Consider the following 115343-nt stretch of genomic DNA (forward strand, 5'->3'; position numbering starts at 1 on the left):
AGCGCGACTTCCGTCGATTTTGGCCGCAGTGCAGCATTCAAGACGCTGCTCGCGTCGTGGTCACGCCGAAACGTGCGTTGCCACGGCCCGTCGTGCGCCGTCGGCATAGAGGCGGCCGAGCGCCACGGTGACGGCCTCGCGCAGGCGCGGCTCGGCGGCGAGCGGCCCGAACACCTTCGCCACCCCCAGCAGTGCGGGGGCGAGGCGCTCGGCAACGGGCCCCGCCTCGCGCGCCAGTGCGGCGAACTCCCCGGCGAGCGGATCGCGCACGTCGATGGCGCGGCCCTGCTCATCGACGCCGCTGACATAGCGCATCCAGCCGGCGACCGCGAGCGCATGCGTTGCGATCGGCAGGCCCCTGGCAAGGCGATCCTGCATCGCGCCCAGCAACCGCTGCGGCAGCTTTTGCGAGCCATCCATCGCAATCTGCCAGGTGCGGTGATGCAGCGCCGGATTGGCGAAGCGCTTGAGCAGCGAGGCGCGATAGGCGCCAAGGTCGGTGCCCACGGGCATCGTCAGCGTCACCGCAGCCTCTTCCATCACCCGTGCGGCGAGGCGTGCGAAGTGAGGATCCTGCATGGTGTCGGCGATGGTCTCGTAGCCGGAGAGATAGCCGAGATAGGCGAGCGCGGAATGGCTGGCGTTGAGCAGCCGCAGCTTCATCAGTTCGAACGGCTTGACGTCGCCGACGAGCTCGACCCCCGCCGCGGCAAGGTCTGGCCGGTCCGCGGTGAAGCGGTCCTCGACCACCCATTGCGTGAACGGCTCGGTCATGACAGGCCAGGCGTCGCGCATGCCTAGCGCGGATGCGATCGCATCGCGATCGGCATCCGTGGTTTCCGGCACGATGCGGTCGACCATGGTCGAGGGGAAAGCGACCGTATCGGCGATCCACTTGCCGAGATCTTTCGAGCGCAGCGCGGCAAATTGCGTCACGATCCGCTGCACGGTGTGGCCGTTGGCGGCGAGGTTGTCGCAGCACAGCACGGTGAAGGGCGAAAGACCCTGCGCCCGCCGCCGTGCCAGCGCGGCGACGATGAAGCCCGGCGCCGAGCGCGGCGCGTCGAAATTGTTCAGATCATGCACGATGTCGGGATGCCGCTCGTCGAGATCGCCGGTCTGCGGCGTGTGGCAATAGCCCTTCTCGGTGACGGTGAGCGAAACGATGCGGGTGGAAGGATCGGTCATCCGTTCGACCAGGGCTGCCGGCTTCTCGCGCGCGACGACACTGTCGAGCAGTGCGCCGATGACCCGGTGCTCGGTACCTTCGGCGGCACGCACGGCGACTGTGTAGAGGTGGTCCTGCGGGGCGAGCGCGTCGCGCGTATCCGGGCTGCGCAGGCTGGCGCCGACGATGCCCCAGGACGTCGCTCCTGCAGCAAGGCAATCGTCGATGACAACCGCTTGGTGCGCGCGATGAAATGCCCCCAGGCCGAGATGCACGATGCCAGGCGTGAGGCGCGATCGGTCATAGGCCGGACGGCGAATGGCAGGTGCCAACCGGTCGAGATTGGCGCGACCAAGGCGCATCGAGCTCTGGCGCATGGACGTCTCCCCTTTGCTTTGCCGCTGCTTGACACGGCGCCCGTATCAGGTCAATGCTCTGGTCAATTGGTAAGACCAATTTTCCAAAATTGGCGGGCCGCGGGCGCCGGGAGGCGTCGCGAGACCCTTTCGGGAGGACCAGCGTGCCGCTGGAAGCTGTGGAGGCGAGACGGCTCTATCGCCAGGTCGCCGATCAATTGCGAAGCCTGATCGACAGCGGCGAGTACGCGGTCGGCAGCCGCTTGCCGACCGAGCGCGAGCTCGCCGAACAGCTCAAGGTGTCGAGGCCCACCGTGCGCGAAGCCCTGATCGCGCTCGAGGTCGAGGGCCGCGTCCGCATCCGCGTCGGTTCCGGCATCTATGTGACCGAGCCCGCCGACGCCGTGCCGGCGCCATCAGCGATCATCGAAGGCCCGTTCGAGCTGCTGCGTGCCCGCGAATTCCTCGAAAGCGCCATCGCAGAGCAAGCCGCGCGCGTGGCGACCAAAGACGACATCGACCGCATCGACGCCGCGCTCGTCGCGATGGAGAATGTCGACCATCCTGGCGAAGCCTCGATGGTTCATGACCGCGCCTTCCATATCGCCATTGCGGGATGTCTCGGCAACGCCGTGCTGGTGCGGGTTGTCGGCGAGTTGTTCGACCAGCGCCTCAATCCCTATTTCGCGCAGCTGGCGCATTATTTCGAGAACCCCACCACGTGGCGAACCGCGCTCGACGAGCACCGGGCCGTGCGCGACGCCATCGCTGCGCGCCGGCCGCTGACGGCCCATGACGCCATGCGCGATCACCTCGCGCATTCGCAGGAGCGCTTTGCACAGAATTTTGGTGCCGAGACATCAGCAGAAGCAGCGGCTGCACGGAAGCAGGCGGCGCCGTCCGCGGTTCAGCCGGCGAAATCAAAACGACCGTCGAAGAAACAGGCCAAGAGCGGCAGCTCGCGGCGGCGGTGAGATTGGGCGGCTCGCATCCATGCCGGGGCGGGCCAACAAGAAGCAGACTTGAACGATGGAGGAAGAGTCGATGTTGAAGAAGATGACGATTGCAGCAGTGATTTCCGCCGCCACGCTGTTGGCGGCGACCAGCCCGAGCCTGGCGCAGACCAAGCTCAAATGGGCCCACGTCTACGAGACCTCGGAGCCGTTCCACACGGCGTCGGTCTGGGCCGCCCAGGAGATCGCCAAGCGCACCAACGGGCGCTACCAGATCGAGGTCTATCCGGCCTCCCAGCTCGGCAAGGAAGCCGACATCAACCAGGGCCTGTCGCTCGGCTCGGTCGACATCATCATCTCCGGCTCGAGCTTCGCGGCCAAGAGTTTTGCGCCGATCGGCGTGACCTATTATCCCTACACCTTCCGCGATGCCGATCACCTGCTCGCCTACACCAAGAGCGACATCTTCAAGGAGCTCGCCAAGGGCTATGAGGACAAGAGCGGCCACCACATCGTCGCGGTGACCTATTACGGCGTGCGCCAGACCTCGTCGAACAAGCCGATCAAGACCTGTGCCGACATGAAGGGCCTGAAGATGCGCGTGCCCGATGTGCCCGCCTATCTCGCCATGCCGCGCGCCTGCGGCGCCAACACCGCGCCGATCGCGTTCGCCGAAGTCTATCTCGCGCTCCAGAACGGCACCGTCGAGGCGCAGGAGAATCCGCTGACCACCATCGAGGCCAAGAAGTTCTACGAGGTGCAGAAGCACATCGTGCTGACCGGCCACATCGTCGACCACCTCAATACCGTGATCGCCAGCGCGCTGTGGAAGAAGCTCTCCGACGAGGACAAGAAGATCTTCACCGACGTGGCGCAGGAGGCGGCGGCCAAGGCCACCGGAGAGATCAAGCAGAACGAGGCCAAGCTGGTCGCCTTCTTCAAGGACAAGGGCCTGACCGTGACCGAAGTCGACAAGAACGAGTTCCGCGACACCGTGCTGAAGAACGTCGCATTCGAGACGTTTGGCTACCGCAAGGCCGACTGGGAGAAGATCCAGGCGGTGAAATAAGCCAGACCCTCATGGTGCGGAGCGCGAAGCGCGCTCCGGACGATGCTTCGCATCGCAGGGCGAACCATGAAGGCCCCGGTGCCACCTAGGTGTCGCCTGGGGCCATCCTTCGAGACGCTTGCTTCGCAAGCTCCTCAGGATGAGGAGCGGAGCGAGGTTACGCAGCAGAACTCGTTCGAGGTTCCGGGTTCGACGCTGACGCGTCGCCCCGGAACGAGGTGAGAGAGGTTTGAGAGGTACCCATGTCCACCGCCGAAATCCACCGGCAGATCACCGCGGACGAGATCGCCCATACCTTCGAGGAGGAGGCGACGCCGAAGGTCGATCTCGGCGTCTACGCGTTCGAGGACTGGGTCGCGCTGGCGATCTTCTGGGTGATGGCGCTTGCCGTCTTCCTGCAATTCTTCACCCGCTACGTCCTCAACGACAGCTATGCCTGGACCGAGGAGATCGCGACCTATTGCCTGATCGGCGTGGTCTTCATCGGCTCGTCGATGTGCGTGCGGCTGTCGCGGCACATCCAGGTCGACCTCGTCTATCGCTACCTGCCGCATGCCGTAGGGCGCGTGCTGTCGACGGCGATCGACCTGATCCGGATCGCCTTCTTCGGCTACGCCATCAAGCTGGTCTGGGTCTACATCAAGATCATCGGCGACGAGCAGATGACCACGATCAATCTTCCCAAGGACTACGTCTATTACGCCGTGCTGCTCGGCTTCGTGCTGATGTTCGCACGCTCCGTGCAGGTGGCACTCCAGAACTGGCGGCAGGGCTACTCGGTCCTCGAACGTCCCGGTGCCTACGACGGATCGGAAGGATAAGACCATGTTGCTGTTGCTCGGAGGCTTTCTCCTTCTGATGCTGCTCGGCGTTCCCGTGGCGATCGCCATGGCCGCGTCGTCGCTGCTCTACATCCTGGTCAGTGGCGTGACGCCCGACGTCACGCTGGCGCAGCGCATGATCGCCGGCGTGGAGAGTTTTCCTTTGCTCGCCGTGCCGTTCTTCATCCTGGCCGGCAATCTCATGAACATCGCGGGCGTGACCGGGCGCATCTACAAATTCGCCGTCGCGCTGGTCGGGTGGATGCGCGGCGGCCTCGGCCACGTCAACATCATCGGCTCGGTGATCTTCTCCGGCATGTCCGGCACCGCGATCGCGGACGCCGCCGGCCTCGGCACCATCGAGATCAAGGCGATGAAGGACCACGGCTACTCCACCGAGTTCTCGGTCGGCGTCACCGCGGCCTCGGCGACGCTCGGGCCGATCATTCCGCCCTCGCTGCCCTTCGTGATCTACGGCATGATGGCGAACGTCTCGATCGGAGCGCTGTTCCTCGGCGGCGTCATCCCCGGCATCGTCATGACGCTGCTGATGATGGCGACCGTCACCTATTTCGCGCACAAGAACAAATGGGGCAGTGATACGCCGTTCTCCTGGCCGCAGCTCGGTTCGGCCGGCCTCGAGATCGCCATCGTACTCGCTTTCCCGCTCGCAATCTGGCTGATGGTCGTTGCCGGCATGTCGGTGAACATGGCGGTCGTCATCGGCCTCGGCACGCTGCTCCTGATCGACTGGTATTTCGACTTCTCCGCGGTGATGGCGCTGATGGCGCCCGTGATCCTGATCGGCGGCATGACGCTCGGCTGGTTCACGCCGACGGAAGCCGCGGTCGCGGCCGTGATCTGGTCGCTGTTCCTCGGCCTCATCCGCTATCGCACCATGACCCTGAAGACGGTGGCCAAGGCGACCTTCGACACCATCGAGACCACGGCTTCGGTGCTGTTCATCGTCACCGCGGCCTCGATCTTCGCCTGGCTGCTGACGGTGTCGCAGGCGGCGCAGATGCTCTCGGACTGGATGCTCAGCATCACCCACAACAAATGGGTGTTCCTGGCGCTCGCCAATGTGCTGATCCTGTTCGTCGGCTGCTTCATCGATACCACGGCGGCGATCACCATCCTGGTGCCGATCCTGCTGCCGATCGTGCTCAAGCTCGGCATCGACCCGATCCATTTCGGCCTGATCATGACGCTGAACCTGATGATCGGTCTGTTGCATCCGCCGCTCGGCATGGTGCTGTTCGTGCTCGCCCGCGTCGCAAAGCTCTCGGTCGAGCGCACGACGGTGGCGATCCTGCCCTGGCTGGTGCCGCTGCTGCTCGCGCTGATCGCGATCACCTATATTCCCGACCTGACCCTCTGGCTGCCTAAATACATGGGACTTTCCAAATGACCTCGACCGCTCTCGCCGCGACCCTGTTCGGCCCCGAAGACCTGCGCATGATCGAGCATCCGCTCGACAAGCTCAGCCAGGGCATGGTGCGCATCCGCTTCGGTGCCGGCGGCATCTGCGGCTCGGACATGCACTATTTCCGCCATGCCCGCACCGGCGACTTCGTGGTGAAGTCGCCGCTGGTGCTGGGACATGAGATCTCGGGCGAGGTCGTGGAGATCTCCGGTACCGCCGCCAATCTGAAGGTCGGCGACCGCGTCGCCGTCAATCCGTCACGCTGGTGCGGCCATTGCGTCGCCTGCCGCGAGGGCCGGCCGAACCTGTGCGAGAACATCTACTTCATGGGCTCGGCCTCAAAGACGCCGCACATGCAGGGCGGCTTCGCCAATTATTTCGACGCGATCCCCGCGCAGTGCGTGAAGATTCCCGATCACGTCTCCTACCAGGCCGCGGCGCTGGCCGAGCCGCTCGCGGTCTGCCTGCACGCGGTCGCGCGCGCCGGCAAGATCGAGGGCAAGCGCGGCATCATCTTCGGTGCCGGCCCGATCGGACTTCTGACCATGCTCGCCGCGCACCGTGCCGGCATGGCTGACATCACGGTCGCCGACATCGCGCCGGCGCCGCTGGCCTTTGCGACCAAGCTCGGCGCCTCGCATGTTGAGAACGTCGCTGGCGGCGAGGAAGGACTGAAGGCACAGGCTGCCGCGCGTCCTTACGACGTCGCCTTCGAGGTCTCGGGCACGGCAGCTGGCCTAGCCAGCGCGATCGGGATCGTCAGGCGCGGCGGCGTCGTGGTGCAGATCGGCAATCTGCCGGGAGGCCAGATCCCGACACCGTCGAATGCCGTGATGGCCAAGGAGATCGACCTGCGCGGCTCGTTCCGCTTCGGCTTCGAGTTCATGAATGCGGTGGAACTGATCGGCAACGGCAGCGTCGATGTGCTGTCGCTGGTCACCGCCGAGCGGCCGCTCTCGACCGCGCCCGATGCGCTGCGGCTGGCGCTCGACCGCTCGCAGAGCGTCAAGGTCGTGCTGACCGCGAACTGATGGGAGGCAGCCTATGATGCTGGAGGGATGGCGCTGGTACGGGCCCGATGATCCGGTCTCGCTCGACGACGTCAGGCAGGCCGGCGCGAGCGATATCGTCTCGGCGCTGCATCAGGTGCCGATCGGGGAGGCCTGGACGCGCAAGGCGGTCGAGGAGCGCAAGAACTTCATCGAGAACGGCCAGCCCGGCCGCTCGCAGCTGACCTGGTCGGTGGTGGAATCGATTCCGATCCCCGACGACGTCAAGCGCCTTGGCGGAAAAGCGACGAAGTCGATCGAGGCCTGGATCGCGAGCCTGGAGGCGGTGGCGGCCAGCGGCATCAAGATCATCTGCTACAACTTCATGCCCGTGGTGGACTGGTGCCGCACCGATCTGGAATGGGAGCTGCCGAACGGCGCCCGTGCCATGCGCTTCGACCAGGACCGCTTTGCCGCGTTCGAGCTGCACATCCTGAAGCGCCCGGCCGCCGTACAGGAATATTCGCCGGAACAACAGGCGCGCGCGAAGAAATTGTTCGAGCAGATGAGCCAGGCGGATATCGACTATCTCGTCATGGTCATCGCCAGCGCGCTGCCGGGCTCGACCACCGAGCCGATGACCATCCCGCAATTCCGCGATCGGCTGGACACCTACCGCGACATCACGCCTGAGATCCTGCGGCAGCACCTTGCGGAATTCCTTGCGCGCGTGACGCCGGTGGCCGAGCAGCTCGGCGTGTCGCTGACGCTGCACCCGGACGATCCGCCGCGACCGCTGTTCGGCCTGCCGCGCATTGCTTCCAGCGCCGACGACTATCAGGCGCTGTTCGACGCCGTGCCATCCAAGGCGAACGGCATCTGTTTCTGCACCGGCTCGCTCGGCGTGCGCGCGGAGAACAATTTGCCAGAAATGGCCGAGCGCTTCGGCCCACGCGTCGCGTTCGCCCATCTGCGCGCGACCAAGCGCGAGGCGGACGGGTTGTCGTTCTACGAGTCCGACCATCTCGACGGCGACGTCGACATGATCGCGGTGCTCAAGGCGCTGTTGAAGGAGAACGCACGGCGCGCACCCGACAATCAAATCGTGTTCCGGCCCGATCACGGCCACCGCATGCTCGACGATCTCTCCGCCACCAAGCGCACCAATCCCGGCTACACCGCCATCGGCCGCCTGCGCGGCCTCGCCGAACTACGTGGTGCGATCAGGGCGATCGAGCATCGGTAGGGGCGGAATTCGAGCGCAGCTCTATCCACATCGTCATTGCGAGCGCAGCGAAGCAATCCAGAATCCCTCCGCGGAAAGACTCTGGATTGCTTCGCTGCGCTCGCAATGACGTCGGAGAGAGCGGGGCTTCACCGCGACGCCACCTGCTCAATAACACGCCGCCATGGCGCCGAGCTTCGGATAGAGCCGGTCGATCGCGGCGATCTCGCTTTTCATCTGCGCGATGATCCAGTCGCGGATCTCGGCGGCGATGGGACGCATGATCCGGTTGCGCGGTGGCAGGAATTCGCAGATGCGGCGCGTGGTGGTCAGCGTGTCGGAGGCCGGCACCAGCGCGCCGGTGAGCAGCCAGTGCGAGGCGACCGTCAGCCAGCCGAGCGCGATGCCCTGGCCGAGCAGCGCGGCCTGCACCACGACTGCATAGTCGGTGAAGCTCAGCGCCTTGGCCGCGCCGCGGCGCCCGGTGAGGAGCGAAGCGTAATCCGCGGCCCAGTCGCCCGGCGTCTCGGCGAGGCGGATGATGGTGTTGCCCTCGGCGGGATCAGTCTCGCCGAGATAGCCGGGGCTGCACATCGGCAGCATCACTTCCTTCATCACCAGCGTGCCGCCGGATGACGGCTCGTCGCGGTCACGGAAGCGCATGCCGAGATCGACATTCTCCACCGGCCCGCGCAGCGCGCCGGAGATCAGCTGGAAGCGCAGATCCACTTGCGGAAACTGCTTCTGCAGCTTGTCGATGCGCGGCATCAGCCAGTGCGTGGTGAAGGCGGAGGAGACCGACAGCGTCACCGTCTCGGTGCCCTTGCGGCGCCGCTCGATCTCGACGAGCCCGCTCTCGATGCTGCGAAAGCCTTCGAGCACGCGGCGATAGAGCAGCTCGCCTTCCTCGGTGAGCACCGCGCGGCCCGCCTTGCGATCGAACAGGCGGACGCCGAGATGCTCCTCGAACTGGCCGAGCATCCGGCTCACCGCCGGCTGCGTCACGTTCAATTCGGCCGCCGCCGCGGTGAAACTGCCGTTGCGCGCCGCCGCGTCGAACACGAACAGGGCGTTACTGGACGGCAGCATGCGGCGGAGCTCTGGCATAACGTCATGTTATGAGCGCGGTGAGAATTTGGCAATTGCCGAGTTTTGGCAAGTCTGGTGTCATGAGCATGACAGCCTAAACACAGGGGCTTCGGGAGAAGATTTGGTGCAGCGCACGCTTCGGCCGTGAGTGCTCCAAAGCCCTGTCTATAAAGCAGCCTTATGGCGCGCAGTGAGGCACGCCAGCGCAGGGACATCGCGAGGTCGATCGTTGGACAAGCGAGCGGAAAGCGTCGAGATCAGGTCCGCCAGCAAGGCCTATGGCGCTGTTCGCGCCCTCGACGACGTTTCGCTCAATGTCGGCGCCGGTGAATTCGTCTCGCTGCTGGGCCCCTCCGGCTCCGGCAAGACCACGCTGCTCGGCATTTTGGGCGGCTTCATCCTGCCGACCTCAGGCACGATTCTGTTCGGGGGCCGTGACGTCACCTATATGCCGCCGCACAAGCGCGACATCGGCGTGGTGTTCCAGAACTATGCGCTGTTTCCGCATATGAGCGTCGGCGAGAACGTCGCCTTTCCCTTGCGCGCGCGACGCCTGCCGAAATCCGTCTGGCCGGACAAGGTGCGCGCAGCGCTCAGCATGGTCGGCCTTGCCGGCTATGAAGAGCGCGGCATCGCGCAGCTCTCCGGCGGCCAGCGCCAGCGCGTGGCGCTGGCGCGTGCCATGATCTTCGAGCCGCGCCTGATCCTGATGGACGAGCCGCTCTCCGCGCTCGACAAGCAGCTGCGCGAATCCATGCAGATCGAGCTGCGCGCGTTGCACAAGCGCATCCAGGCGACCATCATCTACGTCACCCATGACCAGCGCGAGGCGCTGACCATGAGCGACCGCGTCGCCGTCATGAAGGACGGCCGGTTGGTTCAGATCGATGCGCCGGCGCGGCTGCACGATCATCCCGCCGATTCCTTCGTCGCCAGCTTTATCGGCGAAGCCACGATGCTGCCGGTCCGCCGCGTCGATGCTTGCAGCGTCGCACTCGGCAATGCCCTGCTGCGCAGCGCGCGCGCCATTCCCGATGGCGATGCCCTGATGCTGGCCGTGCACAGCGAGAAGCTGCTGATCGACGACGGCGCGCAGGATGAGGCCTGCAACCGGCTGACCGGAACGGTCACCGACATCGTCTATCAGGGCGAGAGCTTGCGCATTTTCCTCGCGCTCGCCGACGGCATCGCGCTCAGCCTGCGCCAGCCGAGCTATCACCAGGCCTATCACCGCATTCCGCCCCTCGGCGGCAATCTCACCGTCACGCTCCACCCCGAGGACACGATCGTCGTGCCCCGGGCAACCTGAGAGAAGAAGACCATGTCGACCCAAGCCGCGTTCAGCAATTTCAAGGTTCTCACCTTCGATGTCGTCGGCACCTTGATTGATTTCGAAACCGGCGTGCTCGAAGCCGTGCGCAAGATCGGAGGCAGGAAGGCAGCCGAGCTCAGCGACGAGCAGATTTTCGAGCCCTACAAGCGGGGCCGCGACAAGCACTACGAGCGCTCCAGCGAAGTGATGTTCCACGTCTATCGCCATCTTGCCACCGAGCTAGGTTTGCCCTCTGACGACGCATCCTGCGACGTGTTCCAGCTTTCGGTGCTGCGCTGGGGGCCGTTCCCGGATTCGGTGGAAGCGCTCAAGCGGCTGCGCACGAAGTTCCGCCTGGTCGCGATGACCAATGCCGACCGCGTCGCGCTGTCGTGCTACGCGCATGCGCTCGGAAATCCCTTCGATGACACGGTCTGTGCCGACGACACCGGTGTTGCCAAGCCCAATCCGGAATTCTTCGCCTACAACAAGGGCCGCCAATCGGCGTTCGGCTACAAGCAGTCCGATATCCTGCACGTCGCGCAGAGCCAGTATCACGACATCGGGATCGCGCGGAAGCTCGGCTACAAAGTGTGCTGGATCGAGCGCCGCCAGGGCATTGCCGGCTTCGGCGGCACGCCGGCGGTGGAGACGCTGACCAAGCCGGACTTCCATTTCCCGACGCTGAAGGCGCTCGCCGACGCCGCGATCGGCCCGGCGGCGTAACGGAGAGCTGTGGCATGACACGGGACTGGCGCGCGCTGCCTTCGGTCAATTCGCTGTGGGAAGCCACGGCGGATCCGGCGCGCGATTATCCCGTGCTGTCGGGCGAGAGCCAAGCCGATGTGGTGATCATCGGCGCCGGCTACACCGGCCTCTCCGCCGCGCACCACATTGCCAAGAGCGGGCTCAGCCCCGTTGTGCTCGAGGCCAACCGTCCCGGCTGGGGCGCGAGCGGGCGCAATGGCGGCGTGATCACGGCAAAATTCCGCCTCTCGTTCCGCGAGATCGATGCCGTGCATGGCCGCGCCATGGCGCGGCGCATGTACGAGATCGCGCATGAATCGACCGACATGGTCGAGGAGCTCGTCTCCGAATTCAGCATCACCAGCGCGAACCTTGTGCGCACCGGCCAGGTCAAGGCTGCGCACAATGAGACGACGCTGAAGGCCGCCATCGACGAGGCCAACTGGATGACGCGCGAGATGGGCTCGGCCGCGGCTCGCATCCTCGACAAAGGCCAGGTGCGCGAGGAGACCGGCTCCGACATCTTCGTCGGCGGCGTGCTCAATCCCGGCTCGGGCGGCATTCATCCGCTCAACTATTTGCGCGGCCTCGCCGATGGCGTCGCGCGCCGCGGCGTTGCAATCTTCCAGGGATCGCCGGTCACAACGCTTCGGCGGGAAGGCGACGGCATCGTCGCCGAGACCCCGCAAGGCGCGGTGCGCGCCAAGCAGGCGATCATTGCCACCAACAGCTATTCGGACCTGACCAGTGCCACCGCGCATCTGCAGCACACGCTGATTCCCTTCCGCAGCGCCATAGTCGCAACCGAGCGGCTCCCCGGCAATCTCGCGGGAAAATTGATGCCGACCGGGCGCACCTACACCGAGACCAAGCGCATGATGCGCTGGTTCCGCATGGTCGACAACCGTGTCATCTTCGGCGGCCGCGGCGCCTTCGGCAAGCAGGACTCGCAAGCCGCGTTCGACGCCTTGCGCAAGGCGATGGTCGGCATCTTCCCCGATCTCGCCGACGTCCCGCTCGCATACAAATGGTCGGGGCTGGTCGCGATGACGCTGGACTCGGTGCCGCATATCGGCCGGCTCGACGACCGCACGCTGTTCGCGGTGGGTTACAACGGCGCCGGTGTGGCGATGTCGAGCCTGATGGGCCGTTATCTCGCCGCCTTCGTGCGCGGCGAGACGCCCGACGTCGGCCTGCTCGATATCAGGCGCATGAAGGCGATCCCGTTCTATCCGCTGCGTGAGCCCGCCGTGCGCATGGTCGCCGGCTGGTACCAGTTTCTCGATGCGATCGGTCGGTGAGATCATTTGGAGGAGGTGAGGATGACGATGAAGCAGAAGTTTGGATTGGGCTGCGCGCTGCTGGGCGCAATCGGATTGAGCAGTGCGGCTGATGCCGCCGAGCAGATCACCTTCGTCTCGCAGGGCGGCGCCTATCAGCAGGCGCAGACGGTGGCGATCCTCGATCCCTCCGCCAAGAAGCTCGGCATCACCATCAACCAGGACTCCATTCCCGACGCCTGGCCCGCGATCAAGACGCAAGTCGGCAGCGGCAAGCCGATCTGGGACGTCGTCGACACCCCGACCGGCAACTGCCTGCGCGGCGGCGAGCAGGGGCTGATCGAGAAGCTCGACTTTTCGAAGATTCCAAACGGCGCGGCGATGCCGGAGGCTTATCGTAGTCCTTATTCAGTCTCCTACGAGTTCTATTCCAGCGTGCTGGCCTACAGCCAGAAGACCTTCCCGAAGGACGCGCCGAACAGCTGGGCCGATTTCTGGGACGTCAAGAAATTCCCCGGCCGCCGCGCGCTGCGCAACCACCCGTTCGCGACGCTCGAGGCGGCGCTGATGGCCGATGGCGTCGCGCCCGACAAGCTCTATCCGCTCGATGTCGACCGCGCCTTCAAGAAGCTGGAAGAGATCAAGCCGCACATCACGGTGTGGTGGACCTCGGGCGCGCAGTCGGCGCAGCTGCTCAATGACGGCGAGGTCGACATGGAGATGGCCTGGAACGGTCGGGTCAGCGCGGTGGCCAAGGAGGGCGCGAAGGTCACCTTCACCTACAATCAGGGCATTTTGCAGAGCACCTCGCTCTGCATCCTCAAGGGCGCGCCGAATCTGGAAACCGCGGTAAAATTCCTCAACGAGGCCGTCGATCCCGTGCACCAGGCCAACCTGCCGCTGCACATCGATTATGGCCCGGGCAATCCGAAGGCGTTCGAGACGGGCGTGATCAAGCCGGAGCGCGCGGCGCAATTGCCGAGCGAGCCCGCCAATGCGGCCAAGCAGGCGCTGATGTCCTACGCCTGGTGGTCCTCGTCCGCGGGCGAAGCCGCCGAGAAGCGCTGGGCGTCCTTCATGCAAAAGTAGGCGAGGCCAGCGTTGACGACATCCGTGCCAGATCCCTCCCAAAAGCATCAGCGCCGCGAGCACGGCCTGATGCTGGCATTGGTGTCGCCGGCGCTGCTGGTGATCCTTGCCCTGATCGTGCTGCCAGTCGGTTGGCTCGCCTGGCAGTCGATCTATCATGACGGCTTCACGCTGGAGAACTATCGCCGCGTCTTCACCGAAGATGTCTACTGGCGCAGCTTTGCACTGACGTTCGAGATCAGCCTCGCGGTCACGGCAATCGCGCTGCTGCTGGGCTATCCAGTGGCCTACCTCGCCAATTCGGTGCCGAAAGGGTGGAGCATCCTCATCCTGTCGCTGGTCGTGCTGCCGTTCTGGACCAGCGTGCTGGTGCGCGCCTATGCCTGGCTGGCGCTGCTCCAGCGCAGCGGCGTGATCAACCAGTTCCTGCGCTATCTCGATGTGATCTCCGAGCCGCTCGCGCTGGTCCACAACACGTTCGGCACGGTTGTCGCGACCGTGCACATCCTGCTGCCGTTCATGGTGCTGCCGCTCTATGCCACCATGCAGAAGATCCCGAACGATCTCATGCAGGCCGGCGCCAGCCTGGGCGCGAGCCCGTCGCTCACCTTCATGCGCGTGTTCCTGCCGCTGTCGCTGCCGGGTGTGCTTGCCGGCTGCACCATGGTGTTCGTGCTCTGCCTCGGCTTTTACATCACGCCGGAACTGCTCGGCGGCGGCCGCACCGTGATGGTGTCGATGCTGGTGAGCCGCAACGTCGAGCTCTACAACCAATTCGGCGCGGCCAGCGCGGTCGCTGTCGTGCTGCTAATCAGTGTGGTCGCGATCTTCTTCATTGTAAGCCGCTTCGTCTCGCTCGACCGCGTGTTGGGGCAGAAATGATGCGCGCCTCGCCCGCACGGATCGCCCTCTACGTGATCAGCGTGCTGGTGCTGGTCTATCTGATCCTTCCCGTTCTGATCATCGCGCCGATCTCGTTCTCCAGCGCGCGCTTCCTGACCTTTCCGCCGCCATCCTTCTCGCTGCGCTGGTACCAGCAATATTTCTCAAATCCCGCCTGGATGCAGGCGACGCGGGTGACGCTGACGGTTGCGCTCCTCACCGTCGTGATCGCGACCCCGTTCGGGGTGGCCGCCGCCTATGCCATCAGCCAGTCGAAGCTGCGGATCATGCGTCTCATCCACATGGCGCTGCTGCTGCCGCTCGTGGTGCCGATCATCATCACCGCCGTCGGCATCTTCTTCGTCTATGCCAAGGTCGGCCTGGTTGCGACCATGCCCGGCCTGGTGCTGGCCAACGTGATGCTGGGTTTGCCTTATGTCGTTATTTCTGTGCTTGCGGGCCTGCAGAGCTTCGATCCCGCGCAGGAGTTGGTGGCGCGCAGCCTCGGCATGAACCGCCTGCGCAGCTTCTTCGCGGTGACGCTGCCGCAGATCAAGTCCAGCGTGGTCGCCGGCGGAATCTTCGCCTTCATCTCGGCGATGGACGAGACCATCGTCGCGCTGTTCATCTCCGGCGGCCAGTATCAGCCGCTGACCAAGCGCATGTTCACCGCGCTGCGCGACGAGATCGATCCGACCATCGCCGCGATCTCGACCTTGATGACGGCGGCCTCATTCATGCTGGTGCTGCTGGCGAGCGCGCGGCAGAAGCGGAGCGGGTGAGGATAGCCCACCTTCCAGGGACCTCGATTCCGGAACGGGGCTGAAGCTGAGGGATCAAATTCACCCGATCGCGAAATCGGCGGCCGTTTCCGCGTGAATGGCCGTGGTGTCGAACGTCTCGACAGACGTGTCGTCCGGGCCGACCAGCATGGTGATCTCGGTGCAGCCGAGAATGATGCACTCGGCTCCGCCGGCGACGAGGGCCGCCATCACCTCCTGGTAGCGGCGGCGCGAGGGCGCGGCGACATTCCCGAGGCACAGCTCGTCGTAGATGATGCGGTTCACCTCGGCGCGCTCGTCCGCAGGAGGGACCATGACGTCGAGATCATGCGCGCGCAATCGATCGATGTAGAAATCTTCCTCCATCGTGAACCTGGTGCCGAGCAACCCGACCCGCCGATATCCCTTGGCCCGGATCCGCTCGGCCGTCGCATCGCCGATGTGGATGAACGGAACGGTGACGCTCGAGATGATCTCGGGCGCCAGTTTGTGCATCGTGTTCGTGCACAGCACGATGGCCCGCGCGCCGGCACTTTCGAGCAGCCGCGCGACTTCAGCGAGGCTCGTCGCCGCCTCCTGCCAGCGGCCGGCATACTGCATCTGCTTGATCTCCTCGAAATCGTAGGAATACATCAGGAGCGGGGCCGAATGCAGCTTGCCGATGCGGTCGCGGACCCGCTCGTTGATGAGCTTGTAGTAAAGTACGGTGCTCTCCCAGCTCATGCCTCCGATCAGGCCGATGGTTTGCATTCCGCTGCTCCCGACGAGTTGGTTCGGCCGGATCGTAGACGTAGATCTCGAAGCTCGCCATCATCGCCGCGCCAGGTCCTGTAGTGCAAACGGCAGGGACTGGCATGACGCCTGCGCAGGCTGCTAGAAGCCTTTCGACCTTGCGCACTCTCTCCGCCTGTCCTAGGCCAGTTCCCGATTAAGTGGCATCGCCGAAGTCTTGAGGGAGCCGACATGACCATTCGCAACACCCGCACCGGGGGCCAGATCCTGATCGATCAGCTCGTCGCCCAGGGCGTCGAGCGCGTCACCTGCGTGCCGGGTGAGAGCTATCTGGCGGCCCTCGATGCGCTGCATGACAGCCCGATCGACGTCGTGATCTGCCGCGCCGAAGGCGGTGCGGCGATGATGGCGGAGGCCTATGGCAAGCTCACGGGTCGGCCCGGAATCTGCTTCGTCACCCGCGGCCCCGGTGCCACCAATGCCAGCCACGGCGTCCACATCGCGATGCAGGATTCGACGCCGATGATCCTGTTCGTCGGCCAGGTCGACACCGGCATGCGCGAGCGCGAGGCGTTCCAGGAGCTCGACTACAAGGCGGTGTTCGGCTCGATGGCCAAATGGGCAGTCGAGATCGATCGTCCCGACCGCATTCCGGAGCTGGTGGCGCGCGCCTTCCGCGTCGCCATGCAGGGCCGCCCCGGTCCCGTCGTGATCGCGCTGCCGGAGAACATGCTGACCGAGACCGCGGCCGTCGCCGATGCCATGCGCATCGAGCCGGCGGTGAGCTGGCCGGCGCCTGCCGATATCGAGAAGCTCGGCGCCATGCTGGCCGGCGCCAAGGCGCCGCTCGTCATTCTCGGCGGCTCGCGCTGGACCGAGGATGCGACCAAGAGCATCGCGCGGTTCGCCGAGCGGTTCGACGTGCCGGTCGCGACCTCGTTCCGCCGGGCCTCGCTGATCGATGCCGACCATTCGCACTATGCCGGCGACCTCGGCATCGGGCCGAGCCCGGGCCTGAAGGCGCGCATCGACAATGCCGACGTCCTCCTGCTGATCGGCGGCCGCATGTCGGAGATGCCGTCCTCGTCCTACACGCTGCTCGACATTCCCAATCCGAAGCAGAAGCTGATCCATGTGCATCCGGGGTCCGAAGAGCTCGGCCGCATCTATCAGCCGGCGCTGGCGATCCAGGCGACGCCGGCTGCGTTCGCCGGGGCCGTCGAGACGCTGAAGCCTTCCGGCGCGGTGGCGTGGAAGGGCGAAGCCGCCAAGGCGCATGCCGATTATCTCGCCTGGACCGGGAAGGCGCGCGAGCTGCCGGGCAGGTTCCAATACGGCGAGGTGATGACCTGGCTGCGCGACCGCCTGCCGAAGGATGCGATCGTCTGCAACGGCGCCGGCAATTATGCCGGCTGGATTCACCGCCATCACCGTTTCCACAGCTTTGCCGCCCAGCTCGCATCGACCTCGGGCTCGATGGGCTATGGCGTGCCGGCTGGCGTGCTCGCCAAGCGGCAATATCCGGATCGGGTCGTCGTCGCGTTTGCGGGCGACGGCTGCTTCCTGATGAACGGCCAGGAATTCGCCACCGCCGTGCAATACGACGCGCCGCTCGTCGTCATCATCATCGACAATTCGCAATACGGCACCATCCGCATGCACCAGGAGCGCGACTATCCCGGCCGTGTCGTCGGCACCCAGCTCAAGAACCCGGACTTTGCGATGTATGCGAAGGCGTTCGGCGGCCATGGCGAGCGTGTCGAGCGTACCGAAGAATTCGCACCGGCGTTCGAGCGCGCGCTGGCCTCGGGCAAGCCGTCGATCCTCCACTGCATCATCGATCCCCGGGCGATCTCGGTCAGCAAGGATTTTGCGCCCGCAGTGAAGGCTTAAAGCGATGCCGGCCGGCCGCCACGTCGCCATCATCGGAGCCGGCGCGGTCGGCGTGATCAGCGCGATCGAGGCGCTGCGCGAGGGGCACCGCGTCACGCTGATCGATCCCGGCGACCCGGGCGGCGAACAGGCGGCGAGCTACGGCAATGCCGGCTGGCTGTCGTCGCATTCGGTGATCCCGCCGGCGGAGCCGGGCGTGTGGAAGAAGGTGCCGGGCTATCTGATGGACCCGCTCGGTCCGCTCGCGATCCGCTGGTCCTACTTGCCGAAGGCGCTGCCCTGGCTGATCAAGTACCTGCTCTCGGGCTGGACCGCGGCGCGGGTCGAGACCACGGCGTTTGCGCTGCGCGACCTCCTGAAGGACGCGCCGCTGCTGCACCGGAAGCTCGCGGAAGAAGCCGGTGTTCCTGAATTGATCGAGCGCAACGGCGTGATGCACGTGTTCACCTCGCGCGGCAATTTCGACAACGATCTCGGCTGGCGCCTGCGCAAGAAGGTCGGCGTCGAATGGCTGGAGCTCAATGCCGACGAAATGCGCCAGCGTGAGCCGGACCTGCATCCGCGCTACACCTTTGGCGTGGTGGTGGAGGAGGCCGGCCGCTGCCGCGATCCCGGCGCTTACGTTGCCGCGCTCGCCAATCACGCGATCGCCAGTGGCGCCAAGCACGTGCGCGCCAAGGCGACCGGGCTGAAGCTCAACGGCGGCAAGCTCGTGGCCGTTCTCATCGAGACCGGCGAGATCGCGTGCGATGCCGCTGTGGTCGCAGCCGGTGCCCGCTCGAAGCAGCTCACCGCGTCGATCGGCGATCCCCTCCCGCTCGAAACCGAGCGCGGCTATCATGTCGTGATCGAGAATCCGGAAGTAGGTCCGCGCAGCTCGATGATGGCCTCCGACGCCAAGCTTGTGGTGAACTGGACCAACAAGGGCCTGCGCGCCGCCGGCACGGTCGAGATCGCCGGCTTGGAAGCCGCGCCGAACTGGAAGCGCGCCGAGATCCTGCGCAACCACCTCGTCAGCATGTTCCCGAAACTGCCGAAGGACATTCCGGCCTCGCGCGTCAAGACCTGGTTCGGCCATCGCCCGAGCATGCCGGACGGACGTCCCTGCATCGGCTACGCGCGCGCCTCGCGCGACATCGTCTATGCGTTCGGCCATGGCCATGTCGGCCTGGTCGGCTCGGCCCGCACCGGTCGTCTCGTCGCCCAGCTCGTGAGCGGCAAGGTGCCGGAAATTCCGCTCGCGCCGTTCGCGCCCGATCGTTTCCTCTGAGAGCAAGGTGAAATCGTCCCAAGTCCTGGAGTGAGACCATGAGACCATCCGGCAAGGTCGCGGCCATCACCGGCGCGGCGCGCGGCATCGGCAAGGCCTGCGCGAAGAGGTTTTTGGACGACGGCGTCAAGGTCGTCATTTCCGACGTCGATGCCGAAGGCCTTGCCGCCACGGCCGCCGAGCTTGGCCGGCCGGATGCGTTGCGCACGATCGTCGGCAACGTCGCCAAGCGCGCGGACGTCGATCAGCTGGTCGCGACCGCGGTGAAGGAGTTCGGCCGGCTCGACATCATGGTCAACAATGCCGGCGTCGCCCGCAACCGCGACATCCTCGACATTACCGAAGAAGAATTCGACGAGATCATCGGCATCAATTTGAAGGGCGCGTTCTTCGGCGTGCAGGCGGCGGCGAGGCAGATGATCGCGCAAGGCGGCGGCGGGGTCATCATCAACATGTCCTCGGTGAACGCGCTGCTGGCGATCCCGGCGCTGGCGACCTACGCGATGTCGAAGGGCGGCATGAAGCAGCTGACCTCCGTCGCGGCCGTCGCGCTCGCTCCCCACAACATCCGCGTCGTCGCGGTCGGGCCGGGCACGATTCTGACCGACATGGTGGCGTCGTCCATCTACACCTCGGAGGACGCCCGCAAGACCGTGATGTCACGAACGCCCGCCGGCCGCGGCGGCGAGCCGAGCGAGGTCGCCTCCGTCGTGGCGTTCCTGGCCAGCGACGATGCGTCGTACATCACCGGGCAGACGATCTATCCGGATGGCGGCCGGCTGATCCTGAACTACACGGTGCCGGTGAAGGAGAAGTAGGGGCGTTGTCGCCCCACACTCGGGGTCATCGCCCGGCTTGACCGGGCGATCCAGTACTCCGAGGCGGTCGTGATTGAATCGATGGGCCGCGGCGTACTGGATTCCCCGCCTTCGCGGGGAATGACGGTCGTCGTGAGGCGGGCAGTTTGCCCATCACTCCGCCGCAACCGTCATCCCGTGGCCGAGCCGCTTGGAGATGCCGCTCGCGCACTCGCGCAGCGCATGCGCGATCGGGCTGTCCCAGCGGGCATCAAACGTGCCTTCCGGGCCCATCGCGGTGATGACCAGCGCGACGTGGCCGGAATGATCGAACACCGGCGCGGAGAACGCGTTGACGCCGGGCAGGGGATCGCCGAGCGCACGGGCGAGGCCGTGCTTGCGCACCTCAGCGAGCATCTCGGCCACTTTGGTACCCTTCACGGCGCGCTTCGGGTTGTAGCCGACGCCATGGCGGTCGAGGCCGCTGTCGAGCGCGGCGCTGATCGTCTTCTCCGGCAGGAAGGCCGCGAAGGCGCGGCCGGTCGCGGTCTCCAGCAGCGCCATCACCGAGCCGACGCGCATCACGATGTGCACCGGCTGAGCGGGCTCTTCGAGCTGCACCACGGTCGGGCCGTGCGTGCCCCAGACCGCGAGCGAGACGGCGTGGCCGATCTGGCTCGCGAGGCCCGCGATCCTGGGACGCGCGATGCGCACGCCGGAGAGGCGGCGCAGGCTGATCAGGCCGAGCTCCAGCGCAAGTGCGCCGATCTCGTAGCGGCCGGTGGTCTCGTCCTGCTCGATCAGGCCGATGCGCGAGAAGCTGGCGAGATAGGGATGCGCCTTGGCCGGCGTCATGCCGGCTTCGCGGGCGAGATCGCGCAGCATCATCGGCTCGCCGCTGCGGGCGAGCGCGCGAAGCAATTCGCCGCCGACCTCGATCGACTGGATGCCGCGGCTCTCTCTCTTCATGCGCCTCCAATAGCCTGGCTTACGCCGCGTCACGCTTGGCGGCGCTGTCGGCAAGATGTCTGCCGGCAATGTAGCCGAAGGTCAGCGCCGGCCCAAGCGTGATGCCTGCCCCGGGATAATTGCCGCCCATGATGCTCGCCATGTCGTTGCCGGCGGCATAGAGGCCGGGAATCACCCGTCCCTCGGCGTCGAGCGCCCGCGCGTTCTCGTCGGTGACGATGCCGGCATAGGTGCCGAGATCGCCGATCACCATCTTGATGGCGTAGAACGGACCATTCTCGATCGGCGCCACGCAGGGGTTGGGGCCGTGCAGTGCATCGCCCTGGTAGCGGTTATAGGCCTTCGAGCCCTTGCCGAAGGCGGCGTCGTGGCCTTGCGGCGCCGTCACATTGAACTGCCTGACCGTTTCGACGAACGCCCCGGCGTCGATGCCGGCTTTCGCCGCCAGCGCCTCCAGCGTATCGCCGCGCATGAGATAGCGGGTCTTCAAATGGTGACCCAGCGGCATCGGGAAAGGCGGCACGCAGCCGAGGCCGTATTTCCGAAGAGTTTTGTGATCGCAGACGAGATAGGCGGCGATCTCCTCGCCGGGCTTGGCCGCCTTGATCATGGCCTGGACGAAGTCGTGATAGGAATTGCCTTCATTGGCAAAACGCTTGCCGTCGCGCATCACCGCGATCACGCCGGGTTTGGCGCGGTCGATGAAATGCGGCATCACGCCCTTCGATCCATCCTTGCGCGTGGTCAGCGACACCGGCACCCAGGCCGCCGCGTTCGGCAGGCGGTCCTCGATGCGGCCGCCGGCGCCTTCCGCAAGGCGCATGCCGTCGCCGGTGTTGCCGGCGGGCCCGGGCGAATAGTGCTCGTTGCCGGTCGGCGCGTGCGGGAACATCTTCCTGCGCCGCGCGATGTCATGCGGAAATCCGCCGCAGGCGAGCACGACGCCTTGGCGCGCGCGGACACGCACCTCGCGTCCCTCGCGCGACACGATGGCACCGGTCACAGCGCCGTTTTCGACCGTCAGCTCGCGCACCGGCGAGGACAGCCACATCGGAATCTTCAGGTCGAGCGCGGACTTTGCGAGGCGTCCGGCGAGCGCATTGCCGTTGGTGAGCGTCATTCCCCGGCCATGGCGCAGCACATCCATGAAATGCCGCGATAGCCGCTTGGCGACATAGACCGCCGAGGTCAGCGACTTCGTCACGCGCATGAAGTGAATGATCTCCTTGCCGCTTCCGAGCATCATGCCGAACACGGTGAGCTCGGGCAGGGGCATGCCCAACGTCTTGATCTGGTCGCCGAGCTCGCGGCCATCGAACGGGCGCGTCACCATGGAGCGGCCACCCTGCGCGCCGCCGGGCGCTTCGGCGTGGTAGTCGGGAAACACCAGCGGCATGTCGAAGCGCAACGCCGTCTTGGTGGTGAAGAAATCGACCGCTTCAGGGCCGGCACTGAGGAAGGCATCGACCCGGGCGGCATCAAAGTTGTTGCCGGCCTCGTGCCGCAGGTAAGTGCGCGCCTGCTCCGGCGTCTCCTCGATGCCGTAGGCCTTCGCCAGCGAGGTGCCGGGGATCCACAGCCAGCCGCCGGAGCGGGCCGTGGTGCCGCCGAAGCGCGGTTCCTTTTCCACGATCAGCACGTCGAGGCAGCGATAACGCGCGGTGATCGCGGCCGACATGCCGGAGCAACCCGATCCGGCCACGAGCACGTCGCACTCGTAAGTCTCCATGGCGCCATGCTCGTTGCCAGCCATATCGGGCCTCACTTTTTCAGGAGCGGACACTTGGATTCGGAGATCGGGCGGAAGGCGTCCTCGCCCTTCACGGTCTTGACGATGTCCAGATAATCCCACGGCTCCTTGGACTGCTCGGGCGACTTCACCTTGGCGAGATACATGTCGCGGATGACACGGCCGTCCTCGCGCAACTTGCCGCCGTGGACGAAGATATCCTCGATCGGCAGCTCGCGCATCTTCGCCATCACCTTGGCGGAATCGTCGGTGGCGGCCGCCTTGATCGCCTTGAGATAATGCAGCACCGAGCCGTAGACGCCGGTCTGGATCATCGTCGGCATCACCTTGGTGCGCTCGTAGAACTTCTTGGACCAGGCGCGGGTGGCCTCGTCCATGGCCCAGTAGGACGCAGTGGTCATGTAAGTGCCCTGCGCGGCCTTGAGGCCGATGGCGTGCACGTCGGTGTCGAACATCAAGAGGCCGACCAGCTTCTGGCCGCCCTGGACCAGGCCGAACTCGCCGGATTGCTTGATGGCGTTATCGGTGTCCTGGCCGGCATTGGCGAAGGCGACCACGTCGGACTTCGAGCTCTGCGCCTGCAGCGCGAAGGAGGAGAAGTCCGCGGTGTTGGTCGGATGCTTGACGCCGCCGAGCACCTTGCCGCCCATCTCGTTGATGAAGCGGGTTGCGTCCTTCTCGAGCTGCTGGCCGAAAGCGTAGTCCGCGGTGATGAAGTACCAGGACTTGCCGCCTTCCTTGATCACGGCGGACGCGGTCACCTTCGACAGCGCATAGGTGTCGTAGGTGAAGTGCACGGTGTTCGGGCTGCACAGCTCGTCGGTCAGCGAGCTCGCGCCGGGGCCGGAGAGCAGCGCGATCTTGCCGCGCTCGCGCACCATGTTGTGCACGGCGATCGCAATGCCGGAATTGGGGATGTCGACGACGGCATCGACCTTGCCGTTGTCGAACCAGCCGCGGACGATCTGCACGCCGACATCGGTCTTCATCTGGTGGTCCGCGCTGATGATCTCGATCGGCTTGCCGAGCACGGTCGGCCCGAATTCCTCCACGGCCATCTTGGCGGCCTCGACCGAGCCCGGCCCGGAATTGTCGCGGCCCCAGCTCGACAGATCCGTCAGCACGCCGATCCGCACCGCGTCGTCGGAGACTTGCGCGGTCGCCGCCGATGTCATGGCTGCCGAAGTCATGGCCGCGAGCATGGTGCAGGCCAGGAGCCCTCTCATTGTCGTTTCCTCTCTCTTATTGGCCGCTTGGCGCGGCAGGGTTGTTGTGGAGGTAAATTAGATAATGATGAATGAGTTTGTCAATGGCGAATGGGGGGCGCGGGTTCCGCGATAGTTGGGCGACGTCGCGCAGGGAGCGCTAATGCCTCAACACCCGTCATTGCGAGCGAAGCGAAGCAATCCAGAATCTTTCCGCAGAGGCAGTCTGGATTGCTTCGTCGCAAGGGCTCCTCGCAATGACGGGTGTTGCGACACCTGCGCAAAAATCCCGCGCCGTAATCCTGTGAGAGACAACACCTCCACAGATTGCAACCACCACGCCGTTTGGCCATGATGCCCACTGGAATCGTTGGGGCAGGGCATGACGACAGCAATGGGGGTCTCCGCGTCCGCGGAGAGATCGACGACGGCGCATGTGGTGTGGGCGAGTGCGCTCGGCACCGCCATCGAGTGGTACGATTTCCTGATCTACGGCACGGCGGCGGCCCTGGTCTTCAACAAGCTGTTCTTCCCGAGCTTCGATCCCTTCGTCGGCACGCTCGCGGCATTCTCGACCTATGCGGTCGGCTTCGTCGCGCGGCCGATCGGCGGCGCCATCATCGGGCATTACGGCGACCGGCTCGGCCGCAAGACCATGCTGGTTGGGACCATGATCGCGATGGGGCTCGGCACCTTCCTGATCGGCTGCCTGCCGACCTACAGCCAGATCGGCGTCTGGGCCCCGATCCTGCTGATCGCCTTGCGCTTCGTCCAGGGCATCGGGCTCGGCGGCGAGTGGAGCGGCGCGGTCGTGATGGTGATCGAGCATGCCGGCAATCGCCGCGGCTTCTACGGCAGCCTGGTGCAGGTCGGCTTTCCCGTCGGCGTCGCCGCCTCCACCGGCATCTTCGCCCTGATGACGAAGCTGCCCGAGGCGGATTTCCTCAGCTGGGGCTGGCGGGTGCCATTCCTGATCAGCATTCTGCTCGTCGGCGTCGGTTTCATCGTGCGGCTCAAGCTCGCGGAGACGCCTCACTTCAAGGAGATCGTCGAGCGCAAGGAGGTGCTGGCACAGCCGGCCCTCGAAGTACTGCGGCGCGACTGGCGCAGCTTTCTGCTCGCGATCGGCATCACGGTCTCGGAGGTCGGGCTCGCTTATCTCCTCACCGTCTTCACCGTGGTCTACGCCACGACGAAGCTCGGCCTGCCGCGCCAGGTGATCCTGGATGCGGTGGTCTATGCCGCCATCGTCGAGTTCGCGACGCTGCCGCTGGCCGGCTGGCTGTCCGACATTTTCGGACGCAAGGCGCTGTATCTGGCCGGCGGCGTGTTCTCGGTGGCGCTGGCGTTTCCGCTGTTCTGGTTCCTCGACACCAGGGAGCCGGCGCTGATCACGCTTGCGCTCGTCGTCACGATGACGCTCACCCATGCGCTGCTGTTCGGGCCGAAGGCCGCGTTCATGCCGGAGCTGTTCCGCACCCAGGTGCGCTACAGCGGTGCCTCGCTCGGCGCCAATGTCGCGGCGGCGTTGAGCGGCGGCTTCTCGCCGCTGATCGCGGCTGCGCTGCTGGCATGGGCCGGATCGTACTGGGCGGTCTCGGTCTACATCGTTGCGCTGTCGGTCATCACGATCTTCGCAACCCTGCTGGCGCCGGAGACGGCGCGGGACTCGCTAAGATCCTGAGCGTCGGGACAGGCAAGCCGGATTTGCAGCGTTCGGAAGCACCAGGAAGGTGATGGTCGTCGGCGCGAGCCGGATCGCGCCCGGCGGTGCTGCGCGTGCCCGGAGCGGCGGCAGCCGGCCATCTCTGGTCAGCGCGAGCGCCTTGCCGTTCAGCTGCACAATCGTGCCCTGCAGCCGCGCCGCGTGCAGGGTGTACCGCTCGGCGGAATCCGGCAGCGATAGCGTGCGCGATGTGCTGCGCGAGGTGTTGATCGCGAGCAGCGACACCGCACCTGCCCCGGCTGGATGGCAATGCGCATAGAGATGGAGATCGCGCGGAGCAGGTTTGCCTGCGTCGAGCACGATCGTTCCCATCAGCCGGCGCCAGAGCAGCGCGGCCCAATAGCTCGGCCGCGGCCGGAACGTCGTTTCCTCGAGCAGACCGTAATCGCTGGCGGCCAGCGTGTTGTGCATCACCACCTGGACGCCGGCCTTCGCCAGGCGTCCGAGCTGGTCGAGATAGCGGAACGTGTCCAGAAATGTCCGGTCCCATAAGCCGCCGCCGCAGGCGGCATCAGCCGTCTCGGTCAGCCAGATCGGTTTGTCCGGCTCGAAAGTGTCGCGCAGCGCCTGGTAGGTCCCGAGTGTCGTATCCGTGCGGCCCAGCCATTGCTCCGAGAGGGCCTGCGCCGGATCATCTTGTCCGCCGCAGCGCGGCGAGATCGTGTTGTAATGGTGATAGGAGAACCGATCGACGCCGGGACCGGATGCGGCAAGCAGATCGCGTGTGGTGAGCTCCGCCCCGGATGGCGATGGTGCATCACCAGCCGAGCCCGGGCCGAGGATCAGCGTCTCCGGTGCGGCGCGCCGCATCCAATCGCGGAAGACCTTGAAGTCGCGGCCATAAGCGGCCGCGTCATAGCCCGCCGGTGCGCCGTTCGTCGCTGCGAGCGTCGGCTCGTTCATGAATTCGGCGGCGGCGATGCGGCCACCCAGCGCGCGCGTGGCCTCGACCAGCTGCTGCGCCTGATCCGGCCTCCAGATGCCGTTGGCATCGCGGCTGCCGGGACTGATCGCAAAGGAGGTGACGATCTCCGCATCGACCGCACGCGCGTACTCCACCACGTCGCGCCATTGCGCCCGGCTGAGCACCGAGTCGAATCCCGGCGGCGGCTGTCCCGGCGTCTCGGCAAAGAACGTCGCATTGGCCCAGGTGCCGCTCACGCGCAGATAGGCCGGCGACAGCGCTGCTGCGAGCCGGCGCAGTCGCGCATTGGCAAGATCGATCGGCGGCCGCGCGCTGTAGCGATCCCGCTGGTCGAAGGCGCGTGCCGGTCGCGGATAAGGTTTCCAGAACCGCCCGCCGGTCACCTCCACCATTTCGATGTTGTAGGACTGAAAGCGCGCATCGACCGTTCCGATCGGCTTCAGTCCGGCGGGCGAGATGGCGATGCCGTCGGCCTGCGCCGCACAGGCCGTGGCGGCGGCGAGCAGGGCAATCGCGCCGGCCGCGCAACCGGCTGGACGCGGTCGGGACCCTGGTCTGCGGTGTGCTGCCGCCTGCTTCGTCATGCGCGTTGCCCGCGGCCGGACGCCCGGAGGCAATCTGGCCTTCCCTCGACCCGCCTATTTTATCCCTATTTTACCTTGCCGTTGCCGCCGAGAGCGTCCGGGCCCGGCGGACCATCGGTGGGAGCAAAAAAAAATTCGTTGCCCCCTCTTGAAACCGTTTTCCGGTTTTCTAAGTCGTTTTTCGCCGCGAGAGCGGTGTGCCGGATGCCAAACCGGGTCCGGCACGGGCGCCGGGCAGGTCTTTTCGGACCCGTCTGAATCCCCGCCTTGCGCTCCTTCGTATCCATCTTGCTCTTTGGAGGACTTGGTTATGAGGACCAGTTTTGACTTCGCGCCCCTGTGGCGATCCACCATCGGCTTCGACCACCTGGCCGACCTCGTCGACAGCACGCTACGCCAGGCGACCGAGGACAATTATCCCCCCTACAACATCGAGCGCTCCGGCGAAGACCACTACCGGATCAGCCTTGCGGTAGCGGGGTTCGGCGCCAACGACATCACCGTGACGGCCGAACAGAACGCGCTCACGATCGAGGGCAAGAAGCCCGAGACCGCCGCGCGCGAATATCTGTACCAGGGCATTGCAGCGCGTCCGTTCCGGCGCGTGTTCAACCTTGCCGACTATGTCCAGGTGAAGCAGGCCTCGTTCCAGGACGGGCTCCTGATCATCGACCTCGTCCGTGAGGTTCCGGAAGCCATGAAGCCGCGCCGCATTCCGATCGCGGGCGGCGCTCCCGTGGCATCGCAGATCGAGCAGAAGAAGGCAGCCTGAGCGCTCGATCGAAAGGATAGCGGAACGCGGCGCGCGCATGCGCGGGCCGCGCTCCCGATGCATGAAGGAGATTCCCATGGCTTTTCGTGATCTCATTCCCTGGTCGAAAAACCAGGAGCTTGCGCCGGCGCGCGACAATTTCGATCCGTTCCTGACGCTTCACCGCGAGATGAACCGTCTGTTCGACGACGTCTTCCGCGGCTTTGGCGGGACCGGCCTGTCGCCGCTGATGGAAGGCCGTTTCGGCTGGCCGAAGGTCGAGCTCAGCGAGACCGACAAGACGCTGACCGTCTCGGCCGAGCTTCCCGGCCTGACCGAGAACGACGTCCAGGTCGAGATCGCCAATGGCGTCCTCACCGTCCGCGGCGAGAAGAAGGCGGAGCGCAATGGCGAAGGCAGGTTCTTCACCGAGCGCTATTACGGCGCCTTCGAGCGGCAGATTCCGCTGGAGGGTGTCGAGGAGGACAAGGCCGAGGCGTCGTTCAGGAACGGCGTCCTGACCGTGTCGCTGCCGAAATCGGAGAAGGCCCGCGAAGGCGTCAAGCGCATCGCGATCAATACGCATTAACGTCAAGCGAGAACGGCGGCGATGTGGCGCCGCCGTCTCATCGTCAACAAGCCGTCCCCCTGGAAAGGAGCATGTGGGAGACTTAACCGATGACCAACGTGAATACCAGTTCCGGCACTCTCAATCCGCTGTTTCATCCTGCCGCCCACTACAATTCGCCTGCCGACGTCCTGAATGCCGAGGAGCTCTCTTCGCCCGAGAAGCGCGTCATCCTGTCGTCCTGGGCATCGGACATGTACGCGGTCGAATCCTGTCCCGCCTTGCGCGAGATTCCCGGCATGAGCCACACGGTCCGGCTCGCCGACATTCTGGCCGCCTTGCGCAAGCTCGACGGCGACAACGACAATGACGACCCGCCGCGGGGCGGCGGCGTGCCGATGCGGCTGCGGCGGCCATGGGCCGCCGCAGAAGGGCGGGCGGCATGATGGTCACGCCCACCATCCTCGCCCTCGTGCTGCTCGGCCAGGCCGCGGCAGCCTGGACCGTCCCGTTTCTGGTCCTGCAGGGCATGATCGTCGCGTCCGGCGACGAAGACTGAAGCCACGGTTTCGAATATCCCCACACCACAAGCGGCAGGGTGACGATGATGAATGCTGTGCGTCTCTTGTTCCTGGCCTTGCTGATGCTGACGCTCACGGCATCGCAGCCTGCCGCCGGTCAGATTCCGGATCTGAAGACCGGTGGCCCGGTCCCGACCCTGGCGCCGCTGGTGCGCCAGGTGATGCCCGCGGTGGTCAACATCTCCGTGCACGGCCCCGTGCGCGAGGACAACCCGCTCTATCGCGACCCGCTCTTTCGCGAGTTCTTCGACGTTCCCCGGCAGATCGAGAAGGAGGTCAATGCGACCGGCTCCGGGGTGATCGTCGACGCCCAGCGCGGCTATGTGCTGACCAACAATCACGTGGTCGAAGGCACCTCCGCCGTTCAGATCACGACCAAGGACGGCCGGCAGTTCTCCGCCAAGGTCATCGGCCGTGATCCGCCGACGGATGTCGCGGTGCTCCAGGTCCAGAACCCGGTCGGGCTCAAGGCGCTTGCCTTCGGCGACAGCGACGGGCTCGATGTCGGGGATTTCGTCCTTGCGATCGGCAATCCCTTCGGCCTCGGCCAGACCGTGACCTCGGGGCTCGTCAGCGCGCTGGGCCGCACCGGCCTCGGCAAGCAGGGCTATGAGGATTTCATCCAGACCGATGCGGCGATCAATCCCGGCAATTCCGGCGGCGCGCTGGTCAGCCTGCGCGGCGAGCTCGTCGGCATCAACTCGGCGATCATCTCGCCCGCGGGCGGCAATGTCGGCATCGGCTTTGCCATTCCGGTCAATATGGCGCGCAAGGTGATGGAGCAGATCATCGTGAGCGGCCGCGTCGAGCGCGGCCGCATCGGCGTTTCGCTGAAAGACCTGCATCCGTCGGTCAACAAGGGATTGAATCAGGGCGCCGTCATTGCCGAGATCGCGGCGGATTCGCCCCCAGACAAGGCGGGCCTGCGCAAGGGCGACGTCGTGACCGGCGCCGACGACCGCCCGATCCGCACCGCCGCCCAGCTCCGCAACACGATCGGCCTTGCGCGCGTCGGCGAGGACGTGAAGCTCACGCTGCTGCGCAATGGTGCGCCGTTCACCGCCACCGTCAGAGTGGCGCCGGCAGCCGAGCCGAGCCGCGCGCTCGCAGGCCCCAATCGTCTCGTCCGCTGAAACGAATGCGCCGACGAACCGCGGAAGCGGTTCGCCCCCTGCGATGGCAGGGCTATCGCATACGACTTGTAGCGGCGGCCGGTGCGCACGCCTCGTCCTTCGAGACGGCGCTTACGCGCCTCCTCAGGATGAGGCTCATCGGCGACAGTGCCTCTTGAACTGTAGCCACGCACTCCGTCCTCATCCTGAGGAGCCCGCCTCAAGCGGGCGTCTCGAAGGATGGCCGCGGGGAAGGGCTCTCAAATGCGATAGCCTTGCCTGCGATGGTCACGGAGCGCGTGATCTCCCGGTTCAAGCCGCGCGGTGATCCCATTCGCCTTGCAGGTCCCGGATCAGCCGCCGCTCGCGTTCGATGCGCTGGCGATAGAGCTCGCGCTCATGCTCGCTCTTGGCGCTGGCAAGAAGCAGCTCGTAATGGCCGATGACCTTCTCGCTGCCGCGGATGAGCAGGTCGCGTTGGCTGTTCATTGCGCCATCTCCATTGCGCCAGCCGGCGCCTCAGAGGCGCGGAGGCCGACGGGAAAGGTCGCTGCGGTCAGGCCATCGAGCGCCGATTGCTCTTCGGCGAGGCGCCTCTCGATGAACTGGCGCTCCAGCTGCGACAACCTGGTCTTCAGCAGGCGCCGGTAGCGGTGGATGTTGTTGCGGTGCGCACGAATGCGGGCCAGATTCTCATCGAGCATCGTCGTCTCTCCAGACGGTCGCGTTGGATCCTTTGGTTGTGCGAGGATGAGAAGGTCTCTTCTCGGCGAAAAAATATTCAGCGCGCGAGCGCTGTCAAGATCTTGGCGCGCCTGTCCTTGTTGCTGGCTCCTGGAGATCGACGATCGGCCAATCGACCTGTCCGGACGGCCGGGTTCCGGGCGCGATTGCCTTTTGTTGGCCGGCAAGCGAACCTCGTGTGGCCATATTTGAGCAGGAGTGATCTTTCGCGAGGGAGGCGCTCCGATGACCAAGGCACTGATCACTGCTGTCGCAATGCTGGCTTGCGTACCCGCGAGTGCGCTCGCACAGGAGCGCGCGGGCGATGCGGCGCTGGGCGCGGTCTCGGGTGCGGTCGTGCTGGGCCCCGTCGGTGCGGTCGCCGGAGCCTTGATCGGCTACACGGCCGGACCGTCGATCGCCCGTTCCTGGGGCCTGAGAGGCTCACAGTCGGCAAGGCACCGGCAGCCGCCGCCGCGTCGTGCCGCCGCGACCGGCAGCCCGTCGCGCACGCGCGAGGCGATGGCCGCCAACGGCCAGATGAGAGCCGCCGGCAATTCGGCCCCGCCGGTCCAGGCTCCGCCGGTTCAAGCCGCGCCTGCCGCGCCGGCGCAATCCTCGGCGCCGCCGGTTCAGGCATTCGATTAAGGCCGCCAACTTCAGGCCGCAGCCTACGCCCGCTCTAGGCCTCGCCGAGAATTTTCTTCGCCGCGAGAAGGTGCGGCTTGTCGATCATCTGGTCGTCGAGCCGCAGCGTGCCCGAATTGGGATTGCTCGCGAAGGCCGCGATCACCTTCTCCGCCCAGGCGCGCTCGGCCTCCGTCGGCGCGAAGGCCGCGTTGACGATGTCGACATGCTTGGGGTGGATCAGCGCCTTGGCCGAAAAGCCGTCGCGCCGCGCGGCGCGCGTCTCCTGCTCGAGGCCGGCGAGGTTGTCGATGTCGGTGTAAACCGTGTCGATCGGCGCGACCTCGGCCGCGGCCGCCGCCATCAGGCAGAGATCGCGCGCCAGGCGATAGGGGCTGTGGAACACGCCGCCGCTCGCCTTCTCGGTGGCGCCGAGCGAGGCGGAGAGATCTTCTGCGCCCCACATCAGGCCGGCGAGGCGAGGGGAGCAGCCCTTGTAGCTGCCGAGCCCGAAGATCGAGCCGGCGGTCTCCGTCGCGACGCAGACGATGCGGGTCGAACCGATCGCGATGCCGGCAGCGGCTTCTAAAGCCTCGAGCCAGGTCGCGACCTGCCGCACGTCGTCGCCGCCTTGCGATTTCGGCAGCACGATGCCGTCAGGCCTGCCCGGCATCACCGCGGCGAGATCCGCCAGCGTCAGGCCGGTGTCGAGCGCGTTGACGCGGACATAGAGCTGATGCGGGCCGGGGCGGCTCTTCAGCATCGAAAGCGTGAGCTCACGCGCTTCCGCCTTCTTCTCGGCGACGACGGAGTCCTCGAGATCGATGATCAGCGCGTCGGCCTTGCCTTCGCTCGCCTTCTCGAATTTGCGCGGGGAATCGCCCGGCACGAACAGCATCGAACGCATCAGACCGGCCTCTTGTGCATCATCGCCATGCGGCGGCATTTACCGACGATCTCGTCGTTCTGGTTCAAAGCGTGGTGCTCGAACTCGACGAGGCCGGCCGTGGGCCGCGATCTGGATTCCCGCACCGAGAGCACCTTTGTCGTGGCCCGCAACGTGTCGCCATGGAAGACCGGCTTTGGAAAGGTGACGTCGGTCATACCGAGATTGGCGACGGTGGTGCCCAAGGTCGTATCATAGACCGTCATGCCGATCATGATGCCGAGCGTGTAAAGGCTGTTGAAAATGCGCTGGCCGAACTCGGTCTTCTCGGCGAAATGCGCGTCGATGTGCAGCGGCTGCGGGTTGAGCGTCAGCAGGCTGAATAGGGTGTTGTCCATCTCCGTGACGGTCCGGGTCAAGGGATGCCTGAACTCCTGGCCCACGGAAAAGTCCTCGAAATAAAGTCCGGCCATCGCGGTTTCCTCCCTGCGAAATAACGGCGCGCTCTTGCCGTCGCGCCGCATGACCCCATGCATGGTAGACACACTTCGCGGGCAAATTCACGTATCTGCATGCGGTTTTTCGAGCTAAAGAACGCAAGGCGAAGGGAGATCAAGGCCATGGATTTCGCGCTCACCGATCAGCAGGAAGCCATTCGCGACGCCATCGCCAAGATCTGCGAAGGCTTTCCCGACGCTTATTGGCTGAAGAAGGACCACGACGGCGGCTTCCCGCACGACTTCCACAAGGCGCTGGCGGATGCCGGCTGGCTCGGCATCTGCGTGCCGGAAGAATATGGCGGCTCCGGGCTCGGCATCACGGAAGCTGCGATCATGATGCGCACCATCGCCGAGTCGGGTGCCGGCATGTCCGGTGCCTCGGCGGTGCACATCAACGTGTTCGGCCTCAATCCGGTGGTCGTGTTCGGCACCGAGGAGCAGCGCAGGCGCATGCTGCCGCCGATGGTCGAGGGCCGCGAGAAGGCGTGCTTTGCCGTCACCGAGCCGAACACCGGCCTCAACACCACCCAGCTCAAGACCCGCGCGGTCGCCAAGAACGACCGCTACATCGTCAACGGTCAGAAGGTGTGGATCTCGACCGCGCAGGTCGCGCACAAGATTTTGCTGCTGGCGCGCACCACGCCGCTGGAGGAGGTGCGCTCGCCGACCCACGGGCTCAGCCTGTTCTATACGGACTTCGACCGCAACAAGATCAAGGTCCACGAGATCGAGAAGATGGGCCGCAAGATCGTCGATTCCAACGAGCTGTTCTTCGAGGATTTTGAGATCCCGATGGAGGACCGGATCGGCGAGGAAGGCAAAGGCTTCGAGTACATCCTCGAGGGGATGAATCCGGAACGAATTCTCATCGCGGCCGAGGCGGTCGGTTTGGGAAAACTCGCGCTGTCGCGCGCGACCGAATACGCCAAGACTCGCGTCGTGTTCAATCGTCCGATCGGCAAGAATCAAGGCATCCAGCATCCGCTCGCGGTGAACTGGGTCGAGCTCGAGGCGGCCTGGCTGATGGTGATGTCGGCGGCCTGGCAATACGACAAGGGCATGCCGTGCGGCGCGGCGGCCAATGCCGCGAAGTATCTGGCGGGCGAAGCGGGCTTCTCGGCCTGCGAGCAGGCGGTGATGACCCATGGCGGCTTCGGCTACGCCAAGGAATTCCACGTCGAGCGCTATTTGCGCGAGGTGCTGATCCCGCGCATCGCGCCGGTCAGCCCGCAGCTCGCGCTCAGCTTCATCGCGGAAAAGGTGCTGGGGCTCGCCAAATCGTACTGAACAAGTCGTACTGAACGGGTCTATTCGGCGGCGATCCGCTCCATCGCCATGGCGCGAAGCCTGGCGCGCTGGATCTTGACGCCGTTGGCACTGTCGGTGACGGGGAAGGCGTCCACGACATAGATCCGCGCCGGCACCTTGTAGCCGGCGAGCCGCTCGCGCAAACGCGCGATCAGGGTCTCCTGCATGGGCGGCTTCGTCGTCGGGATCACGAAGGCGACACAGCGCGCCTGCCCCTTGAGATCGACTGCGACGACCTGGGCGTCGGCGACACCGGCGCAGGATTTGAGCTCGTCCTCGATCTCCCCGGGCGCGACCAGGAAGCCGCCGAGGCGCATCGCATCGCCGGCGCGGGTCTCGTAGACGAAGGATCCGTCGCCGCGCAGACGGCCGATGTCGCCGGTGCGGAAGAAGCCGTCGGCGGTGATCGCCTCGCGCGTCGCCTCAGAATTGTTGAAATAGCCGAGGAAACGCGAGGGCGCGCTGATCTCGATCTCGCCGGAGACGTCGCTTGCGGCGAGCTCGCCGGTCTCGACATCGCGCACGCGGACGTTCGCTTCCGGCGACATCGGCCAGCCGCCGCCCTCGATCCGATCGGCAAAGGCATCACTGGAGCGGCCGATCGAGAACAGCGCCTGCACCTCGCTCGAGCCGTAGAGGCCGAACAGCTTCAGGCCGCGCGCCTCGGCCTCCGCGGCCAGCTCGCGCCAGCCGGGCTGGAACGCAGCGAAACCGCAGAGTTCAAGATGTGGAAACGGGCGCGGCGCATCGGTGAGGGCGAGGATGCGCCGGAACATCTCGTCAGAGCCGAACGAATGCGTGATCCGTTGCGTGCTGAGGATCTGCAGCGCCGGCGCTGCTTCGAAAGCATCGAGCACATGAATGGTCGCTCCGCTCGCGAGGAAACCGAGCAGGCTCGTCATGCCGAACGTGCCGCAGAACGGCAGCATCGCCAGCAGCGAATGACGGCGGGGATCGAGCTGGAGCGCGTCGGCAACGGAGGCGGCGTGCGTCGCCAGCGTCGCTTGCGAATGCGCGACCAGCTTCGGCCCCTTGGTGGTGCCCGACGTGGTGTAGAGCAGCACGGGCAGGTCGACGTCATCCTGGGGCGGCGGAGCTGGCGGGTACGGCGTCTCGAACGCATCGAACCGCACGCAGGGCCAGCGTGCCGGGATCGCATCCGCGCCGACCACGGCAAGCCGTTGCAGCGTGGGCACCTCGGCCTCGGCGATATCGGCGAGGATGGCGGCAAAGTCGATCGCGCGGAATGCCGCTTCGACCACCATGAGCTTCGCGCCTGACAGCTTGAGGAGGTGCGCGACTTCCGCGCTGCGATAGCGCGTATTGACGGCGGCGACGATCGCGCCGAGCCGTGCGGCGGCGAACAACAGTGCGAGCCATTCGACCCGGTTGACCAGCCAGACCGCGACGACGTCGCCCTTGCCGATGCCTTGCGCCGCAAGCCAGGCGGCGGTCTGCTCGATCTTCGCCGAGAATTCCGCGCGCGAGACGGCGTTGCCGTCGAAGACCAAGGCAGGATCGGCCGCGCTCTTGATCCGGAGCAGCGATTGCAGCGAAACGTCGTTGGCGCTCATGGCCATCGGACTAACCCGATCGCGAAAACCTGTCTACTTGGTGCCGAACATCCGGTCGCCGGCATCGCCCAGGCCCGGCACGATGTAACCGTGGTCGTTGAGCCGCTCGTCGATCGCGGCGGTCCAGATCGGCACGTCGGGATGCTCGCTCTGGAACTTGGCGATGCCCTCGGGCGCGGCCAGGAGGCAGACAAAGCGGATGTCGCGGGCGCCGCGGGCCTTGAGCAGGGAGGCGCCGGCGCAGGCCGAGTTGCCGGTCGCCAGCATCGGATCCATCAGGATCACGGTGCGGTCGGACAGGTCTTGCGGCGCCTTGAAGTAATATTCCACGGCCTGCAACGTCTCGGGGTCGCGGTAGAGCCCGATATGGGCGATGCGTGCCGAGGGCATCAGCGCCAGCATGCCGTCGAGAAAGCCGACGCCGGCGCGCAGGATCGGCGCCAGCGTGAGCTTCTTGCCGGCGATCTTCGGCGCCTGCATGGCCGCAATCGGCGTCTCGATCTCGACCAGCTCCAGCGGCAGGTCGCGCGTCACCTCGTAGCCGAGCAGCATCCCGATCTCGTTCAGGATCTCGCGGAAGCTCTTGGTCGAGCGGTCCTTCTCCCGCATCAGGGAGAGCTTGTGCTGGACCAGGGGGTGGGCGACGACGTTGACGTTGCTGATGCTCATGAAACCGCTCTACACGGTTCCGTGAAACTGCGCCAGATCGGCCAGGTACTTTTAGGCAAAGCCTTTTCCGCGGGATAGGCGGCCTCAACCGGGCATCGCCACCGCGGTTGCTCACTTCACAGGCAGCCATGGTCAGCTCGCGGTCGATCGCGTGCGAGATCGGACGAGCTAGACCCCGTGCCTCGCGCCGCCCTCTGTCAGACCTGAAGTAGCCTGTGATTTCCACGAAGAATCGATCGACGGCGCCGAGGCTGATTGGCGGACGGGCCTAGCCGAAATGATCGCAGGCGACCGGCTCATAAAGTGGGTCCAGCATCGGATGGACCGAACGAACGCTCGGGCGCGATACGTGGGCGGTCAGCGCCCGCACCTCGACGAATGCCGACAACAGGGCGAGCGCGAGGTCGGCATGGCGTGCCTCGACTGCGACATCCAGCCAATCCGGCAGCTCGCGCTCGCGCGACAGCGCGCAATGCCACTCGCCGTCATCGTAGGCGATGCGGCGGACCTGCCACATCGGCAGCTCCAGCTCCATCACAACCAGTGCGGCATCGGCCCATGCCCCGACATCGATCAGGCGCGTGAGGCGTGCGGTGCGCTCGCTGTCTCCGAGCGAAGGGATGCGCCGGCAGGCGTGTCCGATGATGTCGAGCATCAGCGGCCGCGTCGTCGCATGTGCCTTGCGCAGCCGCTCGGCGAGCGAGGGGAGATCGAGCGGGCGGAGAGCGGCGGTCATGTCAGGCCTCCTGGAAGTGGCGTCGGTCAGTCGGCCGGCGTCGCCAAGATGGCCTGGAGGGGATTTGAAAACGAGATGGGGTTCGGGCGCGAGATATAGGGATTCCATAAGTGGACGGGGGCCTTCCGGGTAGCGCGATCGTCCCTCGACTTTCGTTCTTGCCAGGGCCGCCCGCCGAGACGGGCCGGCCTTTATGAGATTCCTATAACGTCGCCATAGGCCTCATCTCGAAAACTTATGGGCGCGGTGGCACCTCAGCGCGGTGAAGTTTCCGGCCGCGCCGCGATCGATCGCAGCAAGCGGCCAGCCGGAATCCAGAGACGGCTATGCCGGACATCGTCTCGCTTGAGGAGTATCGCCATGATGGACCTTTTGATGCTGGCGCTGGGCTTCGTCTTCTTTGCCCTCGCGATCGGCTACACCTATGCCTGCGAACGGCTGTGAGGGAGCGGACCATGATCTTCGATTATGCGCTCGCCGGCGCCGTTTCGTTCGGCCTCCTGATCTATCTCACCTATGCACTGCTGCGGCCCGAGCGGTTCTGACGCCGTGCTGCTGCTCGTCGAATTGCTGCTGGCCGGCGCTGCGCTCGTCACGGGCCTGCTCGCGCTGCTCCTGCCGCTCTTGCGCCGGACCAAAAGCCTGAAGGGTTGATGCCATGACTGTGATCGGTTGGTTCCAGATCATTCTTTATTGCACGATCGTGGTCGCACTGACCAAGCCGCTCGGCTGGTACATGACGCGCGTATTCAACGGCGAGCGCACCTTCCTGTCGCCCGTCCTGCGCCCGATCGAAGCCGGCATCTATTGGATCTCCGGCGTCGACGAGAAGCGCGAGCAGCACTGGCTCACCTACACGGTCGCGATGCTGCTGTTCCATGTCGGCGGCTTCCTCATCATCTACGGCCTGATGCGGCTGCAGGCCGTGCTGCCATTCAACCCGGCCGGCCAGTCCGCGGTCGCCGAGGATCTGTCCTTCAACACCGCGATCTCCTTCATCACCAACACCAACTGGCAGAACTACGGCGGCGAGAGCACGCTGTCCTATTTGACCCAGATGGTCGGCCTGACGCACCAGAATTTCCTCTCGGCGGCGACCGGAATCGTGCTTGCCGTTGCCCTGATCCGCGGCTTTGCCCGCGCTTCCATGCGTACAGTCGGCAACTTCTGGGTCGATGTGACCCGCTGCACGCTCTACATCCTGCTGCCGATCTGCGTCGTGTTCACACTGTTCCTGGTCTGGCAGGGCATCCCGCAAACGCTTGGAGATTACGTCGAAGCGACCACGCTCGAGGGCGCCAGGCAGACCATCGCGGTCGGCCCGGTCGCCTCGCAGGTCGCGATCAAGATGCTGGGGACCAACGGCGGCGGCTTCTTCAATGCCAATGCCGCGCATCCCTTCGAGAATCCGACCGCGCTGTCGAACTTCGTGCAGATGCTGTCGATCTTCGTGCTCGGCGCGGCGCTCACCAACGTGTTCGGCCGCATGGTCGGCAACCAGCGCCAGGGCTGGGCGATCCTCGCCGTAATGGGCGTGCTGTTCGTCGCCGGCGTCGCCGTTTGCTATTGGGCTGAAGCCAGCGGCACCTCGACCCTGCATGCGCTCGGCCTGACCGGCGGCAACATGGAAGGCAAAGAGGTTCGCTTCGGCATCGTCGCCTCCTCGCTGTTCGCCGTGATCACGACGGCCGCCTCCTGCGGCGCGGTCAACGCCATGCATGACAGCTTCACCGCGCTCGGCGGCATGATCCCGCTGATCAACATGCAGCTCGGTGAGATCATCATCGGCGGCGTCGGCGCCGGCCTGTACGGCATGCTGCTGTTCGTCGTCCTCTCGATCTTCGTCGCAGGCTTGATGGTGGGCCGCACGCCGGAATATGTCGGCAAGAAGATCGAGGCGCGCGAGGTCAAGATGGCGATGCTCGCGATCCTTGTGCTGCCGCTGATGTATCTCGGCTGGACCGCGGTCGGCGTGGTCTATCCGGCTGCTGTCGCCTCGATGGCGAATGCCGGCCCGCACGGCTTCACCGAGGTGCTTTACGCCTTCACCTCGGCGACAGGCAACAACGGCTCGGCCTTCGCAGGGCTCACCGGCAACACCTTCTTCTACAATCTCACGCTCGCATCGGCGATGTTCGTCGGCCGCTTCTTCATGATCGTTCCGGCGATGGCGATTGCGGGCGCGCTCGCCGCCAAGAAGTCGATTCCGCCGTCGGCCGGTACGTTCCCAACCACCGGCGGGCTGTTCGTCGGCCTCGTCGTCGGCGTGATCCTGATCATCGGCGGCCTCACCTTCTTCCCGGCGCTCGCGCTCGGCCCCATCGTCGAGCACCTCGCGATGAACGCGGGCCAAGTGTTCTGACTTCTGATTGTTTGGAGTGACCTCCATGGATACGATGAAACTGCAAAAGCGCGCTCCGATGTCGGCGATGCTCGATCCCAGGATCGTGCTCCCTGCGATCCGGGCGTCCTTCACCAAGCTCGACCCGCGGCTGATGGTGAAGAACCCCGTGATGTTCGTGGTCGAGATCGTCGCCGCGCTCACCACGGTGATCTTCCTGCGCGACCTCGTCACGGGCGGAGCGAGCCTCGGCTTCACCTTCCAGATCATCCTCTGGCTCTGGTTCACGGTGCTGTTCGCCAATTTCGCTGAAGCCGTTGCGGAAGGCCGCGGCAAGGCGCAGGCCGAATCGCTGCGCAAGACCCGCACCGAGAGCCAGGCCAAGCTTTTGACCGGCGCCGGCCAGGCTTTCAAGCTAGTGCCGGGCACCAGCCTGAAGGTCGGCGACATCGTGCTGGTCGAAGCCGGCGACACCATTCCGTCCGACGGCGAGGTGATCGAGGGCGTCGCCTCCGTCAACGAGGCCGCCATTACCGGCGAGTCTGCGCCCGTGATCCGCGAATCCGGCGGCGACCGTTCGGCGGTGACCGGCGGCACGCAGGTGCTGTCGGATTGGATCCGGGTGCGCATCACGGCAGCCCAAGGCTCGACCTTCATCGATCGCATGATCAAGCTGGTCGAAGGCGCCGAGCGGCAGAAGACGCCGAACGAGATCGCGCTCAACATCCTGCTCGCCGGCCTCACCATCATCTTCGTGTTCGCCACCGTCACCATTCCGAGCTACGCGGCCTATGCCGGCGGCTCGATCTCGGTGATCGTGCTGGTCGCGCTGTTCGTGACGCTGATCCCGACCACGATTGGCGCGCTGTTGTCGGCGATCGGCATCGCCGGCATGGACCGCCTGGTGCGCTTCAACGTGCTGGCGATGTCGGGCCGTGCGGTCGAGGCCGCCGGCGACGTCGACACGCTGCTGCTCGACAAGACCGGCACCATCACGCTGGGCAACCGGCAGGCGACCGCGTTCCGCCCCGTTCGCGGCGTGACCGAGCAGGAGCTGGCGGATGCCGCCCAACTTGCCTCGCTCGCAGACGAGACACCCGAAGGCCGCTCCATCGTCGTGCTGGCAAAGGAGAAATACGGCATCCGCGGCCGCGACATGGCGGAGCTGGGTGCCACCTTCATCCCGTTTACGGCGCAGACCCGCATGAGCGGCGTCGATGCCGGCGGCTCGTCGGTGCGCAAGGGCGCGGTCGATGCCATGCTCAATTATGTCGGCGGCGGCGCGCCGCTGGCGGTTGCCTCCGGCAACACGGCGCGGGCGATGCAGCCTGCTGCGCTCTCGGAGGTGGGCCGTGAGACCCAGGCCATTGCCGATGAAGTCTCGAAATCCGGCGGCACGCCGCTGGCTGTCGCCAAGGACGGCAGGCTGCTCGGGATCGTCCAGCTCAAGGACATCGTCAAGGGCGGCATCCGCGAGCGCTTCGCCGAGCTGCGCCGCATGGGCATCCGCACCATCATGATCACCGGCGACAACCCGATGACGGCGGCCGCCATCGCCGCGGAAGCCGGCGTCGACGATTTCCTGGCGCAGGCAACGCCCGAGGACAAGCTCAAGCTGATCCGCGACGAGCAGGCCAAGGGCAAGCTGGTGGCGATGTGCGGCGACGGCACCAACGACGCGCCGGCGCTCGCCCAGGCCGATGTCGGCGTCGCCATGAACACCGGCACCCAGGCCGCCCGTGAGGCCGGCAACATGGTCGACCTCGACTCCAACCCGACCAAGCTGATCGAGGTGGTCGAGATCGGCAAGCAGCTGCTGATGACGCGTGGCGCGCTGACGACGTTCTCGATCGCCAACGACGTCGCCAAATATTTCGCGATCATCCCGGCGATGTTCCTGGCGTTCTACCCGCAACTGAACGTGCTCAACGTCATGAATCTGTCGAGCCCGCAGAGCGCCATCCTGTCGGCGATCATCTTCAACGCGCTCGTCATCATCGCGCTGATCCCGCTCGCGCTGAAGGGCGTCGCCTACCGCGCCGTCGGCGCCGGCGCGCTGCTCCGCCGCAACCTCTTGATCTACGGGCTCGGCGGCATCGTCATTCCCTTCATCGGCATTAAGGTGATCGACCTCGCGGTGACCGCCTTGCACTTGGCATAACCTCGTCATTGCGAGGAGCGAAGCGACGAAGCAATCCAGACTGCCTCATCGGAAAGACCCCCTGGATTGCTTCGCTTCGCTCGCAATGACGAAAAGACAGAGGAGACCTAACATGCTCAGAGAAATCCGCCCCGCCATCGTCCTGCTGCTGGCGCTCACCGCCATCACCGGGCTTGCCTACCCGCTCGCCATGACCGGCATGGCGGGCGCGCTGTTTCCCGTACAGGCGCAAGGCAGCCTGATCGAGAAAGACGGCAAGGTGATCGGCTCCGCCCTGATCGGGCAGGAGTTCAAAGACGACAAATATTTCCACGGCCGCCCCTCGGCGACGCTGGCGCCGGACCCGAACGACTCGGCCAAGACGGTGTCCGCGCCCTACAATGCCGCCAATTCGGGCGGCTCCAATCTCGGCCCGACCAGCAAGGCGCTGGCCGACCGGTTGAAGGAAGATGTGGACAAGCTCAGGCGCGAGAATCCGAACGCCTCGGTGCCGGTCGATCTGGTGACGACCTCGGCCAGCGGCCTCGACCCGGACATCTCGCCGGAAGCGGCGCAATTCCAGGTGCCGCGCGTGGCGAAGGCGCGGAGTCTGCCTGAGGATCAGGTCAAGCAGCTTGTGACCGCCAGCACCGAAGGCCGCCTGCTCGGCCTGCTCGGCGAGCCCAGGGTTAACGTTCTGGCGCTGAATCTCGCGCTCGATCGCATGGCCGCGAAGTAGCCGTCTAGGCTCGCAGTGTGGGGGTGATTATACTGGCAAGATGGTCCGAGAGCGCCGCGATCCCGAACAACGTCCGTCCCCGGAGGCCCTGCTGGAAGCGGCGCGCCGGGAGGAGAGCGCGAGCGGCAGGCTGAAGATCTTCGTCGGCGCCGCTCCCGGCGTCGGCAAGACCTACGAGATGCTGCAAAGCGCCCATGCCAAGCGCAAGGCCGGCATCGATGTCGTGGTCGGCTTCGTCGAGACCCATGGCCGCGCCGAGACCGAGGCGCTGGTGCGCGGCCTCGAAGTGGTGCCGCGCAAACGGCTGGACTACCGCGGCCAGATCGTCGAGGAGATGGACCTCGACGCGGTGATCGCGCGGCGGCCGCAGATTGCGCTGGTCGACGAGCTCGCCCACACCAATGCGCCCCTTTGCCGCCACCCCAAGCGCTATCTCGACGTCGAGGAGCTGCTCTCGCACGGCATCGACGTCTACACCGCCGTCAACATCCAGCACATCGAGAGCCTGAACGACGTCGTTGCCCAGATCACCCATGTCAGGGTGCGCGAAACCGTGCCGGATTCGGTGTTCGACCGTGCCGACGCCATCGAGCTGATCGACCTCACGCCAGACGACCTGATCCAGCGGCTGAAGGAGGGCAAGGTCTATGTGCCCAAGCAGGCCGAGCGGGCGCTGGAGCATTATTTCTCGCCGGGCAACCTCACGGCGCTGCGTGAGCTCGCCCTGCGCCGCACCGCCGAGCGGGTCGACGAGCAGCTGCTCAACCACATGCAGGCGAATGCGATTCCCGGGCCCTGGGCCGCGGGCGAGCGCATCCTGGTCTGCGTCAGCGAGGATCCCCGCGCGGCCGGCCTCGTGCGCTACACCAAGCGGCTGGCCGACCGGCTCCATGCGCCGTTCACCGCGATCTCGATCGAGACGCGGCGATCGCTGCAATTGTCCGACGAGGAGCGGGATCGGCTGGCCGATACGCTGCGGCTCGCGGAATCGCTCGGCGGCGAGGCGCTGACCATTCCCGCCGTCGGCCGCCGCATCGCCGACGACGTCGTCAATTTCGCGCAAGGCAACAACGTCACCCAGATCGTGATCGGCAAATCGACGCGCTCGCGCTGGTTCGAGATGACGCGCGGCTCCGTCGTGCACGATCTGGTGCGCCGCGCGGGCAATATCAGCGTTCACGTCATCCCCGGCGACGAGCTTTCCGGAGAGGCCGCGCCCAAGATGGCGGTGCAGACCGCCGCACGATCCGAGCCATTCGATCCCTTGCCTTATCTCAAGGCGCTTGGAATCGTGCTTGTGGGTCTCGGCGCGGCCAAGTTGATCCAGCCTTATTTCGGCATTGAGAACGTCGACCTGGTGCTGCTGACCGCGGTGGTCGCGGTGGCCGTGCGCTATGGCCTGTGGCCGTCGCTGCTGGCGACCGTCGCGGCCTCGCTGTCCTACAATTTCTTCTTCCTGCCGCCGATCTACACTTTCACGATCACCGACCCGACCAATGTCGCCGCCTTCGTGCTGTTCCTGGTGGTGGCGATGATCGTCTCCAATGTGGCGGCGCGCGTGCGCATCCAGGCCGACACCGCGATCGGCCGGATCAGGATGACCGAGCAGCTCTATGCCTTCAGCCGCAAGCTCGCCGGCACCGCCACGCTCGACGACGTCTTGTGGGCGAGTGCCTACCAGACCGCATTGATGCTCAAGGTGCGCGTGGTGCTGTTGTTGCCGGATGAAGGCCTGCTCACGGTGAAATCAGGCTATCCGCCCGAGGACGAGCTCGACCAGGCCGACCTTGCCGCCGCCAACTGGGCGTGGAGCAACGATCGCCCCGCCGGCCGCGGCTCGGACACCTTGCCAGGCGCAAAACGGCTGTTCCTGCCGATGCGCACCGGGCGCGGCCCGATCGGCGTGATCGGCATCGACAACGACCGCACCGGCCCGCTGCTGACGCCGGACCAGCGCCGGCTGCTCGATGCGCTGGTCGACCAGGGCGCGCTCGCGATCGAGCGCGTGCTGCTGGTCGAGGACATGGACCGCGTCAAGCGCACCGTCGAATCCGAGCGGCTGCGCTCTGCACTGTTGACCTCGATCTCGCACGATCTGAAGACGCCGCTGGCGTCGGTGTTGGGCGCAGCCTCGACCATGCGCGATCTCGCCGGTGCGCTCTCCGACACCGAGAAGCGCGACCTGCTCGCCACCGTGATCGACGAATCCGAGCGGCTCAACCGCTTCATCGCCAATCTGCTCGACATGACCAAGCTCGAATCCGGCGCGATCGTGCCCAACACGGCGCTGCACGATCTCGGCGAAATCGTGGGCAGCGCGCTGCGGCGCGCCAGCAAGATCCTCAGCCGCCACAAGGTCGAGCTGGTGCTGGCCGCCGATCTGCCGATGCTCCAGCTCGATGCCGTGCTGTTCGAGCAGGTGCTGTTCAATCTGCTCGACAACGCCGCAAAGTACGCGCCGCCGGAGACGACGATCTCAATCCGCGGCCGGCGCGACGGTGCTCATGTCGTGCTCGAGATCGCCGACGAGGGCGCCGGCATTCCGGCGGACGAGCTCGAGAGCGTGTTCGACAAGTTCTATCGCGTGCAGAAGGGCGATCACGTCCGTCCCGGCACCGGGCTCGGGCTTGCCATCTCCCGCGGCTTCGTCGAGGCCATGCGCGGCACGATCTCCGCTGCCAATCGCAGCGAGCGAAGCGGCGCGGTGCTCACCGTTCGCCTGCCGGTTCCGGCAGAGAACCACGCATTGGATACCGCCGCATGAGCGCCGCTCCGATCAAGGTCCTGGTCATCGACGACGAGCCGCCGATCCGCAAATTGCTGCGGATGGGGCTTACGACGCAGGGCTATGACATCCTGGAAGCGCCGAACGGCAAGACGGCGCTGGAGAAGCTCGACGAGGAGCCGGCGCTGATCATCCTCGATCTCGGACTGCCCGACGTTCAGGGCCATGAGCTGCTCCGCACCATCCGCGCCCGCAACGAAGGCGTGCCGATCGTGGTGCTGTCGAGCCGCGGCGACGAAGCCGGCAAGGTCCAGGCGCTAGATCTCGGCGCCGACGATTATCTGACCAAGCCGTTCGGGATGGAGGAGCTCCTGGCGCGCCTGCGCGCCGCGTTGCGCCACCAGCTTCAGGTCAAGGGTGAACGTCCGGTGTTCCGCACCGGCGATCTCTCGGTCGATCTCGTCCGCCGCATCGTCAAGGTCGGGGATCGCGACGTGAAGCTCTCGCCGAAGGAATACGACCTGCTGCGCGTGCTGGTGCAGCACGCCGGCAAGGTGCTCACCCATCGCTTCCTGCTGAAGGAGCTGTGGGACGAATTGACCGACGCGCAATATCTGCGCGTCTATGTCCGCCAGCTCCGCCAGAAGATCGAAGCCGATCCGGAGCGGCCGCAATACGTGCTGACGGAAACCGGGATCGGGTATCGGCTGAAGGCGGGGGATTGACGGTATTATTTGTGGCGCGATGGCGTCCCCACATCGTCATTGCGAGCGCAGCGAAGCAATCCAGAGTCCCGCCGCGGAGGCGGTCTGGATTGCTTCGTCGCAAGGGCTCCTCGCAATGACGCCGGTGTAAACTAGCCCGCCTTCCTGTGCCGCGCCGTCGACCGGTGCGCCTTCTTCGGAGCGTGCCGCCGCCCCGTCGCGCGGCGCGCATGCGACTTCGCCGCCGTCTTCTTGCCGCCCTTCAGGCTCTGCTTCAGTGCGTCCATCAGGCTGACGACGTTGCTCGGCCGCTCCTCGGGCTCGGGCAGCTCGATCTTCTTGCCGCTGGCCTTGCGCTTCACCAGGGCCTTCAGCGCGTCCTCGTATTCGTCCTTGAACTTGCTGGGGTCGAAATGCGCCGCCTTGGTCTGCAGGATGTGGCCGGCGAGCTCGACCATGTCCTTGGTGATCTTCGGGCTCTTGATGTCGTCGAAGAACTGGTCCTCCTCGCGCAGCTCGTAAGGGAAGCGCAGCGTGGTGCCGAGCAGGCCCTTGCCGAGCGGCTCGATCGCCATGACGTGCTCGCGGTTGGTCAGAACGATCTTGGCGAGGGCGACGCGTTCCTGGTCCTTCATCGCGTCGCGGATCACCGCGAACGCATCGGCCGCCGCCTTGCCGTCGGGCGCGATGTAATAGGGATGGTTGAGAAAGCGCTGATCGATCTCCTCGCGCGGCACGAAGCTCTCGATGTCGATGGTATGGTTGCTCTCGATCTGGACCGCTTCGAGCTCCTCCGGCTCGATCTCGACATACTTGCCCTTGCGCAGCTCGTAACCGCGGCCCTTCTGGTCGCTCTCGACGACGTCACCGGTCTCGGAATCGATCATCTGCTGCTTGAGCCGGTTCCCGGTCTCGCGGTTGATCAGGTGAAAGCGCGTCTTCTCGGCCGCGGTGGTCGCCGGATAAAGCACGACCGGGCAACTGACCAGCGACAGCTTCAACGTTCCCTTCCAATAGGCGCGCGGGGCCATTCCATTCTCCAGCGTTTTCAAGGCGTTTTGGAACCCCAACCGTCCCATCGGGTTTTGGTTCCGGGCGGGACTTTCGCCGTGATAGGCTTTGAGTGCCGAACGAGAAGCGGGACCGGTCGTGCTGCAAAAACTTTCCACTTACCGACAGAAACGCGACTTCGAGAAAACGCCGGAGCCATCGGGCAAGTCCGCCGTGGCGCCATCGAAACAGCGGCGCTTCGTGATTCAGAAGCATGATGCGAGCCGGCTGCATTACGATCTCAGGCTCGAATTCGACGGCGTGTTCAAGTCCTGGGCGGTGACGAAGGGGCCCTCGCTCGATCCCCATGACAAGCGGCTCGCGGTCGAGGTCGAGGACCATCCGCTCGATTATGGCGATTTCGAAGGCACGATTCCGGAAGGCCAGTACGGCGGCGGCACCGTGATGTTGTGGGACCGCGGCACCTGGGACTCGGACGATCCGGAAGCCGGCTTCAAGAAGGGCGATCTGAAGTTCACCCTCCATGGCGACAAGCTGCAGGGAAGCTGGGTCCTGGTGCGGATGCGCAACCGCGGCGGCGAGAAGCGGACCAACTGGCTGCTGATCAAGCATCGCGATGAAGATGCTCGCGAAGGCGCGGACAACGATATTCTCGAGCAGGACAAGTCTGTCGCCTCCGGCCGCACCATGGAGCAGATCGCCGCGGGCAAGGGCCGCGCGCCGAAGCCGTTCATGCTGGCCAAGGGCACCAAGGGCAAGGCCGACGCAGTCTGGCAGTCCAATCGTGCCGAGGAGACGAAAGGGCGCACGGTGAAGCCGGCGCCGCGCACCGCATTGAAGGCCGGCAAAGCGGCGAAGACAAGTGCCACGACCGCGACGAGCGCCAAGAAGGTGTCGGAGATGCCGGATTTCGTTGCGCCGCAGCTCTGCACGCTGGTCGAGCGGCCGCCCGGAGACGAGGGCTGGTGCCACGAGATCAAGTTCGACGGCTATCGCGTTCAGCTCCGGGTCGAGGACGGCGAGGCGACGCTGAAGACCCGCAAGGGTCTCGACTGGACGAGCAAGTTCGCCTCCATCGCCGAGGAGGCGGCCGCGCTGCCGGACGTGATGATCGACGGCGAGATCGTCGCGCTCGACCATAACGGTGCGCCGAACTTCTCCTCGCTGCAAGCGGCCCTGTCCGACGGCAACACCGACGACCTGATTTTCTTTGCCTTCGATCTGCTGTTCGCGGAGAACGAGGATTGCCGCCGCCTGCCGCTCAGCGAACGCAAGGCCCGGCTGAAGCAGCTGCTGGGCCAGCGCAAGCGGAAATCGACCCAGCTCCGCTATGTCGAGCATTTCGAGAGCGGCGGCGATGCCGTGCTGCAATCGGCCTGCAAGCTCGAGCTCGAAGGCGTGGTGTCGAAGAAGCTGAACGCGCCCTATCGCTCGGGGCGCACCGAGAGCTGGGTCAAGTCGAAATGCCGCGCCGGCCATGAGGTGGTGATCGGCGGTTACAAGACCACCAACGGCAAATTCCGCTCGCTGATGGCAGGCGTGCAGCGCGGCGATCATCTCGCCTTCGTCGGAATGGTCGGCACCGGCTTTGGCGCGGACAAGGTCAAGCGCCTCATGCCGTCTCTCAAGGCCATGGAGGTCAAGGAGAGCCCATTCGGCGGCAAGAACGCGCCGAAGAAGACGCGGGACGTGCACTGGCTGAAGCCGGAGCTCGTCGCCGAAATCGAGTTCGCGGGCTTCACGGCCGACGGCAATATACGCCAGGCGGCGTTCAAGGGGTTGCGGCAGGACAAGCCGGCCGAGGAAGTCCAGGCCGAGACGCCCGTCGATACCGAGCTCGCCGAGCCCCGGGCCAGGAAGGCGGCGCGCACGAAGGCGGGCGGACGAGCGAAGCAGACCGCTCAAAATGCCGAGGTCATGGGCGTCGTCATCTCCAAGCCGGACAAGGAGCTCTGGCCCGACGACGGCGATGGTGGCGCCGTCACCAAGCTGGACCTTGCCCGCTATCTCGAAGCCGTCGGCGAGTGGATGATCGCGCATCTCAAGGGCCGGCCGTGTTCGCTGATCCGCGCGCCCGACGGCATCAAGGGCGAGTGCTTCTTCCAGCGCCATGCGATGCAGGGGACGTCGAACCTTCTGGAGCTCGCGCGGGTCTCCGGCGACCGCAAGCCCTATCTTCAGATCGACCGGATCGAAGGGCTCGCCGCGGTGGCGCAGATCGGCGGCGTCGAGCTGCATCCCTGGAACTGCGCGCCCTATGCCTACGACACCCCGGGCCGGCTGGTGTTCGACCTCGATCCCGCGCCCGACGTCGACTTCGCCGACGTCGTCGAGGCGGCCAAGGAGATGCGGCAGCGGCTCGCCGACATCGGCATGGACAGCTTCTGCAAGACCACGGGCGGCAAGGGCCTGCACGTCGTGGTGCCACTGCTTCATGGCGCGCGCGACAAGGTGAGCTGGAAGGAGGCCAAGGCCTTTGCGCAAGGCGTCTGCCAGTGGATGGCCGACGACGATCCCGAACGCTATCTGCTCAACATGTCGAAGAAGCTGCGCAAGGGAAAGATCTTCCTGGATTATCTGCGCAACGACCGCATGTCGACGGCGGTGGCCCCGTTGTCGCCGCGAGCCCGCGCCGGGGCCACGGTCTCGATGCCGCTGACCTGGGCGCAGGTGAAGAGCGATCTCGATCCCAAGCGATACACGCTACGCACCGTGCCGGTCCTGCTGGCGCGATCGAAGGCGTGGGAGGGTTATGACGATGCCGCCGCATCGATCAAGGCGGCGATGAAGAAGCTGGCAGGGAAGGTGAAGTAGGTCGTCGCTGTTGCGACGAAGGCGGGTGCCGTAGGGTGGGCAAAACGAAGCGTGCCCACCACCTGCTTTCGTTCGAGCGATGAGGTGGGCACGGCGCGCCGCGCCTTTGCCCACCCTACCAAGTCTGCATCTAGATCCTACCCATCAGCAGAAGGATCAGCAGAATGACGATGACAAGCCCGAGGCCGCCGCCGCCGTAATAGCCGGTGCCGTAGAACGGCCCGCCGCCGATGCCGCTGAAGCCGCCGAGCAGGGCGATGATCAAAATGATCAGAATGATCGTGCCGATTGACATGCGAATCTCCTCCAGCCCTTTGTTCAAAGGGTCGTTGCAACCTGTCCCGTTGTGCGGGGGCAACTTGCCGCAGGTTGTAAAGTTCCGGCTTTGAAACACGGACGGGGGATCAACTTGCATGGAACCTTTGTTGGTCGACCTGACATGATTATGTGGAGTTAGTCAGAAGAGGCAGGACCATGTCAGCACCGCTCGTCGTCTCAATTCCGCATCGTCTCGGCCGTGAAGAGGCGGTGCGCCGGCTGAAGACTGGGCTTGGCCGCGCCGCAGCAAGCATTCCCGTGATGCAGGTCGAGGAGGAACGCTGGAGCGGCGACACCATGAATTTCCGCATCCGCGCGCTCGGCCAGGTCGCGACCGGGCAGGTCGATGTCGCCGACGATCAGGTCCGGGTCGAGGTGGTGCTGCCCTGGCTGTTGCAGCGCTTTGCCGAGATGGCGCAGGCGACGATCAGGAAGCGCGGCCAATTGCTGCTGACCAAAGACGGGGGCAAGTGACCTCAGGCGCGCACGCGTTGTCGCGGCGCTCCGACGGCATTCGCGGTTCGGGCCGCGATGACCGAGGCAGGATAGTCGCGAAAGGCCTGCGCGAGCGGCAAGTCGTTGCCCGCAAGGCCCGGCACTGAATAGCCCGTGATGTCGATGGTGGCGTCGATACCTTCCAGTGCGGGCCATTCCCGGCCCGCTTGGGTGAACGGCGCGAAATGACGCCCGGCCACGACGATCGCGGCGGCGCGGCCATGACGGCGCGCGAAGGCGACGACATGGTCGGCATGGGCGCCTCGTACCTCCAGCGACTGGTAGTCGCCCTGCGCGAAGACGTCGCCCAGCTCGTTGCGCAGCTTGAGCAGATGCCGCGTCCAGGCCAGCTTGAGCTTGCCGTCCGGCCAGTTCTCGATGAGGCCGCTCCAATCCGGCGCTTCCAATGATGTCAGCGCCGCATGGCGCGCGGCGAAATCGACCGGACGGCGGTTGTCGGGATCGACCAGCGACAGGTCCCAGAATTCGGTGCCTTGATAGAAGTCGGGCACGCCCGGCAGAGTCGCCTTGAGCGTGAGCTGGCTCAGCGAATTCAACGTGCCGAGCAGCGCGATGCGGCGAGCCAGCGTCTGCAATGCCTGAAGGAATTCTGCGGATTGATCAGGGTCGAGGAGCTTCGCGATGAAGTCGCGGATGCCGTCCTCATAGGCTTCATGCGGGTTGAGCCAGCTCGTCTCCTCCTTGCCCTCGCGCGCAGCCTTGAGGGCATAGGCCTGGACGCGCTCGACGAAGGCGGCATCGGCCGTCGCCTCAATCGGCCAGACGCCGAGCAGGGTCTGGTAGAGCATGTATTCGAACGTTGCCGACGGCGCGCGGAAATTGCCGTGGAGCGTGAGATGCGGTGCGTTCAGCACCTTCCAGCGCGCCACCGCGCTGGTCCATTCACCGGGAATCTCGCTGAGCGCCGCGATGCGCGTGCGCGCATCCTCCCCACGCTTGGTGTCGTGGGTGGCGGTTGCCGTCATGCCTTGCGGCCATTCCCTGGCGCGAGCCTGCATGGCCTGATGGAACGCGGGAATGCTGAGGCCGGTGCTTGAGGGATCGCCGCCGACCTCGTTCAGCGCGAGCAGCCGGTGGAATTGATAGAACGCGGTGTCCTCCAGCGACTTCGCCATCATCGGCCCCGTGAATTGCTGCACCTTGAGCGCGAAGCGGCGCACGCGCGGGGCGCTGTGCGGCGGACGGCCGGGCTTGAGCAGGTCCATGGTCAGGGCATCGCGCAGGAAGTCGAAGATGCCGTCGTCGGCGGCGAACCAGTCCCGGCGGGCGCGCGCGATGGTGTCGTCGATCAGCTTGCGGTCCGCTGCCGTCGGGCCGCTGTGCGTCAGATAGGTGCGATAGACCGGGAAATGCAGCACATAGAGCTCGAGCGCCTGCCGCAGGCTGTCGGCCGAGAAGTCCCGCGTCGAATAATGGCCGTTGGCGATGCGCGCGAGCAGGCGGGTCAGCACGGTGAATTCGCTGGTCAGCAACGTCTCGAGCACGCGCCGCTTGGCGTCCTTGACGTAAGGCACAAGCCGCGGCGGCCGGTTGCTGATCTGCCGCCAGGTCTCGTCCAGCGCCTCCAGCCCCCTGGGATCGATCAGCACGTGGGTGATGACGTTCATCCATTCATAGCCGGTGGTGCCCTGGACACCGGCGAAATGCGGCAGGCGCTCGTGCTCACACAGGATTTTTTCGATCACCGTATAGAACGGCTTTGTGTTGCCTTGGGCGGTGTTGCTTTGGGCGTCGCGCACCAGCCGGCGCAATCGCTGGCAATATTGGGCGGGGTCGCGCAGGCCGTCGATGTGATCGAGCCGGATTCCCTGCAATTTGCCGTCGGCGATGAGCTGCTTCACCAGCCGGTGCGTGGCGGCAAATGTGCTCGCGTCCTCGACGCGCAGGCCGGCGAGGCCATTGACGTCGAAGAAGCGGCGATAATTGATGTCGCTGGAGGCAAGCCGCCAGTGCCCGAGCTTGTAGTGCTGGCGCTCCAGGAGATGATGCAGCGTCAGCGTCTGTGCCGGGCGGTCCTTGCCGGCGCGATAGGCGGCAAGGCCGCGCTTGATGATGTCGGCGGCGCCTGCGATCTCCTTGAGCTCGGCCTTGAAGCCGGGAGCTTCCTTGCGATTGGGACGCCGCAGCCCCGTGTAACGGGTCGCGAGCGACAGCAGGCGCTTGCCGGGCTCCGTTTCCGCCGCGTCCGCCTCCTTGACGACGATCCGCAGCATCTCGCCATAGCGCTCCGGCGCGATGGGCAAGCGGTGCTCGAAATACCAGGCCGCGAAGCTTCCTTCGTCCGGGTCGTAGCGCAGCTCGATGTCGCCGCGCTCCAGCGCCTCGCCGTAGGACGAGCCGAGGATCGGCAGCAGCACGCCGCCGCGGGCGCGGTAGGCCAGCTGGTCCCAGTCGATGTCGAAGGAGGCGGCGTGCGGAGAGGCCTGGCCCCATTCCAGCACGTCGAGCCACCACGGATTGTCGGCAAAATGCACGCCGACATGGTTGGGGACGAAATCGATGATGAGCCCGAGATCGTGCTGCTGGAGCGCTTCGCTCAACCGCGCAAAGCCTGCTTCGCCGCCGAGTTCGGGATTGAACTGGCCGTGGTCGACGGTGTCGTAGCCATGGGTCGAGCCCTTGCGGGCCTTCATCACCGGTGAGGCGTAGAGATGCGTGATGCCAAGCGCCTTGAGGTAAGGAACGACGGCGGCAGCCTTGTCGAAGTCGAAATCTGCGGTGAGCTGGAGCCGGTAGGTCGCGAGCGGAATGGCGGGAGGCATCCTAACCTCCGAGGCGCCAGATCACCGACCAGGGCGGGAGCCGCTCGCCGGATCCGCCGCCCCAGATCGGCGTGCCCGCGCTGACGCTGGAGGTGATCTCGTGATCGGACAGATTGGCGACAAGGCGCAATGTCGAGCCGTCGCCCATGCGCCAATGCGCGGTGAGGAGGCCGTTGTCGGCCGCCTGGGCATCACCGAAGCTTGCGCCTTTCAGCCGCGGCATGACCTGCTTGCGACGGACGCCGAGCAGCTCTCGCACCAGCCCAAGCCGCGCATCGTGTTGCGGCGTGCGGCCGGTCCAGTCGAGCACGGCCGATTGCAGCGTTGCCGGATCGAGCGGGTCGGGCACCTCGTCGCCGTATTTCTCGTACGCCCAGGCATATTCCCGCTTGCGCCCCGTGCGCACGGCATCGGCGAGTCCGCCCTGGAAATCGCAGAAGAACGGGAAGGGGACCGTCGAGCCCCATTCCTCGCCCTGAAACAGCATCGGCACCATAGGCGCGAGCAGGGTGACCGCGAGCGCGGCCTCGATCTGCTTTGGCGATGCCAGGCTTTCCAGCCGCTCGCCGAGTGGACGATTGCCGATCTGGTCGTGGTTCTGCAGGAAATTGACGAAGGTGGCCGGCGGCAGCTGGCCGCTCGGCTCGCCGCGCGGCTTCTTGCCCCAGAACTCCGAGATCTCGCCCTGATAGACGAAGCCGGAGGCGAGCGCGCGCGCCAGGTCCATGCGCGGCGTTTGGTAGTCGCCATAGTAACCGGCATGCTCGCCGGTCAGCATCACGTGCCAGACGTGATGATAGTCGTCGTTCCACTGCCCGCGATATTTGCCGTTCGGCGGCTCCTGCGCAGCGTCGAGCAGGCTGGCGCGATTGTCGCCGTTCTCCAGCACGAGATGGATGTGGCGTCCCGTAGCCTTGGCGAGCTCGCCGGCGGCAACGCTGAGGTCCTGCAGCATGGACTGCTCGCCCGGGATAGCCATGATGTGATTGGCGGCGTCGAGCCTGAGGCCGTCGAAGCGGTAGTCGGCGAGCCAGGACAACGCGTTCTCGACGGCGAAGGCGCGCACTTGCGGCACGCGATAATCGATCGCACTGCCCCACGGCGTGTGCGCATCGGTGAAGAAGGTCGGCGCGTAACGGCCGAGATAGTTTCCTTCCGGCCCGAAATGATTGTAGACGACGTCGAGGAACACCATCAGCCCGCGCAGATGCGCCTCGTCGATCAGCGTCTTCAGGTCTTCGAGCCGGCCATAGGCGCTGTCCGGCGCGTACCACAGCACGCCGTCATAGCCCCAGCCGCGGCGTCCTGCGAAATCGGCGAGCGGCATCAATTCCAGCGCCGTGATGCCGGTCGCGGCGAGATGATCGAGCTTGTCGATCATGGCGCGATAGGTGCCTTCCGGCGTGAAGGTGCCGACATGGGTCTCGACCAGCACCGTCTCTTCCCAGGGACGGCCGCGCCAATCGCGCGCGCGCCAGGCGAAGTTATCGTGATCGATCACCTCGCTCGGGCCGAACACGTCCTCGGGCTGGAAGGCCGAAGCGGGATCCGGCACGTCGATCTCGTCGTCGATCCTGAACTTGTATTTGCTGCCGGCGGTGAGGCCGGCGATCTCGGCGACGTACCAGCCGTCCTGCCGGCGCTGCATCGCGTGCCTGCGGTCGAGCAGGAGATCGACGCGGCGCGCGGCCGGTGCCCACAGCCGGAACGACACGCCGTCCCTGGTCGGCCTCGCCCCGAAGGATGGCCTCATAGCGCGCCTGCGAAGGCGAGCACGGATCGCGGCGGCGCCTTGCTGTCGCTCCCGGGCAGGAAGTCGATCGTATTCAGCTTGGCATCGGTCGTGTTCAGGAGCTGCTGCCAGCTCTTGTATTCGGTCATTTTGGGCAATTTGAATGCGATCTCTTCGGGAGCGGCGTTCAGTACGATAAAGATCGCGGCCCCACCCGGTTCCATCGGGCCCATCACATAGGAGAGAAACCGCCCATCCGGGAATGTCCAGTCGCTCTCCGTCATCTCGTCGCCGGCCGGCGTCAGCCACAACGCGCCGTAGGAGACGCCGTCCTTGGGCCGGCCGTCGAGCCAGCGATGGCTGCGCAGCTGCGAGAAACGGCGACGGATGTCGGCGAGCTGGGCGACGAAGTCGATCATGTCGTCGCCGTCCTTGCCGAGATTGTCCCAGCCGACCCAGCCGACCTCGTTGTCCTGGCAATAGGCGTTGTTGTTGCCGGATTGCGAGTTGCCGACCTCGTCGCCGGCGAGGATCAGCGGAACGCCCTGGGCCAGCATCAGGCAGGCCAGCACGTTCTTGCGCAGCTGACGGCGCAGGCTGATGATATCAGGATCGTCGGTCGGCCCCTCGACGCCGCAATTGTTGCTGTGATTGTCGTTGGAGCCGTCGCGATTGTCCTCGCCGTTGGCCTCGTTGTGCTTCTCGTTGTAGCTGAAGAGATCGGCGAGCGTGAAGCCGTCGTGGACGGTGATGTGGTTGATGCTGGCGCGCGGCCGCCGCCCGTCGTGATTGAACAGGTCGGACGACGCGGTCATGCGGCTGGAGATGTCGCCGATCAGGCTGCCTTCGCCGCTCCAGTAGCGGCGCATGGCGCTGCGATAGCGATCGTTCCATTCCGACCATTGCGAGGGGAAGGCGCCGACCTGGTAGCCGCCGAGGCCGAGGTCCCATGGCTCGGCGACGAGCTTGACGGTCGCCAGCACCGGATCCTGTCGCACTGCGGTCAAGAACGAGCTGCCGCGATCAAAACCGTTCGGCCCGCGTGCCAGCGTGGTGGCGAGGTCGAAGCGGAAGCCGTCGACGTGGCAGACCTCGACCCAGTAGCGCAAGGAATCCATCACCATCTGCAGCACGCGCGGATGGGTGAGGTTCACCGAGGAGCCGCAGCCGGTGAAGTCGTCGTAATAGCGCGGGTTCTCGCGGTTCAGCCAATAATAGGAGGCGTTGTCGATGCCGCGATAGCACAGCGTCGGACCGAGATGATTTCCCTCGGCGGTGTGGTTGTAGACCACGTCGAGCATGACCTCGATGCCGGCATCGTGCAGCCGCGCCACCGTGGTGCGGAAGGAATCGAGCGCATTGTCCTGGGCGTAGCGAGGCTCCGGCGCGAAGAAGGACAGCGTGTTGTAGCCCCAGTAATTGGCGAGCTTCTTTTCCACGAGGATGCGGTCGTCGACGAAGCTGTGCACCGGCAGCAGCTCGACCGTGGTGACGCCGAGCTTCCTGAGGTGCTCGATCATCGCGGGCGAGGACAGTCCGCCATAGGTACCGCGCAGGTTCGGCGGCACGTCGTCGCGCTTCTGGGTCAGGCCCTTGACGTGGGCCTCGTAGATGATGGTGTCTTCCCAGGGAATGTTCGGCCGGATCTCGCGGCGGCCCCAGTTGAAGGTCTCGTCGACCACGACGGCCTTGGGCATGCCGCGCGCGTTGTCGCGCCGGTCGAACGACAGGTCCTCGCGCGGGCTTCCGGTGCGATAGGCGAAATGCGCATCGCTCCAGACCAGGCGCCCGGCGAGCCGCTTGGCGTAGGGGTCGAGCAGCAGCTTGTTGGCATTGAAGCGATGGCCGTGCTCGGGCTCGTAGGGGCCGTGCACGCGATAGCCGTAGAGCTGGCCCGGCGAGACGTCGTTGAGATAGCCGTGCCAGACGTCCTCGGTCTTCTCGGGCAGCTCGATGCGCTCGAGCTCGCGGCGGCCTTGCGTGTCGAACAGGCAGAGCTCGACCTTCTGCGCGTTGGCGGAGAACAGCGCGAAATTGGTGCCGCGTCCGTCCCAGCTTGCGCCGAGCCGTGCGGGCGATCCGGCGGTCAGGCGCATCGATCAGCTTTCCGGAACGAGGAAGATCGCAGCGAGCGGCGGAATGGTGAGGCGGAGCTCGCCGCCCTCGGCCTGGACTTCGCCGATATTGCCGACATTGCTGCCGCCATAATGGGCGGAATCGGAGTTGAGCACTTCCTTCCACTTGCCGCCGAAGGGCACGCGAACGCGATAGTTCTGGTAGACGTTGGGCGAGAAGTTGACGATGACGATACACCGCGCGTTCTCGTCGAACCCCTTGCGCAGCCAGGCGAATACGTTGCGATTGGCATCGTCCGTGATCAGCCATTCGAAGCCGGCCTGCTCGCAATCCATCTGGTGCAGCGCCGGCACCGCGCGGTAGAGCCGGTTGAGGTCGCGGATCAGGGCCTGGACGCCGGAATGGACCTTGTACTCGAGCAGGTGCCAGTCGAGCGACTGGTCGTGATTCCATTCGCGGCTCTGCGCGATCTCGGCGCCCATGAACAAGAGCTTCTTGCCGGGATGGCCGAACATGAAGCTGTAATAGGCGCGCAAATTGGCGAAGCGCTGCCACTCGTCGCCGGGCATGCGGCCGAGGATGGAGCGCTTGCCGTGCACGACCTCGTCATGCGACAGCGGCAGGATGAAGTTCTCCGAGAACGCATAGTGCAGGCCGAACAGGATCTCGCCGTGATGATGCTTGCGGTGGATCGGATCCTTGCTGATGTAGTTCAGCGTGTCGTGCATCCAGCCCATGTTCCATTTGTAGCCGAAGCCGAGTCCGCCGAACTCGACAGGGCGCGAGACTTGGGGCCAGGCGGTGGATTCCTCCGCGGCCGTGGTCGCCTGCGGGAAGCGGGCGAACATCTCCGTGTTGAAGCGGCGCAGGAAGTTGATCGCCTCGATGTTCTCCCGCCCGCCATACTGGTTCGGAATCCACGCGCCGGGCGGCCGGCTGTAGTCGAGATAGAGCATGGACGCGACCGCATCGACGCGCAGGCCGTCGATGGCATAACGCTCCATCCAGAACAGCGCGTTTGACACCAGGAAGTTCGTCACTTCGGTGCGGCCGTAATTGTAGATCAGCGTGCCCCAGTCGAGGTGGCGGCCCTGCAGCGGGTTGGCGTGCTCGTAGAGCGCGGTGCCGTCGAAATGGCCGAGCCCGTGCGGGTCGTCCGGGAAGTGACCCGGCACCCAGTCGAGCAGCACGCCGATGCCTTCGCGGTGGCAGGCATCGATCAGCGCCGCAAAATCCTCGGGGCTGCCGAAACGGCTGGTCGGCGCATAGAGGCCGGTCGGCTGATAGCCCCATGAGCCGTCGAACGGGTGCTCGCTCACGGGCAGGAATTCGAGATGGGTGAAGCCCATGTCGCGCGCATAGGCCGGCAGCTGCTCGGCCAGCTCGCGATAGGTCAGCCATTCATTGTTGCCTTTGCGCCGCCACGAGCCGAGATGAACCTCGTAGATCGACATCGGTGCCGACATTGCATTGATGCCTTCGGGCGCCGGGCGCGGCCGCGGCAGATGCGCCTCGTCGAACACGATCGACGCCGTCTTCGGCCGCAACTCGCTGGCGAATGCCATCGGATCGGATTTCAGCGGCAGCAGATGACCATGCGGTCCGACGATCTCGAACTTGTAGTGATCGCCTGCCTTCGCATGCGGGATGAACAATTCCCAATAGCCGTTGCCGCGCACCCGCATCGGATGGCGCCGACCGTCCCAGAAGTTGAAGTCGCCGACCACGGAGACGCGCCGCGCATTCGGCGCCAGCACGACGAAGCCGATGCCGTCGACGCCCTCGAGCCGCAAGGGGTGCGCGCCGAGCTTGTCGTAGAGGCGCTGATGGGTGCCTTCGCCGAGCAGGTAGAGGTCGAAATCGGTCAGGATCGGTGGAAAGCGGTAGGCATCCTCGAACTCGACGACGTTGCTGCCGAACTTGGCGCGCAGCTGGTAGTGCTTCGAGCCGTTGGGCAGGGCGCCGATGAACAGGCCGGAATCGTGGACGCGGTCGAGCGGCGCGACCTCGCCATGGTCGCCGACCGCCTCGACATTGGTGGCCTCGGGCAGAAATGCGCGGACCACGCTTTTGCCGCCCTCGGGATGCAGCCCGAGATAGTGGAAGGGGTCGGAGTGGCGGCCCTCGATGATCGCGTAGGCTTCGGCAGGCAGTTTAGGCATGGGCTTCGCTCTCGGCACTGGACAGAATGCGAAGCAGTCCGGTCAGCGGCGCATGGAGCCCCTCAGGCCGGTGGGACAGCTCGTACTCTACGTCGTGGAACGCTCGGTCTAGCAGGAAAAATTTCAACAGGCCTTCCGCGCATGACCGATCGTCCGGCCACAGCCTCCGGTCAGTCATGGCTTCGCGGTAGGCGGACAGGAAGGTCGCGGTGGCGCGCTCGCGCCATTCGTCGAGCGCGGCGGCGAGGCGGTCCTGCTCGTCGGAGGCGCCCGTGAGCGCGCGGCCTATTGCCGCGTTCACCGAAAGGTTGATGGAATGGATCAGGCCGGCGACGTCGCGGGCGGCCGGCGCCTTGCGGCGCTTGTTGGCCAGCGGCACACGCGGATCGCCGTCGAAGTCGATGATGAAAATATCGTCCTTCACGATCAGAGTTTGCCCGAGCCGGAAGTCGCCATGATGACGGATGTTCAACCCGCCGATGTCCGATGGCAAGAGCGCATTCAGGCCGTCGAACAGGCTACGGCGTGCGGCGACCAGCCGGTCGATCAGGGGCCGGTCCGCCTCCCGCAGCCCGTCGCGGCTGTCGGCCAGCCGCTCGAGAACCCGCTCGGCACGCGCCTTGAGGTCGGAGAGCCAGGTCCTGATCTGGGCCGGCTCGATCGGCACGGGCGCGAGATCGTCGGGCTTTGCCGCGGCGAGCGCGACGTGCAGCTCGGCGAGCCGCCGGCCGATCTGCGCAATGAAATGCAGATACGGCGCCTGCTCCTGGGTTTCGCGCGGCATCTCATCGGCCGGCGCCAGGCGCTGCTCGTCGACGTAGCGATCGAGATACCCTGTCGTCACGGTCCAGCCGTCGCCCTGGTTTTCGACATAGGCGTGGAGCACGCCGAGCGCGCTGCGCTGGTTATTGTCGACAAGCTCGACGCTGCCGAGCAGCGCCGGCGTGTTGGCGAAGCGAGCGACCTCGGTGAGATAGCGGCCGATCTCGATCTCGGGGCTGACGCCGCTTTCGAGCCGGCGATAGATCTTGGCGACGTATTTGTTGTCGACCAGCGCGGTGCTGTTCGATTGCTCGATGGCGCGGATGCGTTCGGGCTCCTTGATGGTGTAGTCGGCGAACCGGCTGGTCGCCTTGAACTCCAGCCGCAGATTGTTCTCCTCCACCACCAGGTTTTGCGACAGGCCCCGCAGGAACAGGCCGATGAAGATCTGCTCGGTCGCGACGTCGAGCAGCGTGCCCTCTCGCGCACCCTGGCGCACGGCGGCGAGCGCCTTCGGGTTGAAGCGTTCGCGGTCGAAGCGTACCCACTCGATCTGCATCGGCATCACGTAGCGCGTGGTGACGTCGTTCCGCGTCGTCTCGAAGAACGCGATCCAGGGTCTGTTGTCGCCGATGTCGCTGAACGGCACCGCTGAGGTGAGCGTGGCCTTGATCTGCTTGGGATTGTGCTCGGGATACCAGCGCGTCCGTGACAGGAAGCCCGGCAGCACGTCGCGCTCGAACACCCCGCGCTCGCGGGCGAGCGAGACCCAGTTCGAATTCACCGGCACCACCAGCGTCTCGAATTCCGGCACCGCGCGCGGAATCACGGGCTCCGACTTGTCGCGCTCCTGAAGCTGGAACCAGTAGAAGCCGTAGGGCCCCAGCGTGATCATGTAGGGCAATTCGCCGATCGCGGGAAAGCGCGTGCGGCCGAGCATTTCCTGCGGAATGCGATCCTTCCACGGCGACAGGTCGAGCTCGGTGGCCTGCGCGGCGCGCGACAGATTGGCGACGCAGAGGATCACCTCGTCGCGGTATTGCCGGACATAGGCCAGCACGGCGCGATTGGCCGGGCGGATGAAGGTCATGGTGCCGCGTCCGAAGGCGAGCGTCGACTTGCGCACCGAGATCAGCCGCTTGGTGGCGCTGAGCAGCGAGGACAGGCTGCGCGACTGCGCCTCGACGTTCACGGATTCATAGCCGTAGACCGGGTCCATGATCAGGGGCGCGTAGAGCCGGGCTGGGTCGCAGCGCGAGAAGCCGCCGTTGCGGTCCGGGCTCCATTGCATCGGCGTGCGCACGCCGTTGCGATCGCCGAGATAGATGTTGTCGCCCATTCCGATCTCGTCGCCGTAATAGATGATCGGCGTGCCCGGGAACGACAGCAGCAGCGAGTTCATCAGCTCGATCTTGCGCCGGTCGTTGTCCATCAGCGGCGCAAGGCGGCGGCGGATGCCGACATTTATGCGCGCGCGGGGATCGTTGGCGTAGGTGGTCCAGAGATAGTCGCGCTCGACGTCGGTAACCATCTCCAGCGTGAGCTCGTCGTGATTGCGCAGGAACAGCGCCCATTGGCAGCTCGCCGGGATATCAGGCGTCTGGCGCAGGATGTCGGTGATCGGGAAGCGGTCCTCCTGCGCGATCGCCATGTAGATGCGCGGCATCAGCGGGAAGTGATAGGCCATGTGGCATTCGTCGCCACGGCCGAAATATTCCTGCACGTCCTCCGGCCATTGATTGGCCTCGGCCAGCAGCAGCTTGCCCTTGGAATATGCGTCCAGCTCCTGGCGCAGCCGCTTGATGATCGCATGGGTCTCGGGCAGGTTCTCGTTCGAGGTGCCCTCGCGCTCGCACAGATACGGAATCGCATCGAGCCGGAAACCGTCGACACCGGCATCGAGCCAGCGCTTCATCACCTGGATGATGGCGCTGACCACGCGCGGATTGTCGAAATTGAGGTCTGGCTGGTGCGAGAAGAAGCGGTGCCAATAGAACGCGCCGGCCTCGGGATCCCAGGTCCAGTTCGACTTCTCGGTGTCGGTGAAGATGATGCGCGTGCCCTGGTACTTCTGGTCGGTGTCGCTCCAGACATACCAGTTGCGGGCGCTGGAGCCCGGATGGCTGCGCCGCGCGCGCTTGAACCATTTGTGCTGGTCCGAGGTGTGGTTGACGACGAGCTCGGTGATGACGCGCAGGCCGCGCTTCTGTGCCTCCTGGATGAAGCGCTTGAAGTCCTTCATCGTCCCGAAATCGGGATTGACCGCGCCGTAATCGCCGATGTCATAGCCGTCGTCGCGGCCGGGCGAGGGATAGAACGGCAGCAGCCACAGCGCCGTGACGCCGAGCTCCTGCAGATAGGGCAGCCTCTCGGTCAGCCCGGCGAAGTCGCCGATGCCGTCATTGTTGCTGTCGGCGAAGGCCTTGACGTGGAGCTGGTAGATGATCGCGTCCTTGTACCAGAGCTCATCCACGACCTCGGCAGCCTCAACCTTCTTGGTATCGACGGAAGACAGAACATTCATGGCGTGACCCCTTACGCCAGGCAGCGGAACAGAAGTGCCGGATCGCGGTCGGGATCGATACGCAACTTGATTCCGCCCCATTCGATGCGGGATTGTTCGCCGGTGAGCAGGTTTTCGAGTGTCGTCACATGGTGACGCCGTCCGCCGACGTCAACGGTGAGATCACCGAGCGGCAGCCAGCATTCACGGACATGGCGCGCCAGCGCGATCACGACGACGACAATGTTGGCCGGATCGGCTGCCTCCTTGACGAAGGCGATGGTCTCGCCGTCCTCGATGGCGATAAAGCGCAAATTCGCGGTCTGCTGAAGCGCCGCGTTGTCGTTGCGGATGCGGTTGAGCGCCGCGATGTAGGGCTTGATGTTGCCGGGTCTGTCCCAGTCGCGCTGCCTGATCTGGTACTTCTCGGAATCCAGATATTCTTCGCGGCCGGGAATGGCGTCATGCTCCAGCAGCTCGAATCCGCTGTAGATGCCGTAATTGCCTGACAGCGTCGCCGCCAGCGCGACGCGCGACTTGAAGGCCCAGGCCTCTCCGCTCTGGAGGTGAAAGGGCAACAGGTCAGGCGTGTTGACGAACATGTGCGGACGATAGAAATCGCGCTCGGGATAGCGCGTCAGCTCGCCGAGATATTGCTGCAGCTCCCACCTCTCTGTGCGCCAGGGAAAGTACGTGAAGGACTGCGCGAAGCCGAGCTTGGCGAGACCCTTCATCAGCTTTGGCCGTGCATAGGTCTTGGAGAACAGGATCACGTCGGGATGACGGCGGCTTATGTCGCGGATCAGCCACTCCCAGAACGCAAGCGGCGCGGTGTCGTGATTGTCGATGGCGAAGATGGTCACGCCCTTGTCGATCCAGAACAGCATGGCATCGCGAAACGCGTTCCAAAGCCCGACGCGATCCACCGAATTGAAATCGGGGATGACGATGTCGGAATAGGGGCCGTCCGCCGCCTTCACCGAGCGGTCGGGCCGCCATTTGAACCATTCCGGATGCTGCGACAGCCAGGGATGATCCGGCGAGCACTGCACCGCGAAGTCCAGCGCAAGCTCGATCCCATACTCGAGACAGGTGGCGACCAGCGCGCGGAAGTCCTCGATCGTGCCGAGCTCCGGATGCAGCGCGTCGTGGCCGCCCTCGGCCGAGCCGATCGCATAGGGCGAGCCGGGATCGCCTTCACCGGCCACCGGCGCGTTGTTGCGGCCCTTGCGGCTGGTCTTTCCGATCGGGTGGATCGGCGTGAAGTAGAGCACGTCAAAGCCCATCGCGGCGATGTCGGGAACGCGCGCGATGCAGTCGCGCAGCGTGCCATGCCGGCCCGGCCATGCGCCCTGGCTGCGCGGCATCATCTGATACCAGGCGCTGAAGCGCGCCTTGTCGCGGTCCGCGGTCAGCGGAAAGAATGGCGAGCGCGTCAAGTCCGGCCGCGACTGGCTCTCGGCCATGGCTTCGCCGAGCTCGGTCGCGAGCAGCGAGGTGATGTCGCCGTTCCTCAAATAGTCCTCGCACTGCCTGATGATGATCGCTGCGGCGTCCTGCTGCGCGCCATGCGCCTTGGTCAAAAGGCCGGCGCCCTCGATCGCATCGAGGCTGACATCGGCCCCGGTGCGCCGTTTTCGCGTGACGGCGTGCGACCAGGTGGCGAACTCGTCGGTCCAGGCTTCGATCGAGTAGACATATTGGCCGGGCTCGGGGGGCGTGAACGCGGCGGACCAGCGGTCATTGCCGTGATGGGTCATCGGCTCGCTCCGCCATTCGCGCTCCTGCTCTCCTCGCCAGATCAGCGCGGCTGATATCACGGCCTCGCCATCGCGGTAGATGTCGGCCCAGACCTCGATCCGTTCGCCCGCGATCCGCTTCACGGCGAAGCGGCCGCCGTCGATCGCGGGATAAACGTCCTCGATCAGGAAAGCGCTGCCGGCCGCGGCACTTTCGACAGTTTGAATTGTCTTGTTCACGGTGATGCCATTGACAAGAAAGCAGGAGCCCGTTTCCCTTGTCGGGAACCCACGCTTGGTACCATTATAGAAAGCCGCTTGTGTGTCATTGGTTCCCTCGGGAACGGCAAGCGCAGTTTGCGAGTTACCCCTGACTAACCTCTTCCGCGATCTCGTTAAAATCGATGCCCCCGGCCAAACCATGGCCTGCAAGCTGCGTGCCGAATGGATCTTTTAGCTCAAGCCCGGATCAAGGGCGTTCAATCCGAATTCATCGATGCCCTCGGCAAGCTGCGGGTCACCGCGCCCGAGGCCCTCAAATCCATCCTCGACGCCCTGCCGGAGAAGCGGGTCTATCGCTTCGTCAGCGGGCCGGTCGTGGTGCGTGCGCTCGGACATCCGCGCACGGAATTGGCCTCGATCGGCGCCCCGCCGCTGCAATGGAAAATTTCCGGCAACGGCAATGTGATCGCGGCAGGCGAGACGCGCGAGCCCGTGATCGCCTGGCCCGCCGGCCTGGCGCTCGGGTATCACCGCCTGACGCTGACCGATGCCGAAGGCGCCAGCGAAGACGTGCCGATGATCGTGGCGCCCGAACGCTGCTTCGGCGGCGATTTCGATCGCGGCTGGCTGCTCGCCGTGCAGCTCTACAGCGCCCGCTCCGGCCGCAATTGGGGCATCGGCGATTTCACCGATCTCGCCGGCCTGGTCCGGCTCGCCAAGCAGCTCGGGGCCGACGGCGTCGGGCTCAATCCGCTGCATGTCCTGTTCGACGACCATCCGGCCGATTGCAGCCCCTATTCGCCGAACAGCCGGCTGTTCCTCAACCCGCTCTATATCGACGTCGAGGCGATACCTGAATTCTCGGCCGACCTCGTGCCCGACGCGGCCGCGACGGCCGCCCGTCTGCGCGAGGGGGATCGCGTCCCTTATGCCGACATGGCGGCGCTGAAATGGCTGGGCCTGCGCGCGGCCTTCGACAGCTTCGTCAGAAGCGCGAGCGGGGCGCGTCGCAAGGTGTTTGACGCCTTCCGTGCGGAGCGCGCGACGCTGTTGTCCCGTTTTGCCTGTTTCGAGGTGCTGCGGCATCGCTTCACCGGACCCTGGTGGGAATGGCCGCAAGAGTGGCAGCAGCCGGATGAGGCGAAATTCGCCGAGCTGCGCAACGGTCCCGACAGGCGCGAGGTCGAGTTCGTCGAGTTCGTGCAATGGACGGCCGACAGCCAGCTGCATGCGGCCAAGGAGCTCGCCAGCCAGCTCGGCATGCGCGTCGGGCTCTATCTCGACGTTGCCGTCGGCGTGCAGTCCAACGGCTTCGATGCCTGGAACGAGCAGACGGCGATCTCGCGTCATCTCGCCGTCGGCGCGCCGCCCGACGTGCTCAACACCATCGGCCAGGATTGGGGCCTTGCCGGCTTCAACGCCGGTGGGCTGGAAGCGCAGTCCTTCGTCCCGTTCGCCGACATGCTCGCGGCCTCGATGCGTCATGCCGGCGCCATCAGGCTCGATCACGTGCTCGGCCTGAAACGGCTTTATCTCGTGCCGCGCGGCTTCAAGCCCGACAACGGCGCCTATGTGCAGATGCCGTTCGAGGCGCTATTGGCTGCCGTGGCGCGCGAGAGCGCGGCCCATAAATGCATCGTGATCGGCGAGGACCTCGGCACCGTGCCCGAAGGTTTCCGCGAAATGATGCAGGATTTCGGCATCTGGTCCTATCTCGTCATGATGTTCGAGCGCGACGATGCCGGACATTTCCGCAATGTCGACCATTACCGGCCCAATGCGCTGGTGACGCTGAACACGCATGACCTGTCGACCTATGCCGGCTGGCGCTCCTTCAGCGATCTCAGGATGAAGCGCTCGCTCGGGCTCGATCCCGGCGAGAACGACCAGGCGCGCTGGGATGCGCTCGGCAGGCTCGACGAGATTCTGGGCCAGAACGGCATCAACGCCAACGATGTGTACTCCGTGCTCGCGTTCCTCTCGCGCACGCCCTCGCGGCTGCTTGCGGTGTCGCTGGAGGATCTGCTGGGCGTGATCGACCAGCCCAACATCCCCGGCACGATCGACGAGCATCCGAACTGGCGGCAGCGCCTTCCGGTCGCGCTCGACGAGATCGCGTCCAAGATCGATCTCGCAGCCTTGAAGGCCGCGACACGGGAACGTTCATTGCCCGGCGGGAGTTGAACGGCCGGGCATTGCTAGGCTCGCACGACATTGTCTCAGAGGATCGAAGACTATGCGCTGATCGGCGATTGCGAGACCGCGGCGCTGGTCGGGCGCAACGGCTCGATCGACTGGCTGTGCTGGCCCGCCTTCGATTCCGACGCCTGCTTCGCCGCCATTCTCGGCACCCACAAGAACGGGCGCTGGCTGATCGCGCCATGCGAGGACGCGACCCGCATCTCGCGGCGCTATCACGATAATACCCTCATCCTCGAAACGCGATTCGAGACGAAGAGCGGCACGGTTGCGCTGATCGACTTCATGCCGCCGCGCGGCAAGGCGTCCGACATCGTGCGGCTGGTGCGCGGCCTCGGGGGCACCGTGAAGATGCGGATGGAGCTCGTGATCCGCTTTGGCTTCGGCGCCGACATTCCCTGGGTGCGGCGGATGGATCATTCGCTGCTGGCAATCTGCGGCCAGGACATGACGGTGCTGCGAACACCCGTCGACACCCGCGGCGAGGATCTGACGACGGTCGCCGAATTCGAGGTCGGTGCGGACCAGACCGTGCCCTTCGTGCTGACCTACGGCCCCTCGCATATCGAGCCGCCCGCGCCGATCGATCCCGAGGTCGCGCTCCAGGAGACCGAAACGTTCTGGCGCGATTGGTGCGGCCACTGCACCCGCGACGGCGACTACCAAGACCTCATCCTGCGCTCGCTGATCACGCTGAAGGCGCTGACCTTCGCTCCGACCGGCGGCATCGTCGCGGCACCCACCACGTCCTTGCCGGAAAAGCTCGGAGGCAGCAGGAACTGGGACTACCGCTTCTGCTGGCTGCGCGATGCCACCTTTACGCTGCTGGCGCTGATGAACTCGGGCTACACCGAAGAAGCCTCGGCCTGGCACAATTGGCTGCTGCGCGCGGCGGCCGGCTCGCCTTCGAACATGCAGATCATGTACGGCATCTGGGGCCAGCGGCGGCTCCTGGAATGGGAGGCGGGCTGGCTCGGCGGCTATGAGGGTGCGCAGCCGGTGCGGGTCGGCAACGCCGCCCACGCCCAGCTCCAGCTCGACGTCTACGGCGAACTGATCGACGCCTTCCATCAATCGCGCATGGCCAAGCTCAAGCTCGACGACGAGAGTTGGGCGCTGGAATGCGCCGTGCTCAATCATCTCGCCGAGGTCTGGGACCAGCCCGATCACGGCATCTGGGAGCGGCGCGGCCAGCCCAGGCACTACGTGTTCTCCAAGGTGATGACCTGGGTCGCCTTCGACCGCGGCATCAAGAGCGCCGAGACCTTCGGCTTCAAGGCGCCGCTCCTGCACTGGCGCACCTTGCGCGATGCGATCCACCGCGACGTCTGCACCAGGGGCTTTGACGCGGAGGTGGGCGCCTTCGTCGAATCCTACGGCACGAAGCTGCTCGATGCCAGCGTGCTGCTGCTGCCGGCCGTCGGCTTCCTGCCGGCGTCGGACCCGCGCATCTGCGGCACCATCGCCGCCGTCGAGAGATGCCTGATGCGCGACGGTTTCGTGCTGCGGCACGATCCGCGCGAGCTGCCTCCGGGACAGCCGCCGCTCGAAGGCGCGTTCCTGGCCTGCAGCCTCTGGCTCGCCGATGCCTATGTGCTGTCGGGTGATCTCGACAAGGCGCAGGAATTGTTCGATCGCGTGGTCGGCGTCGCCAATGACGTCGGGCTGCTCGCCGAGGAATACGATTCCGTCGCCCGCCGCCAAACCGGCAATTTCCCGCAGGCGCTGACCCACATTGCGCTGGTCAACACGGCGCACAATCTGTCGGCAGCACGGCAGAAGAGCGAGAAGCCGGCGATGCAGCGGTCGAAGTAGTAGCAAGAGCCGTCAGGCTCTTTTGCCTCCACAAGGACGGTGCTCCCCTCTCCCGCTTGCGGGAGAGGGTTGGGGAGAGGGCTCTCTCCGCTGGGCGAGAACCCTGGCAGCCCGTCTAGCCAACCCCATTCCGCGTCAAGATCATCTCCATCGCCTCGGCAAAGCCGTCCTGCTCGTTGCTCGCAGTGACATGCGTGGCCTCGTCCTTGACGTTGTCGGCGGCGTTGCCCATCGCGATCGAGGTGCCGCTGACGCGGAACATCGCGAGATCGTTCTGCATATCGCCGATGGTGGCAACCGCGTCGGTCGAGATGCCCAAGCGCTGGGCCATGGCCTGCACGAACGTGCCCTTGTTGAAGCCGGGCGGGGTAACGTCGAGATAATAGGTCTGCGAGCGCACCGCGGTGGCCTCACTGCCGAGCGCCTCCTGCATCGCCTTCTCGCAAGCGGCGAGCCCGACCGCATCGGCGCTGGCGCCGACGATCTTGCAGGCGCTCGCAAGATACGGCGAAAAGTCGGTCACGATGGTCGGATCGGCGCGGATCGTGTGCTGCTCGTGCGCGACGTAGCTGCCGCTGGGATTGTCGATCAGCCATTTGTCGGTGGTGAACAGCCAGATGTCGGCGCCGTAGTCGCGCAGGATCTGCAAGGCGCGCCCGGCCGCGCGCGCCGGAATCAGGTGCTGCTCGACCGGCCGCATCTCGGGATCGACGATCGAGGAGCCGTTGAACGGGCCGACCGGCAGCCACAGCGCCAGCGGCTCGATCAAAAAGCGCATGCCGATCGCCGGCCGGCTGGAGGTGATGGTGAAGCCGATGCCGGCCTGGTGCAGCCGCTGCACCGCGCGTCTTGCGCGCTCGGTCAGCGTCTTGTCCTTGGTCAGCAGCGTGCCGTCGACGTCGGAGACCACGAGTGAGATTTGCGTCATGGCAAGACCTTGGGTATTGCGCCGCCCAGCTTCAATTGCCGCACGATGCCGTCCACGATCGCCTCGACGGTCTCGTCGATCGAGACGGTGATGACGTGCTCGCCCGCCTCCGGCGGCTCCAGCGTCTCGAACTGGCTGGTCAACAGTCCGGGCGGCATGAAATGTCCCTTGCGCTGCGCGAGCCGTTCGGCGATCAGCTCCTTGGTGCCCTTCAGGAACACGAAGCGGACGTCGTCGCGGCCGCGCAGCAGCACGTCGCGATAGGCGTGCTTCAGCGCCGAGCAGGCGATGATGACGTGCCCGCCGCGTCCGCACACCAGCGCGATCTCGTCGGCGATGGCATTCAGCCAGGGCCAGCGGTCCTCGTCGGTGAGGGGATGTCCGGCTCGCATCTTCTCGACATTGCTGGCGGGATGGAAGCTGTCGCCGTCCTCGAAACGCCAGCCCAGGCGCTCGCCGAGCGCCTTCGCAACCGTGCTCTTGCCCGAACCCGACACGCCCATCACGATCAATGCACAAGGTGCTTCAGCGCGGCCCACGAATTTCCTCCGGAAGCGCGGCCTTGTCGACCAGCCAGACGGTCTCGCCGTTCGAGCGCGCGCGTAAGGCCGGCAGATTCTCGCCATTGACGAGGCGCGTCAAGATCGGCTGCTTGTCGTGCCCGGCAATCTCGAACAGCATCTCGCGGCAGGAGGCCAAAGCGGGCAGGGTGAGCGAGACCCGCGGCACGAACGGCGCGACGTTCGCCTTGGGCACGCCGACGACCCAGCATCGGGTCTCCTCGATCTCGGGGTAACCGGGAAACAGCGAGGCGGTGTGGCCGTCCGGCCCCGCGCCCATCAGGACGAGATCGAACAGCGGGCGGGCCGGATCGAGCTGGTCTGCGCCATAGAAGGCCTGCAGCTCGCGCGCATAGCCCGCCGCGGCGGCATCGGGATTGTCAGCCGTGGTCGGGATCGGGTGGATATGGCCGGCGGGCGCATCGCGGTCGAGAAAGGTCGCGCGCGCGACCGCCATGTTGTTGAGGGGATCGCTTTCAGGCACGAAGCGCTCGTCGCCGATGAACCAGTGCACGCGGTCCCACGGAATCCTGCTGCGCCAGGCCTCGCTGCCGAGCAACTGATACAGCTTCTTCGGGCTGGAGCCGCCGGTGAGGCAGACCGCGATGCGGCCGGGATTGGCCGCAATCCGCGCCATCACCCGTTCGGCCGCGGCGCGGGCGAGAGCTTCGGCATCGGCCTCGACGATCAGCTTCGGCTGCTCGGCCAGAGCCATCACGAGTACTTCCGCCAGCTGCGCCCGTCGCGCCGGAGCAGCTCGTCGGCGCAGGCAGGGCCGTCGCTGCCGGCTTCATAGGTTTCGATGCCGTTGGTGCCCGCGCTCTTCCAGGCGTCCAGGAACGGCTGCACGGCCTGCCATCCGGCCTCGACACCGTCCGCGCGCTGGAACAGGATGTTGTCGCCGATCATGCAGTCGTAGATCAGCGTCTCGTAGCCGGTCGAGGGATCGGCGCGGAAATAGTCGCCGTAGCGGAACTTCATCTCGACACCATCGATGGTGACGCTCGGCCCCGGGACCTTGGCGTTGAACTGGAGCTCGATCGTCTCGGTCGGGGCGATGCCGATGGTGAGGAAGTTCTGCGACAGCCGGTCGACGTCCGTGCCTGAAAACATCGACAGCGGCGCCTGCTTGAACTTGATCGCGACCTCGGTGCGCTTGTGCTTGAGCGCCTTGCCGGTGCGCAAATAGAACGGCACGCCGGCCCAGCGCCAATTGTCGATCATCAGCTTCAGCGCGACATAGGTCTCGGTGGTGCTGCCAGGCTTGACGTCCGCGGTCTTGCGATAGTCCGTGATCTCGTCGTCGCCGATGCGGCCGGCGAGATATTGCGCGCGCACCGAATTCTTCAGCGCCTCTTCCCGGCTGGGCTGCTGGATCGCGGTGAGCACGTCCGCCTTCTCGGAGCGCACGGAATGTGCGTCGAAGCGGGCGGGCGGCTCCATCGCGACCAGCGACATCAGCTGGAACAGGTGGTTCGGCACCATGTCGCGCAGGGCGCCGGTGGCATCGTAGAAGCCGCCGCGGTGGCCGACGCCGAGCTTCTCCTCCACGGTGATCTGGATGTGGTCGATGTGGTTGCGATTCCAGATCGGCTCGAACATGCCGTTGGCAAAGCGCAGCACCAGGATGTTCTGCACCGTTTCCTTGCCGAGATAATGGTCGATCCGGTAGATCTGGTGCTCGTCCATGATCTTCAGCAGCTCGGCATTCAGCGCGCGGGCCGAGGCAAGGTCGGTGCCGAACGGCTTTTCGATCACGAGCCGCCGCCAGGCGCCGTTCTCCTTCATCATGCCGGTGCGGCCGAGCTCCCGCGCGGTCGGCGCGAACGCGGCGGGCGGCGTCGCCAGATAGAACAGCCGGTTGCCGCCGGTGTCCTGCGCGCATTCCAGCGAATCCAGATGCTGGTGCAGGCGATCGAAGGAGGGCGGATCCTTCGGATCGGCCTCGACGAAGGTCACGCATTCCAGCAGCCTCGTCGCGATGTCGTCGTCGACGGGGCGCGTCGCAAATTGCCGCAAGCCCTTCAGCAGGCTGTCGCGCAGCTCCTCATCGGACTGGCCCCTGCGGGCGACGCCGACGACGCAGAATTTTTCCGGCAACAGATGCTCGGCGGCCAGATTGTAGAGCGACGGCATCACCAGACGATGGGTGAGATCGCCGGTGACGCCAAAGATGACGAAGGCGCAATTTTCCGGCTTGCGCTTTGGCTGCGGGTCTTTTGTCACGAATAGTCGGCCTTCGCTTGGTTCACTCGTTACTTTGGCTTCGCCGCGCCCGGCTCCTTGTGCCCGCCGAACCCTGCACGCATCGCGGAGAGAATTTTTTCGGCGAAGGTGTGTTCCTTGCGGGACCGGAAACGTGTGTAGAGCGCCGCGGTCAGGACCTCGGCCGGCACGGCCTCGTCGATCGCGGCATTCACGGTCCAGCGTCCTTCGCCGGAATCCTCCACGAAGCCGGAATATTCGGCAAGCTGCGGACTGTCGGCGAGCGCAGTCGAGGTGAGGTCGAGCAGCCAGGATGGAATCACGCTGCCGCGCCGCCACACTTCGGCGATGTCGGCGAGATCGAAATCGTAGCGGTGATCCGCCGGCAGGGCCTCGATATTGGCGTTCTTGAGGATGTCGAAACCTTCGGCATAGGCCTGCATCAGGCCGTATTCGATGCCGTTATGGATCATCTTGACGAAGTGCCCGGCGCCGACGGGGCCGGCGTGAATGTAGCCGTGCTCGATGCGGGGATCGCGGCCGTCGCGCCCCGGCGTGCGCGGAATGTCGCCGGCGCCCGGCGCGAGCGCCGCGAAGATCGGATCGAGCCGGTCGACCACCTGCTTCTCGCCGCCGATCATCATGCAGTAACCGCGGTCGAGCCCCCAGACGCCGCCCGAGGTGCCGACATCGACATAATGGATGCCGCGCGCCTTCAGCGCCTTGCCGCGGCGGACGTCGTCCTGCCAAAAGGTGTTGCCGCCGTCGATGATGACGTCGCCTTCCTGCATCACGCCGGCGATCGTCTCGATCGTGGTCTCGGTGATGCGTCCAGCCGGCAACATCACCCAGGCCGTGCGCGGCCGCTCCAGCTTGGCGACGAACTCTTCCAGCGTCGCCGAGCCGACCGCGCCGTCTGCGGCAAGGCCGGCGACGGCCTTCGCATCCTTGTCGTAGACCACCGTCGAATGCCCGTGGCGCATCAGGCGGCGAACGATGTTGCCGCCCATTCGGCCGAGGCCGATCATGCCGAGTTGCATCTGCATCATTCCTTTAGTTCAGCGCGTCGTTGAGCGCCGCATTGAGCGCGGCGAGGCCTTTCTTGAGCCCGCCCTTCAGGTGCACGCGCAACGCGCGCCGGCCGCGCTCCGTCAGCACGTCGAAATCGCCGCGCGCCTGCGCCGCCTTGATCACGCCGAAGCTCGCCTTCTGGCCCGGCACAGGCAGGTCCTTGGCATCGTCCGCGGTGATCTGGAGGAACACGCCGCTGTCGGGCCCGCCCTTGTAGGCCTGTCCCGTCGAGTGCAGGAAGCGCGGGCCGAACTCGGCGCAGGTCGCGACGTGCCGCTTCTCGCGCACCTCGAGCCGCATCGCCTGGAGCGCGTCGATCGTGGCCTTGTCGCGCGCGATGTAGCCGAGCAGGGCGACGTAGTCTCCGTCGCCGGATCGCGACAGATGCGCCTTCAGCCAGGAGCTGAGATCGCCATTGGCGCCGGCGGCGCGCAGCGCCGTGGCATTGGCCTCGTCGGTGTAGAGATCGGCGTCCTTGGTGCTGACCACCGGCTCTTCTGCCGGCAGCTTGCCGGTCTTCTCGAACGCGGCCGTGAGCTCGCGGGTCTTGATCTTGGCCGCTTCCACGTCGGGCTGGTCGAACGGGTTGATGCCGAGAATGCTGCCGGCCACGGCGGTTGCCATCTCGAAGCGGAAGAATTCCTGGCCGAGATGCTCGATCGACTTCATGACGATCCGCACCACGGGATGACCCGCCGCCTCGATCGCGGCAAGCTGGGAATCGTGTGCGGCGTCCGCTTCGCCTTCGACACGGATGTCGATGAAGAAGCGGTCGTTGCCGTAGACGGAGGGATCGCCCAGCGGCTCGCCCTCGATCGGGATCAGGCCCTTGCCCTCCTTGCCGGTCGATTCCGCGATCAGCTGCTCGGCCCAGGCGCCGAAATCGGCGATCTTCTTCGACGCCAGGATCGTCACCTTGTCGCGGCCTTCGAGCCCGGCGAGACCCATGGCAAGGCCGAGCTGCACGCCCGGATTTTCGGACGGCGGCACGTCCGGGCCGCAGGAGCGGGCCATCGCCAGCGCATGCTTGACGAAGGTCTTGACGTCGATGCCCGCGGTCGCCGCCGGCACCAGCCCGAACGGCGAGAGCACCGAATAGCGCCCGCCGATCGAGGGCTCGCCATGGAAGACGCGGGCATAGTTCAGCTGCTTCGCCGCCTTCTCCAGCGACGAGCCGGGATCGGTCACCGCGATGAAGCGATGGCCGGTCTTCACCTTTGCCCCCACCGCCTTGGCGACCTGCTCGTGGAAATAGTCCTTCATCGCGTTCGGCTCGGTGGTGCCGCCGGACTTGCTGGAAACGATGAAGACGGTGTTGGTGATGTCGATCTTCGCCTCCATCGCCCGCACCTGCGCCGGGTCAGTGGAATCGAGCACGTGCAGCTTGGGGAAGCCGGGCTTCTTGCCGAAGGTCTCGGCCAGCACCTCGGGGCCGAGGCTGGATCCGCCCATGCCGAGCACGACGGCGTCGGAGAATTGCTGGCCCTTCACGCGGCCGGCATAGTCCTCGTAATCGGCAATGTCGGCCTGGTGCGGACTGTCGAGCCAGCCCAGCCATTTGTCCTCGTCCGCACCGGTCCAGACCGATTTGTCGCGCTGCCACAGCCTGCGGATCCTGGCCGATGCCCGCCACTCCTCGGTGGTCTTGGCCAGCGCCTTGCCGAGCCCGTCGCCCAGCGAAAGCTGCTGGCGGTCGAGTGCGGGCCCGAGCACGACCGCGCGCTTGTGGGCGACGGCGCCGTAGAGCTTGTCGGCGGCATCCGCAAACAGCTTGACGCCGTCCTTGACCAGCTCCTCGGTGATCGCATCGAGCGAGATGCCGGAGCGCTCCAGCTCCTCCAGCACGCGCTTCGCGTCCTCGACATTCTCCTCCAGGCTGTCGCGCGGCCTGCCGTGGTCGCGGAACGCATCCAGCGTTGCCGGCGGCACGGTGTTGATGGTGTCGGGACCGATCAGCTCCTCGACGTAGAGGACGTCGCTGTAGTCCTTGTTCTTGGTGCCGGTCGAGGCCCACAGCATGCGCTGCGGCTTGGCGCCCTTGGCGGCGAGCTTCTCCCAGCGGGGGCCTGAGAACAGGCGCTTGTAGTCCTGGTAGGCGAGCTTGGCGTTGGCGATCGCGACCTTGCCCTTGAGCGCGGCGAGTCGCTCCTTCTCGGACGGATCGTTGGCGCGGGCGATCTTCTCGTCCAGCTGCTTGTCGACCACCGAATCGATCCGGCTGACGAAGAAGCTGGCGACGCTGGCCACGTGCGAGGGATCGCCGCCGCCGGCGACGTAGGTCTCGAGACCGGCGATGTAGGCCTCCGCCACCTCGAGATAGACGGCCTTGGAGAACAGCAGCGTGATGTTGATGCTGATGCCCTCGCTGATCAGCTGCTCGATCGCCGGCAGACCCTCTGGTGTCGCCGGCACCTTCACCATCAGGTTCTTGCGACTAACGTCCTTCCAGAGCCGCCGCGCCTCCGCGATCGTGCCTGATGTGTCCGTGGCGAGATAGGGCGACACCTCCAGGCTGACATAACCGTCGCCGCCTTTGAGGCGGTCATAGACCGGGCGCAGCACGTCGGCGGCGTTCTGGATGTCCTCGACCGCGACGGCCTCGAACAAATCGGCCACATTGCGGTCGCCGCGCTTCAGCGCCTTGCCGATCGGGGCGTCGTATTCGTCCGAGCTGCCGATCGCCTTCTCGAAGATCGATGGATTGGAGGTGACGCCTTTGACGCCGTCGGTGTCGATCAGCCGCTTCAGGTCGCCCTTGGCGATGAAGCCGCGGGCCAGGAAGTCGAGCCAGACCGCTTGTCCGTGCTTTTCCAGTTCTTTGACGGGATTCATGATGCTTATTTATCTCCAAGCCTGCGGGCGAGGGGTTTTCGCGCCGGTCCTGACGCGCTATCCTCTAGCTTACATGCACCCGGGAGGGAACCAATCAAGGGTATGGGAGTCATACCCTCCAGTGTAACTCCGTCGCGATCATGGCGATCCAGGCGGGCAGGGCTATGTTGCGTAAAAGTCGTTGGCCAGAGGACAGGGCCGAGGTCTCCTTGCGTAATGTCAGCCGTCGCGCCTCGTCGGCCAGTGGTTGCGTAGAGTGCCACCGGCGGATTTCGATCCGCCGTCGCATCGTGGCTCGGCCGCGAATGGCCATGCTGGGGGAAGAGCATGTACGCCAATAAGAAGAAGGGTCTGGCCGTCGCCGACAGCCAGCCAGCGGTTGCGTCGGTCAGCATCGACGCATCGCGCGATCTCGAAATCAACCGCTGCGTGACGCAGCTGCGGCTGCTGGTCGCGGCGGGCTTTGCCATGACCCTGCTCAGTGCGAGCCTTGCCTTCGACTGGTGGGACGGGCCCGGCGGCTACGATACGATGGTCGGTTATGCCGGCGTCGTCGTGTTTGGCCTGGTCACCTCCTGGCTGATCTGGATGCTTCCCGCCGAACGAGGAGCGGTGGTGGTCGTCACCCCCTACGGCATCCGCGATCTCCGTATCGGCAATGAATTTCTCCTCTGGGAATCGATCGCGGAGATTTCGGCTGAAGAAAGCCGCGGCCACAAGGCGATCGTGCTCACGCCCTCGCCGGCGCTGCAGCGCCAACTGTCCGCCATCCCGACCCTGGCCCGTCGCGCGCAGGATGGCCGCATCGTCATCCGCTCGGAGGGCCTGGCCACCGATTTTGATACATTGCTGCGCGCTTGTCGCGACTTCCACGCTGGCACTAGCGCGCGCACCGCATTGCAGCAGGAAGATGAACGGCGGCCGCAAGGCTTCGCCGTACAAGCGTCATAAGATCGCCGCTCCCGGACCGCTATGCTGCATCGCCGGATGGGGTCATATCCGGGAACGCCCGGATGTGGCGACCGAGTGACATTTTCTGGAAATGAGCCAGAATAGACAGAGATTCGCACAAATTACAGGCATGTGCCTGTTCGTAACTCATGAAGTGCCTACGTTGTGCGTTGCGTCGAGTTGGCACCCGGGTGTCCAATGATCGTCATGTGCTCACGCTGATTCGAAACGGCCTGAGGAACGCTCCGGTAACTGCTTTCGTTTCAGCTTGTAGCGGAACTCACGCGGAGAGGGATCATGTACAACGATTCTCTATTCAACGCTTTCGCTCGGTCGTTCGAGGCGAGAAGCCAGCACGACATGTCGATGGCGGAATATCTGGAATCGTGTCGAAGCGATCCCATGAAATACGCGAACGCGGCCGAACGACTCCTAGCGGCGATCGGTGAGCCCCAGACGATTGACACGGCCAAGGACCCACGCCTTGGCCGTATTTTTTTGAACCGCACCATCCGCACCTATCCGGCCTTCGCCGGCTTCTACGGCATGGAAGAAACCATCGAGCGCATCGTCGGTTTCTTCCGCCACGCGGCGCAAGGTCTCGAAGAGCGCAAGCAGATCCTCTACCTGCTCGGCCCGGTCGGCGGCGGCAAGTCCTCGCTCGCCGAGCGACTCAAGTCGCTGATGGAAGTGCAGCCGATCTACGTGCTCAAGGCCGGCGACGAGCTCTCGCCGGTGTTCGAGAGCCCGCTCAGCCTGTTCGATCCCGATCAGCTCGGTCCGATGCTGGAGGAGAAGTACGGCATTCCGCGCCGTCGCCTCACCGGCCTGATGAGCCCGTGGTGCTACAAGCGGCTCGAAGCGTTCGGCGGCGACATTTCGCAGTTCCGGGTCGCCAAGATCCAGCCCTCGCGGCTGCGCCAGATCGCGATCGCCAAGACCGAGCCCGGTGACGAGAACAACCAGGACATCTCTTCGCTGGTCGGCAAGGTCGACATCCGCAAGCTCGAGACCTACGCCCAGAACGATCCCGACGCCTACAGCTATTCCGGCGGCCTCAACCGCGCCAACCAGGGCGTGCTCGAGTTCGTCGAGATGTTCAAGGCGCCGATCAAGATGCTGCACCCGTTGCTGACCGCAACCCAGGAAGGCAATTATATCGGCACCGAGAACATCGGCGCGATCCCGTTCACCGGCATCATCCTGGCGCACTCGAACGAAGCCGAGTGGGCGAGCTTCAAGGCCAACAAGAACAACGAAGCCTTCATCGACCGCATCTGCGTCATCAAGGTGCCCTACTGCCTCAGGGTCACCGAGGAGCAGAAGATCTACGAGAAGCTGATCCAGGGCTCCGAGCTCGCCGCGGCTCCTTGCGCGCCATCGACGCTGGAGACGCTGGCGCGGTTCTCGGTGATGTCGCGCCTGCGCAAGCATGAGAACTCCACCCTGTTCGGCAAGATGCGGGTCTACGACGGCGAGAGCCTGAAGGAATCCGATCCGAAGGCGCGCAGCGTCCAGGAATATCGCGACGCCGCCGGCGTCGACGAGGGCATGGACGGCGTCTCGACCCGTTTCGCCTTCAAGATCCTGGCCGCCACCTTCAACCACGATCCGCAGGAGGTGGCCGCCGACGCCGTGCATCTGATGTACGCGCTCGAGCAGGCGATCCGCCGCGAGCAGCTGCCTGAGGAGACCGAGAAGCGTTATCTCGAATTCATCAAGGCGGATCTGGCGCCGCGTTATGCCGAGTTCATCGGCAACGAGATCCAGAAGGCCTATCTCGAATCCTACTCGGATTACGGGCAGAACCTGTTCGATCGCTACGTCGACTATGCCGACGCCTGGATCGAGGACCAGGACTTCAAGGATCCCGACACCGGCCAGCTGCTCGATCGCGAGCTTTTGAACCAGGAGCTGACGAAGATCGAGAAGCCGGCGGGCATCGCCAACCCCAAGGACTTCCGCAACGAGGTCGTCAAATTCTCGTTACGGTCGCGGGCCCAGAACGGCGGCAAGAATCCGACCTGGACCTCCTACGAGAAGATTCGCGATGTGATCGAAAAGCGGATATTCTCCCAGGTCGAGGACCTGCTTCCGGTCATCTCCTTCGGGTCGAAGAAGGACGGCGAGACGGAGAAGAAGCACGGCGAGTTCGTCGCACGCATGGTGGAGCGCGGCTATACCGAACGTCAGGTTCGCCGGCTCGTCGAATGGTACATGCGCGTGAAGCAGGCCGGTTGAGGCGGATGGGAGGCGAATGGTAAAGTGCCCATTCACATTATTGACAGGCGCCTGAATCCAGGCGGCAAGAGTCTTGAGAACCGCCAGCGGTTCTTGCGTCGGGCCAAGTCCCTGGTGCAGGGCGCCGTCAAGAAGACCTCGCAGGAACGCGACATCAAGGACGTCCTGGAGGGTGGTGAGGTCACGATCCCGCTCGACGGCATGCACGAGCCGCGTTTCCGCCGTGAAGGCGGGACGCGCGACATGGTCCTGCCCGGCAACAAGAAGTTCATCGAAGGCGACTATCTCCAACGCTCCGGCCAGGGCAGCGCCAAGGATTCCGGTCCCGGCGAAGGTGACAGCGAGGACGCCTTCCGCTTCGTGCTGAGCCGCGACGAGTTCGTCGATCTGTTCCTCGACGACCTCGAGCTGCCGGATCTCGCCAAGCGCAAGATCGCGCAGACCGAGAGCGAAGGCATCCAGCGCGCCGGATACACCATGACCGGCTCGCCCGCCAACATCTCGGTGAGCCGGACGGTGAAGCTCGCGCTCGCCCGCCGCATCGCGCTGAAGCGCCCGCGCAAGGACGAGATCGAAGAGCTGGAAGCCGCGATCGCGGCCTGCACGGACGAGGACGAGCGTGCGGCTCTCGTGGCCCAGCTCGATGCGCTGAAGGCAAAGTCGAAGCGCATCCCCTTCATCGATCCGCTCGACATCCGCTACCGGCGCTTCGAGACGGTGCCCAAGCCCGTCGCGCAGGCGGTGATGTTCTGCTTGATGGACGTCTCCGGCTCGATGTCCGAGCACATGAAGGATCTGGCGAAACGCTTCTACATGCTGCTCTACGTGTTCCTGAAGCGGCGCTACAAGCACGTCGAGATCGTCTTCATCCGCCACACCGACCGTGCCGAGGAGGTCGACGAGCAGACCTTCTTCTACGGTCCGGCCTCGGGCGGCACGCTGGTCTCCAGCGCGCTGCAGGCGATGCACGAGATCGTGCGCGAGCGCTTCAATCCATCGGACTGGAACATCTACGCCGCGCAGGCTTCCGACGGCGACAATTCCTATTCCGACGGCGAGCTCACGGGGCTCCTGCTAACCGAGAAGATCCTGCCGGTCTGCCAGTTCTTCGCCTATCTCGAGGTCGGCGAGGCCGGCGGCAGCGCCTTCGATCTCTCCGACTCCTCGCTCTGGAGCCTCTATGAGCGCCTGCGCAACAGCGGCGCGCCGCTCTCGATGCGCAAGGTCTCGGAGCGCAGCGAGATCTTTCCGGTATTCCACGATCTGTTCCAGCGCCGCGACACTGCCCAGGAGAAGGCCGCTCCATGACGGAACGTTTGTTCGAAGGCGCCGATTGGGATTTCCACACCTTGCAGCGCATCACCGATGCCTGCGAGGAGGTGGCGTTGAAGGATCTCGGCCTCGACGTCTATCCGAACCAGATCGAGGTGATCACCGCCGAGCAGATGCTGGACGCCTATTCGTCGGTCGGCATGCCCTTGTTCTACAAGCACTGGTCGTTCGGCAAGCACTTCGCCTTCCATGAGGCCTCCTACCGCAAGGGCCTGATGGGGCTCGCCTATGAGATCGTCATCAACTCCTCGCCCTGCATCTCCTATCTGATGGAGGAGAACACGGCGACGATGCAGACACTGGTGATCGCGCACGCCGCCTTCGGCCACAACCATTTCTTCAAGAACAATTATCTGTTCAAGCAGTGGACCGATGCCGACGGCATCCTGGACTATCTCGACTTCGCCAAGAACTACGTCATGCAGTGCGAGGATCGCTACGGCCGCATCGAGGTCGAGCGCACGCTCGATGCCGCGCACGCGCTGATGTCGCACGGCATCGACCGTTATCCCGGCAAGAAGAAGCTCGACCTGCGCGCCGAGGAGAAGCGGGCAGGGCGCCGCCGCCAGCACGAGGAGGAGGTCTTCAACGATCTCTGGCGCACGGTGCCGAAGGGCGCCGCCAAGAGCCGGTCCACGCTCAGCATCGAGCGCCGCCGCAAGCTGCTCGGCCTGCCGCAGGAGAATTTGCTCTATTTCCTGGAGAAGAGCGCGCCGCGGCTGGCGCCCTGGCAGCGCGAGCTGCTCCGCATCGTCCGCCACATCGCGCAATATTTCTATCCGCAGAGCCAGACCAAGGTCATGAACGAGGGGACGGCGACCTACGTCCACTATCGCATCATGACCAAGCTGCACGAGCAGGGTCGCATCAGCGACGGCAACTTCCTGGAATTCCTGGGGTCGCACACCAACGTGGTGTTCCAGCCCGAGTTCGACGACCCGCGCTTCTCCGGCTTCAACCCTTACGCGCTCGGCTTTGCGGTGATGCAGGACATCGAGCGCATCGTCACCAATCCGGAAGACGAGGACCGCGAGTGGTTCCCCGACATCGCCGGCAAGAACGACGTCATGGGCGTGTTGCGCGACGTCTGGGCCAATTACCGCGACGAAAGCTTCATCGGCCAGTTCCTGAGCCCCAAATTGATGCGGCACTTCCGCATGTTCCACCTGCACGATGATCCCGAGGAGCGTGCCGGTATCCGCGTCGATGCCATCCACGACGAGCGCGGCTTCCGCCGCGTCCGCCGCGAGCTGGCACGGCAGCACGATGTCGGCTTCATCGACGCCAATATCGAGGTGGTCGACGTCGATCTCTCCGGCGACCGCCGCCTGATCCTGCATCACCACGTCATCAAGGGCTCGCAGCTCAACGAGACCGACGCCAAGCGCGTGCTGCAGCACCTGGCCGACCTCTGGACCTACGACGTCGCGCTGATCGAGGTCGACGCCAACGACAAGGTCTTGCGCGAATACGTCGTCAGCCCGCGCCCGATCCCCGCCGCGGTGGCGTGAGGCTGTCTCCTCTTTTGAAGTGAAGTTCGCGCGCCGAAGACGGTGCGCTCCCTCCCTCGCTTGCGGGGGAGGGCTGGGAGAGGGTGTCTCCGCAGTGGGGCTCCCCAGAGGAGAGAGCCCTCTCCCGGCGCGCGGACGATGCTTCGCATCGCCCGGAACGCGCCGACCTCTCCCGCAAGCGGGAGAGGTGGAGCCCGCGGCGGCTCAAGAGAAGACGTTGGGCATCGCGCCTAGGCTAATCGCTTTCCCGGCTTCTTCGCCTTGCTCGCATTCAGCTCCACCGCCGCGCGGATCAGCGCCTGCAACGCCTTCTCGTTGACCTTGTCGCCCTCGCGGATGTCGATCGCGCGGCGCACATTGCCGTCGAGGCTGGAATTGAAGAGACCTGCGGGATCGGCCAGCGCCGCGCCCTTGGCGAAGGTCAGCTTCACCACCTCCTTGTAAGTCTCGCCGGTGCAGATGATGCCATCGTGCTCCCAGACGGGGACGCCGCGCCATTTCCACGCCTCGACGACGTCAGGATCGGCTTCCCTGATCAGGCCGCGGATTCGCGCGAGCATCGCGCCGCGCCAGTCGCCGAGCTCCTTGATCCGGCCGTCGATCAGCTTCGATGGCGAAGCGTTGCCTGCTTCCTTCGCGCTGCTCGTCTTCGCCGCCACGGGCTTCTTCATCATGGCCTCGTTCACGCGTTGCTGCGGCCGCGATAAGGCAGCGCGAACAGATACAGCCCGGTCGCGAGCAGCGGAATCAGCGGCACCAGTGCCAGGAAGCCGATCCACACGGCCTGGACCTGCATCGTCATCGCCACGATGTTGGCGATGACGGCGAGCGTGAAAGCCATCGACAGCCAGCGGTGAATTTGCCGAATCCACATCTGCGTGCTCATTGGGGACCTCCTGTTGGATTGATCGAAATGGACGCCGGCGGAGCTAGCTCGCCCGGGCCAGCAAATCGTCCAGCTTGGCCAGGAACTGCTTCCAGCCGGCATGCGCGCCGCCGAACGCCTGCTTCTGCGTCGGGCGGAAGCCCGCCTGCTCGACGCGCAGATGCGTACCCGCGCTGGTCGGCGTCAGCGTGAAGGTGACGATGCTTTTCAGATCGAAGGCGGCGTCCTCATGCGAGAAATTCCAGGTGTAGGCCAGCGTCTTCTGCGGCTCGATGGTGAGCACCTCGCAATCCAGCACGCCGCCCCACTCGCCGCGCAGGTTGAAGCGATGGCCGACGACCGGCTTGAAGTCGTTCTTCATCAGCCATTCCTCGATCAGATGCGGCTGCGTCAGCGCGCGCCAGAGCCGCTCGGCGGGATAAGCAAATTCGCGCTCGATGACGACGGAGCGCGTCTCGGCGGGTTCGTTCATTGGTCCATCCTCTTCAGGAGATCGTCGAGAGCGTCGAGCCTTTTCTGCCAGAACCCGGCCATCTGGCCGGTCCAGTCGATCAGCGGATTGAGCGCACCGGGCTGCGCGCTGTAATGGGTCTGCCGTCCTTCATGGCGGTCGCGCACCAGGCCCGCCTGCTTCAACGCGCCGAGATGTTTCGACACCGCCGGCTGGGACACGCCGGATCGCGCCGTCAGCGCCCCGACCGTCTGCTCCCCCTCGCGGCACAGCCGTTCGAAGATCGCCCGCCGGGTCGGGTCGGCGAGCGTCCTGAACAGGAGGTCGGGGGTGGAGGGCATGCGGGATCCATAACTAGGAAGTTATGGGTTTATGCATAACCGTAGAGTTATAGGTTAGTCAAGTGCGACGGGAGGATACAGCGACGGCTGGCGCAGCCCTCTCCACGTCATTGCGAGGTGCCCTTGCGACGAAGCAATCCAGTCTGCCTCCGCGGAGAAACTCTGGATTGCTTCCGCCTTCGCTAAGGCTTCGGCGGACAAGTCGCTGCGCTCGCAATGACGGGGAGTGGCGGCGCCGTGCCCGGCCTACGGCCGGAGATACAAATACCCCTGCGATTGCAGCTCGGCCAGCCGGACCACGCCGCCCTTCTCGGCGTTGACGAAACCCGGCAGCAGCTCGTTGAGCGTGACGTTCTGCGCTTTCATCGTGTTGCCGCAGGCGGCGAGCTCGACGCCGTCCTTGGAGAAATCGCCGACGCGCTTGCTGACATCGGGATTGGCCTGCGCCGAGTGAAACGCCTTCAGCGCCGGGCCGTGGATCACCAGCGCGATCGTCACATGCTCGGGGCCGCCGACGCCGTCGATGTGGTTCTGGATGTTGCCGAGCACGAAATTGACCTTCTCGGCATCGCTGAGGTGGTAGACCACCTTCAGCTTGGCGCCGATGCCCGCCTCCGTTGCGGCTATCGCGCTGGAGGCGCCGAGCGCTGCACCCAGTGCCGAGATGGCGCTCCACAAGATGTTCCGGCGGTTCATGGCGATTTCCTTCGACGAGGCCAAATTTGCCGAAGGCATATCACTTGTGGCGTAGCGCCGCGAGTTCCTTGCGATCGGTCACCAGCGAAGCGCATTCGCTGTTGTCGGTGCGGTCGAGGCGGAAGATCTTGTCGTCGGCGCCGGCCGTCAGCGAATGCTCGGCATCGTCGTCGGGCTTGTTGTTCTGCCAGACGCGCACCCGTTCGAGCCGGACGATCGCCGACTTGTCGTCCTTGGAGAGCGCAACGCCGATGCCGCCGCCCTCGCAATCGACGCCGCAGCCGAGCCGCACCTCGTTGCCGCTCTTGGTGAACACGGCGTGGTTGCACGAGCCGCTGGAATCGAAATCGCCGCTGCGATGACGGTACCTGAAGCCGAGGCGGAAGGAGTTGTGGAGCTCCTTGTCCTCCTTGTCGACTTCCGCCGAGACCAGCAGCTTCATCGAAGCGACCTTCTGCTTCGGGTGCCGCGCCAGATGGTCGGCATCGTAGCGGCGGACGAAGCAGGCATAGGCCTTGTTGCCGGGGGCGCCGGCATACATGCGCGTATTGAACGTCTCTGCCTCGGCCTTGCTGGCCTCGCGAATATCGTCGCCGTCCTCGGCCCGGGCAGTGCCGATGAATGCAGCCAGGGCGAGCGGAAGGACAAGGGCAAGCTTCATGATCGCACCGAACGCCTGATGGGCATTGGCCCGCCATCCGCGGGCCGGTCTGTCATTGGTCGCAGGCGCAGTGGAGCGCGTTCAACCGCCGCACGTCGCTCGATGTCGGGCAGCGGCCACGGCGGGCCTTAGTCACCACTCCAATCGAGAAGGTTCAACGGGTGCGACGACTTGATTCCTCGGAACCCGACGCCGGTGCTTGCTGCGACATTGTCTCGTTTCGTCAATGTGGTAGCCTTCACAGACGACCGCCTTTGGCAGTCGTAGGCTGGGGCTGCCTTGTAAGTTTGTGGAGTCCCCGCATGGGTGAAATTCGCAACTTCAGACCCGGAAATCCCGATGAGCCGCCGCCGCACAGCGGACTGCCTCGTCGTCTCGCCGCGATCATCGTCGGTGACATCGCCTCCTACAGCCGGTTGATGCAGGCCGACGAGGAAGGCACGCATGCCCGCGTCAAGCGGATCGAGCGCGACATCATCCAACCCAGCATTGTCGAACACCATGGAAGTCTGGTGAAGACGACCGGCGACGGCTTCATCGCCATTTTCGACAGTCCCGTCGAGGCCGTTCGATGCAGCATCGTCATCCAGCAAAATCTCGTCGGTCGCAACGCCTCGATTCCCAAGCATTCCAGGCTCGAATATCGGATTGGCGTCAATCTCGGTGACGTCATTGTGGAGCCGGACGACATTTATGGTGACGGCGTCAACATCGCCACGCGTATCGAGGGCATCGCAGAGCCGGGGCAGGTCTACATATCCGGGGCGATCTACGAGCAGATCAAGCACAAGATCGTGTGCGGTTATGAGTCGCTCGGCGACCGCAAGGTCAAGAACATCACCGATCCCGTGCGCGTCTATCGCGTGCTGCCGGATGCAGATGCCGTCGGCAAGACACGAAGCCGGCGCGAGAACGTCCTGCTCATTCTTCTGATCACGGCATTGCTGGTGATTGCCGGCTACGTGCTTTGGTACGTGCTGGTGCAGCACCGCAGCCAGGTGGGGCAACAGGCTGCCGCTCCCCCGATCGCGGCGCCGTTGGCTTCGCCGACGCCGCAATCCGTTCCGTCGTTACCGAGTCCGGCAGCACCGGCGCCACAAGCCGCACCCGCGGCTTCTCCGGTGCCCACAACGGTGCCATCGCCCGCAGCATCGCCTTCACCGTCTCCGGCATCCAGTCCATCGGTGACGCCGGTCCGGGAACCCGAGATGATCGCCATTCGCGGCGGCAGCTTCGCCATGGGAAGCAACGACGATCCGACCGAGCGTCCCGTCCACCAGGTCACGATCAAACCGTTCTCGATCGGAAAATATCCGGTCACGGTGCGGGAGTGGAACGAATGCGCGGCCGCGAAGGCTTGTGCTTTCACCGCGACCGGCAAGGACGACGCGCCGGTCAGCAATGTGAGCTGGACTGACGCGCAGCAATATGTGGCGTATCTCTCCAAGGCGACGAAGAAGCCGTACCGACTTCCGAGCGAGGCCGAATGGGAATACGCGGCGCGCGGCGGTACGCAGACAAAGTATTGGTGGGGCGACAAGCTCCAGCCTGGCATGGCCGGATGCAAGGATTGCGGCGACCTCGCAGCCGAGCAGCCGGCGAAGGTTGGCAGCTTCAAGCCCAATCCCTTCGGGCTCCACGACATGGGCGGCGGCGTCGACCAGTGGGTCGAGGATTGCTGGCACAAGAATTATCAGGGTGCACCGGTCGACGGTTCGGCATGGACCGGCGGCGACTGCTCATCGCACGTCCTGCGCTCGGGCTCCTGGAAGAACGATTCGAGATACGTGCGGCCATCCAACCGCGATGGCTATGATACCAACGTCCGTTACCCCACGCATGGATTCCGTGTCGCGCTCACTCCTTGAGGCTGGAGGAGGTTTGATGAAAATCATTCGCTGCGCCGCGCTGGCGGCGGCGCTCGCATTGCCGCCAGGTGTTTTGGTGGCAAGTGTTTTGCTGTCAGGTGTTTTGCTGCCAAGCCCTGCTTACTCTCAGGGCAAAACCGCTCCCAAAGACGCAAAGCTCTATTTCATCACCCCGCAGGACGGGCAGAAGATCCGAGGTGGGTTCTGGGTCCGGTTCGGTCTGCGCAACATGGGCGTGACGCATGCCGGCGATGACTACCAGAACGCCGGTCATCATCATCTGCTGGTCGACGTCAACGAGCCCATCGACACCAAGGAACCGATCCCGCAGGACAAGTCCCATCTGCATTTCGGGGCAGGGCAAACCGAAACGTTTCTCGAGCTTCCGCCCGGCACGCACACGCTGCAACTGGTGCTGGGCGATGCGAAGCACTACCCCTTCGATCCGCCCGTCGTGTCTGACAAGATCACCATACGAGTCAGGCAGCCCGTTTCAGTCCGGCGCCGTTGATCACCGCAGGCTGGCGTTGATCTTGTCCAGCACCGCCGAACCCGGGCAGAGCGTGTCCGCCTCCAGCGCGTTGAGCGGGGTCTCGACCGTATTGAGATGCTCGTGCAGGTCGTCGGCATCGGGATCGACGTACAGAAGACCGGTGACGATCTGGCCCTTGGCGGCGTGCCGCGCGAGGAAGGTCTGGGCGCCGAGACGGTCATGCGGATCGTAGTCGGCGTCGATCTTGCGCAGCGCGATCTTGCTGCCGTCGTGCTGCTCGACCACCTGCACCGTGCCAGGCGCGTAGTCCACCGCGATCGGGTCGCGGCCGACCAGCACGTCGAGCCGGTTCACGGCGTCGTTGTGCTCGCGGACATAATCGAAGCTCTTGGTCGAGCCGGCATGGTTGTTGAAGGCGATGCAGGGGCTGATGACGTCGATGAAGGATGCGCCCTTGTGGCCGATCGCGGCGGCGATCAGCGGCACCAGCTGGCTCTTGTCGCCCGAGAACGAGCGCGCCACGAAGGTGGCGCCTAACTGCAGCGCGATCGCGACGAGGTCGATGGCGTTGTCGGTGTTGGTGACGCCCTTCTTGCTCTTCGAGCCGCGGTCGGCGGTCGCCGAGAACTGGCCCTTGGTCAGGCCGTAAACGCCGTTGTTCTCGACGATGTAGGTCATGTTGACGCCGCGCCGGATCGAATGCGCGAACTGGCCGAAGCCGATCGAGGCGGAATCGCCGTCGCCGGAGACGCCGAGATAGATCAGATCGCGGTTGGCGAGGTTGGCGCCGGTGAGCACGGATGGCATGCGGCCGTGCACGGAGTTGAAGCCGTGCGAATTGCCGAGGAAATAGTCCGGCGTCTTCGACGAGCAGCCGATGCCGGAGATCTTTGCCACCCGATGCGGCTCGATCGACAGCTCGTAGCACGCTTCGATGATCGAAGCCGTGATCGAATCGTGACCGCAGCCGGCGCACAGCGTCGAGATCTTGCCCTCGTAATCGCGATGCGTGTAGCCGAGCGCGTTCTTCTTCAGGCCCGGATGATGGAATTTCGGTTTTGCGATGTAGGTCATGAACGTTTCTCTCTGCTCCCTCTCCTCGCGGTATCTTCTCGCGAAGAGAACGATCGAATAGTCCCCCGCTGTATCCACATCGTCATTGCGAGGAGCCCTTGCGACGAAGCAATCCAGAGTCTTTCCACGGAGGCAGTCTGGATTGCTTCGCTGCGCTCGCAATGACGATGTGGATGCGATTTACCATCATGACACGGCCTTGCGGAGCGGGGTCACCTTGAGGTGGTCCTGGTGGTCGCCAATGGCTTTGGCGATGAAGCGGGCGGTGATCGGCGTGCCGTCATAATGCACGATCGGCACCAGACGGACGGGATCGATGCCGTTCTCGTTGACGATGAGCTGGCGCAGCTGGCTGTCGCGGTTCTGCTCGACGACATAGACGAAATCGTGCTCGGCGAGGAAGCTGGCCACACTCGAATGGAATGGGAAGGCGCGGATGCGCATCCGGTCGAGCTGATGTCCGCGCGCCTCCAGAAGCCCTATTGCCTCGTCCATCGCCGGCGAGGTCGAGCCGAAATAGATCACGCCATACTTGGTCGGCCGTTCCGCATTGGCCTGCAGCGGCCGCGGGACGAGGTCCTGCGCGGTTTCGAACTTGCGCACCAGGCGCTGCATGTTGTCGGCGTAGACCGTGCCTTCCTCGGAATAGCGCGCATAGCGGTCGCGCGATGTGCCGCGGGTGAAGTAGGAGCCCTTGGTCGGATGCGTGCCGGGATAGGTACGGTAGGGAATGCCGTCGCCGTCGACGTCGAGATAGCGACCGAAGTCGCGGCCTTCCTCCAGCATCTCCGCCGTCATCACCTTGCCGCGGTCGTATTGCCGCGCATCGTCCCACTTCAGCGGACGGCAGAGCCGGTGGTTCATGCCGATGTCGAGGTCGAGCATCAGGAAGATCGTGGTCTGCAGACGCTCGGCGAGATCGAAGGCGGCAGCCGCGAACTCGAAGGCCTCGGCCGGGTCCTCCGGGAACAGCAGCACATGCTTGGTGTCGCCATGCGAGGCATAGGCGCAGGCGATGATGTCGCATTGCTGGGTGCGGGTCGGCATGCCCGTGGAGGGGCCGGCGCGCTGGATGTTCATGATCACGGCCGGAATCTCGGCAAAGTACGAGAGGCCGATGAACTCCGTCATCAGCGAGATGCCGGGCCCCGAGGTCGCGGTGAAGGCGCGGGCGCCGTTCCAGGAGGCGCCGATGACGATGCCGATCGAGGCCAGCTCGTCCTCGCCCTGCACGATCGCGTATTTCGCCTTGCCGGTTTCAGGATCGTGCCGGTACTTCTTGCAATGGGCGGTGAAGGCCTCCGCCACCGAGGATGACGGCGTGATCGGATACCACGCACACACGGTGGCGCCGCCATAGACCGCGCCGAGCGCGGCGGCGCTGTTGCCTTCGATGAAGATGCGGTCGCCGACCTTGTCTGATTTCTTTACCCTGAGCCCGATCGGGCATTTCAGGTTCTGCAGCGCCCAGTCGCGGCCGAGATGCAGCGCGTGGACGTTGGAGGACAAGAGCTTCTCCTTGCCCTTGTACTGCTCGCCGATCAGCTGCTCGATCAGCTTGGGGTCCATGTCGAGCAGTGCACTGAGCGCGCCCAAATAGATGATGTTCTTGAACAGCTGGCGCTGGCGCGGATCGGTATAGGTCGAGTTGGTGATGGCGGTCAGCGGCACGCCGATCACGGTGATGTCGTCGCGGAATTTGGTCGACGGCATCGGCTTGGTGGAATCGTAGAACAAATAGCCGCCGGGCTCGATACCGGCGACGTCCTTGTCCCAGGTCTGCGGGTTCATCGCCACCATCAGGTCGACGCCGCCGCGGGCGCCGAGATGGCCTTCTTCCGTCACGCGCACCTCGTACCAGGTCGGCAGGCCCTGGATGTTGGAGGGGAAGATGTTGCGCGGGGACACCGGCACGCCATGGCGCAGGATCGCACGCGCGAACATCTCGTTGGCGCTGGCCGAGCCCGAGCCGTTGACGTTGGCGAAGCGGACGACGAAGTCGTTTACGCTGCTGAGCGGCTTTTTGTCGGACATGTCGAACCTGCGTGGATCATATCGATGAAATATTTCTGCATGTCCCAGGCTCCGGTGGGACAACGCTCGGCACACAGCCCGCAATGCAGGCAGACATCCTCGTCCTTCACCATTACGCGCCCGGTCTTGAGATCGCTGGACACGTAGAGGTCCTGGTCCGGGCGCGGCGAGGGCGCCTTCAGGCGCTGGCGCAGGTCGCTCTCTTCGCCATTGTCAGTGAAGGTGATGCAGTCCATCGGGCAGATGTCGGCGCAGGCGTCGCACTCGATGCAGAGCGAGGTCGAGAACACGGTCTGCACGTCGCAGTTCAGGCAGCGATGCGCCTCGCCCAGCGCGAGCTTGACGTCATAGCCGAGCTCGACCTCGGCGCGGATGTCCTTCAGCGCAACGACTTTGTCGCGATGCGGCACCTTGTAGCGCTTGTCGTTGGAGATGTCGTTGTCATAGCTCCATTCGTGGATGCCCATCTTCTGCGAGGAGATTTGCACCTCCGGCAGCGGGCGCTCGGTGATGTCCTCGCCCGACAGCATCTTGTGGATCGACAGCGCGGCGTCATGGCCGTGCGCGACCGCCCAGATGATGTTCTTCGGGCCGAACGCGGCATCGCCGCCGAAGAATACTTTCGGATTGGTCGAGGCGAAGGTCTTCGGATCGACCTTCGGCATGTGCCATTTGTCGAACTCGATGCCGCAATCCTGCTCGATCCAGGGGAATGCATTCTCCTGACCCACCGCGACCAGCACGTCATCGCAGGGAATGGTCTGATCGGGATCGCCCGACGGCACCAGATTGCGGCGGCCCTTGGCGTCGTATTCGGCTTTGACGTGCTGGAAGGTGACGCCGATCAGCTTGCCGGCGACATGCTTGAATGACACCGGGACCATGTAGTTGAGGATCGGGATATCCTCGTGGATCGCGTCTTCCTTCTCCCAGGGCGAGGCCTTCATCTCCTCGAAGCCGGAACGCACGACCACCGTGACCTTCTCGCCGCCGAGCCGGCGTGCGGTGCGGCAGCAGTCCATCGCGGTGTTGCCGCCGCCGAGCACGATGACGCGCTTGCCGATCTTGTCGACATGGCCGAACGACACGTTGGCCAGCCATTCGATGCCGATATGGATGTTGCTAGCTGCTTCCTTCCGGCCGGGAATGTCGAGCTCGCGGCCGCGCGGCGCGCCGGAGCCGACGAAGATCGCGTCGTATTTCTCCGCGAGCAGCGCCTTCATGCTGTCGATGCGGTGACCGCCCCTGAACTCGACGCCGAGGTTCAGGATGTAGCCGGTCTCCTCGTCGATCACCGAATTGGGCAGGCGAAATTTCGGGATCTGCGTGCGCATCATGCCGCCGGCTTCCGGGTCGGCATCGAACACGGTGCAGTGATAGCCGAGCGGCGCAAGATCGCGCGCCACCGTCAGCGAAGCGGGACCGCCGCCGACCAGCGCAATGCGCTTGCCGTTCTTCGGGCCGGGCTTCGGCAGACGCTGCTTGATGTCGTCCTTGAAATCCGCTGCAACGCGCTTGAGGCGGCAGATCGCGACGGGGGTTTCCTCGACGCGGCCGCGCCGGCAGGCCGGCTCGCATGGACGGTCGCAGGTGCGTCCCAGGATTCCGGGAAACACGTTCGATTTCCAATTGATCATGTAGGCGTCGCTGTAGCGGCCTTGGGCGATCAGTCGGATGTATTCGGGAACCGGGGTGTGCGCAGGACAGGCCCATTGGCAATCGACCACTTTGTGAAAGTAGTCGGGGGCCGCGATATCGGTCGGTTTCATTCCTACCCTGTCCGCGCAGGCTCAAAGACCCCGCGGCCTTTTTTGTTGAGCTTGGCGAGCGCTTAACGCGCTTCGATCTGGTTTCTGAATGACGTCATTGGGTTAGCTTATTAGAACCGTTCCGAAGTACAACGGCAAATTTGCCCGCTTCCCCGCTTTCATGGGAGCTGCGCGTGCACGGCATTAATGACCGCGCGCGGATGTGCGTGCGGTGCAGCATCGCACTCTGCTCCATCCCCGTCATTGCGAGGAGCACTTGCGGCGAAGCAATCCAGACTGCCTCTGCGGGAAGATTCTGGATTGCTCCGCTGCGCTCGCAATGACGGCGTTGGCGGCAGCGCAGCAATTTCCTACGTCAGCTCTGTGCGATGTCGCTCTTCGCGAGGTCCCACATCAGGCAGTAGGTGCCGACGGAGATGGGGAGCGGGAAGGGCGCCGCAGCCGGGCCGGTGAAGCGCTCGGCGATGACGGCGGAGACCGCATTGACATGCGTGCCGTCGATCAGGACGAACCAGTCGCGCGCGCCCTCGTTGCGCACCGCCGGAATTCCCGCCGTTGCGCCCGACAATTCCGGCTCGGTTTCGAGCAGATGCATCGAGATGATGCCGTCGCATTTGTCCGGCACGAGCTTCTCTTGCAGTGCATCACGCCAGGGCGCGGCATTATCAGGCGTCGGCCGCAGCCGCACCACGCCGAGCGCAGTGCCGCGCCCGGTGCCCTCGCTGATGGTGATGCGCGCGACGACGCGCAGCATGTCCTGGAAGCGCGCCATGGTCTGCCGCGACCAGTCGGTCGGGCTCGCGAGGCGCGCCTTGTAAGCGGGGCCGTCGAGCACGTCGAGAGCCTCGGTCGAATACAGGCACAGATATTTGGGATTGGCGGCATGCGCGACATAGCGCCGCGCTTCGAGGAATCCATCGATCGCGACGCGCTCTTCCAGATGCTCGCGATCGTACCAGCGGTTGAAATCGGCTTCATCCGAAGCGTCGATGTTCATCGACGTCAGCAGCATGCCCTTTCCGGCGAGCGGCATTCTTCTTGTCCTCTCATCGCCCGATCTTCGACGCAAGGTCCGCGATCGACTTCATGACCGCATCCCTCACGCCGCCATCATAGAGCGAATGGCCGGCTTCTTCCACGATGCGAAGCTCGGAACCGGGCCAGACTTTCGCAAGGGCCTGGGATGTCGCGGGAGGACACAGCAGGTCATAGCGACCCTGCACGATGATGCCGGGAATGCCGGCGAGTCTTCCCGCATTCTGCAGCAGCTGGTTCTCTGTCATGAAGCTGTCGTTGACGAAATAATGCGCTTCCATGAACGGCGTCGCCGGCAATGTGCGCCAGACGTTCAGCGCGGCGAGGTCGAGCCGCGTCCTTGCGGGCTTGTGCTCGGACAAGGTGCGCTCGGTGTCGTGCCAGGCCTTCGCCGCCGGGCCATGCACGGCAGAATCGGCATCGAGGATGCGGCGCCAATAGGCATCCACCGGCCGGTCGCGCTCCTCGGGCGGCAGCACGCTGAGGAAATCCTCGTACAGCGCCGGATGGAATTGCGACAGGCGCGAGGTGAAGGCGGTCTCGACCTCGGCCCGCGTGCCGAGAAACGTCGCGCGCAGCGCGATGCCCGAGACGCGCTCGGGATGCGCCTCTGCATAAGCCAGCGCCAGCGTCGCGCCCCAGGAGCCGCCGACCAATATCCACCGCTCGAAGCCGAATTTTTCGCGGATCGTCTCCATGTCCGCGATCTGATGCGCAATGGTGTTGTACTCGCGCGATCCCTTTGGCCGGCTGCGGCCGCAGCCGCGCTGGTCGAACAGCACGGCGCAGAAACGGTCGGGATCGAACAGGCGGCGATGGTCCGGCTGGCAGCCGCTGCCGGGCCCGCCATGCAGATAGACCGCGGGGATTCCGTCGGCGCGCCCGACGCTCTCGACATAGAGCTCATGGCCGTCGCCGACGTCGAGCATGTCGGAGGTCAAGGGCGCAAAGGGATCGGTGCGTTTGGCCGCTGTGCCTGCGTCCGCGTCAGGCGTCATTCTCGGATTCCAGGGTGCCGCCGGCGAAGTTGCGGTAGAGGAAGCGGTTAGTTTCGCCCTCGGCCTCGGCTTCCGCCTGCTTGAAGATGGTCTCGTGCAGCGGCGACAGCGCGCAGGCCGGATCGGTGTTGGCGGCATCCCCTGTCAGCGCGAAGGCCTGGCAGCGGCAGCCGCCGAAATCGATCTCGCGGAATTCGCAAGTCCTGCACGGCTCCTTCATCCAGCCGGTGCCGCGATAGCGGTTGAAGGCGTCCGAGTTCTGCCAGATCCAGGCGATCGAATGGTTGGAGCGCACCGATTCGAAATCGAGCCCGGTGATGCTCTCGGCGGCATGGCAGGGCAGCACCTTGCCGGCGGGCGAGATGTTGAAGAACTGCCGGCCCCAGCCGCCCATGCACTTCTTCGGCCGCAGCGCGTAATAATCCGGCACGACATAGTCGATCGTCAGCCGGCCCTTCAGCCGCTCGCGCGCCTCTTCGACAAGGCGGGTGCACTCATCTAACTGCGCGACCGTCGGCATCAAGGCGGCGCGGTTCTTCAGAGCCCAGCCGTAATATTGCACATTGGCGACCTCGAGCCGGTCGGCATCGAGATCAAGCGCCATCTGGATGATGTCCGGCAGCTGGTGCAGGTTCTGCCGGTGCATCACCGCGTTCACGGTGAGCGGCAGGTCGAGCTCGCGCGTCCATTTCGCGACCTCGAGCTTCTTGCGGTGAGCGTTCTTGTAGCCGGCGACACGATCGGCAAGGCCTTCCTCGATGCCCTGGAAGGAGATCTGCACATGGCAGAGCCCGGCATCTGCGAGATCGCTGAGCTTCTCGCGCGTCAGCAGCACGGCCGATGTGATCAGGTTGGTATAGAGCCCGGCGTCGCTGGCATGCTTGACCAGCTCGACCAGATCCTTCCGCGCCGTCGGCTCGCCGCCGGAGAAATGCACCTGGAGCACGCCGATCTCGGCGAGCTCGCTCAGCACCTTCTTCCACTCGTCGGTGGTCAGCTCCTTGCCGGAGCGGTCGAGCTCGACCGGGTTGGAGCAATAGGGGCATTGCAGCGGGCAGCGATGGGTGATCTCGAGCAGCACCGCGAGCGGAATGCCGAACGTCTCCGCCGTCGAGCGCTGCTTCTCCAGCACCGCGAGGCTGTCGCTGGGCGGGATGGTCACGTCGCTCATGACGTCTTCTCCCTGATCTCGGTGAGAAAGCCCTTGTCGGCGAGATCCTGCAGCATGACGATGACGTCGGCGAGGATCGCTTCGCGCGGCGCGGCGTATTTCGCGGCCAATTGATTGGCGACGTCGCCGACATTGCGCTCGCCGTTGCAGAGCTGCAAGACCTCGACCGCGATCTCGTCCGGCGCCAGCACCCGCTCCGGCGCCAGGATCACCCAGACCTTCCGCGTCTCGTCATATCTGAGCTTGGCATGCCGCGGCAGCACGGGGCGGCTTGCCTCGCTGACGCTGATGTTCCGCGGCCCGGCCATTGCTGTTCCTCTTAACTCGCTTTGGGCACGAACGCGCCCGGCGGAATGTGGCCCTCGACATAGGCATGCTGGAGCGCATCCAGCTGCACCCATAGCACGTTGGTCTTGAAGATCAGCGCGTTGCAGACCTGCGCGCGCTGCTCCGGCGTCGTGGCGTGCCTCTTGACATAGTCTAGCGCGAAATTGGCATCGCGCGGCGCCTGGGTCAGGCGGCGCTTGAAGTAGCTCATGATGTCGGGGTTGACGAAATCATAGTGCTCCAGCATGCCGGCGATGCGCTCTTCATGCAGGTTCGGCGCGAACAGCTCGGTCAGCGAGGAGGCGATCGCCTCCAGCGGGCTTTTTTCGCGGCAGAAGTGGACATAGGCCTCCACCGCAAAGCGCGTCGCCGGCAAGATGCCTTCGGTGGATTCGACGTATGCGGTGTCGAGCCCGAGCCCTTCGGTCAGCTTGATCCAGCGCTCGATGCCGCCTTCACTGCCGACATCGCCGTCATGATCCTCGATGCGATGGCGCCATTCCAGGCGCGTGGCGCGGTCGCGGAACCGCGAAATCACCACCGCGTCCTTGATCGGGATCGTGCTCTGGTAATAGTAGCGGTTGAGCGCCCAGGCCTGCACCTGGCCCTTGTTCAGCTTGCCGCCATGCAGCAGCTTATGGAACGGATGCAGGCTGTGATAGCGCGTGGCGCCGATGTGGCGCAGCGTCGCCTCCAGCTCCTCGGCCGAGTTGAGCCTCAAATCCTTGCCGATCGAGAGCGCGGTCATTCCAGTTAGTGATGCGGCGTTCACAACACGATCTCCGTTCCATCCGCGGGTATCTGCCAGCCCGCCTCCTCAGTGATCTTGCGCTCGGGAGAGCCGGGCAGCAGCGCCGGATTCGAGTTGTTGATATGCAGAAACAGCTTCCTGTCGATATTGAGGTCGGCCAGCCGCGCAATGGCGCCGTCCTCGCCGGACATCGAGACATGGCCCATGCTCTTGCCGGTCTTGTAGCCTAGCCCGGCTTTGATCATTTCGTCGTCCTGCCAGACCGTGCCGTCGAAGAACACCAGTGCAGCGCCGTCGATCTCGGCCTTGAGCGCGTCGGTCACCTCGGCGCAGGCCGCGATGAAGTAGAAGAACTTGCCGGTGGCCTTGTCGGTGACCTTCAGGCCCAGTGTGTCGCCGTCGCCGCTCACCCCGCCCGGATGCACCTTGCCTTCGAGATACCAGGCCGACTTGCCCGGCACGGCAAAGGGCAGCACCTCGAGCCCTGAGCGGGTGCCGTCCGGCAGCCGCGGCTCGAACGGCTCGCGGATCGCGATCGGCTGGCGCCGCACGTTCTTCTCGTTCAGCACGTTGAAGATGCTGTTGCTGGCAAGGATCGCCAGCACCTTCTCGTGCGCATACACCGTAAACGGCGAGCCCTCGCGCATCGACAGCAGGCCTGCCACGGCATCGACTTCGCTGTTGGTCAAAATCACGCCCGCAACCGGCGTGTGGCGCAGCGCGCCCGCCTTGGGATGCAGCTGCGGCGTGGCAATCAATTGCTGGCGAAGATCGGGCGAGGCGTTGATCAGGAACCAGTGCTCGCCGTCGCCGCTGAAGGCGACCGAGGCCTGGGTTCGAAAGAGCTCATGTCCATTCGCACGAGCCGCGCGGCAGCCTTCGCAACCGCAATTCCACTGCGGAACTCCGCCGCCGGCCCCGGCGCCCAGGACGACGACGCGAAGCATGATCCGTCTCCTGGAGGCGAATTCGCGAGGTGGATCTCAGGCCGAGACCGTTTCGGACAAGGTTTCTGTCTGCCGGAAACGTATCGTGACCAAGAACCACCTGCGCAGAACGCGATCTTGCCAGCCGCTTACTTGCGGGTGGCGCTCACATACATGTTGATTTCCATGCCGCAGGGCACTTCGACGATCTTCGGGGCTTTCCAGGCCATTTGGCTCTCCATTTTTCGCAAATTCGGACGCATCCGCCCGCAGATAAATTAGTGCGGGCGGAAAACTTCGCCAGTGAAATTTTCCCGACCTAGGTAGTAGGCTGAGGAATGTTGCACTGCAAAGATGGCGTATTGCGGCCGCAAAGATGAGCGGATCAGATACGCAAAATTGCCGATAGGTCGTGATCCCTGTCGGGATAAACCAGTTGTGAGTATGGACCGGCTTCTCATCGGCGACAGACGACCCCATTGGATCAGGCATGCCCAGATATTTCTTCAACACCCGCATCGGCGACGAACTGATCGTGGATCCTGACGGCGAGGACCTGCGCAACCCCGATCGCGCCTGGGAGGTCGCGCGCCAGATGATCCTCGAGGTCGTGAAGTCGGAAGGAACCCAGCCTGCGCTGCTGGAGGCGGTCATCGAGGTCACCGACGCCGACGGCGAGATCGTGCTGGAGTTTCCCTTCACCGAGGCGCTGCTCGACATGCCGGACCAGTCCGCGACACGGCATTAGCCGGACGCGACGCGGCGAGAGAAGCCCGCGCCCCCTCAACGTCATTGCGAGGAGCCCTTGCGACGAAGCAATCCAGACTGCCTCCACGGCGGCAGTCTGGATTGCTTCCGCCTTCGCCAAGGCTTCGGCGGACAAGTCGCTGCGCTCGCAATGACTGAGGTACCCCCGCGAAATCCGCATGGCTTTGCCCCGTTCCCGGCGCTAAAAGACGCCGGTCATACGGAGCAAGCCATGCAAGATCTCTGGCGCCTGTCGGCCGCCGACCTCGCCACCCTCGTCAAATCCCGGAAAGTCTCCGCCAGGGAGGCCGCCAAGGCCGGTCTCGCACGGCTCGATGCCGTCAATCCCCAGCTCAACGCGGTGATCGACCACCGGCCAGAGGACGTGCTCAAGCAGGCCGATGCCGTCGATGCCGCAATTGCCAGGGGCGAGGACCCCGGCGTTCTCGCCGGCGTGCCCGTCACCATCAAGGCCAATGTCGACCAGGAAGGCTTTGCCACCACCAATGGCCTCAAGCTGCAGCGCGACCTGATCGCGCGCGAGGACAATCCGGTCGTCGCGAATTTCCGCAAAGCCGGCGCCATCCTGCTCGGCCGCACCAATTGCCCGGCCTTCTCCTACCGCTGGTTCACCACCAATCTGGTCCATGGCGACACCAAGAACCCCCGTGACGCTTCGCTAACGCCGGGCGGCTCCTCCGGCGGCGCCGGCTCGGCGGTCGCTGCCGGTATCGGCCACATCGCCCACGGCACCGACATCGCCGGCTCGATCCGCTATCCCGCCTATGCCTGCGGCGTGCACGGATTGCGCCCGACGCTCGGCCGCATTCCCGCCTTCAACCCGGCGCTGCCGGAGCGACCGATCGGGCCGCAGATCATGGCGGTGTCGGGCCCGCTGGCGCGCACGGTCAATGATCTTAGGATTTCGCTCGAGGCGATGGCGGCCCGCGACATCCGCGATCCCTGGTTCGCGCCGGTGCCGCTGCAAGGCCCCACTCGGGACAAGCGCGCCGCGCTCTGCCTCAATCCGGGCGGTCTTGCCACCGCGCCGGAGGTAAAGGCGGCGGTGAGCGATGCCGGCAAGCGGCTGGAGCGCGCCGGCTGGACCGTCGATGTGATCGAGGACACCCCTCCGATGCGCGAGGCGGTCGAGTGGCAGATCAAGCTCTGGCTCGGCGACGGCTATGAGGCGCAGCTGGGAATGGCCGAGCGCGAGGGCGATCCCGGCGCGCTGGCCTGTCTGCGCGGCAACCGCGCCAGGGTCACGCCGATGGACCAGGCCAATTACGCCAAGGCGCTGACCCGGCGCGCCACGCTGACCCGCGAGTGGATGCTGTTCTTCGAAAAATACGCCGTGCTGCTGACGCCGGTCTCCGGCGAATTGCCGTTCCCGGATCATCTCGACCGCAAGGATGAGGGCTCCTTCAAGCGCGTCTGGGAAGCGCAGCTGCCGCAGATCGCGATCCCCTTCATGGGCCTGCCGGGCCTCGTGGTCTCCACAGGTCTCGTCGGCAAGGCGCCGGTCGGCGTGCACGTCGTGACGGGGCGTTATCGCGAGGATTTGTGCCTGCTCGCGGGCGAAGCGATCGAGGCCGGCGGCGTGCCGCCGTCGCCGATCGATCCCGTGGGCTAGAGATGACCGCCATCTACGACTTCAAGGCCAACTCGCTGGCCGGCGAGGAGGTCCCGATGCGACGTTTCGAGGGGCAGGTGCTCTTGATCGTCAACACTGCGAGCAAATGCGGCTTCACGCCGCAATATCGCGGCCTGGAGGAGCTGCATCGCGATCTCTCGCCGCGCGGCTTCTCGGTGCTCGGCTTTCCCTGCAACCAATTCGGCGCGCAGGAGCCGGGGCAGGCGAGCGAGATCCAGGAATTCTGTTCGACCCATTACGACGTCACCTTTCCCCTGTTCGAGAAGATCGACGTCAACGGGCCGAAGGCGCATCCCTTGTACGAGTACCTGAAACGTCAGCAATCCGGGCTTCTCGGCGCCGCCATCAAATGGAATTTCACCAAATTCCTGGTGAACCGTGAGGGCCGCGTGGTCTCGCGCTACGCGCCGACCGCCCGGCCCGAAGGTTTGCGCAACCAGATCGAAACACTGTTGTGAGCGAGACAATCATGAGCGACGAATTTCCGGACCGCCTGTCGGTCGACCCGAACAGCCCTTATTACAACGCGGACATTCTGGCGCGCGATGTCGGCATCCGATTCAAGGGCATCGAGAAGACCAATGTCGAGGAGTACTGCATCAGCGAAGGCTGGGTCCGCGTCACCGCAGGCAACGCCAAGGACCGCCACGGCAATCCGCTGACCATCAAGGTGCACGGTCCGGTAGAGCCGTATTTCAGGGATAAGAAATAAGCCACTGTCATTCCGGGGCGTGCGATAGCGCGAACCCGGAATCTCGAGAGTCCCCGGTGCGCTATTGCGGGGAACGCACACTCTCTCCTCGTCATTGCGAGGAGCCCTTGCGACGAAGCAATCCAGACTGTCTCCGCGGATACGTCTCCGGATTGCTTCGCTTCGCTCGCAATGACAAAAACAACCAAAGGCCCAACCCCATGTCCGTCCGCATCGTCGACATCCGCGAGATCACCAAGCCGATCTCATCGCCGATCCGCAACGCCTATATCGACTTCACCAAGATGACGACCAGCCTCGTTGCCGTCGTCACCGACGTCGTCCGCGACGGCAAGCGCGTCGTCGGCTATGGCTTCAACTCCAACGGCCGCTACGGGCAGGGCGGCCTGATCCGCGAGCGCTTTGCCGCGCGCATCACGGAGGCCGATCCGAAATCGCTGCTCAACGCCGCCGGCGACAATCTCGATCCCGACAAGGTCTGGGCCGCAATGATGACCAACGAGAAGCCGGGCGGTCACGGCGAGCGCTCGGTCGCGGTCGGCACCATCGACATGGCGGTGTGGGATGCGGTGGCGAAGATCGCGGGCAAGCCGCTGTTCCGTCTGCTCGCCGAACGCCACGGCGTCGAAGCCAATCCGCGCGTCTTCGTCTACGCAGCCGGTGGCTATTATTATCCCGGCAAGGATCTCTCGATGCTCCGGGCTGAGATGCGCGGCTATCTCGACCGCGGCTACAACGTCGTGAAGATGAAGATCGGCGGCGCTGATATCGACGAAGACCGCACCCGCATCGAGGCGGTGCTGAAGGAGATCGGCAAGGACGCGCAGCTCGCCGTCGACGCCAACGGCCGCTTCAACCTGGAAACCGCCATCGCCTACGCCAAGATGCTCCGCGACTATCCCTTGTTCTGGTACGAGGAGGCCGGCGATCCCCTCGACTACGCGCTGCAGGCCGCGCTCGCCGAGTTCTATCCAGGCCCGATGGCGACCGGCGAGAACCTGTTCAGCCACCAGGACGCCCGCAACCTGATCCGCTACGGCGGCATGCGCCCCGACCGCGACTGGCTGCAATTCGATTGCGCGCTGTCCTACGGCCTGTGCGAATACCAGCGCACGCTGGAGGTGCTGAAGACCCATGGCTGGTCCCCCAGCCGCTGCATCCCGCACGGCGGCCACCAGATGTCGCTCAACATCGCCGCCGGCCTCGGCTTGGGCGGCAACGAAAGCTACCCCGACCTGTTCCAGCCCTATGGCGGCTTCCCCGACGGCGTCCGCGTCGAGAACGGCCACATCACCATGCCCGAGCTTGCCGGCATCGGCTTCGAAGGCAAGTCGGATCTCTACAAGGAGATGAAGGCGCTGGCGGAGTAGGGGTGTCGTTGGAGCGCGACGTCCGCGCCACACACTCCGTCATTGCGAGCGCAGCGACTTGTCCGCCGAAGCCTTGGCGAAGGCGGAAGCAATCCAGAGTCCCTCCGCAGGAAGATTCTGGATTGCTTCGTCGCAAGGGCTCCTCGCAATGACGATGTGGTAAGCGTCCGCCCCTTACGACAGCCGCATGTCCAGCAGCCTTCGCCCTTCACCCTTCAGCAGCTTCTTCACCGCACTGGACGCCACCACCTCGCCGTCGTTGGCATAGGCCTCGTGGTTCTTCTCGATGTCGTCGAGGCGGTAGAGGTAGTTGACCATGATGCCGGCGGACTCGCGCAGGCCCTTGGGCGAGAGGTCGCCCAGCCAGTTGATGCGCTCCAGCCGCGCGCCGTTGCCGAGATGGAAGCGGGCGACGGAATCGATCAGCTTGCCCTTCGGCGTGCGCGCCTTGAGGAAATAGTGCGCCGCGAGCGGCTCCAGCACGGCGCGGAGCAGCGCCGCCGTCTCCGGGCTTTCGAACCATCTGGGATCGTCGAGGCGCTTGAGCACCTCGCGGTCCTCGTCCGACAGCGGCAGATCCTTGTCCTGCTTCACCCAGGCCATGAAGCCGGGCACCGGCGACAGCGTGACGAAGGTGTCGAGCTTCGGTAGCTCGCGGCGCAGCTCTTCCACCACCTGCTTGATCAGGAAGCTGCCGAAGGAGATACCGCCCAGGCCGCGCTGGGTGTTGGAGATCGAATAGAACACGGCGGTGCGCGCGCGCTCGATCGGCAGATGCTGGCGGTCGACCGCGAGCAGGGGCTGGATCGCGCCGGGGATGGTCTCGGTCAGCGCCACCTCGACGAAGATCAGCGGCTCGTCCACCATCGCAGGATGGAAGAAGGCGTAGCAGCGCCGGTCGACCGGATCGATGCGGCGGCGCAAATCGTCCCAGTCCGAGATCTCGTGCACGGCTTCATAGCGGATGATCTTTTCGAGGATGTTGGCCGGGGTCGACCAGTCGATCCTGCGCAGCACGAGAAACCCCCTGTTGAACCACGAAGAGAGAAGATGCGAGACGTCGCGGTCGAGCGCGGCGAGATCGGTGTGCCCGTTCATCATGCCGAGCAGATCGGCGCGCATGTTGACGAGATCGCCGGTACCGCCGGGCGCACGGTTCAGGCGGCGGATCAGCTCCTGCCGCCGCGGCTCGGAGGCGAAGTGCAGGGCGCTGGCATCCTCGTCGCTCGGCTTGGCGCGCCATTGCTCGATGGCCTTGGACAATCGTTCCCGGTCGGGTCCGAAAAAACGTACCAGTCCTTCGAAGAAGGTGCGGCGTCCCTCCGCATCCAGCTCCTGATAGAGATCGAGCACCTCGCGCGCCATGGCGGTGCCGGATGCTTCGCCGCGGCCGGACAGCAGCGCGCCGCAAAGCTCGAGCAGTCCATCGGCATCCCGTTTGGTATTCGAGGCGTCCCCCCGGCGAAGCAGCGTGCGGCCGCGCTCGGAGATGGTGGCAAGCAGGTCGGAGAAGAAGGCGTTGGCCATCTGGGCTTTCGTATCGGGTCGGTGTGATGCGGGAGCTTACACGGGATTTGGGTGCAAGCCGATCACAATCAAGCAGGCGAATGCGGCATCTTTAGTTGGGCCGTGCGTTTGGAGAATGGCGGCATGTCGGACGGAGGGGACGAAGCATGCGGTAGCATTTGGGAACGAGGCGGCAGCCACATTCTCCGTCATTGCGAGCGCAGCGAAGCAATCCAGAATCCCTCCGCCGAGAGAGTCTGGATTGCTTCGTCGCAAGGGCTCCTCGCAATGACGAGATTGGGGCTACCCCTTCCCCGCAAACTCCGTCGGCGTCCGTCCCGTCACCTGGCGGAACGCGGCCGAGAACGCCGGCACGCTGGCATAGCCGAGCTGGGTCGCGAGCTGCTTCACCGACACGCTCGCATCCGTTGATATCCGCTCGATCGCCGCTGCAATCCTCGCGCGCTGGCACCAGCTCTTGAAGCTCAGCTGCGTCTCGCTCGAAAACAGCCGCGACAGCGTACGCCCGGAGGTTCCGACCTCGCGCGCCAGCGTGTCGATGTCGTGGAGGCCGGTGGGATCGTCGAGCACGATCATCGCGGCGCGGCGGCAGCGTGGCTCTCGGGGCAGCGGCACGAAGGTCGCGGAATCCTCGGCCTGCTGCAGTTCCAGCATCACCAGGCGCACCAGCAGCTCGGTGCGCTCCTCGGTGCTGCGCCCGTCGAACAGGGCGAGGATCGCCTGATTGAGCAGCGGCGATACCCGCACCACGAATTCCCGGGACAGGCCGTCATAGCGCTGCTCGCGTTCCAGCCAGGGCAGGTCGAAATAGAGCGTGCGCATTTCGATGTCGGCGAGCAGGTCGATGGCGTGCTGGAGCCCGGCCGGCACCCAGACCGCGCGGTCCGGCGGCACCAGCCAGCGTCCCCCTGGTGTCGTCACCTGCATCGTGCCCTTTGCCGCATAGATCAGCTGCGCCTCGCGGTGCATGTGCAGATCGATCCGCATCCCCTTGGGATAGTCGCGAGCGACCAGATGCACGCCCGCGGGCGAGCGGTGGTTGCTCCGGACCTCCCTCAGGATTGGCGTTTCCAAGACAGTCATTGGCAGCATCCCGTCATGGCGAGGACATATAACTCATTTCGGAGCAGGAGAGGATTCGGGAATGAACAGCCCCAGCCGGGTCATCGGTTTCGTCAATGCCGGCCATTTCATCGACCATTATTCGATGCTGATCTTCGCCGCCGCTGTCATCATCATGGGCCCGGCGCTCGGCATGGCCTATTCGGAACTGTTGCCTTACGCGACGCCGGGCTTCGTCGCCTTCGGCGCCGGCTCGCTGCTCACCGGCTGGCTCGGCGATCGCTGGAGCCGCCGCCACATGATGCTGATCTTCTTCGTCGGCATCGGCCTCTCCATGATCGCGGTCGGCTTCGTGCAAACGCAGGTCCAGCTCGGCGCGGCGCTGCTCGCGATCGGCATCTTTGCCTCGATCTATCACCCCGTCGGCACGGCCATGATCGTGTCCTATGCCGACCGCCTCGGCCGCGAAATGGGCATCAACGGCGTCTGGGGCAATCTCGGCGTGGCCTCGTCGGCCCTGGTCACCGGCGTGATCGGCCAATATCTCGGCTGGCGCTTCGCCTTCATCGTTCCCGGCGTGGTCACGGTCCTGATCGGCATCGCCTTCGCGCTGGGCGTCGTGCACGAGGACCGCAAGGGCTCGAAGCAGGCCGCAGCGCAGGCGCGGGTGGCCAAACGGGACATGTGGCGCGTGATCCTGGCGCTGCTGATCGTGGTGATCGCGATCTCCACGACCTTCAACGCCGTGACCGTCGCGCTGCCAAAACTGTTCGCCGAGCGCCTTGCCGACCTGACCAGGAGCCCGGCGCTGCTCGGGGTCATCGCCGCCGGCGTCTACGTGTTCGGCGCGATGACGCAGTACACGATCGGCCGGCTGCTCGACCGCTATTCGCTGAAGACGGTGGCGCTGCCGCTGTCCTTCATGCTGGCGCCATTCCTGTATCTGGCCGCGAGCCTGTCCAACCTGCCGTTGATCGTCGTCTCGATCGGCATCGTCATGGGCGCGTTCGGGCAGGTCACGGTGAACGACGCCATGGTCGGCAAATACACCACGGAAGAGTGGCGCTCGCGCGCCTATGCCGTGCGCTATTTCGTCGGCTTCACCGCGGCCGGCGCCTCCGTCGGTCTGGTCGCCTGGCTCTACGAACAGGGCGGCTTCGTCACCATGCTGCACGCCTTCGCCGCCCTCTGCCTGCTCGCCATCGCCGCCGCGCTGATCCTGCCGCGCGAGATCCGCACGCCGCAGGCGGCGTGAGCCGAACTCTCTCCACGCGTCATTGCGAGCGTAGTTGCGCAACTCTCTACACGCGTCATTGCGAGGAGCACTTGCGACGAAGCAATCCAGACTGCCTCGGTAGACGGATTCTGGATTGCTTCGCTGCGCTCGCAATGACGAGGGGGGCGCGGCCGATCGCCCATTCCGCCCATCATGCCATTATGCCCCTGTTTTGCCCGACGGAGCAAGTCGATTCGGTATGACCGAAATTTTCGTAAGCCTTTTCAACCCCATCCCTACTGTGCATGGGGTTGTTTTCGCACTTTTGTTTCGAGCGGACCAAAAGCAGCTAAGGCTTCACCTCCGCCACCGCCTTCACCGCCTTCTTGCTCGCCCGCCAGTTTTCGAAGCGCTGCACCACCACGAAGAACGCCGGCACGAACAGCACCGCGAGGCAGGTCGAGGCCAGCATCCCCGAGAACACGGTGATGCCGATCGACTTGCGGGCGCTGGCGCCGGCGCCGGTGGCGAGCACCAGCGGGACGACGCCGAGGATGAAGGCGAACGAGGTCATCAGGATCGGGCGGAAGCGGGCGCGCGCCGCCTCGATCGCGGACTCCAGGATCGGCTTGCCGTCGCGGCCGTGCAGCTCGAGGCCGACCTCGACGATCAGGATCGCGTTCTTCGCCGACAGCGCGATGAGCAGGATCAGGCCTATCTGGCAATAGAGGTTGTTGTCGATCTTGAGGCCGGAGAGGATCAGCATCGGCCCGAGCAGCGACAGCGGCACGGCGAGGATCACCGAGATCGGCGCATACCAGCTCTCGTACTGGCCGGCGAGCACGAGATAGACCAGCAGCATGGCGAGCCCGAACACCCAGTAGATCTGGTTGCTGACCGCCTTCTCCTGATAGGACATCGCGGTCCATTCATAGCCGGTGCCCGGCGGCAGCGTCTTGTCCGCGATCTCCTCCATCAGCTTCAGCGACTGGCCGGAAGAGTAGCCCTGCGCCGGCAGGCCGATCACGGTCGAGGACGGATAGAGGTTGTAGAGGCTGATCAGCGACGGACCCGTGGCCGGCGTGATCTTGGCGACGGTGCCGATCGGGATCATGTCGCCGTTCGAGTTGCGCACCTGCATGTTGGCGATGTCGCGCTCGGTGACGCGGAACGCCGGATCGGCCTGGGTGTAGACCTGGAACACGCGGCCGAACTTGTTGAACTGGTTGACATAGGACGAGCCGAGATAGGTCGACAGCGCCGAAAACACCTGATCGGTGGTGACGTGCAGCGTCTGGGTCTTGACGCGGTCGATCTCGACGTTGAATTGCGGCACCGAGGAACGGAACGAGGACTGCACGCGCTGCAGCGCGCTCTGGCTCTGAGCGTTGGAGACCATCGCGCCGGTGATGGTCTGCAGCTTGGCGAAATCGCTGTTGCCGTCGCGCAGCTCGACCTGCATCGAGAAGCCGGCGGCGTTGCCGATGCCCTGGATCGGCGGCGGCGGCAGCACGATGGTGCGGGCCTCCATGATGGCCGCGAGCTTGTCGTTGAGGCCAAAGACCAGCGAGCGCAGATCCTCGCCTGGCCCTTTGCGCGCGTCCCAGTCCTTCAGGATGATGTAGGCGACGCCGGCATTGGCGAGGCTGGCGCTGTTGTCGAGCGCGGAGATGCCGGCGATGGTGATGACCTGCGCTACGCCGGGCGTGTCCTTGATCAGCCCGCTCGCTTTGTCGAGCACGGCCTGCGTCCGCTCCAGCGCGGCGCCGTCGGGCAGCTGCACGGCAGCGATCAGATAGCCCTGGTCCTCGATCGGCAGGAAGCCGGTCGGCACCCGCGACAGGCCGTAGCCGCTGGCTGCGATGACCAGCAGCGCGAACGCGACCGAGATGGTGGCGTGCTTGACCAGAAACGTGATCAGCCTGGTGTAGCCGCGCTCGAGGCGGTTGTAGACCGCATTGAAGCCCCGATAGAAGAAATTGCGCTGCTCCGGCGGCACCGCCGGCCGCAGCCACAGCGCACATTGCGTCGGCTTCAAGGTCGCTGCGTTGATCGCGGAGAGCAGGGCGGTCGCGGCGATCACCAGCGCGAATTGCGAGTAGATGCGTCCCGTCAGTCCTGCGAGGAACGAGGCCGGCAAAAACACCGAGATCAGCACCAGCGTGATGCCGACGATCGGCGCGAACAGCTGGTCCATGGCGCGGATCGCGGCGTCGTGACCGTTCATGCCCTGCTCGATGTTGTGGGCGGCGCCTTCGACCACGACGATGGCGTCGTCGACGACGATGCCGATCGCGAGCACGATCGCAAACAGCGTCGACATGTTGATGGTGAAGCCGAGCGCCGCCATCGCCGCGAACGCGCCGATGATGGTGACGGGCACGGTCGTCGCCGGCACCAGCATCGCGCGCCAGTCCTGCAGGAAGACGAGGATCACGACCAGCACCAGCAAGCCGGCCTCGATCAAGGTCATGTAGACCTCGTGCACCGAGGCTTCGACGAACTTGGTGGTGTCGAACGGCGTGTCGTACTTGATGCCTTCGGGAAAGCGCTTGGCGAGCTCGGCCATCTTCTTCTCGACGGCCTGCTCGACCTGGAGCGCGTTGGCGCCGGGCGACTGGAACACGCCGATGCCGGTGGCCGGCTGCTTGTTGAGCGAGAAGATCTGGCTGTAGGTCTGCGCGCCGAGCTCGACCCAGCCGACGTCGCGCACCCGCGTGACGTCGCCGCTCGAGCCTGTCTTGACGATGATGTTCTCGAACTGGCCAGCGTCGTCGAGCCGTCCGTTGACGTTGAGCGTGTACTGGAACGCCTGTCCCGGCGGCGTCGGCGGCGCGCCGACCTGGCCGGCGGAGACCTGCTGGCTCTGCTGCTGGATTGCGTTGATGACGTCCTGCGGCACCAGGCCCCGCACCTGCAGCTTGTTGGGATCGAGCCAGATCCGCATCGAATATTGGCCGGCGCCGAACACGGTGACGTTGCCGACGCCGGGCAGGCGCGAGAGCTCGTCGCGGATGTTGATGGTGGCGTAGTTGCTCAAGTAAAGGCTGTCGTATTTCGCCTCCGGCGAGGTCAGCGTCACGAACAACAGGATCGAGGTCGACCGCTTCTGCACGGTGACGCCCTGGTTCTGCACGGCTTGCGGCAATTGCGACAATGCGCTGGAGACGCGGTTCTGCACCAGCACCTGCGCGAAGTTGAGGTCGGTGCCGATCTTGAAGGTGACGGTCAGCGTGTAGGTGCCGTCGGAGCCGCTGTAGGACTGCATGTACAGCATGTCCTCGACGCCGTTGACCTGCTGCTCGATCGGCAGCGCCACGGTGTCGATCACCGTCTTGGCGCTGGCGCCGGGATAGCGCGTGGTGACCTGCACGGTCGGCGGCACCACATCGGGATATTGCGCGATGGCGAGGTTGAACAGCGCGACGCCGCCGATCAGGATCATCAGGAGCGCGATGACGTTGGAGAGGACCGGCCGCTCGATGAAGAACTTTGAGATCATGGCTGGCAGCCCTTACTTGCTCGAGGCCTGCGACTGCTCGATCTTCGTCATCTGCGGATCGATCTTCTGGCCCGGGATGACGCGCAACAGCCCCGCGGTCACGACGCGGTCCTCCGGCTTCAGGCCGCTTTCGATCACGCGCAGCCCGTTGTCGACCGGGCCGATCTGCACCTTGCGCTGCTCGACGACGTTGTCGCTGTTGACCACCAGCAGATAGCGGCCGCCCTGGTCGCTGCCGAGCGCTGTGTCGGGAACGAGCAGGGCACTCTTTTCCTGGTCGAAGGGCACGCGGACGCGGACGAAATAGCCGGGCAGCAGCACCCGCTTGTCGTTGGGGACGAGGCCGCGCACCGCCAGCGTGCCGGTCGATTGATTGAGGGTCGGCGAGACGTAGTCGAGCTTGCCCTCATGCGGATAGCCGGTCTCGGTCTGCAGCCCCACTTGAATCGGGAATTGCTTCATATCCGTGGGCGTCAGTCCGCGGCGGGCCGCCTCGGCGCGGATGCGCAGCACGTCCTGCTCGTTGACGGTGAAGTTCACATAGATCGGGTCCATCGCGACGATGGTGGCGAGCTGGGTCGGCGAGGAGACGCCGACCAGTTCGCCGACCGAGACCATGTGCGCGCTGACGACGCCGTCGAACGGCGCGGTCACCCTGGTGTAGCCGTAATTGACCTCCGCCAGCCTCGTATTGACCTGGGCCTGCTGGAGGTTGGCCTGAGCGTTGTCACGGGTCGATGTCGAGGTGTCGAGGGTGGACTGCGAGACCGCCTGGCGCTGCACGAGCTCGACCTGCCGCTTGTAATCGGCTTCGGTCTGCTTGACCGTGGCTTGCGCGCCGACCTCCGCGGCCTTCGCCTGCTCGACCTTGAGCTTGTAGGTCTCAGGCTCGATCGTGAACAGCTGGGTGCCCTGCTTGACGAACGTGCCGTCCTGATAGTCGATCGTTTGCAGGAAGCCCTGCACGCGCGCGACGAGATCGACGCTCTTGATCGGCGCCGTGTTGCCGGTGGCCTCGACGTAGCGCGTCACCGGGCGCTGCACCGGCGTCGCGACGTCCACCTTGGGCGGCGGCGGCGCCACGAACGTGTTCTTGTCCTCGCAGCCGGCGAGCATGATCACGGTGGTCGCGGCGGAAAGGACCTGCCCGATACGCGTCCACGCTTCTTTGCGTCGTGCGGGAGAGGTGGGATTCGCGCGCGTCATTCGGTGGTCCCCGATTGCTGTCTGTCGGTGCGGCAGGCTACCAACAAATGCGCGGCCGTGAAACACCATAGCCATGGCGGTCACAGGTCTTGCACTGCAAACGGCGGCGTGCCCTTTGGCAGATTTGTCGTGACAAGGCGCTTTTTCACGGGGCGCACGATCGGCCCGTCCGCACTAGGGCTGGTGCGCATGCCACGCCGCGAGCACATCCTTCTCGTCTTCGGCGGTGAGACCGACGACCGGCCCGTTGCTGGCGTTGAGCCAATCAAGCGTATCGCGCGCGGTGTCTCCCGCCGGTCGCGAGGTCAAGCCGGCCTCGCGCGCCGGCGAGGTGTCGCGCGTCATGAAGCCGGCGAAGTCGGGCAGGGGCAGCCACATCGGCAGCGACCGCGGGCCGGCCCAACGCCTGACGTCATGCGCTTCCAGAAAGGCGCGATCGACCCAGGTGAAGGTGCAGGACGCGTTCAGCGCAGATGCGCATTCGCTCAGGAATTCGCCGCGCGTGCGGATCGGCCCGATCCCGTCATAGATGCCGGTGAGACCGGTCTCTGCCGCATGCACGATCCACTGCGCGAGATCGCGCACGTCGATGAACTGCACCGCATCCTCCGGCGATCCCGGCGCCAGCACCTCGCCGCCGCGCGCAAGCCGCGCCGGCCAGTAGGCGAACCGTCCGGTCGGGTCCTCGGGCCCTGCGATCAGTCCGGCACGGCAGATGAAGGCACCATCGCCGACCGCCTGTTCGCAGGCGACCTTGGCGGCGCCGTAGATCGCCTCGGTGCTGTGCTCGATCTCCGCCGCAACAGGCTCGCGCAGCGGTGCGGCGTCGGCGCGTTGCCCGGGGATGCGGTTGTCCGCATACACGCTGATCGTCGAGACGAAGGTCCAATGCACGCCCGGCCGCTTCATCGCGGCGACCGCACGGCGGACCTGGCCGGGATGACGCGCGACGTCGACCACGGCGTCGAATGTCTCACCGGCGAGCGGCGCAAGTCCGTCGATTACGTCGCGGTCGATCCGCACGAAGCGGGCGCCGGCGGCAATCGGCCCCGCAAGGCCGCGGACGGCGCAGGTCACGTCATGACCGCCAGCGCAAGCATGGCTTGCGACCGCCCGGCCGAGAAACTGGCTGCCGCCGAGAACGAGAATGCGCATGGAACGGTCCGTGTGGCCGATGCGATCGCGAGACTACAACCTGCGCTGGCAGTTGCAACCCGCCTCCTCAGCGGCCCCTGATCTCCGCGTATTTCGCCATCGCCTTCTCGAACTTGCGGTTGAACAGCCACATCGCAGCGAGGATCTCGCGGTAGCTTGCCGAGGTTTTCGCCCGGTCGGCCCGTCCGAAGGCAAAGATGCTGTTGTTGCGCAGGTGCTTCATGATCGTGGGGCTGGAAACCCCATAGTTCAGGAGATCGCCGGATTTGAGCGCCGACCGCGTCGGGGTGGGAACGATCTGGATCAGCTCGAACAGCTTCATCTGGTCGATCGGATCGGGCAGCGTCTTCACGATTTTCGGGATCTCACGAAACAGATCGGCGTGCGCGTTCATCAGGCCGTCGCGCACATTGGTCCAGTGGTTGAAGCGGTGATCTGTGCCGCGGGCGCGCGCCTCCTCCTTGTCGTCGCGTGCGCTCAGGTGCGGATCGATCGCGGCGATGTCGCCCTTGATGGCCTCCCATTTCCGCCTGCCGTTGCGGTCTTCGGAGGGGCCGGTCTGGAAGCTGCCCATATAGGTGTTCGAGCGCGCATTGCGGACGTTCTGCTTGCCGTTGGTCTCCGCAAAGAACAGCCCGAGGCTGATCCGCCCCGCAGCTTCGGCATGTTCGGGGGCGAGCCCCTTGGCGCGCGCAATCGCAACGGCGAGATCGACGACGTCCCTGAATGGTGTCGGCGAGCTCTGCGCGCTCGCAGGCGGCGCCTCCATGAGGTCGAACAGCCTGCCGTATTCGTCGACCAGCGGCTCGATCTCGGCATCGAAGTAGGCCGGAGGAATCTCGAACTTGTTCGGCCGGCCGATCCGCGACGGCATGACGTCGGTGAGGTCCTTGTAAGCACTGATCACAGCGACGCGCGCGAGATAGAGCGCCTGTCCCGGCAGGTTCGGCAGCGGCTCCTTCGCCTCGATCTGGCGCCGCCGCTCGGCGAGGATGGATTTGAAGTCGCCGAGCGCGCGCTCATAAGCCGCGAGCGCCTCCGATTGCTGTGGCGTCGGCGCCGCCTTCTGCGCAACGGTGGGCGCCGCGACGAGGAAGGCAACAGCCGCAAGGGCCGCGGCGGCAAGTCGTCTCGATCCCATGGCTGGTTCCCGTCGATTCGATAACCAGCGAGATCGTAAACGGCGGACGCGAGCTGCCGCAATTCTCCTCTCACGCCGCCCGGTAATCCGGCGCCGTCGCCAGGAACTTGGCGTAAGCATCCGCATCCGGCGGCTGGAAGCGCCCCGCGAGCCCGCCGCGCTTCTGCTGCTTCGTGCCGATGTCAGCCATCAACTCGTCGAAATGGCGGTAGTGATAGGGCGCAACGCAGAGGCCGCCATAGACGCCCGCGGCCGGGCGCTCGACACGCTTGAAGTGCAGCATCATCTCGATGTTGTCGCGCATCGCCTGCGCGGTCGGCTGGTTGGCGAGCTGGCCGTCGGCATAACGCACCAGCCAGTTGGCCGCGAGGTCGGCGCACAGCACGGTGCAGAACGAGGAGTTGAAGCCGACGAAGCCGAGCTCGGGCAGATCAGGATTGGCGATCAGGCGATAGAGCCGGTACTGCCCGTCGGCATCGACCAGCTTCGCTTGATAGGCCTCGGGCAGGAACGGCACGCCGAGCTTGTAGCCAATCGCGAGCACCGCGACGTCGGCGCCCACGCGTTCGCCGCCGCTCATCACGATGCTGTCGCCCTCGTAACGGTCGAACGTGCCGAACACGGCCTTGATGCGGCCGTCGGCGACCATCGGATAGAAGCCCGGCGTTGCGATCGGAACCGAGCAGTTGACGCCGTCCTCGATACGCTCCTTCGGCACCATGTTGCAGCGGCCGAGCTTGAGCTGCGCCTTCAGCAGGCTTTCCAGCCCGCGCCAGTTGGCCCAGACCAGCGGCGCGGCGATGCGATGCGCGAGCCGCCCCATCGCGCCGATGCCCCAGCCCGGAAACATCTCCTCCTGCGCGCGGATGTAGAGGATGCGCTTGAAGTTCACGAGACCGCCGATGAAATAGGGAATGCGCCAGACCGGCTCGCGCATCACGATCGTGACCTCGCGCGCGCCTGACTTCACCGCGTTCGCGGCGATGTCGGTTGCGGACTTCGAGCCGCCGAGCACGACGACGCGGCGTCCCTTTGCCAGCGTCGGATCGCCGTATTTCGACGAATGCAGGATCTGGCCGCCCTGCGCCAGAAAGCCGCCCTCGCCGGGGCAATGCAGCTCGCGCGGCTCGTTGAATTGCCCGGTGCAGACCGCGACGAAATCGAAATCCTCGTTCGTGCCCGTGCCGCTCTTGTCCTTCAAGACCAGTGTCCATCCCGGTCTGCCGTCGGCACGGCGCGCCATGCCGGCGACCTCGGTGTTGAGCCGCAGCATGTGGTCGAGGCCGAAGCTTTTGGCATAATTGGCGAGATAAGCGTGCACCTGCGGCCCGGTCGGCCATTCCGGATAGGCGTCCGGCATGGCGCGGTCGGTGTAGCGGTAGAGCTCCTTCGGGCTCTGGGTCTGCACCTCTGGGTAGGAGCGCGCCGGCTCCCAGACGCCGCCGAGATCCGAGCTGCGCTCGACGATGGTGACGCGGTGGCCACGGGTGGAGAATGCTTTCGCGGCGGCAAGGCCGGAGACACCGGCGCCGATCACGCAGACATGTTTTGGGCTGACCATGGGATTGCTCGATGTGTTTGGCGCGCAAGCGACCGCGTTCGGCCGCAAGGCGCGGCCGGCCGGGCTGCGAGCAGATGGAAGCGGAGGAAGCGGCGACGGCTAGTCGTTGGCCTCGGGCGGCAGGAAGTCGACCTCATGCAGCGCCGAGATGCGCACGACTTCCGCGGGGTCGGTCAGATTGTGCAGCTGGTTGAACAGCGCCTCCAGCTTCTGCATCGGCGAGACCCAGAACAGCGCCCGGCACGGCTTGTCGGACTTGTTGAAATAGCCGTGCGGAATGCCGCGGGGCATTCGCACGAGGTCGCCGGCATGGGCCTTGACCCATTGACCGTCGAGCTTGAGATCGAGCGTGCCTTCCTGCACCAGGATGAACTCGTCCTGGGTCGGGTGGATGTGCACCGGCACGAACTGGCCGGGATCGCTGTTGGTTTCGAATGCGAAGGTGGAATCGGTCACGGCCTTGGGGAAATAGACCTGGCCGAGGATGTTCCAGCTCTTGCCGCCATAGCCCGTGCCGTTGGCGGTAATGCCTTTTTCGAGTGCAGTCATGGCTTGCTCCTCATGGATTCCGGCGGGGACCGAGCATCGGCCGGGGACGTGCCGCCTGTCTATCCGCTAAACGAATCCGGAGCGCCTATTGCCGTGCAGCACGATGATTTTGCGAGTTGCGCCCCTTTTCGCGCCCGCGGAACTATTATAGGCTTAAAGTAATTCCGGGCGCGAAGCATGGTCGACGATGTCCGCAGCCGAGCTGGAAATGAGCGCAACAGCCTCTGCAGCCGAACGGCTTGCGGCCTTCGCCCGCGTCACCACCGACGACGTCGACGAGGCGGCCGAGCAGATCGGGCGCATCTTCTGCCCGCATGATCTCAAGCCGACGCAGGCGCGGGCGGCCGGCTTCTCGGCCCGACACAATTGCGCGGCCTTCGACGGCTTTTCCATCAACTACGTCGCCTATGGCGGATCGGTCAGCATCGATCCCGGCTGCCTCGAGCGCTTCTTCCTGGTGCAGGTCCCGCTCGCG

97 protein-coding genes (1 of these 97 only partly in view) are annotated in these 115343 nt (G+C 65.1%); 45 read left to right on the forward strand and 52 right to left on the reverse strand.

Translation table 11 applies throughout. The features are described from left to right. Positions 1-60: 60 nt before the first annotated feature. Positions 61-1545 (reverse strand): mannitol dehydrogenase family protein, encoded by a 1485-nt coding sequence (locus N2602_RS09550; RefSeq protein ID WP_260382476.1) that lies wholly within the window; start codon positions 1543-1545, stop codon positions 61-63. Between the two features lie 143 nt (positions 1546-1688). Here N2602_RS09550 and N2602_RS09555 point away from each other — a divergent pair, with 143 nt between their 5' ends. The 6 genes from N2602_RS09555 (at position 1689) to uxuA (ending at position 8028) form a co-directional block, all read left to right on the forward strand. After that, a complete protein-coding gene (locus tag N2602_RS09555; protein WP_260382477.1) occupies positions 1689-2498 on the forward strand; it encodes a FadR/GntR family transcriptional regulator in 810 nt (269 codons plus the stop codon). Between the two features lie 82 nt (positions 2499-2580). After that, a complete protein-coding gene (locus tag N2602_RS09560) occupies positions 2581-3546 on the forward strand; it encodes a sialic acid TRAP transporter substrate-binding protein SiaP (protein WP_409241915.1) in 966 nt (321 codons plus the stop codon). 242 nt (positions 3547-3788) lie between these two features. After that, on the forward strand, positions 3789-4367 hold the full coding sequence (locus tag N2602_RS09565; protein WP_260382479.1) for a TRAP transporter small permease: 579 nt from the start codon (positions 3789-3791) through the stop codon (positions 4365-4367). 4 nt (positions 4368-4371) lie between these two features. Beyond that, complete coding sequence (locus N2602_RS09570) at positions 4372-5778, forward strand: TRAP transporter large permease (protein WP_172786924.1); 1407 nt, start codon at positions 4372-4374, stop codon at positions 5776-5778. After that, the gene (locus N2602_RS09575) at positions 5775-6824 is read left to right on the forward strand and encodes an L-idonate 5-dehydrogenase (protein ID WP_260382480.1); all 1050 of its coding nucleotides are present in this window, start codon (positions 5775-5777) and stop codon (positions 6822-6824) included. Before N2602_RS09570 ends, N2602_RS09575 begins: the two co-directional genes overlap by 4 nt. 13 nt (positions 6825-6837) lie before the next feature. After that, entirely contained in the window at positions 6838-8028 is a 1191-nt protein-coding gene (gene uxuA, locus N2602_RS09580; protein WP_260382481.1) for a mannonate dehydratase, read from the forward strand. A 147-nt stretch (positions 8029-8175) separates the two neighbouring features. Here uxuA and N2602_RS09585 read toward each other — a convergent pair whose 3' ends face one another. Next, positions 8176-9114, reverse strand: coding sequence for a LysR family transcriptional regulator (locus N2602_RS09585; RefSeq protein ID WP_172786921.1), 939 nt, complete (start codon positions 9112-9114; stop codon positions 8176-8178). A 211-nt stretch (positions 9115-9325) separates the two neighbouring features. Between N2602_RS09585 and N2602_RS09590 the strand changes: the two genes are divergently transcribed. The 6 genes from N2602_RS09590 to N2602_RS09615 all read left to right on the forward strand — a co-directional run bounded on the left by N2602_RS09590 (position 9326) and on the right by N2602_RS09615 (position 15188). Next, positions 9326-10405 carry an ABC transporter ATP-binding protein gene (locus N2602_RS09590; RefSeq protein ID WP_260382482.1) on the forward strand — a complete coding sequence of 360 codons (1080 nt, stop codon included), beginning with the start codon at positions 9326-9328 and terminating at the stop codon, positions 10403-10405. A gap of 12 nt (positions 10406-10417) precedes the next feature. Beyond that, positions 10418-11134, forward strand: a complete 717-nt coding sequence (locus tag N2602_RS09595) for an HAD family hydrolase (RefSeq protein WP_260382483.1) — start codon at positions 10418-10420, stop codon at positions 11132-11134. A gap of 14 nt (positions 11135-11148) precedes the next feature. Further along, on the forward strand, positions 11149-12456 hold the full coding sequence (locus tag N2602_RS09600) for an FAD-binding oxidoreductase (protein ID WP_260382484.1): 1308 nt from the start codon (positions 11149-11151) through the stop codon (positions 12454-12456). Between the two features lie 21 nt (positions 12457-12477). Beyond that, complete coding sequence (locus N2602_RS09605; RefSeq protein WP_260382485.1) at positions 12478-13524, forward strand: ABC transporter substrate-binding protein; 1047 nt, start codon at positions 12478-12480, stop codon at positions 13522-13524. A gap of 69 nt (positions 13525-13593) precedes the next feature. After that, positions 13594-14406, forward strand: a complete 813-nt coding sequence (locus N2602_RS09610) for an ABC transporter permease (RefSeq protein WP_172786997.1) — start codon at positions 13594-13596, stop codon at positions 14404-14406. Then, the gene (locus N2602_RS09615) at positions 14403-15188 is read left to right on the forward strand and encodes an ABC transporter permease (protein ID WP_260382486.1); all 786 of its coding nucleotides are present in this window, start codon (positions 14403-14405) and stop codon (positions 15186-15188) included. Before N2602_RS09610 ends, N2602_RS09615 begins: the two co-directional genes overlap by 4 nt. 60 nt (positions 15189-15248) lie before the next feature. Here N2602_RS09615 and N2602_RS09620 read toward each other — a convergent pair whose 3' ends face one another. Next, positions 15249-15938 (reverse strand): aspartate/glutamate racemase family protein, encoded by a 690-nt coding sequence (locus N2602_RS09620; RefSeq protein ID WP_260382487.1) that lies wholly within the window; start codon positions 15936-15938, stop codon positions 15249-15251. A gap of 213 nt (positions 15939-16151) precedes the next feature. Here N2602_RS09620 and N2602_RS09625 point away from each other — a divergent pair, with 213 nt between their 5' ends. From N2602_RS09625 to N2602_RS09635, 3 genes are read left to right on the forward strand one after another with little or no spacing between them, the layout of a single operon-like run. After that, on the forward strand, positions 16152-17813 hold the full coding sequence (locus N2602_RS09625) for a thiamine pyrophosphate-binding protein (protein ID WP_260382488.1): 1662 nt from the start codon (positions 16152-16154) through the stop codon (positions 17811-17813). A 4-nt stretch (positions 17814-17817) separates the two neighbouring features. After that, positions 17818-19083 carry an FAD-binding oxidoreductase gene (locus N2602_RS09630; protein ID WP_260382489.1) on the forward strand — a complete coding sequence of 422 codons (1266 nt, stop codon included), beginning with the start codon at positions 17818-17820 and terminating at the stop codon, positions 19081-19083. Between the two features lie 38 nt (positions 19084-19121). Next, complete coding sequence (locus N2602_RS09635; protein WP_260382490.1) at positions 19122-19901, forward strand: SDR family NAD(P)-dependent oxidoreductase; 780 nt, start codon at positions 19122-19124, stop codon at positions 19899-19901. 153 nt (positions 19902-20054) lie between these two features. On the opposite strand, the gene N2602_RS09640 is transcribed toward N2602_RS09635, so the two are convergent. The 3 genes from N2602_RS09640 to N2602_RS09650 are packed head-to-tail and all read right to left on the reverse strand — an operon-like array spanning position 20055 to position 23825. After that, positions 20055-20849 carry an IclR family transcriptional regulator gene (locus N2602_RS09640; RefSeq protein ID WP_260382491.1) on the reverse strand — a complete coding sequence of 265 codons (795 nt, stop codon included), beginning with the start codon at positions 20847-20849 and terminating at the stop codon, positions 20055-20057. Between the two features lie 19 nt (positions 20850-20868). Beyond that, positions 20869-22602, reverse strand: a complete 1734-nt coding sequence (locus N2602_RS09645) for an FAD-dependent oxidoreductase (protein ID WP_260382492.1) — start codon at positions 22600-22602, stop codon at positions 20869-20871. Between the two features lie 8 nt (positions 22603-22610). After that, positions 22611-23825, reverse strand: coding sequence for an ABC transporter substrate-binding protein (locus tag N2602_RS09650; protein ID WP_260382493.1), 1215 nt, complete (start codon positions 23823-23825; stop codon positions 22611-22613). A gap of 361 nt (positions 23826-24186) precedes the next feature. Between N2602_RS09650 and N2602_RS09655 the strand changes: the two genes are divergently transcribed. Further along, the gene (locus N2602_RS09655; RefSeq protein WP_260382494.1) at positions 24187-25488 is read left to right on the forward strand and encodes an MFS transporter; all 1302 of its coding nucleotides are present in this window, start codon (positions 24187-24189) and stop codon (positions 25486-25488) included. Here N2602_RS09655 and N2602_RS09660 read toward each other — a convergent pair. Then, complete coding sequence (locus N2602_RS09660; protein ID WP_260382495.1) at positions 25477-27039, reverse strand: hypothetical protein; 1563 nt, start codon at positions 27037-27039, stop codon at positions 25477-25479. The genes N2602_RS09655 and N2602_RS09660 overlap by 12 nt on opposite strands. Positions 27040-27349: 310 nt before the next feature. Between N2602_RS09660 and N2602_RS09665 the strand changes: the two genes are divergently transcribed. From N2602_RS09665 to N2602_RS09680, 4 genes are all read left to right on the forward strand, one after another. After that, positions 27350-27811 carry an Hsp20 family protein gene (locus N2602_RS09665; protein WP_172786906.1) on the forward strand — a complete coding sequence of 154 codons (462 nt, stop codon included), beginning with the start codon at positions 27350-27352 and terminating at the stop codon, positions 27809-27811. Positions 27812-27887: 76 nt separating this feature from the next. Further along, positions 27888-28379 carry an Hsp20/alpha crystallin family protein gene (locus tag N2602_RS09670; protein WP_172786905.1) on the forward strand — a complete coding sequence of 164 codons (492 nt, stop codon included), beginning with the start codon at positions 27888-27890 and terminating at the stop codon, positions 28377-28379. An 89-nt stretch (positions 28380-28468) separates the two neighbouring features. Beyond that, positions 28469-28804, forward strand: coding sequence for a hypothetical protein (locus N2602_RS09675; protein ID WP_260382496.1), 336 nt, complete (start codon positions 28469-28471; stop codon positions 28802-28804). Between the two features lie 161 nt (positions 28805-28965). After that, the gene (locus tag N2602_RS09680; protein ID WP_260382497.1) at positions 28966-30072 is read left to right on the forward strand and encodes a trypsin-like peptidase domain-containing protein; all 1107 of its coding nucleotides are present in this window, start codon (positions 28966-28968) and stop codon (positions 30070-30072) included. Between the two features lie 291 nt (positions 30073-30363). Here N2602_RS09680 and N2602_RS09685 read toward each other — a convergent pair whose 3' ends face one another. After that, positions 30364-30540, reverse strand: coding sequence for a hypothetical protein (locus tag N2602_RS09685; protein ID WP_172786903.1), 177 nt, complete (start codon positions 30538-30540; stop codon positions 30364-30366). Then, positions 30537-30755: a hypothetical protein gene (locus N2602_RS09690; protein ID WP_260382498.1), complete on the reverse strand. Its 219-nt coding sequence runs from the start codon at positions 30753-30755 to the stop codon at positions 30537-30539. Before N2602_RS09690 ends, N2602_RS09685 begins: the two co-directional genes overlap by 4 nt. 265 nt (positions 30756-31020) lie before the next feature. Between N2602_RS09690 and N2602_RS09695 the strand changes: the two genes are divergently transcribed. After that, positions 31021-31422 carry a hypothetical protein gene (locus N2602_RS09695; RefSeq protein WP_172786901.1) on the forward strand — a complete coding sequence of 134 codons (402 nt, stop codon included), beginning with the start codon at positions 31021-31023 and terminating at the stop codon, positions 31420-31422. A 34-nt stretch (positions 31423-31456) separates the two neighbouring features. Here the strand turns inward: N2602_RS09695 and N2602_RS09700 are convergent, their stop codons facing one another. Both N2602_RS09700 and N2602_RS09705 read right to left on the reverse strand, forming a co-directional pair. After that, a complete protein-coding gene (locus N2602_RS09700) occupies positions 31457-32308 on the reverse strand; it encodes a CoA ester lyase (protein WP_172786900.1) in 852 nt (283 codons plus the stop codon). Next, entirely contained in the window at positions 32308-32760 is a 453-nt protein-coding gene (locus N2602_RS09705) for a MaoC family dehydratase (RefSeq protein WP_260382499.1), read from the reverse strand. Before N2602_RS09705 ends, N2602_RS09700 begins: the two co-directional genes overlap by 1 nt. Before the next feature lie 147 nt (positions 32761-32907). Here N2602_RS09705 and N2602_RS09710 point away from each other — a divergent pair, with 147 nt between their 5' ends. Beyond that, positions 32908-34074, forward strand: coding sequence for an acyl-CoA dehydrogenase family protein (locus tag N2602_RS09710; protein ID WP_260382500.1), 1167 nt, complete (start codon positions 32908-32910; stop codon positions 34072-34074). A 20-nt stretch (positions 34075-34094) separates the two neighbouring features. Here N2602_RS09710 and N2602_RS09715 read toward each other — a convergent pair whose 3' ends face one another. From N2602_RS09715 to N2602_RS09725, 3 genes are all read right to left on the reverse strand, one after another. Next, a complete protein-coding gene (locus tag N2602_RS09715; RefSeq protein WP_260383635.1) occupies positions 34095-35669 on the reverse strand; it encodes an AMP-binding protein in 1575 nt (524 codons plus the stop codon). A gap of 33 nt (positions 35670-35702) precedes the next feature. Next, positions 35703-36338 carry a uracil phosphoribosyltransferase gene (gene upp / locus N2602_RS09720; protein ID WP_260382501.1) on the reverse strand — a complete coding sequence of 212 codons (636 nt, stop codon included), beginning with the start codon at positions 36336-36338 and terminating at the stop codon, positions 35703-35705. Between the two features lie 268 nt (positions 36339-36606). Further along, positions 36607-37074, reverse strand: coding sequence for a hypothetical protein (locus N2602_RS09725; protein ID WP_260382502.1), 468 nt, complete (start codon positions 37072-37074; stop codon positions 36607-36609). A 455-nt stretch (positions 37075-37529) separates the two neighbouring features. Here N2602_RS09725 and N2602_RS09730 point away from each other — a divergent pair, with 455 nt between their 5' ends. From N2602_RS09730 to N2602_RS09755, 6 genes are all read left to right on the forward strand, one after another. Then, complete coding sequence (locus tag N2602_RS09730; protein ID WP_035698142.1) at positions 37530-37619, forward strand: K(+)-transporting ATPase subunit F; 90 nt, start codon at positions 37530-37532, stop codon at positions 37617-37619. Positions 37620-37732: 113 nt separating this feature from the next. Beyond that, on the forward strand, positions 37733-39436 hold the full coding sequence (gene kdpA / locus N2602_RS09735; RefSeq protein WP_260382503.1) for a potassium-transporting ATPase subunit KdpA: 1704 nt from the start codon (positions 37733-37735) through the stop codon (positions 39434-39436). A gap of 25 nt (positions 39437-39461) precedes the next feature. Beyond that, positions 39462-41576, forward strand: a complete 2115-nt coding sequence (gene kdpB, locus N2602_RS09740; protein ID WP_260382504.1) for a potassium-transporting ATPase subunit KdpB — start codon at positions 39462-39464, stop codon at positions 41574-41576. A 112-nt stretch (positions 41577-41688) separates the two neighbouring features. Then, positions 41689-42294: a K(+)-transporting ATPase subunit C gene (locus N2602_RS09745; protein WP_260382505.1), complete on the forward strand. Its 606-nt coding sequence runs from the start codon at positions 41689-41691 to the stop codon at positions 42292-42294. A 40-nt stretch (positions 42295-42334) separates the two neighbouring features. Then, positions 42335-45058, forward strand: a complete 2724-nt coding sequence (locus tag N2602_RS09750; RefSeq protein ID WP_260382506.1) for a sensor histidine kinase KdpD — start codon at positions 42335-42337, stop codon at positions 45056-45058. Further along, complete coding sequence (locus tag N2602_RS09755; protein WP_260382507.1) at positions 45055-45744, forward strand: response regulator; 690 nt, start codon at positions 45055-45057, stop codon at positions 45742-45744. Before N2602_RS09750 ends, N2602_RS09755 begins: the two co-directional genes overlap by 4 nt. Before the next feature lie 131 nt (positions 45745-45875). Here N2602_RS09755 and N2602_RS09760 read toward each other — a convergent pair whose 3' ends face one another. Continuing rightward, positions 45876-46754, reverse strand: coding sequence for a Ku protein (locus N2602_RS09760; RefSeq protein ID WP_212254492.1), 879 nt, complete (start codon positions 46752-46754; stop codon positions 45876-45878). A gap of 118 nt (positions 46755-46872) precedes the next feature. On the opposite strand from N2602_RS09760, the gene ligD reads away from it, so the two are divergent. After that, complete coding sequence (gene ligD / locus N2602_RS09765; protein WP_260382508.1) at positions 46873-49548, forward strand: DNA ligase D; 2676 nt, start codon at positions 46873-46875, stop codon at positions 49546-49548. Positions 49549-49678: 130 nt separating this feature from the next. Here the strand turns inward: ligD and N2602_RS09770 are convergent, their stop codons facing one another. Further along, positions 49679-49843 (reverse strand): DUF3309 family protein, encoded by a 165-nt coding sequence (locus N2602_RS09770; protein WP_008560028.1) that lies wholly within the window; start codon positions 49841-49843, stop codon positions 49679-49681. Between the two features lie 179 nt (positions 49844-50022). Here N2602_RS09770 and N2602_RS09775 point away from each other — a divergent pair, with 179 nt between their 5' ends. Continuing rightward, positions 50023-50340 carry a polyhydroxyalkanoic acid system family protein gene (locus tag N2602_RS09775; RefSeq protein WP_172786889.1) on the forward strand — a complete coding sequence of 106 codons (318 nt, stop codon included), beginning with the start codon at positions 50023-50025 and terminating at the stop codon, positions 50338-50340. Positions 50341-50342: 2 nt separating this feature from the next. On the opposite strand, the gene treY is transcribed toward N2602_RS09775, so the two are convergent. Genes treY through N2602_RS09805 form a run of 6 tightly spaced genes read right to left on the reverse strand, consistent with a single transcriptional unit; the run spans position 50343 to position 64358 of the window. Continuing rightward, a complete protein-coding gene (gene treY / locus N2602_RS09780; RefSeq protein ID WP_260382509.1) occupies positions 50343-53144 on the reverse strand; it encodes a malto-oligosyltrehalose synthase in 2802 nt (933 codons plus the stop codon). Position 53145: 1 nt separating this feature from the next. Further along, positions 53146-54897 carry a malto-oligosyltrehalose trehalohydrolase gene (treZ, locus tag N2602_RS09785; protein WP_260382510.1) on the reverse strand — a complete coding sequence of 584 codons (1752 nt, stop codon included), beginning with the start codon at positions 54895-54897 and terminating at the stop codon, positions 53146-53148. Continuing rightward, positions 54894-56972 (reverse strand): glycogen debranching protein GlgX, encoded by a 2079-nt coding sequence (gene glgX, locus N2602_RS09790; protein ID WP_212254497.1) that lies wholly within the window; start codon positions 56970-56972, stop codon positions 54894-54896. The genes treZ and glgX overlap by 4 nt, the downstream gene beginning before the upstream one ends. A gap of 3 nt (positions 56973-56975) precedes the next feature. Then, complete coding sequence (gene glgB, locus N2602_RS09795) at positions 56976-59114, reverse strand: 1,4-alpha-glucan branching protein GlgB (protein WP_172786885.1); 2139 nt, start codon at positions 59112-59114, stop codon at positions 56976-56978. Continuing rightward, positions 59107-62400, reverse strand: a complete 3294-nt coding sequence (gene treS / locus N2602_RS09800; protein ID WP_260382511.1) for a maltose alpha-D-glucosyltransferase — start codon at positions 62398-62400, stop codon at positions 59107-59109. Before treS ends, glgB begins: the two co-directional genes overlap by 8 nt. Before the next feature lie 11 nt (positions 62401-62411). Further along, entirely contained in the window at positions 62412-64358 is a 1947-nt protein-coding gene (locus N2602_RS09805; RefSeq protein WP_260382512.1) for a maltotransferase domain-containing protein, read from the reverse strand. Between the two features lie 204 nt (positions 64359-64562). Between N2602_RS09805 and malQ the strand changes: the two genes are divergently transcribed. Together malQ and N2602_RS09815 are read left to right on the forward strand one after the other, a co-directional pair. Further along, a complete protein-coding gene (malQ, locus tag N2602_RS09810; RefSeq protein ID WP_260382513.1) occupies positions 64563-66524 on the forward strand; it encodes a 4-alpha-glucanotransferase in 1962 nt (653 codons plus the stop codon). Between the two features lie 30 nt (positions 66525-66554). Next, a complete protein-coding gene (locus N2602_RS09815) occupies positions 66555-68354 on the forward strand; it encodes a glycoside hydrolase family 15 protein (RefSeq protein WP_260382514.1) in 1800 nt (599 codons plus the stop codon). A 115-nt stretch (positions 68355-68469) separates the two neighbouring features. On the opposite strand, the gene N2602_RS09820 is transcribed toward N2602_RS09815, so the two are convergent. Genes N2602_RS09820 through N2602_RS09845 form a run of 6 tightly spaced genes read right to left on the reverse strand, consistent with a single transcriptional unit; the run spans position 68470 to position 75950 of the window. After that, positions 68470-69282 (reverse strand): HAD family hydrolase, encoded by an 813-nt coding sequence (locus N2602_RS09820; RefSeq protein ID WP_260382515.1) that lies wholly within the window; start codon positions 69280-69282, stop codon positions 68470-68472. Further along, a complete protein-coding gene (locus N2602_RS09825) occupies positions 69279-69821 on the reverse strand; it encodes a gluconokinase (protein ID WP_212254503.1) in 543 nt (180 codons plus the stop codon). The genes N2602_RS09820 and N2602_RS09825 overlap by 4 nt, the downstream gene beginning before the upstream one ends. Beyond that, positions 69808-70557, reverse strand: a complete 750-nt coding sequence (gene pgl / locus N2602_RS09830) for a 6-phosphogluconolactonase (RefSeq protein WP_260383636.1) — start codon at positions 70555-70557, stop codon at positions 69808-69810. Before pgl ends, N2602_RS09825 begins: the two co-directional genes overlap by 14 nt. Continuing rightward, a complete protein-coding gene (gene zwf / locus N2602_RS09835) occupies positions 70557-72068 on the reverse strand; it encodes a glucose-6-phosphate dehydrogenase (RefSeq protein WP_172786878.1) in 1512 nt (503 codons plus the stop codon). The genes pgl and zwf overlap by 1 nt, the downstream gene beginning before the upstream one ends. Before the next feature lie 29 nt (positions 72069-72097). Then, positions 72098-73087 (reverse strand): phosphogluconate dehydrogenase (NAD(+)-dependent, decarboxylating), encoded by a 990-nt coding sequence (gene gnd, locus N2602_RS09840; protein WP_260383637.1) that lies wholly within the window; start codon positions 73085-73087, stop codon positions 72098-72100. A gap of 13 nt (positions 73088-73100) precedes the next feature. Then, complete coding sequence (locus N2602_RS09845) at positions 73101-75950, reverse strand: bifunctional transaldolase/phosoglucose isomerase (protein WP_260382516.1); 2850 nt, start codon at positions 75948-75950, stop codon at positions 73101-73103. A 327-nt stretch (positions 75951-76277) separates the two neighbouring features. Here N2602_RS09845 and N2602_RS09850 point away from each other — a divergent pair, with 327 nt between their 5' ends. The 4 genes from N2602_RS09850 (at position 76278) to N2602_RS09865 (ending at position 81985) form a co-directional block, all read left to right on the forward strand. Then, complete coding sequence (locus N2602_RS09850; RefSeq protein ID WP_260382517.1) at positions 76278-76901, forward strand: STM3941 family protein; 624 nt, start codon at positions 76278-76280, stop codon at positions 76899-76901. A gap of 297 nt (positions 76902-77198) precedes the next feature. Beyond that, on the forward strand, positions 77199-79142 hold the full coding sequence (locus tag N2602_RS09855) for a PrkA family serine protein kinase (protein WP_172786875.1): 1944 nt from the start codon (positions 77199-77201) through the stop codon (positions 79140-79142). Between the two features lie 30 nt (positions 79143-79172). Beyond that, positions 79173-80450 carry a YeaH/YhbH family protein gene (locus N2602_RS09860; protein WP_172786992.1) on the forward strand — a complete coding sequence of 426 codons (1278 nt, stop codon included), beginning with the start codon at positions 79173-79175 and terminating at the stop codon, positions 80448-80450. Further along, complete coding sequence (locus tag N2602_RS09865) at positions 80447-81985, forward strand: SpoVR family protein (protein ID WP_172786874.1); 1539 nt, start codon at positions 80447-80449, stop codon at positions 81983-81985. Before N2602_RS09860 ends, N2602_RS09865 begins: the two co-directional genes overlap by 4 nt. A gap of 230 nt (positions 81986-82215) precedes the next feature. On the opposite strand, the gene N2602_RS09870 is transcribed toward N2602_RS09865, so the two are convergent. From N2602_RS09870 to N2602_RS09895, 6 genes are all read right to left on the reverse strand, one after another. Next, positions 82216-82656, reverse strand: a complete 441-nt coding sequence (locus tag N2602_RS09870) for a DUF1801 domain-containing protein (RefSeq protein ID WP_260382518.1) — start codon at positions 82654-82656, stop codon at positions 82216-82218. 11 nt (positions 82657-82667) lie between these two features. Next, on the reverse strand, positions 82668-82871 hold the full coding sequence (locus N2602_RS09875) for a hypothetical protein (protein WP_025034403.1): 204 nt from the start codon (positions 82869-82871) through the stop codon (positions 82668-82670). A 43-nt stretch (positions 82872-82914) separates the two neighbouring features. Further along, a complete protein-coding gene (locus tag N2602_RS09880; RefSeq protein ID WP_172786873.1) occupies positions 82915-83343 on the reverse strand; it encodes an SRPBCC domain-containing protein in 429 nt (142 codons plus the stop codon). Continuing rightward, positions 83340-83663: a helix-turn-helix transcriptional regulator gene (locus tag N2602_RS09885; protein WP_172786872.1), complete on the reverse strand. Its 324-nt coding sequence runs from the start codon at positions 83661-83663 to the stop codon at positions 83340-83342. Before N2602_RS09885 ends, N2602_RS09880 begins: the two co-directional genes overlap by 4 nt. A 246-nt stretch (positions 83664-83909) precedes the next feature. Next, positions 83910-84359, reverse strand: a complete 450-nt coding sequence (locus N2602_RS09890) for a DsrE family protein (protein ID WP_260382519.1) — start codon at positions 84357-84359, stop codon at positions 83910-83912. A gap of 40 nt (positions 84360-84399) precedes the next feature. Beyond that, positions 84400-85020: a hypothetical protein gene (locus tag N2602_RS09895; protein WP_172786870.1), complete on the reverse strand. Its 621-nt coding sequence runs from the start codon at positions 85018-85020 to the stop codon at positions 84400-84402. Positions 85021-85322: 302 nt separating this feature from the next. On the opposite strand from N2602_RS09895, the gene N2602_RS09900 reads away from it, so the two are divergent. Both N2602_RS09900 and N2602_RS09905 read left to right on the forward strand, forming a co-directional pair. Continuing rightward, positions 85323-86888, forward strand: coding sequence for an SUMF1/EgtB/PvdO family nonheme iron enzyme (locus tag N2602_RS09900; RefSeq protein ID WP_172786869.1), 1566 nt, complete (start codon positions 85323-85325; stop codon positions 86886-86888). 16 nt (positions 86889-86904) lie between these two features. Next, positions 86905-87399 (forward strand): DUF4399 domain-containing protein, encoded by a 495-nt coding sequence (locus tag N2602_RS09905; protein ID WP_172786868.1) that lies wholly within the window; start codon positions 86905-86907, stop codon positions 87397-87399. Here the strand turns inward: N2602_RS09905 and N2602_RS09910 are convergent, their stop codons facing one another. From N2602_RS09910 to pqqA, 10 genes are all read right to left on the reverse strand, one after another. Beyond that, a complete protein-coding gene (locus tag N2602_RS09910) occupies positions 87400-88455 on the reverse strand; it encodes a 2-oxoacid:ferredoxin oxidoreductase subunit beta (protein WP_025034408.1) in 1056 nt (351 codons plus the stop codon). A 186-nt stretch (positions 88456-88641) separates the two neighbouring features. After that, a complete protein-coding gene (locus N2602_RS09915) occupies positions 88642-90489 on the reverse strand; it encodes a 2-oxoacid:acceptor oxidoreductase subunit alpha (RefSeq protein WP_172786867.1) in 1848 nt (615 codons plus the stop codon). Beyond that, the gene (locus N2602_RS09920; RefSeq protein ID WP_260382520.1) at positions 90459-92258 is read right to left on the reverse strand and encodes an FAD-dependent oxidoreductase; all 1800 of its coding nucleotides are present in this window, start codon (positions 92256-92258) and stop codon (positions 90459-90461) included. Before N2602_RS09920 ends, N2602_RS09915 begins: the two co-directional genes overlap by 31 nt. Positions 92259-92613: 355 nt before the next feature. Continuing rightward, positions 92614-93291 (reverse strand): DUF4286 family protein, encoded by a 678-nt coding sequence (locus tag N2602_RS09925; protein ID WP_260382521.1) that lies wholly within the window; start codon positions 93289-93291, stop codon positions 92614-92616. Between the two features lie 13 nt (positions 93292-93304). After that, positions 93305-94291 (reverse strand): prolyl aminopeptidase, encoded by a 987-nt coding sequence (pip, locus tag N2602_RS09930; RefSeq protein ID WP_260382522.1) that lies wholly within the window; start codon positions 94289-94291, stop codon positions 93305-93307. Then, the gene (gene pqqE, locus N2602_RS09935) at positions 94281-95462 is read right to left on the reverse strand and encodes a pyrroloquinoline quinone biosynthesis protein PqqE (RefSeq protein ID WP_260382523.1); all 1182 of its coding nucleotides are present in this window, start codon (positions 95460-95462) and stop codon (positions 94281-94283) included. The genes pip and pqqE overlap by 11 nt, the downstream gene beginning before the upstream one ends. After that, positions 95459-95770 (reverse strand): pyrroloquinoline quinone biosynthesis peptide chaperone PqqD, encoded by a 312-nt coding sequence (gene pqqD, locus N2602_RS09940; protein ID WP_260382524.1) that lies wholly within the window; start codon positions 95768-95770, stop codon positions 95459-95461. The genes pqqE and pqqD overlap by 4 nt, the downstream gene beginning before the upstream one ends. Positions 95771-95781: 11 nt before the next feature. After that, on the reverse strand, positions 95782-96537 hold the full coding sequence (gene pqqC, locus N2602_RS09945; RefSeq protein WP_409241916.1) for a pyrroloquinoline-quinone synthase PqqC: 756 nt from the start codon (positions 96535-96537) through the stop codon (positions 95782-95784). A gap of 20 nt (positions 96538-96557) precedes the next feature. Then, complete coding sequence (pqqB, locus tag N2602_RS09950) at positions 96558-97487, reverse strand: pyrroloquinoline quinone biosynthesis protein PqqB (RefSeq protein WP_260382526.1); 930 nt, start codon at positions 97485-97487, stop codon at positions 96558-96560. Between the two features lie 128 nt (positions 97488-97615). Further along, entirely contained in the window at positions 97616-97696 is an 81-nt protein-coding gene (gene pqqA / locus N2602_RS09955; protein ID WP_007595659.1) for a pyrroloquinoline quinone precursor peptide PqqA, read from the reverse strand. 260 nt (positions 97697-97956) lie between these two features. Here pqqA and N2602_RS09960 point away from each other — a divergent pair, with 260 nt between their 5' ends. The 5 genes from N2602_RS09960 (at position 97957) to tarD (ending at position 101949) form a co-directional block, all read left to right on the forward strand. Beyond that, positions 97957-98214 carry a DUF6894 family protein gene (locus tag N2602_RS09960; protein ID WP_036007354.1) on the forward strand — a complete coding sequence of 86 codons (258 nt, stop codon included), beginning with the start codon at positions 97957-97959 and terminating at the stop codon, positions 98212-98214. Between the two features lie 231 nt (positions 98215-98445). Beyond that, positions 98446-99846, forward strand: coding sequence for an amidase family protein (locus tag N2602_RS09965; protein ID WP_260382527.1), 1401 nt, complete (start codon positions 98446-98448; stop codon positions 99844-99846). 2 nt (positions 99847-99848) lie between these two features. Next, a complete protein-coding gene (locus tag N2602_RS09970; protein WP_260382528.1) occupies positions 99849-100325 on the forward strand; it encodes a glutathione peroxidase in 477 nt (158 codons plus the stop codon). A gap of 11 nt (positions 100326-100336) precedes the next feature. Continuing rightward, positions 100337-100579 carry a DUF3297 family protein gene (locus tag N2602_RS09975; RefSeq protein WP_029674077.1) on the forward strand — a complete coding sequence of 81 codons (243 nt, stop codon included), beginning with the start codon at positions 100337-100339 and terminating at the stop codon, positions 100577-100579. A 200-nt stretch (positions 100580-100779) separates the two neighbouring features. Further along, on the forward strand, positions 100780-101949 hold the full coding sequence (gene tarD / locus N2602_RS09980; RefSeq protein WP_172786856.1) for a D(-)-tartrate dehydratase: 1170 nt from the start codon (positions 100780-100782) through the stop codon (positions 101947-101949). A 174-nt stretch (positions 101950-102123) separates the two neighbouring features. Here tarD and N2602_RS09985 read toward each other — a convergent pair whose 3' ends face one another. Together N2602_RS09985 and N2602_RS09990 are read right to left on the reverse strand one after the other, a co-directional pair. Further along, complete coding sequence (locus N2602_RS09985) at positions 102124-103476, reverse strand: malonyl-CoA decarboxylase (RefSeq protein ID WP_260382529.1); 1353 nt, start codon at positions 103474-103476, stop codon at positions 102124-102126. Between the two features lie 282 nt (positions 103477-103758). Next, positions 103759-104559, reverse strand: a complete 801-nt coding sequence (locus N2602_RS09990) for a helix-turn-helix transcriptional regulator (protein WP_212254523.1) — start codon at positions 104557-104559, stop codon at positions 103759-103761. A gap of 61 nt (positions 104560-104620) precedes the next feature. Here N2602_RS09990 and N2602_RS09995 point away from each other — a divergent pair, with 61 nt between their 5' ends. Continuing rightward, complete coding sequence (locus tag N2602_RS09995; protein WP_260382530.1) at positions 104621-105793, forward strand: MFS transporter; 1173 nt, start codon at positions 104621-104623, stop codon at positions 105791-105793. 310 nt (positions 105794-106103) lie between these two features. Here the strand turns inward: N2602_RS09995 and N2602_RS10000 are convergent, their stop codons facing one another. From N2602_RS10000 to N2602_RS10025, 6 genes are all read right to left on the reverse strand, one after another. Next, complete coding sequence (locus tag N2602_RS10000; RefSeq protein WP_260382531.1) at positions 106104-109256, reverse strand: efflux RND transporter permease subunit; 3153 nt, start codon at positions 109254-109256, stop codon at positions 106104-106106. Positions 109257-109268: 12 nt separating this feature from the next. Continuing rightward, positions 109269-110462: an efflux RND transporter periplasmic adaptor subunit gene (locus N2602_RS10005; RefSeq protein WP_172786850.1), complete on the reverse strand. Its 1194-nt coding sequence runs from the start codon at positions 110460-110462 to the stop codon at positions 109269-109271. Positions 110463-110636: 174 nt separating this feature from the next. After that, on the reverse strand, positions 110637-111617 hold the full coding sequence (locus N2602_RS10010) for an NAD-dependent epimerase/dehydratase family protein (RefSeq protein WP_260382532.1): 981 nt from the start codon (positions 111615-111617) through the stop codon (positions 110637-110639). 67 nt (positions 111618-111684) lie between these two features. After that, on the reverse strand, positions 111685-112758 hold the full coding sequence (locus N2602_RS10015) for a hypothetical protein (protein ID WP_260382533.1): 1074 nt from the start codon (positions 112756-112758) through the stop codon (positions 111685-111687). Positions 112759-112828: 70 nt separating this feature from the next. Next, on the reverse strand, positions 112829-114319 hold the full coding sequence (locus tag N2602_RS10020) for an NAD(P)/FAD-dependent oxidoreductase (protein WP_260382534.1): 1491 nt from the start codon (positions 114317-114319) through the stop codon (positions 112829-112831). 99 nt (positions 114320-114418) lie between these two features. Continuing rightward, positions 114419-114868 carry a cupin domain-containing protein gene (locus N2602_RS10025; protein ID WP_024339447.1) on the reverse strand — a complete coding sequence of 150 codons (450 nt, stop codon included), beginning with the start codon at positions 114866-114868 and terminating at the stop codon, positions 114419-114421. 187 nt (positions 114869-115055) lie between these two features. Between N2602_RS10025 and N2602_RS10030 the strand changes: the two genes are divergently transcribed. Continuing rightward, positions 115056-115343: the 5' portion of an AraC family transcriptional regulator gene (locus N2602_RS10030; protein WP_260382535.1), read on the forward strand. It continues 738 nt past the right edge of the window; the window shows 288 of its 1026 coding nt (coding positions 1-288); the start codon lies at positions 115056-115058; its stop codon lies off the right edge, out of view.

The organism is Bradyrhizobium sp. NC92, assembly GCF_025200865.1.
In the GTDB taxonomy this organism is placed as follows: domain Bacteria; phylum Pseudomonadota; class Alphaproteobacteria; order Rhizobiales; family Xanthobacteraceae; genus Bradyrhizobium.

What these genes read in the sequence shown, in the direction of transcription:
- N2602_RS09915 (WP_172786867.1), bottom strand. Translation starts at nt 90,489, where the DNA reads ATGTCCGACAAAAAGCCGCTCAGCAGCGTAAACGACTTCGTCGTCCGC.
- pqqB (WP_260382526.1), bottom strand. Translation starts at nt 97,487, where the DNA reads ATGCTTCGCGTCGTCGTCCTGGGCGCCGGGGCCGGCGGCGGAGTTCCG.
- N2602_RS09975 (WP_029674077.1), top strand. Translation starts at nt 100,337, where the DNA reads ATGAGCGACGAATTTCCGGACCGCCTGTCGGTCGACCCGAACAGCCCT.
- N2602_RS09705 (WP_260382499.1), bottom strand. Translation starts at nt 32,760, where the DNA reads ATGGCCGGACTTTATTTCGAGGACTTTTCCGTGGGCCAGGAGTTCAGG.
- N2602_RS09730 (WP_035698142.1), top strand. Translation starts at nt 37,530, where the DNA reads ATGATCTTCGATTATGCGCTCGCCGGCGCCGTTTCGTTCGGCCTCCTG.
- N2602_RS09855 (WP_172786875.1), top strand. Translation starts at nt 77,199, where the DNA reads ATGTACAACGATTCTCTATTCAACGCTTTCGCTCGGTCGTTCGAGGCG.
- N2602_RS09585 (WP_172786921.1), bottom strand. Translation starts at nt 9,114, where the DNA reads ATGCCAGAGCTCCGCCGCATGCTGCCGTCCAGTAACGCCCTGTTCGTG.
- tarD (WP_172786856.1), top strand. Translation starts at nt 100,780, where the DNA reads ATGTCCGTCCGCATCGTCGACATCCGCGAGATCACCAAGCCGATCTCA.
- N2602_RS09880 (WP_172786873.1), bottom strand. Translation starts at nt 83,343, where the DNA reads ATGAACGAACCCGCCGAGACGCGCTCCGTCGTCATCGAGCGCGAATTT.
- kdpB (WP_260382504.1), top strand. Translation starts at nt 39,462, where the DNA reads ATGGATACGATGAAACTGCAAAAGCGCGCTCCGATGTCGGCGATGCTC.
- glgX (WP_212254497.1), bottom strand. Translation starts at nt 56,972, where the DNA reads ATGCGCCTGACCGCCGGATCGCCCGCACGGCTCGGCGCAAGCTGGGAC.
- N2602_RS09650 (WP_260382493.1), bottom strand. Translation starts at nt 23,825, where the DNA reads ATGAGAGGGCTCCTGGCCTGCACCATGCTCGCGGCCATGACTTCGGCA.
- pip (WP_260382522.1), bottom strand. Translation starts at nt 94,291, where the DNA reads ATGACGCCTGACGCGGACGCAGGCACAGCGGCCAAACGCACCGATCCC.
- N2602_RS09610 (WP_172786997.1), top strand. Translation starts at nt 13,594, where the DNA reads ATGCTGGCATTGGTGTCGCCGGCGCTGCTGGTGATCCTTGCCCTGATC.
- pgl (WP_260383636.1), bottom strand. Translation starts at nt 70,557, where the DNA reads ATGGCTCTGGCCGAGCAGCCGAAGCTGATCGTCGAGGCCGATGCCGAA.
- N2602_RS09770 (WP_008560028.1), bottom strand. Translation starts at nt 49,843, where the DNA reads ATGTCAATCGGCACGATCATTCTGATCATTTTGATCATCGCCCTGCTC.
- uxuA (WP_260382481.1), top strand. Translation starts at nt 6,838, where the DNA reads ATGATGCTGGAGGGATGGCGCTGGTACGGGCCCGATGATCCGGTCTCG.
- N2602_RS09635 (WP_260382490.1), top strand. Translation starts at nt 19,122, where the DNA reads ATGAGACCATCCGGCAAGGTCGCGGCCATCACCGGCGCGGCGCGCGGC.
- N2602_RS09645 (WP_260382492.1), bottom strand. Translation starts at nt 22,602, where the DNA reads ATGGCTGGCAACGAGCATGGCGCCATGGAGACTTACGAGTGCGACGTG.
- N2602_RS09900 (WP_172786869.1), top strand. Translation starts at nt 85,323, where the DNA reads ATGGGTGAAATTCGCAACTTCAGACCCGGAAATCCCGATGAGCCGCCG.
- malQ (WP_260382513.1), top strand. Translation starts at nt 64,563, where the DNA reads ATGGATCTTTTAGCTCAAGCCCGGATCAAGGGCGTTCAATCCGAATTC.
- N2602_RS09550 (WP_260382476.1), bottom strand. Translation starts at nt 1,545, where the DNA reads ATGCGCCAGAGCTCGATGCGCCTTGGTCGCGCCAATCTCGACCGGTTG.
- N2602_RS09680 (WP_260382497.1), top strand. Translation starts at nt 28,966, where the DNA reads ATGAATGCTGTGCGTCTCTTGTTCCTGGCCTTGCTGATGCTGACGCTC.
- N2602_RS09615 (WP_260382486.1), top strand. Translation starts at nt 14,403, where the DNA reads ATGATGCGCGCCTCGCCCGCACGGATCGCCCTCTACGTGATCAGCGTG.
- glgB (WP_172786885.1), bottom strand. Translation starts at nt 59,114, where the DNA reads ATGCCTAAACTGCCTGCCGAAGCCTACGCGATCATCGAGGGCCGCCAC.
- N2602_RS09890 (WP_260382519.1), bottom strand. Translation starts at nt 84,359, where the DNA reads ATGAACCGCCGGAACATCTTGTGGAGCGCCATCTCGGCACTGGGTGCA.
- N2602_RS09905 (WP_172786868.1), top strand. Translation starts at nt 86,905, where the DNA reads ATGAAAATCATTCGCTGCGCCGCGCTGGCGGCGGCGCTCGCATTGCCG.
- treY (WP_260382509.1), bottom strand. Translation starts at nt 53,144, where the DNA reads ATGCCTCCCGCCATTCCGCTCGCGACCTACCGGCTCCAGCTCACCGCA.
- treS (WP_260382511.1), bottom strand. Translation starts at nt 62,400, where the DNA reads ATGAATGTTCTGTCTTCCGTCGATACCAAGAAGGTTGAGGCTGCCGAG.
- N2602_RS09630 (WP_260382489.1), top strand. Translation starts at nt 17,818, where the DNA reads ATGCCGGCCGGCCGCCACGTCGCCATCATCGGAGCCGGCGCGGTCGGC.
- treZ (WP_260382510.1), bottom strand. Translation starts at nt 54,897, where the DNA reads ATGAGGCCATCCTTCGGGGCGAGGCCGACCAGGGACGGCGTGTCGTTC.
- N2602_RS10000 (WP_260382531.1), bottom strand. Translation starts at nt 109,256, where the DNA reads ATGATCTCAAAGTTCTTCATCGAGCGGCCGGTCCTCTCCAACGTCATC.
- N2602_RS10020 (WP_260382534.1), bottom strand. Translation starts at nt 114,319, where the DNA reads ATGGTCAGCCCAAAACATGTCTGCGTGATCGGCGCCGGTGTCTCCGGC.
- N2602_RS09625 (WP_260382488.1), top strand. Translation starts at nt 16,152, where the DNA reads ATGACCATTCGCAACACCCGCACCGGGGGCCAGATCCTGATCGATCAG.
- N2602_RS09605 (WP_260382485.1), top strand. Translation starts at nt 12,478, where the DNA reads ATGACGATGAAGCAGAAGTTTGGATTGGGCTGCGCGCTGCTGGGCGCA.
- pqqA (WP_007595659.1), bottom strand. Translation starts at nt 97,696, where the DNA reads ATGGCCTGGAAAGCCCCGAAGATCGTCGAAGTGCCCTGCGGCATGGAA.
- N2602_RS09565 (WP_260382479.1), top strand. Translation starts at nt 3,789, where the DNA reads ATGTCCACCGCCGAAATCCACCGGCAGATCACCGCGGACGAGATCGCC.
- N2602_RS09820 (WP_260382515.1), bottom strand. Translation starts at nt 69,282, where the DNA reads ATGACGCAAATCTCACTCGTGGTCTCCGACGTCGACGGCACGCTGCTG.
- N2602_RS10010 (WP_260382532.1), bottom strand. Translation starts at nt 111,617, where the DNA reads ATGCGCATTCTCGTTCTCGGCGGCAGCCAGTTTCTCGGCCGGGCGGTC.
- upp (WP_260382501.1), bottom strand. Translation starts at nt 36,338, where the DNA reads ATGAGCATCAGCAACGTCAACGTCGTCGCCCACCCCCTGGTCCAGCAC.
- N2602_RS09675 (WP_260382496.1), top strand. Translation starts at nt 28,469, where the DNA reads ATGACCAACGTGAATACCAGTTCCGGCACTCTCAATCCGCTGTTTCAT.
- N2602_RS09750 (WP_260382506.1), top strand. Translation starts at nt 42,335, where the DNA reads ATGGTCCGAGAGCGCCGCGATCCCGAACAACGTCCGTCCCCGGAGGCC.
- N2602_RS09665 (WP_172786906.1), top strand. Translation starts at nt 27,350, where the DNA reads ATGAGGACCAGTTTTGACTTCGCGCCCCTGTGGCGATCCACCATCGGC.
- N2602_RS09670 (WP_172786905.1), top strand. Translation starts at nt 27,888, where the DNA reads ATGGCTTTTCGTGATCTCATTCCCTGGTCGAAAAACCAGGAGCTTGCG.
- N2602_RS09965 (WP_260382527.1), top strand. Translation starts at nt 98,446, where the DNA reads ATGCAAGATCTCTGGCGCCTGTCGGCCGCCGACCTCGCCACCCTCGTC.
- N2602_RS09865 (WP_172786874.1), top strand. Translation starts at nt 80,447, where the DNA reads ATGACGGAACGTTTGTTCGAAGGCGCCGATTGGGATTTCCACACCTTG.
- N2602_RS09870 (WP_260382518.1), bottom strand. Translation starts at nt 82,656, where the DNA reads ATGAAGAAGCCCGTGGCGGCGAAGACGAGCAGCGCGAAGGAAGCAGGC.
- N2602_RS09920 (WP_260382520.1), bottom strand. Translation starts at nt 92,258, where the DNA reads ATGAAACCGACCGATATCGCGGCCCCCGACTACTTTCACAAAGTGGTC.
- gnd (WP_260383637.1), bottom strand. Translation starts at nt 73,087, where the DNA reads ATGCAACTCGGCATGATCGGCCTCGGCCGAATGGGCGGCAACATCGTT.
- N2602_RS09985 (WP_260382529.1), bottom strand. Translation starts at nt 103,476, where the DNA reads ATGGCCAACGCCTTCTTCTCCGACCTGCTTGCCACCATCTCCGAGCGC.
- N2602_RS09725 (WP_260382502.1), bottom strand. Translation starts at nt 37,074, where the DNA reads ATGACCGCCGCTCTCCGCCCGCTCGATCTCCCCTCGCTCGCCGAGCGG.
- N2602_RS09875 (WP_025034403.1), bottom strand. Translation starts at nt 82,871, where the DNA reads ATGAGCACGCAGATGTGGATTCGGCAAATTCACCGCTGGCTGTCGATG.
- N2602_RS09925 (WP_260382521.1), bottom strand. Translation starts at nt 93,291, where the DNA reads ATGCCGCTCGCCGGAAAGGGCATGCTGCTGACGTCGATGAACATCGAC.
- N2602_RS09885 (WP_172786872.1), bottom strand. Translation starts at nt 83,663, where the DNA reads ATGCCCTCCACCCCCGACCTCCTGTTCAGGACGCTCGCCGACCCGACC.
- N2602_RS09710 (WP_260382500.1), top strand. Translation starts at nt 32,908, where the DNA reads ATGGATTTCGCGCTCACCGATCAGCAGGAAGCCATTCGCGACGCCATC.
- N2602_RS09695 (WP_172786901.1), top strand. Translation starts at nt 31,021, where the DNA reads ATGACCAAGGCACTGATCACTGCTGTCGCAATGCTGGCTTGCGTACCC.
- N2602_RS09655 (WP_260382494.1), top strand. Translation starts at nt 24,187, where the DNA reads ATGACGACAGCAATGGGGGTCTCCGCGTCCGCGGAGAGATCGACGACG.
- N2602_RS09845 (WP_260382516.1), bottom strand. Translation starts at nt 75,950, where the DNA reads ATGAATCCCGTCAAAGAACTGGAAAAGCACGGACAAGCGGTCTGGCTC.
- N2602_RS09895 (WP_172786870.1), bottom strand. Translation starts at nt 85,020, where the DNA reads ATGAAGCTTGCCCTTGTCCTTCCGCTCGCCCTGGCTGCATTCATCGGC.
- N2602_RS09620 (WP_260382487.1), bottom strand. Translation starts at nt 15,938, where the DNA reads ATGCAAACCATCGGCCTGATCGGAGGCATGAGCTGGGAGAGCACCGTA.
- pqqC (WP_409241916.1), bottom strand. Translation starts at nt 96,537, where the DNA reads ATGACCGCGCTCTCGATCGGCAAGGATTTGAGGCTCAACTCGGCCGAG.
- N2602_RS09600 (WP_260382484.1), top strand. Translation starts at nt 11,149, where the DNA reads ATGACACGGGACTGGCGCGCGCTGCCTTCGGTCAATTCGCTGTGGGAA.
- N2602_RS09640 (WP_260382491.1), bottom strand. Translation starts at nt 20,849, where the DNA reads ATGAAGAGAGAGAGCCGCGGCATCCAGTCGATCGAGGTCGGCGGCGAA.
- N2602_RS09685 (WP_172786903.1), bottom strand. Translation starts at nt 30,540, where the DNA reads ATGAACAGCCAACGCGACCTGCTCATCCGCGGCAGCGAGAAGGTCATC.
- N2602_RS09745 (WP_260382505.1), top strand. Translation starts at nt 41,689, where the DNA reads ATGCTCAGAGAAATCCGCCCCGCCATCGTCCTGCTGCTGGCGCTCACC.
- N2602_RS09575 (WP_260382480.1), top strand. Translation starts at nt 5,775, where the DNA reads ATGACCTCGACCGCTCTCGCCGCGACCCTGTTCGGCCCCGAAGACCTG.
- N2602_RS09715 (WP_260383635.1), bottom strand. Translation starts at nt 35,669, where the DNA reads ATGAGCGCCAACGACGTTTCGCTGCAATCGCTGCTCCGGATCAAGAGC.
- N2602_RS09560 (WP_409241915.1), top strand. Translation starts at nt 2,581, where the DNA reads ATGACGATTGCAGCAGTGATTTCCGCCGCCACGCTGTTGGCGGCGACC.
- N2602_RS09960 (WP_036007354.1), top strand. Translation starts at nt 97,957, where the DNA reads ATGCCCAGATATTTCTTCAACACCCGCATCGGCGACGAACTGATCGTG.
- pqqE (WP_260382523.1), bottom strand. Translation starts at nt 95,462, where the DNA reads ATGAGCGACGTGACCATCCCGCCCAGCGACAGCCTCGCGGTGCTGGAG.
- N2602_RS09755 (WP_260382507.1), top strand. Translation starts at nt 45,055, where the DNA reads ATGAGCGCCGCTCCGATCAAGGTCCTGGTCATCGACGACGAGCCGCCG.
- N2602_RS09990 (WP_212254523.1), bottom strand. Translation starts at nt 104,559, where the DNA reads ATGACTGTCTTGGAAACGCCAATCCTGAGGGAGGTCCGGAGCAACCAC.
- N2602_RS09690 (WP_260382498.1), bottom strand. Translation starts at nt 30,755, where the DNA reads ATGCTCGATGAGAATCTGGCCCGCATTCGTGCGCACCGCAACAACATC.
- N2602_RS09910 (WP_025034408.1), bottom strand. Translation starts at nt 88,455, where the DNA reads ATGACCTACATCGCAAAACCGAAATTCCATCATCCGGGCCTGAAGAAG.
- N2602_RS09850 (WP_260382517.1), top strand. Translation starts at nt 76,278, where the DNA reads ATGTACGCCAATAAGAAGAAGGGTCTGGCCGTCGCCGACAGCCAGCCA.
- N2602_RS09595 (WP_260382483.1), top strand. Translation starts at nt 10,418, where the DNA reads ATGTCGACCCAAGCCGCGTTCAGCAATTTCAAGGTTCTCACCTTCGAT.
- N2602_RS09660 (WP_260382495.1), bottom strand. Translation starts at nt 27,039, where the DNA reads ATGACGAAGCAGGCGGCAGCACACCGCAGACCAGGGTCCCGACCGCGT.
- N2602_RS09700 (WP_172786900.1), bottom strand. Translation starts at nt 32,308, where the DNA reads ATGCGTTCGATGCTGTTCGTGCCGGGCGATTCCCCGCGCAAATTCGAG.
- pqqD (WP_260382524.1), bottom strand. Translation starts at nt 95,770, where the DNA reads ATGGCCGGGCCGCGGAACATCAGCGTCAGCGAGGCAAGCCGCCCCGTG.
- N2602_RS10025 (WP_024339447.1), bottom strand. Translation starts at nt 114,868, where the DNA reads ATGACTGCACTCGAAAAAGGCATTACCGCCAACGGCACGGGCTATGGC.
- N2602_RS10015 (WP_260382533.1), bottom strand. Translation starts at nt 112,758, where the DNA reads ATGGGATCGAGACGACTTGCCGCCGCGGCCCTTGCGGCTGTTGCCTTC.
- N2602_RS09760 (WP_212254492.1), bottom strand. Translation starts at nt 46,754, where the DNA reads ATGGCCCCGCGCGCCTATTGGAAGGGAACGTTGAAGCTGTCGCTGGTC.
- N2602_RS09970 (WP_260382528.1), top strand. Translation starts at nt 99,849, where the DNA reads ATGACCGCCATCTACGACTTCAAGGCCAACTCGCTGGCCGGCGAGGAG.
- N2602_RS09775 (WP_172786889.1), top strand. Translation starts at nt 50,023, where the DNA reads ATGTCAGCACCGCTCGTCGTCTCAATTCCGCATCGTCTCGGCCGTGAA.
- N2602_RS10005 (WP_172786850.1), bottom strand. Translation starts at nt 110,462, where the DNA reads ATGACGCGCGCGAATCCCACCTCTCCCGCACGACGCAAAGAAGCGTGG.
- N2602_RS09570 (WP_172786924.1), top strand. Translation starts at nt 4,372, where the DNA reads ATGTTGCTGTTGCTCGGAGGCTTTCTCCTTCTGATGCTGCTCGGCGTT.
- N2602_RS09995 (WP_260382530.1), top strand. Translation starts at nt 104,621, where the DNA reads ATGAACAGCCCCAGCCGGGTCATCGGTTTCGTCAATGCCGGCCATTTC.
- kdpA (WP_260382503.1), top strand. Translation starts at nt 37,733, where the DNA reads ATGACTGTGATCGGTTGGTTCCAGATCATTCTTTATTGCACGATCGTG.